We start from the raw sequence: 89,315 nt of genomic DNA on the forward strand, positions 1-89,315 counted from the left end.
CAGACACAACCAACACCCCCGGGAAAACGGGACATGCCAGCTGCACAAAATTTGAAACCAGCTGTAAAAACCAGACCACACCACGGGGTGGCGGATCCAGTCAATTCAACCAATTCAATACAATAAATTGGTATCAACAAACTTGGCACACTATTGAGTTCTCAAACAACAGACACATTCGAATTACTACCCGAAACAATTCAATGTAATTGAATTCTTTTGTTTCGCTTTTCCTTCGCTGCGATATTTCAAGCTTATTTCATTCATATCCACTTTGCAAATCCAGTTTTTCATCTGGATTTCACCCGGTGGATCGAATCCGCCCAGCAGAATTGGAAGCAATCTTTCATTTCTGCACCGCATGCTCCAGGGGAGCAGAAAGTACTAGAAGAATTGCTTCTCTATTTTTGTTGGGGTTGGTCACCACTCTGCGGTGGCGACTCAGAAAACAATACACCCTCCTGCCCGACGTTGCAACTGGTTCGGGAAGGAGGGTGCAGGTGACGGGCGGTCCCGTTCTAGGCCGCGGTAACTTCCACGGTGGCGAGGTTCTTCTTGCCCCGGCGCAGCAGCAGGTAGCGTCCGTGCAGCAGCTGGCCGGGCTCGATCACGGTGTCCGGATCCGCGACCTTGGCGTTGTTGACGTACGCCCCGCCCTCGCCGACGGTGCGCCGGGCGGCCGACTTGCTCTCCGACAGTCCGGTTGCGACCAGCAGTTCGATAATGCCCAGGCCGCCGGCATCGACGGTGGCTGACGGGAGTTCGGACGTGGCTGCCTTGAGCGTGGCCTCGTCCAGGATGCTGAGATCCCCATTGCCGAACAAGGCGGCAGAGGCGGCGATGACCTTTTCCGTGGCGTCCACGCCATGGACGAGGGAGGTCACCTCGTAGGCGAGCTTGCGCTGTCCTTCGCGGGCGAAGGGACGCTCGGCAACCGCGGTTTCCAAGGCCTCAATCTCGGTACGGCCCAAGAAGGTAAACACCTTCAGGCGTGCCGCCACGTCGCTGTCCGCTGTGTTGAGCCAGAACTGGTAGAAGGCGTACGGGCTGCACATCTCCGGATCGAGCCAGATGGCGTTGCCCTCGCTCTTGCCGAACTTCGTGCCGTCGGAGTTCGTGATGAGAGGGGTACCCAAGGCGTGGACGTGCTTGCCCTCGACCTTGCGGATGAGATCGGTGCCACTCGTGAGATTGCCCCACTGGTCCGATCCGCCGGTCTGCAGGACACAGCCGTAGTCGCGGAAAAGCTGCAGGTAGTCCATACCCTGAAGGATCTGGTAGCTGAATTCCGTGTAGCTGATCCCCTCTTCGGAATTCAGGCGGTTGGCAACAATATCCTTTTTGATCATGGTGCCGACCCGGAAGTGCTTGCCGATCCCGCGAAGGAAGTCGATGGCGCTCAGCGGCGCGGTCCAGTCGAGGTTGTTGACCATTCGTGCCGCGTTGTCCCCCTCGAAGCTGAGGAAACGCTGGACCTGCACCTGCAGTTTCCCGACCCATTCGGCGACCGTCTCGGGGGTGTTGAGCACGCGTTCGGCGGTCTGCCGCGGATCTCCGATCAGGCCGGTGGAGCCACCGACCAGCCCGAGGGGCTTGTGGCCGGCCAGCTGGATCCGGCGCATCAGCAGCAACTGGACCAGGTTGCCCAGGTGCAGGCTTGCGGCGGTGGGATCGAAACCGCAGTAGTAGGTGACGGGGTCGCCGGCGAGGAGCTTCTCCAGCTCCGCCTCATCCGTTGAGACGTGGACGAGGCCTCGCCATTTCAGCTCCTGCCAGACGTTGGCGAAGCTGGGGTCATTCTGCTGGGAACGTAGATCATTTAGCTGGGACACGGAATCTAAGTTAGCAGGATCAGGGCACCGTCAGTGCTTGTGACCGTCGGGCGCCCGGGCGCCCGACGGCGGGACTCAGTCTTCGATGCCGGCCGGCACCCCGGCGGAGGCGATGAGCCGCAGCCGCTGGGTGGGCCGGGTCATGGCCACATACAGGTCGCCGACACGGCCGTGCTCATGGTTGAGCATGGCCGATGGCTCCAGCACCACGACGCCGTCGAACTCCAGGCCCTTGGCCTCACGGGGGCTGATCACCACAATGTCCTGCACATAGCTGCCGGCATCCGTGCCGACGCGGCGGCCATAGACCGCGCGCAGCGCGGCCGTCGCCTCGGGGAGGAGCTCGCCGTCGGCAATGACGGCCAGCAGGCCGCCCTCAAGCGCTCCCAACTCCTCCGGCAGGACCTCCACGAGCTTGCTGATGATCCCGCCGCGCTCGACGCGGTCGATCACCGGCGCCCAGCGGCCCTCACGGACAGCCTTCGGTGCGGACACCACGAGCCCCGCCGCGTTGGCCATCCGGGCCGCCGCTTCGGCGATCTGAGACGGCGTGCGGTAGTTGACCGTGAGTTCCTCGAGCTGCCAGCGGTCGCCGAACATGGGTGCGAGGGCGCCGTGCCAGGAGTTTGCGCCGGCCACGGAGCTCGTCTGGGCAATATCACCCACGATGGTGAAGGACTTCAGCGGGCAGCGGCGGACCAGCAGGCGCCACTGCATCGGCGAAAGCTCCTGGGCCTCGTCGACCACAATGTGCCCGAACGCCCAGCTGCGGTCCGTCGTGGCGCGCTCGGCGGCCGTCAGCCGGGCCTCGCGCTCCTGGTTTTGGTCCACGAGTTCTTCCGCGGAGATCAGGACGTCCACGCCGGCCGTCTCCATGTTGACCAGCGTCTGCTTGGCATTGGCCAGGTCGCGGGCGCGGTCGTGTTCCTGCTGGGCCAGTCCCCTGCCCGCGGCCGCGTCGAGTTCGCCGAGGAGTTCCGCGGCCTCGTCCAGGAGCGGTACGTCCGCCTCTGTCCACGGAGCGTCGGCGGGCCGGAGTAGCAGTTCACGCTCGGCCGGTGTGAGGTGCGGGGTGCACGCTGCCAGGATCGCCGGCCTGCTGAGGAGTTCACCGATGAGCTTCTCCGGGGTCATCGGCATCCAGCACAGGTTCAGGGCGATGCGGACGTCCCGGGCGGAGCGGACGTCCTCGGCCAGATAGGAGCGGTCGGCGTTGTTGCCGATGCTGCCGGCCTCCACGAGTTCCGTCATCTGCTCGGTCAGTTCGCGCAGCAGGATCTTGACGAACGAGACACGGGCCTCGTTGTGCGGCTTGCCGGACGAGCGGGCCCTGTCCCTGGCGCGGCGGACCTGCCGGGGAGTGAGGAGAAGTTTGCGCCCGTCGACTTCGAGGACGCGGTTCTCCGCCGGGATGCGCTGCCGGTTGGCCACGGCGTTCGCCACGACCTCGGCCATGTCGAGCCGGCCCTTGATCGCCGCGACCGCGGAATCGGGTTCGGCGACGGCGTGGATGCCGGGCATCAGGCGCCCCACACTGGCCATCACGACGCCGGTTTCGCCGAGCGACGGCAGGACGCGCTCGATGTACTTCATGAACGACGACGACGGGCCCACCAGCAGGACGCCGGCGGTCTTGAGCCGGTCCCGGTGGGTGTAGAGCAGGTAAGCGGCACGGTGCAGCGCGACGGCGGTCTTGCCGGTGCCGGGGCCGCCCTGGACCACGAGGGCACCGGAAATTGACGAACGGATGATCCGGTCCTGCTCGGACTGGATGGTCCCGACGATGTCCGACATCCGTCCGGTCCGCTTGGAATTCAGGGCCGCCAGCAGGGCGCCCTCGCCCTGGAGGGACTCATTGTCGGCCAGCAGGTCGGCGTCGAGGACGTCATCCTCGATCGCCTTGACCTCGCGGCCCTGCAGGATCAGATGGCGGCGGCGGCGCACACCCTGCCGGTCGAACGCGGTGGCCTGGTAGAAGTGGCCGGCCTCGGGTGCGCGCCAGTCCAGCATGAGGCGCTGGAGGTCATCGGTGGTCAGGCCGATGCGGCCGATGTACTGGGCCTCCCCGGAGTCGAGGTCCAAACGGCCGAACACGAGCCGGTCGTCGACAGCGTCGAGCTGTGCCAGGCGGTCCTCGTACAGTGCGGCGAACGCGTCCCGCTCGGAGACGTTCTGCATGGTGCCCACGGCACCGGCACGCCGTACCTGCGCCAACTGGGCGCGCTTTTCCGCCCGCAGCTCATCCAGCCGGGCGTAAAGTCCGGCCACATAGTCGCGTTCATGGGCCAAATCAGCGTCGTGCATCGAACGTTCCCCTATCGAAAAAGACAGACCAACCATTCTACAACCATTTCGGTCTCCCCACCGGCACATGTCTGTTTTGTGCAGGCATTCTACCGAGGCGTGCGGAATCGTCCACTCTCCCCTGCCGTCATTCGCCCGCGGCACGCGCGGACGGGACGGGGCTACAGACGCAGCAGGGAGCTGACCCGGCGGCCGTCCAGGGCCGAGCGCCCACCGAGTTCGCCGATCTCCATGACAACCCCCACGCCGGCCACCTCGACTCCGCAGCGTTCGAACAGCCGCACGGCGGCGCCCAGCGTGCCGCCCGTGGCGAGGACGTCGTCGAGGATCAGGACGCGGCTGCCGGGAGCGAGGTCCGTGGTGTGCAGTTCCAGGGTGGCGTTGCCGTATTCCAGCGCGTAGTCCTCGGAGACCACCTCACGCGGCAGCTTGCCGGCCTTGCGGACGGTGATGACGCCGGTGCCGGTGGCGTACGCCGCTGCGGCAGCGAGCAGGAAGCCGCGGGCTTCCACCCCGGCGACGGCGTCGAACTGGCCCTCGAACGGTTCCACCAGGGCGTTCACAACGGCCTTTAGTGCCGCACCGTCGGCGAAGACCGGGGTCAGGTCCTTGAAGACGATGCCGGGCTTGGGGTAGTCGGGGATGGTGGCGCAGAGGCGGCTGATCAGCTCATCCACCGGCGGGGTCTTCCCATTGCGGGTCATCGTGGTCTGGTGGTGCTCGCTGTGATTCACCCGTCAACCTTACTGGCTGGACCCGGGTCGCTGTTCGGACCGGTGTCGCTGGCAGGACCCGGGTCGCTCTCCGGCGCGGCCGGTGACCGCAGCAGCCCGTGCGCGAGTCCGTAGCTGACGACGTCGAGCGCCTTGCTGAGCGCATGCTCCGCGTCGAACCGCCGGGCCGCCGCTGCACTCAGGCGGTCGCGGTCCTTCGCCCAGTCGGAACGGTGGAACCGGTCAGCGTCGCCGTGCAGGAGCCGTCCATAGAGAACGTCCTCGAAGACGTCACTTCCGTCTTCCGGGGCCGGCCCGGGCATCCCGTGCTGCCGGCCCTGGACCATTTCTGCGGTGAACAGTTCAGCCACCGCCTCCGCCCCCTCCGCGAGCACCCGGTCCGCCGCAAAGTTGCACAGGCGGAGCGCCCGCACCACCAGTTTGAGGGAAACGTGTTCATCCCGGACGATGAACTTGCGCAGCAGGGCCGCCCGGAAGAGCTCCACCCACTGGCGGCGTTCCGCCTCGGGTGAGTCCGTCGGCACCAGCCCGCCGGCAGTCCTGAACAGCTCGACCATCCGGAAATAGTCGGCGGCCAGCTGCGCAAAGATCTCGAGTCTTTCGAGCTCGCTGTGCGGTTTTCCCCGCTTGCCCTCACCCATACGATGACATCCTCCCCCGCCGACAATCCCCCAGCAAACCACCTGTGCCACGAGTGCCACCATGCACCCGGGTTAGTACAGCTAGGGCATCCGCACCTTCGCCGCCTTGTAACGGGAGACGGTCGGGTCACCGCTCAGCCAGAAGCGCCAGGGGTAGTCGTGGGTACCCCCGGCGCCAGAGACGCCGACGCGCGGCCCGGCGCTGACATCGGCAGCCTGCAGGGCGGGAAGTTCCAGCCGGAACGGGGCCTGCAGGGCGTCCCGTCCGCTGTCCGCCGTCGTGATTCCGAGCGACGTGGCGAGCCGCGCCGGGCCGCTCGCCAGGTCCTTTGGGGATTTCGACGTCGGCCGGCGGCTGAGTGCCAGCTCCTGCCCGGCCACAATCTCGCCGGCCCGCAGCAGCACGGCGGAGGCCACGCCGGCGGGCCCGCACACGATGTTGGCGCAGTGGTGCATGCCGTAGGTGAAGTACACGTACAGGTGGCCGGCCGGGCCGAACATCGGGGCGTTGCGCGGGGTCGCGCCGCGGAAGGTGTGGGAGCCGGGGTCCGGGTGCGGCGAGTCATGCGGGCCCAGATACGCCTCCACCTCCGTGATCCGCACCGACACCGGGCCGCCGCTGCCCTCATGGGTCAGCACCGCGCCGAGCAGCAGGGGCGCCACCTGCCGTGCGTCCAGGGACAAGAGCTCCCGCACGTCGTCCGCGGGCGGGCCAGCGGCAGGCAGTCCACCGCCCGGCACACTCAGGGGAGGCGTCACAGTCATGCTCCGACTTTAACAAACGGCGCCCTTCCCCCTCCACAGCCGTGTCCGATTTCCGCTAGCAGCAGTCCCCGGCAGCTGGCAGGATGGACCCATGGACTTCTGGCAGCGCTACCGGGCGATCGACGCCCGGGACACCCGGTTTGACGGGCAGTTCTACACCGCTGTCCGCACCACGGGCATCTATTGCCGGCCCTCCTGCCCGGCCCGAACCCCCAAGGCGGGCAATGTCACCTTCTACGAAACGTCCGCCGCCGCGCACGACGCCGGCTACCGGGCCTGCAAGCGATGCCTGCCCGAGGCCGTCCCCGGCACGCCGGCCTGGAACGTGCGCTCCGACATCGCCGGACGCGCGATGCGGCTCATCAACGACGGTGTGATCAACCGCGACGGGGTGGAGGGGCTTGCCGCCCGCTTGGGCTACTCCTCGCGGCAGCTCAACCGGATCCTAAGCAACGAGCTCGGCGCGGGACCGCTGTCGCTGGCCCGGGCCGGCCGGGCCCAGACCGCCCGCACCCTGCTCGTCTCCACCACCATGAAGGTCGCCGACATTGCCTTCGCTGCCGGGTTCAGCAGCGTGCGCCAGTTCAACGAGACCATCGGCGAGGTATTCGCCATGACACCCTCGGCGCTGCGGGCCACGGCCCGGCACCACCATTCGCCGGGCCTGGCCGCCCAGTCGACGACGGCCTTGACGCTGAACCTGCCGTACCGCGACCCGTTCGACCCGGGGGTCTTCGACTTCCTCGCGGTCCGGGCCATTCCGGGCATCGAGGAAGGCTCGTCCACCTCCTACGCCCGGACCCTGCGCCTGGCCCACGGCGACGCCCGCTTCCGGGTGGACTACGACGCCGAGTCCCCGGGACGTCCGCTCGTGCTGACCATCGGCGCCGTCGACCTGCGGGACCTGCCGCCCCTGCTCAGCAGGGTCCGCCGGCTGCTGGACCTCGACGCCGACCCGGTCGCCATCGACGGCGCGCTGGGGACCGATCCGCGGCTCTCCGCCAGCGTCGCCGCCACCCCCGGGCTGCGGATGCCGGGCGCCGTCGACCCGCAGGAGCTGCTGGTCAGGGCCATGATCGGCCAGCAGATCACCGTTGCCGCAGCCCGGACCGCCCTCATCCAGCTGTCCGCGGCCGGCAGCGAGAGCCTGGTGCCGGCGGACGGCCTGCACCAGCTGTTCCCGACGGCGGAACAGATTGCCGGGCACGGCTTCGAGCTGCTCCGCGGGCCGCAGCGCCGCATCGATTCCGTCCGCGCAGCCGCCGCGGCGATGGCCTCGGGCGGGCTCGACTTCGGCTACGGCGACGACTTGCCCGGCCTGGAGTCCAAACTGCTGCCCCTCGCCGGCGTGGGGCCGTGGACGGTGGGTTATGTGGCGATGCGCGTGATCGGCGCCCCGGATGTTTTCCTGGCCAACGACGCAGCCGTGCGCAACGGCATCCGCTCACTGGCCAACGCCACGGCCGGGGCCGCCCCGGCCCCCGAAACGCCCCTGAGTCCGGACTTCCGGGAGCTCAGCCCGTGGCGCTCCTACGCCACGATGCACCTGTGGCGCGCGGCAGCGGCGGCCCAGGCCGCGGCGCGCAATCCGGCGAAGACGCCACCACGGGCTCCGACAAAAACTCCAGTGCAGATGCCTCCGCAGACTCCGAAGAAAGCGATCCGATGAAAGCCCAGTTGTTGACCATGTCCACCCCGGACGGTCCGTTCACCATCATTGCCCGGGACGGGGCTGTGCTGGCCTCAGGGTGGACTGCGGTCCCGGGTGAGCTGACCGGGCAGATCCACCCGGACCTGTTGCCGGCAGAATTCGAAACTGTCGCCGGGCTCGGCGCCATCTCCGGGGCAGTGGAGGAGTTCTATGCCGGGAACCCGGGGCCGGCCATGGGCGTGCCGGTGGTGCAGAAGTCCGGGCCGTTCCGTGGCCACGCGTGGGATGTCCTCCGGACCGTCGCGCCCGGGCACCCCGTGACCTACACCGAATACGCGGAGCTGTCCGGCAACGTCAAAGCCGTCCGCGCGGCGGCGAGTGCCTGCGCCTTCAACGCGGCGGCGCTCTTTGTGCCGTGCCACCGGGTGATCCGCACCGACGGGAGCCTGGGCGGCTTCCGCTGGGGGCTGGCCATCAAGGAAAGCCTGCTGGACCGGGAGCGCGGGCAGGCGCTGCTCCAGACCGCGCCGAGGTGAGACGTCGCGCCCATGTTCCGTCGGGACATGGGCGTCAAGTGCCACCTCGGCGGACGTGCCACCTCGGCGGAAGTGTCAGCGGGTGACGGGCACGCCGGCCGGCCAGGGCAGCAGCGCGGGGAGGTCCACGCCGTCGGCCGCCGCGGTGGCGCGCAGGCTGCCGAGGGTTGGCGTGCGCCCCGCGAGCCAGGCCGCGATATCGGTCAGCATCCCGTTGATGGCGGTGGACCGGCCGCCCGGGGTACCGATCGAAACTGCCGGCAGGCCGAGCGGCTGGAGGACAAACCGCTGCCCTTCGGGTACGCGCGCGGCCAGGAAGTCGAAGAGATGCTCGCAGAACGGCCGGCTCCAGGTTTCCGGGCCGCGGCCGGTGCCGAGGTCGGTGGCGTGGATGACGAGCTCGCGCCAGAGCGCCAGTCCGCCGTCCACAACTACTCCCCCGCGGAAGCTGATGGGCGCCTCCCAGCCGTCGCCGTCCAGCGCGCCAAAGGCCTGCAGTGCCCGGCCCAGGGCGGCGTCCAGGTCGGCCCGGTGTTCGGCGAGGGTATGCCCCGCGGCCATCTCGATGGCGCGGGTCCGGCCGTCGTAGCCGCCGTCGTAGAGCTCGATGCTGTCGCCCCGGGCCGCGTATTCCAGCTGGCGGGCCATCGCATTGGCGATCCCGCAGACGTGGGCCAGCACGTGGCCGCGCGTCCAGCCCGGCAGTTCCGAGGGGGCCTTGACGTCCCCGTCGGAGAAGGTGGCGGTAATTTCCGTCACGACGCCGGCTGCGCGGCGTAGTTCGTCCAGGAGTTTTTCCGGGGTGATGGAGGTCATGGCGATCATCCTAATACGAACGTCCTACGAACACCCTGAATAAATGCCGATTAACTGAAAGACTCCGGACCGTAGCGGTGGCGGAGATGCCGGCGGTCGTGCCGGGCCTGCCAGAACTCGATCTCCCGGGGCCGCAGGGCGTACAGCTGCCAGTCCGGGTTCTCGCTGCCGTCCGCGCCGGGCCGGGCGTGCCAGTCGGCCTCCGAGGCCGCGGCGGACAGCTCCATGACGTCCCCGGCCGCCCGGACCTGCCGGCCCTGCTGCTGCCAGAAGAAGTTCAGGGCGGCGTGCGGATTGGCCGCGAGTTCGCGCCCCTTGCGGGATTTCCGGGAGGTCGCGAAGTGCCAGCCGTCGGCGTCGACGTCCTTGAGGATCAGCATCCGGGAGGACGGCCGCCCGAGCTCATCCGCTGTGGCCAGGCTGCACGCGTTGGGCTGCGGCACCCCGGCCGCCAGCGCCTCGCCCAGCCACTGCCGGAACAGTTCCGCTGGGTCCGTGGGGGCGGCGTCCGGGTCGAAATCCGGCAGCACTTCCGGGAAGTCGGGCAGGGCGCGCAGCAGCTGGCGGAACGATTCGCTCATGCCGCAATGCTAACGGGGAGTTTTCGGCGGCAAGCGCACAACGCTCCCTCACTTTTGGCAGGAAATCCGCCGACGCTCCTGCAGGCAGTGCAGGAGCGTCGGGGGAAACGCTGCAAGAAGTGAGGGAGCGTCTGGTTGCTAGCCGGCGTAGGCGCGCACGGCCTCAAGCTCCGCTTCGAGCGCCAGGAGCTGGCGTTCGACGGCGGCCGGTGCGGTGCCGCCCTGGGAGTTCCGGCTGTTCAACGAGCCTTCGGTGGACAGGACCGTGCGGACCTCCGGCGTCAGGTGCTCGGAGATGGCGGCGTATTCCTGGTCGGTGAGGTCCCAGAGTTCGACGCCGCGGCCCTCGGCCTGCTTGACCGCGGCCCCGGAAAGCTCATGCGCCTCGCGGAACGGAACGCCCTGGCGGACCAGCCATTCGGCAATGTCCGTGGCCAGTGCGAAGCCCTGCGGTGCCAGGGACTCCATCCGTTCGGTGTTGAACGTCAGCGTCGCGATCATGCCGGAGACTGCCGGGAGCAGGACCTCCAGCGTGTCGGCGGCGTCAAAGACCGGTTCCTTGTCCTCCTGCAGGTCGCGGTTGTACGCGAGCGGCAGTCCCTTCAGGGTGGCCAGCAGCCCGGTCAGGTTGCCGATCAGCCGGCCGGCCTTGCCGCGCGCGAGCTCGGCAACGTCCGGGTTCTTCTTCTGCGGCATGATCGAGGAGCCGGTGGAGTAGGAATCGTGCAGGGTGACGAAGGAGAACTCCTTCGTGGCCCACAGGATGACTTCTTCCGAAACCCGGGACAGGTCAACCCCGATCATGGCCGTGATCCACGCGAACTCGGCGAAGACGTCGCGGGAGGCGGTGCCGTCGATCGAGTTGTGTGTCGCGGAGAAGAAACCCAGTTCCGCGGCCACGGCCTCCGGGTCCAGGCCCAGCGAGGAGCCGGCGAGGGCGCCGGAGCCGTAGGGCGAAACGCCGGCGCGCTTGTCCCAGTCCGCCAGCCGTTGCACATCGCGCAGCAGTGCCCAGGCGTGGGCCAGCAGGTGGTGGCCGAGCAGCACCGGCTGGGCGTGCTGGAGGTGGGTGCGGCCGGGCATGGCCACGCCCTGGTGCGCCTTGGCCTGCTCCACGAGGGCATCGATCGTGGCGAGCACGCCGCGGGCGATGATCCGGGCGTGGTCGCGCAGGAACATCCTCCCCAGCGTGGCCACCTGGTCGTTGCGGGACCGGCCCGCGCGGAGCTTGCCGCCGAGCTGGGTGCCGGCACGCTCGATCAGTCCGCGTTCCAGCGAGCCGTGCACATCCTCATCGGACTCCGCCGGCAGGTAGGCGCCGGAAGCGACGTCCGCGTCCAGCCGGCCCAGGGCGTCGAGCATGCCCTCAAGCTCGGCGTCGTCGAGCAAACCGGCCTTGTGCAGCACGCGGGCGTGCGCCTTGGACCCTGCGATGTCGTAGCGGGCCAGCCGCCAGTCGAAGTGGGTGGACTTGCTCAGCGCGGCGAGGGCGTCCGCGGGGCCGCCGGCGAACCGGCCGCCCCACAGCGCGCCCGTGTTCGTAGCCTCGGACTTGGTGGTTTCCGACTCAGCCACGCGGGCTACTTTCCTGCGACGCGGATGTCGCGGCCGGAGGCCACCTTGGCGGACATGCCCCACAGCTCGATGAAGCCGCGCGCCATGGACTGGTCGAACGTGTCGCCGGTGTCGTAGGTGGCGAGGTCGAAGTCGTAGAGCGAGGTCCCGGAGCGGCGTCCGTTGACGATTGCCTGGCCGCCGTGGAGCACCATGCGGATGTCGCCGGTGACGTACTTCTGGGTGTCCTCGATGAAGGCGTCGAGGGAGCGCTTGAGCGGCGAGAACCACTGACCGTCGTACACCAGTTCGGCCCAGCGCTGGCCCACGGTCGCCTTGAAGCGGGCCTGCTCGCGCTCGACCGTGATGTCCTCGAGGTGCTTGTGCGCGGTGATGAGCGCCATGGCTCCCGGTGCCTCGTAGATTTCGCGGGACTTGATGCCGACGAGGCGGTCCTCGACGACGTCGATCCGGCCGACGCCCTGGGCGCCGGCGCGGCGGTTGAGTTCCTTGATGGCCTGCAGCGGGGTGACCTTGATGCCGTCGATCGCGACCGGGACGCCGGCCTCGAAGGAGATGGTGACCTCATCCGGAGCCGGGGGGAATTCCGGGGTGGCGGTGTAGTCGTAGATGTCCTTGGTAGGGGCGTTCCAGATGTCCTCGAGGTAGCCGGTCTCGACGGCGCGGCCCCAGACGTTCTGGTCGATCGAGTACGGGTTCTTCTTGGTGGTCTCGATCGGCAGTCCCTTTTCCTCGGCGAAGGCGATGGCCTTGTCGCGGGTCAGGGCGAGGTCGCGGACCGGAGCGATGCACTTCAGGTCCGGCCCCAGGGTCTGGATGCCGACTTCGAAGCGGACCTGGTCGTTGCCCTTGCCCGTGCAGCCGTGGGCCACGGTGGTGGCGCCGAATTCGCGGGCGGCCTTGACGAGGTGCTTGACGATCACGGGCCGCGAGATCGCGGAGACCAGCGGGTAGTGGCCCTGGTAGAGGGCGTTCGCCTTCAGCGTGGGCATGCAGTATTCGTTGGCGAACTCGTCGGACGCGTCGGCCACGTAGGCTTCGACGGCGCCGCAGCCCAGGGCACGCTGGCGGATCGTCTCCAGCGACTCGCCGCCCTGTCCGACGTCGACCGCCACGGCGATTACCTCGGCGCCGGTCGCTTCGCCGATCCAGCCGATGGCTACGGAAGTATCCAGGCCACCGGAGTAGGCCAGCACAATACGCTCAGTCACTTGAAATGCTCCTTAGTTGTTTGGGGAAAATGTCGGGGGAAAAGCTTGTCTACTGAAAGCCTGTCACATCCCTGTGGCAGGCCCAATCTTCAGGCCGGGTGCGGTCAGCCGGCGCCGGCTTCTTCGGCCAGCTGCAGGAAGCGGGCGGCCACGTCGGCCCCGCCGAGCGGGTCGCGGGTGACCAGCAGTACGGTGTCGTCGCCCGCGATGGTGCCGAGGATCGAGGGCATTACGGAGTGGTCGATGGCCAGGGCGAGGAAGTTGGCCGCGCCGGGCGGCGTCCGGAGCACCACGATGTTCGCGGACGCTTCGGCGGTGACCAGCAGTTCCGCGCAGAGCCGGGCCAGCCGCGCGTCGAGGATCTCCTGGGTGACGCCGCTCTTGGCCGCGCGTTCCCCGCCCTCCCCCGGCACCGCGTAGACGAGCACGCCGTCCTTGCCGCGCACCCGCACCGCGCCCAGCTCCACCAGGTCCCGGGACAGCGTGGCCTGGGTGACCTGGACGCCGTCGTCCGCGAGCAGCGCCGCCAGTTCGGCCTGCGAGCGGACCGACTCCCCGGTGAGGATCGCGGTGATCCGCGCCTGCCGGGCCGTCTTGGTGGCCGGGCTGGCCCCCGGCGACGCGGGCTGGACGGACACTATCCGAGTCCTTCGACCACGGCGAGCCCGGAACGGTGCATCAGCCACGCCATGAGCGCCTTCTGGGCGTGCAGCCGGTTCTCGGCCTCGTCCCAGACGATGGACTGCGGGCCGTCGATGACGGCCGCGGCGATCTCGTAGCCGCGGTAGGCGGGCAGGCAGTGCAGCACGACGGCGTCCGGCGCCGCGAGCTTCATCGCTGCTTCGTCGACGGCGTAGCCGCGGAAGAGCTGCAGACGGGCTTCCTTCTCGTCCTCCTGGCCCATGGACACCCAGGTGTCGGTGGCGACGACGTCGGCTCCGAGCAGCGCTTCGGCGGCGTCCACGGTGACGAGCACCGAGCCGCCGGTTTCTGCCGCGCGGTCTTCGGCCGCGGCGATGATGGCCGGGGACGGCAGGTAGCCCTCGGGGCCGGCGACGCGGACATGCATGCCGGCGGTGACACCGGCCAGCAGGTAGGAGTTGGCCATGTTGTTGGCGGAGTCGCCGAGGTAGCTCATGGTCAGGCCCGCCAGGTCGCCCTTGTGCTCCTTGACGGTGAGCAGGTCGGCGAGCAGCTGGCAGGGGTGATAGTCATCGCACAGGGCGTTGATGACCGGCACGCGGGAGTTGTCCGCCATGGCCACGAGCCCTGAGTGGGCACCGGTGCGCCAGACGATGGTGGACACCATGCGCTCCAGGACCTTGGCGGTGTCCTCGACCGATTCCTTGTGGCCGATCTGCGCCTCGCCCGGATTGATGATCAGCGCATTGCCGCCCATATCGGCGACGCCGGCGGCGAAGGAGACCCGCGTCCGGGTGGAGGTCTTGTCAAAGATCACGGCGACGGTCTTGCGCCCGCTGCCTGCCGCGGCGAAGGGCTGCACACTGTAGGGGGCGGCCTTCATCCGGACGGCGAGGTCCAGGACCTCGGCCTGCTCGGCAGGGGTGAGGTCCGTGTCCTTGAGGAAGTGGCGGACCTGGCTGTTGGAAGTCACGGTCGGAATTTCAGTCGCGGTCACTGGGCGTCCTTTGCGGTCTGGAGGAGGGCGGGCAGTGCCGCGAGGAAGCGGTCGGCCTGTTCAGTGGTGAGGATCAGCGGCGGCGCGAGGCGGATGGTGCGCGGGCCGGGGCTGTTGACGATGAAGCCCGCGTCGAGGCCGGCGGTCACGACGGCGGGGGCGACGTCGGCGTCCAGATCGAAGCCGATCAGGAGCCCTTCGCCGCGGACCTCGGTGACGCCGTCGACGGCGGCGAGGCCGGCACGCAGGTGCTCCCCCACGTCCCGGACGTGGCCCAGGACCTGCTGGTTTTCCAGCACGTGCAGGGTGGCAAGCGCCGCGGCGGTGGCGACAGGATTGCCGCCGAACGTGGTCCCGTGCTGGCCGGCGGCCAGCAGGGCGGACGCGTCCGGGCCGTAGGTGACGAGGGCGCCGATCGGGAAACCGCCGCCGAGGCCCTTGGCGAGGGTCACGGCGTCGGGCACAATCCCGGCGTCCTCGCTCGCGAGCCACTTGCCGGTGCGGCCGATGCCGGTCTGGACCTCGTCCAGGATCAGCAGGGCACCGGCGGCGCTGGTGGCCTCCCGGGCGGCCCGCAGGTAGCCTGCGGGCAGCGGGCGGACCCCGGCCTCGCCCTGGATCGGTTCGAGGAAGACCGCGGCGACGGTGTCGTCCACCGCGGCGCGGAGGGCGTCGATGTCGCCGAAGGGAACGTGTTCGACGCCGCCGGGCAGCGGGGCGAACGGCGCCCGGTAGGCTTCCTTCGCGGTGAGCGCCAGGGCGCCCATCGTGCGGCCGTGGAAGGCGCCTTCGAGTGCGATGATCCGGGTCCGCGGCTTACCGGTGTTGTCCGTACGGGTGCCGGTGTTGCGCCGTGCCAGCTTGAAGGCGGCCTCGACGGCTTCGGTGCCGGAGTTGGCGAAGAACACCTTGGACCCGGCCGGGGCCTTGGTGAGGTCCAGCAGCTTCTCGGCCAGCGCGATCTGGGTGGGGCTCGTGAAGAAATTGGAGACGTGGCCCAGGGTGGCGAGCTGGCTGGAGATCACCGAGGTCACGAAAGGGTGCGCGTGGCCGAGGGCGTTGACCGCGATCCCGCCCAGCAGGTCCAGGTATTCCTTGCCGTCGGCGTCCCAGACGAGGCAGCCGGCGCCGCGGACCAGGACCCGCTGCGGGGTGCCGAAGACGCCCAGCAGAGAGGAGGAGTAGCGGGACAGCCACTGCGCGCCCGTGGCGTGGGAATGGACGAGCTCTCCGACCGGGGAGTGCTCGAGGTCAGTGGTCGGTGCAATTTCGGTCTGGTTCATTTGTTGTCCTCGTCCGGGACGACCTGGGTGCCGATGCCCGCCGTCGTGAAGGTTTCCAGGAGCATCGAGTGCGGCAGCCTGCCGTCGACGATGTGTGCGCGTTCGACGCCGCCCTCAACGGCCTTGAGGCACGCCTCCATTTTCGGGATCATCCCTGACTCCAGGCGCGGCAGCATGTCGCGCAGTTCCGACGCGGTGAGCGAGGAAATCAGCGAGGAGCGGTCCGGCCAGTTGGCGTAGAGTCCCTCGACGTCGGTGAGGATGACCAGTTTGGACGCGCCGAGGGCCTCGGCCAGGGCCGCGGCGGCGGTGTCCGCATTGACGTTCAGCACCTGGCCGGTGGTCTGCGCCTGCTTTGCGCCCGGGTCGCCGCTTCCGTCCTCGAAGATCTCCGGCGCCACCGTGGAGATCACCGGGATGCGCCCGGCCGCGACGATGTCCAGGATTCCCTCCGGGTTCACGCCGATCACTTCGCCGACCAGGCCCAGGTCCACCTCTTCGCCGTCCACGACGGTGCCGGTCCGGACCGCGCGGAGCAGCCCGCCGTCCTCGCCGGACATCCCGACGGCGTAGGGGCCGTGGGAGTTGATCAGGCCGACGAGTTCGCGGCCGACCTGGCCGGTCAGGACCATGCGGACCACGTCCATGGCCTCCGGCGTGGTGACCCGCAGCCCGCCCTTGAACTCCGATTCGATGCCGAGCCGGCTGAGCATGGCGTTGATCTGCGGGCCGCCGCCGTGCACCACCACCGGGTGGATCCCGACGTGGTGCAGGAAGACGACGTCTTCGGCGAAGGCGCGGCGGAGCTCGTCGTTGACCATGGCGTTGCCGCCGTACTTGATCACCATGGTGGTGCCGGCAAAGCGCTGGATCCAGGGCAGCGCCTCGATCAGGGTGCCGGCCTTGCCCTGGGCGTCGGACATGGAGGTGGTCTCGCGGGTCTGGGTGTTCATGGGTGTTCGTCCCTCCGGGACCTGCCTAGCTGGAGTAGGCGCTGTTTTCGTGGACGTAGTCGTGGGTGAGGTCATTGGTCCAGATCGTGGCCTCCGCCGCGCCGGCCTGGAGGTCGATTTCGACCAGGACCTCGCGGGGTTCCAGGTCCACGAGGCTGCGGTCGTCGCCGATGCTGCCGTTGCGGCAGATCTGCACGCCATTCATGGACACGTTGAGCTGGTCGGGCTCGAAGGCGGCGTCGGTAGTTCCGACGGCGGAGAGCACCCGGCCCCAGTTGGGGTCCTTGCCGAAGATGGCGGCCTTGAAGAGGTTGGAGCGGGCGACGGCGCGGCTGACCACTTCTGCGTCCCGCTCGCTCGCGGCGTTGAACGTGCGGATCGCGATGTCGTGGCTGGCGCCCTCGGCGTCGCCGATGAGCTTGCGGGCCAGTTCCGCGCAGACCTGGGTCAGGCCCTTGCCGAAGTCGACGGCGGACGGCCCGGCGCCGGAGGCTGCGGAGGCGAGCAGCACCACGGTGTCGTTCGTGGACATGCAGCCGTCCGAGTCCGCCCGGTCAAACGTGACCCGGGTGGCGTCCCTGAGCACGACGTCGAGCATGTCCGGCTGGACGTCCGCGTCCGTGGTGAGGACCACCAGCATGGTGGCGAGCCCGGGCGCGAGCATGCCGGCGCCCTTGGCCATGCCGCCGATGGCGAATTCCTTGCCGTCGGCATCGGCGCCGATAAAGACGGCCTGCTTGGGCACGGAATCCGTGGTCATGATCGCAGTGGCGGCGTCGGGTCCGCCGTCGGTGCTGAGCGCTGCCGTGGCGGCGCCGATCCCGGCGAGGATCTTGTCCATCGGCAGCTGCTCGCCGATCAGGCCGGTGGAGCAGACGAAGACGTCGGTGGCGGAGGCGCCCAGCGCCTCGGCGGTCTTCTCCGCGGTGGTATGCGTGTTCTGGAAACCCTGCGGTCCGGTGCAGGCATTGGCTCCGCCGGAGTTCAGGATGACGGCGTCCACCCGGCCGTCCTTGACGACCTCGCGGGACCAGTGCACGGGTGCTGCGGCCACCCGGTTGGAAGTGAACACGGCTGCGGCGGCCTTGGCGGGGCCGTCGTTGACCACGAGGGCCAGGTCCGGGTTGCCGGAGGCCTTCAGGCCGGCCGTGACGCCGGCGGCGCGGAATCCCCGGGGGACGGTGATGCTCATGGTGCGACTCCCTGCAGATCGAGGCCGGCGGTTTCCGCCAGGCCTAGGGCAATGTTCATGGACTGCACAGCCCCGCCGGCGGTCCCCTTGGTCAGGTTGTCGATGGCGCAGGTGACGATGACGCGACCGGCATGCGCGTCCAGCGCCAACTGCATCACCGCATGGTTGGAACCCTGCACCGACTTGGTGGAGGGCCAGCGGCCCTCCGGGAGCAGGTGGACAAACGGCTCGTCGTCGTAGGCCTCGCTCCAGGCGCGGCGGAGCTCCTCGGCACTGACACCGGGACGCACCTTCGCCGTCGCGGTGGTGAGGATGCCCCTGCTCATCGGCGCCAGCGTGGGTGTGAAGGACACCGTGACCGGCGCGTTCAGGGCCTTGGAGAGCCCCTGCTCGATCTCGGGGGTGTGCCGGTGGCCGCCGCCGACGCCGTACGGGCTCATCGAGCCCATGACCTCGGCGCCGATCAGGTTGACCTTGGCGGCCTTGCCGGCCCCGGAGGTGCCGGACGCGGAAACGATGACGACGTCGTCCGCCTGCAGCAGGTGGTTGCTGAAGCCCGGGGTGAGTGCCAGCAGGGCCGACGTCGGATAGCAGCCCGGAACGGCGATCCGCTTCGCGCCGCGGAGCGCCTCGCGCTGGCCGGGAAGCTCAGGCAGCCCGTAGGGCCACGTCCCGGCGTGCGGGGAGCCGTAGAACTTCTCCCAGGCCGCCGCATCCGAGAGCCGGTGGTCGGCGCCGGCATCGATGACCAGCGTGCCGGCTGGCAGCTGCGCCGCGATCTCCGCGGAGGCACCGTGCGGCAGGGCCAGGAACACGACGTCGTGCCCGGACAGGTTCGCCACCGTCGTGTCTTCGAGGATTCGGCTCGCCAGACCGTGGAGATGGGGCTGCAATTCCCCTAGTCTGGAACCGGCGTTGCTGTGGGCCGTGATGGCGCCGATCGTAACGTCGGGGTGACCGGCGAGGAGCCGCAGCACCTCGCCGCCGGCATAACCGCTTGCGCCGGAGACGGCAACAGAAATAGTCATAGCACCGACTATACAGCAAGAGTATGCATAGATGCCGATATTTATGCATCCACTGTTGCGTGTCCGGCCGGGTGCGGCGAGAGCCCGAAAGACCCCGTCGGGCCCACCGCCCGGCCCTCGGACGGGCCCTCCGCAAGCGGCCGGTCGTTCGGATCCGGGAGGGCAGTGTAGTCCGGCGGCGTATGCTTGGTAAAGGGTGATCCAGACCGTGCGGTCCGAATGTCGGATGCAGCGTTGCCCGTAACAGTTACGAGGCACGCGCTCCATGACCCCCACCACTGCTACGCCGGAGCGACCGAAATCGCGCGTCCGCCAGCCCAACGCCGTCGTCCTGAGCTATTCGGAACTCCTGAAGACCGTCAAGGCCGCAGGCCTGCTGGAACGCCGCGTCGGCTTCTACATCACGGTGTTCTCCGTGCTGGTCCTCCTCATGACGGCCACCTGGTTCGGCTTCGCCCTGATCGGCGACAGCTGGTTCCAGCTCCTCATCGCCGCAGCCCTGGGCATCCTCTGCACCCAGTTGAGCTTCCTGGCCCACGAGGCCGGACACCGCCAGATCTTCGCCTCCCGCCGCGCCAATGACTGGGCGGCACGGCTGCTGGCCACCTCGGTCGCCGGGATCAGCTACTCGTGGTGGGAGCAGAAGCACGGAGCACACCACAACCACCCGAATGTCATCTCAAAGGACCCGGACATCGCCACCGGCGCCATCGCCTTCTTCCCGGAAGCCGCCGCCACCAGGCAGGGACGGTTCTCCTTCCTCACCCGCAAGCAGGGCTGGTTCTTCTTCCCGCTGCTGTTCCTCGTGGGCCTGGGCCTGCAGATCGATTCGATCAAGTTCATCTTCCAGCGGGCCAAGGTCACGCACCGCTGGGTTGAGATCCCGATCCTCGTGGTCCGCCTGAGCCTGCTCCCCGTGCTCGCCTTCACCTTCCTGCCGTGGGGCATGGCGCTCGCGTTCATCGCGGTCCAGCTCGCCGTTTTTGGGTTCTACATGGGGGCCTCCTTCGCCCCGAACCACAAGGGCATGCCGGTCCTGCCGGCCGACAGCCGCGTGGACTTCTTCAGCCGCCAGGTCCTGACGTCCCGGAACATCTCCGGCGGCCGCTTCATGGACATCCTGCTCGGCGGCCTCAACCGCCAGGCCGAGCACCACCTCTTCCCGGACATGGCCCGGCCGCAGCTCGACAAGGCCGCCGTGATCGTCCGCGAATTCTGCGCGAAGCACCAGGTTCCCTACACCGAAACCACGCTGATGCAGTCCTACGGCATCATCGTCCGCTACCTCAACGACGTCGGCCTCTCCGCCGGACGCCACTTCGAGTGCCCGATGGCAACCGTTACCCGCCGCTACTGAGCGGCAGCGCGGTTCCGCGGAGGCCTCCCGCCCAAGGCCCTGATTTTCCTGTTTGACCCGAAGTGACGGCCGGATACCGGCCCTCACTTCGTCGTTGGCGCCGGTGTCCCTAGGATGGGTGCAGGATGCGGGCCAGGAACGCCGGGCCCGGCAGTACTCAGCCCGGGATACATCCCGGAAATATTCAGTCCGGAAAATTCGGCCGGAATCTCAGCCCGGAGATCCACGGCGGATTTTCCTGCGCAGGCAAGGAGACTCAGGATGCACGCAATCGTCGCCCGCGAGGCAGGGGGCCCCGAGGTCCTCACGCTCGCCCAGGTGGAGCGCCCGGTTCCGGGTCCCGGCCAGCTGCTGGTGAAGGTCGCCGCCGTCGGCGTGAACTTCATCGACACATACAAACGCAGCGGCAGCTACAAAGTGGGCTACCCCTTCACCCCCGGTTCGGAGGCCTCGGGCACCGTGGAGGAACTCGGCGACGGCGTGACCGGGTTCTCCGCGGGCGACCGGGTGGCCACGGCTGAAGGCGTCAACTGCTATGCCGGCTACGCCCTGATCGATGAGGACAAGGCGCTGCCGGTCCCGCGGGGCGTGGATGACTTCACGGCCGCTGCCCTGCCGCTGCAGGGGATCACTGCGCACTACCTGATCAATTCCTCCTTCAAGGTCGAGCCGGGGCACACCGTGCTGCTGCACGCCGGAGCCGGCGGCGTCGGACTCCTGCTGATCCAGCTGCTCAAGGCCAGGGGCGCGCGCGTCATCACCACTGTCTCCACCGACGACAAGGAGCAGCTGGCCCGCGAGGCCGGCGCCGACCATGTGCTGCGCTACGACGGCTTCGCTGCCAGGGTGCGTGAACTGACCGACGGGGCCGGCGCGGACGTGGTGTATGACGGCGTCGGGAAGGACACCTTCGACGGATCCCTCGCCGCCCTGCGCGTCCGCGGCACGCTCGTGCTCTTCGGTGCCGCTTCCGGGCCGGTGCCGCCCTTCGACCCGCAGCGGCTCAACGCCGGGGGCTCGCTGTACCTGACCCGGCCGACGATTGGCCATTTCCTGCGCAACGCCCAGGAACGCCGCTGGCGCTCGGACGAACTCTTCGCAGCGGTGGCCGACGGAAGCCTCACCGTCCGGATCGGCGCCCGCTACGACCTGGCCGAAGCGGCCCAGGCCCACGATGACCTGGAGCAGCGGCGCACCACCGGCAAGGTCATCCTGGTCCCATAGTCCCCATTTCCCCGGCAGGAGCAACCACACCGGGGAAATAGCGTGCGAACGACCAGCCGGAGGCGGAGTATTAACACAAAGCGAAGCCGGACACCTTCCGTACATCTAGGCCGGAGACGATCCCCCTGTGACTGAGCCACAACAGCAACCCCCACGCAGCGACCTTCCGAGGGCGCTGGCCACCGTCAGCCCGGACTTCCAGGCGCAACTTCCAGGGTCGCTGGCCGCACCGCCGGAGCGGACACTCGTCGACATTCTGCAGGACACGGCCAGGCGCTTCCCGGATGCCTCCGCCCTCGACGACGGCCACCAATCGCTCAGTTATGCCCAGCTGCTGACGGCGGTCCGGGCCAAAGCGCGGGAGCTGCACCGCGCAGGGCTGGGTGCCGGGGACAAAATCGGCGTCCGGATTCCCTCCGGCACCAACCAGCTCTACATCGCCATTCTGGCTGTGCTCCTTATCGGGGCAGCCTATGTCCCGGTGGACGCCGACGACCCCGAAGAGCGCGCCAAGCTGGTGTTCGGCGAAGCCCGGGTCGCCGGCATGTTACGCGGCGCCGGGGAGATTGTGACGGAGGGTTCCCGGCCCCGCCCGTTCCCGGCCCCGCGGCTGCCCGGCCCGGACGACGACGCCTGGGTCATCTTCACGTCCGGCTCCACCGGAACCCCCAAAGGCGTCGCCGTGCAGCACCGCTCCGCGGCGGCCTTCGTCGACGCCGAGGCCCGGATCTTCCTCCAGGACGAACCCGTCGGCCCGCAGGACCGGGTCCTGGCCGGTCTGTCGGTGGCCTTCGACGCCTCCTGCGAGGAAATGTGGCTGGCCTGGCGGCACGGCGCCTGCCTGGTCCCGGCACCGCGCGCCCTGGTCCGGACCGGCATGGACCTCGGCCCCTGGCTGATCAGCCACGGCATCACCGTCGTTTCCACCGTTCCGACCCTCGCCGCGCTCTGGCCGGTGGAGTCCCTGGAGAGCGTCCGCCTGTTGATTTTCGGCGGTGAGGCGTGCCCGCCGGACCTCGCCGAGCGCCTCGCCGTCGAAGGCCGCGAGGTCTGGAACACCTACGGCCCCACCGAGGCCACCGTCGTCGCCTGCGCCGCGCCGCTGGGCGGTCCCGGACCGGTCCGGATCGGCCTGCCGCTGGACGGCTGGGACCTCGCCGTCGTGGACGCCGACTCCCTGCCCGTCGCAGAAGGAGAAATCGGCGAACTGATCATCGGCGGCGTCGGCCTGGCCCGGTATCTCGACCCGGCCAAGGACGCCGAGAAATATGCCCCCATGCCCTCGCTCGGCTGGACGCGCGCCTACCGCTCCGGCGACCTGGTCCGCTACGAGGCCGCGGGGCTCATCTTCCAGGGCCGCGCCGACGAACAGGTCAAGCTGGGCGGGCGCCGGATCGAACTGGGCGAGATCGACGCCGCCCTGCAGGCGCTGCCGGATGTGGCCGGCGCGGCCGCCACGGTGCAGACGACGGCGGCCGGAAACCAGATCCTCGTCGGTTACCTGTCCCCCGCCGGCGGGCAGGATCTCGATCTGGCGGCCGCCCGGGAGCTCCTCGGCGAAAGCCTGCCGGCTCCCCTGATCCCGCTGCTGACCGTGGTCGATTCACTGCCCACCAAGACCAGCGGCAAAGTCGACCGGCACGCCCTGCCGTGGCCGCTGGCGGGGGCCGGCGCCGCCGACGCCGCAGCGGCCCCGTTGAACCTCCCGGACGATGCAACCTGGATCGTGGAACAGTGGAGTGCGGTGCTCGGCAGCGCCGTGTCCACCCTGGACGCCGACTTCTTCGCCTACGGCGGCGGGTCCCTTGCCGCCGCGCAGCTCGTCTCCGCCCTCCGCGTGCGCTACCCCACCATCACCGTGGCCGACATCTACGCCACTCCCCGGGTCGGGGCGCTTATCGACGCCGCGCGGCAGTCCCTGCCCGAGGGCGGGGCGGGCCCGGCCCCGGAACGCACGGTCCGGCGCACTGCCCGCAGGTCACAGGTCTTCCAGACCCTGATGGGCGTTCCGCTGCACATCCTTGTCGGGATGCGCTGGCTGACGTACCTGATGGCGGCGAACAACCTGCTGGCATCCTTTGCCGGCTTCACGGCGGCGCCCACGGTGTCCTGGTGGTGGGTGGGCGCCTCGTGGCTCGTCTTCGTCAGCCCTGCGGGCCGGATGCTGATCTCCATCGCCGCCGCACGGCTCCTGCTGCGCAAGGTGGTGCCGGGAACGTACCCGCGGTCCGGCCGGGTGCACCTGCGCCTGTGGCTGGCCGAACAGATCCAGGACCTGGCCGGCGCGGTGAGCCTGGCCAGCGCCCCCTGGGTGCCGTACTACGCCCGGGCCCTCGGGGCGAAGATCGGCGACGACGTCCAGCTCCACTCGCTGCCGCCCGTCACCGGCCTACTCTCGCTCGGCAGCGGCTGCAACGTCGAGCCCGAGGTCGATCTGTCCGGATGGTGGATCGATGGCGACATCGTCCACATCGGCGCCATCCGTATCGGGCCCGGCGCAACGGTCGGTGCCCGCAGTACGCTGATGCCCGGCGCCACGATCGGCGCCGGGGCCCGGGTGGAAGCCGGTTCGGCCGTGCTGGGCAAGGTGAAGTCCGGGCAGCTCGTCGCCGGGTCCCCCGCCGAGCGGCGCGGCAAGGCCAAACACTCCTGGCCGGAGACTCCCCCGGAGCACCGGCTGATCGGCCGGCTCTGGTTTGCCGGCTTCGCCACCGCCTCTGCCGTCCTGGCTCTGATCCCCTATGTGTCCGCCGCCGCCGCGGCCCTCGTGGTCTTTGGCTTTATCCGGGGCAGCGCCTCGCTGTCCGCCGCGCTGCCGCAGCTCCTGCTGTCCCTGCCGCCGGCGGCCCTGGTCTGGTTCCTGTCCAACCTCGTGCTGATCCTCCTCACCACCCGCCTCCTCGGCGTGGGGCTGGCCGAAGGCTATTACCGGGTGCGCAGCAGGATCGGCTGGCAGGTCTGGGCCACCGAACGGGTCCTGGATCTGGCCCGGGACCTGCTCTTCCCCATCTACGCCAGCCTCTTCACGCCCGTCTGGCTGCGCCTGCTGGGCGCCAGGATCGGCAAGAACGTGGAGGCCTCCACGGTCCTGCTGATCCCCAAGATGACCACCGTGGGCGAAGGCGCCTTCCTGGCCGACGACACGATGGTGGCCTCCTATGAGCTCGACGGCGGCTGGATGCGGATCGCCCCCGCCAAGATCGGCAAACGCTCCTTCCTGGGAAACTCCGGGATGACCGCGGCCGGCCGCAACGTGCCCAAGAACTCCCTCGTAGCAGTGCTCTCGGCAACTCCCGCAAAGGCGAAGTCCGGGACGTCCTGGCTGGGCAGCCCGCCGGTCCGGCTCCGCCGCACCGCCATCGCCTCCGACGACACGAGGACGTACGAGCCGCCGCTGAAGCTCAAGATCGCCCGGGCGCTGTGGGAGCTGTGCCGCTTTGTCCCCGTCGTGGCGACGGTCGCAGTCGCCGCCGCCGTCCTCATCGCCTTCGACTGGCTTGCCACGGTCTTCAATTACGGCATCGCGGCACTACTGGGCGGAGTCGTGATCCTGCTCGCCGGCGCCGCGGCCGCGGGCAGCGCCGTCGTCGCGAAGTGGCTGCTGGTGGGGAGGATCCGCCCCGGCGAGCATCCGCTGTGGAGCTCCTTCATCTGGCGCAATGAGGTCGTGGACACCTTCATCGAAATGGTCAGCGCGCCCTGGTTCGCGCGCTCGGCCACCGGGACCCCGGCCCTGGTCTGGTGGCTGCGGGCCCTCGGCGCACGGATCGGCGCCGGCACGTGGTGCGAAAGCTACTGGCTTCCCGAAGCGGACCTTGTGACCCTGGGCCGGAACTCCACGGTCAACCGCGGCTGCGTAGTCCAGACCCATCTGTTCCACGACCGCGTCATGAGCATCGACACTGTTACGCTCGATGACGGGGCAACGATGGGACCGCACGGAGTCATCCTCCCGCAGGCCCGGATTGGCAAGGGCGGCACCGTGGGCCCGGCATCCCTAGTGATGCGGGGCGAGACGGTGCCCGCCGCGAGCTACTGGATGGGGAATCCGGTGAGCCCGTGGGGCGGGCCGGCGGTGCCGGCCCCCAAGCCGAAGTAGCCCCGCGCCGTACGTTCCGCACCTGCAATCCCGAAAGCCGGTTTGATGAGTTCCAGTCCCCTGAGTTCCGCTGCCCCAGCGGGGGCCGGCAGCGGCCTGCCCGCGGACGAAGCGGCCGGTTCCCCCGATCCGTACCTGCCGGGTCATGGCACGGATGCCTACCGGGTGACCCGCTATGAACTTGAGCTGGACTACAAGCTCAGCAGCAACCGCCTGACGGGACGGGCGGTGGTGCATGCCGTGACGCAACGCCCGACGTCGGCCATTGTGCTGGACCTGACCGGGCTCCGGGCAACCAAGATTCAACTCAGCGGGCGGAGGGTGCGGAAGTTCAGCCAGCGTGCCGACCAGCTCGTCGTCGTCCCGGAGGCCGGTCTCCTGCCGGGTGAGGAGTTCACCCTCGACATCCGCTACGAGGGCAACCCCACCCCCCGCCGCGGGCTATGGGGCGAAGTGGGCTGGGAGGAACTGACCGACGGCGTACTCGTGGCGGGCCAGCCGAACGGCGCGCCATCCTGGTTCCCGTGCAACGACCACCCGCTGGACAAGGCCAGTTACCGGATTTCGGTGACCACGGATGCGAACTACCGGGCCGTGTGCAACGGGATCCTCATCGCCCGCACCAGCCGGTCCAGCCGCGAGACCTGGGTCTACGAGCAGTCCGAACCCATGGCCACATACCTCGCCACGGTCCAGATCGGCCGCTACGAGCTCCTGACCCTCAACCCCGTCAGTTCGGCGGCGCAGGTCCCCCAGTACGCGGCCGTTCCGTCGGCGCTGGCCGATGCGGCCCGTTCGGGGCTCGCAAGGCAGCCCGAGATGATGCGCACCTTCATCGACTGCTTCGGCCCGTACCCGTTCGCCGAGTACACGGTCGTGGTGGCGGGCGACGAGCTGGAAATCCCGCTGGAGGCCCAGGGCCTGTCCATCTTCGGCCCCAACCACCTCGAGCACGACTGGGACTCCCAGCGGCTCATCGCCCACGAGTTGTCCCACCAGTGGTTTGGCAATTCGCTGACGGCGGCCTCGTGGAAGGACATCTGGCTGCACGAGGGATTTGCCTGCTACGCGGAATGGATCTGGTCCGAAGAGGCCGGCGTCATGACCGTGGCCCGTCGGGCCGCCAGCGCGTGGCGGAAGCTGAGTGCCGGCAAACAGGACCTGCTCGTGGGCGATCCCGGTCCGGAGCTCATGTTCGATGACCGCGTGTACAAGCGCGGCGCCCTGGCGCTGCATGCACTGCGCCTGCGCTGCGGCGACCTGGCGTTCTTCTCCCTGCTGCATGAATGGGCCAGCCAGAACCGGCATGGCTCCGTCTCGACGCCACAGTTCATCCTCACCGCGGACCACGCGACAGGCCTCGACACCGAGTCGCTGCTGCACCCGTGGCTGTACCAGGAGGCCCTGCCGCCACTGCCGCTCAGCTAGGGCATGTCACGAAATGACGGGTGCCGTGCAACGTACCCGTTCAGGCTCATTGGATCAGGACGTCTTCCGGGTATGGTCCATCCGGAGGCGCCGGCCAGCCCGGACGGTCCGTGTCTGCTGCGGGCCATGGGTGCCCGGACAGAAATTCGTGCCAGTCCGCGAAGGGGTCCGGGGGAAGTTCCAGGTTGGGATCCCGGTCGGGGTCCGGCGGCAGGTCCAGGTCGGGATCCCAGCCTGGATACGCGGGCAGGCCTGAATCCATCAGTGTGTCCGGGAGCGTCTCGGCGGCCAGGATGCCGGGTGGCCAGTGGGGTGGTTCCCAGTCCTGCTGTTCGCTGGGATAGTAGCGCCCTGAGGGGGAAGTCCAGCCTGGCGGTTTGTCTTTGCTGGCCCCGCTCGGTGTCCAGGCTGAATTATGTTTGAGGCGGTGGTGTTTGCGGCACGGCTGGCCGAGGTTGGTGATCCCGGTGGTGCCTCCGTCGGCCCAGGCCAGAAGATGGTCGGCGTCGTTGTCCAGGGACGGGTTGTTGCAGCCGGGAAACGGGCACCGGCCGTCGCGGAGCCGGAGCCATTGGCGCATCGTCTTCGTGAGGCGGTAACTGGCCCGGCCGATTTCCAGCGGCGCACCGTCCCGGGGATCGACCAGGACCCGGTGGAACGAGCCGGCGCCGTCGGCGACCAGCCGGCGGGCCATGGAGGGCGGGATCGGACCATATCCGTCGAGCATCGCCGGTTCGTCCGTGGCGCCGAGGAGGGAGAGTACGGGGACGGTGATGAGGACCTGTGCGCGCGGGACCGGCACATCCCCGGCAAGGCCGTTGCCGTTGCCGTCGGTACCCGCGTTCAGGAGCAAGGTGGCGGCGATGTCGGCGCGAAGCTGGGTCAGGGTGCGTGCCTCGCCCGGGCCCTGCAGGGCCCGGGCGGCAACGGTGGTCCGGTCCCAGATCCCCGCGGCGGTATCCGCCGGCAGGTACGCCGAAAACCAGGCCATCCCGTCAGAGTCCGGGCGGAACTCGACCCGCCGGTCCTTCGCGCTTCTGGTGTGGCGTTTCTCGATGCTGTCCGGGTGGTGGCGCTCCCGCCACGAGCGCACTTTCGAGCGGAACCGGTACGGGACCAGGTCCCCGGCCGGGCACCCCCGGGCCGGGTTCGGGGCGTCGGGGTCCAGGAAGTGCGCCTCCAGCGCGGCCGCCCCGGCCGAATCCAGGTTCGCGGTTTCATCCACCATGACCCGGGCGTGCGCCCAGGAGATCGTCCCGGCACCCAGCGCCGCCAGGGTCAGCGGCAAACGGTTCGTCAGGGCCAGACAGTCGCCCAGAAACGCCCCGGCGGTCCCCGCTCCCACCGTCAGGACACACGCGACCTCTGCAGTCACCGCCATCTCCTGGCACCTGGCGTCCTGCAGGGCCACCGGCGGCGCGGCCAGGGCGTGGGTGGCCCGCACATAGGCCGCCGCCAGCAGCACCTTCAACGCAGCAAACCGCGCCTCCACCCCGGCCATGTCGGACAGGCCGTCCAGGCAATCGTCCGCCAGATCCTGCAACGGATCGTCCCACAACGGGCCGGCCCCGGACGGACCCATGTAACCAGCACCGGGAGAAGGACCCGTCTGACCAGAACCGGACGGACCAGTCTGATCAGAACCGGACAGATCCACGCGGCCAGAACCGGACGGACCAGCACTATCAGCCCCGTCCGGATCAGCGCGGCCAGCGCCGGCCCCGGCGACGGAATCCAGTGCCGCAGTCAACGCAGCGACGGCCGCCAGGGCCTCCCTGGCCTCCACACTCCATTCCGTGCTTTCCATACCCCCATCAAATCAGGAGGCTAAGACAATTAAGGGCCGCGCGGATTGGCTGGCTGCCAAATTGGCGGCAGCTGCTATTGAGCGCCAAACACCGCCAGCGCGGCGGCAAAGCCCGCGGGCAGACCCAAGGCAACAGTGTCCAGGTCGACGAGGACAGTGCCGTCCCCGTGCTCCGCATAGGCCTCGACGGAGGCCGGCTCAGTGCGCAGTCCTGTGCCGCGGGCCTTCAGTAGGGCTTCCTTGCGGGCCCAGGCGGCTGTCCGCCAGAGCGTGGCCTGGTCCGGCGCCAGGGCGGCGAGGAGCTGCCGCTCCGCTGGGGTGAGGGCGACGTCGTCGAACCCTGGGAACATCACGCCGGCGCTGTGTTCCAGGTCGACGCCGATCGCCACCCCGTCGGGACGGGCGGGACCGGCCGGACCAGCGGCCAGCAGCGCCCAGCCGTTGCTGCGGGACAGGCTCAGGCCCAGGCCGGCGGGGACCTGGCCGATCCGGTAGCCGGGCCGGCCGTGGTCAATCTCCGGGCCTGTTCCGTGATCCGGGCAGGCATAGGCGGCCGTCAGTTCACCGGGGCGTACTGCCAGGATCCCGGCAGCGAACTCCCGCAGCGCGATCCGGCCAGCCAGGAATTCCCGCCGGGTTGCCAGGTCCGTGATGCCGGCGGCACGAGCGCGTTCCGCCGGGTCAAGGAAGTCCTCACCGTCCGGCCCGACGTCGGCAAGACGAACGGACCGGACGGTGATTCCGGCTACGGTGAGAGTGCCCCCGTTCTCCCCGTGCTCCTCGTCCTTCAGCGTTGGACTGCTCCGAAACGCTCGTGGGCGACTGCCACGGCGCCCTCGCGGGCAGCGGACGCCTCGTCGGCGGTCAGCGTGCGGTCATCGGCCCGGAAGCGCAGGCTGAAGGCCAGCGACTTCTTGCCGTCCTCGATGCCCTTGCCCGCGTACACGTCAAAGAGTGCCACGTCCTCAAGCAGCTCCCCCGCGCCTTCGCGCAGGGCGCTCAGCACCTCGTCCGCCGGAACCTCCTGCGGCACCACCAGGGCGACGTCCTGGGTGGCCACCGGGTAGGTGGAGATGTGCCGGGCGACGATCACGTCGGCGGCGGCCTCGAAGAGGGCGTCCGCGTTGAATTCGAGCGCCACGGACCGTGCGGGCATGTCGTGGGCGGCCAGCAGCTTCGGGTGCAGCTCGCCGGCGTGGCCGAGGACCTCACCGGTGCGGAGCGCCAGCTGCGCTGTCCGTCCCGGGTGGAAGGCCTGGTGCTGGCCCTGGCTGATGACGATCTCGACGCCGAGCACGTCGCCGGCGATCCGGGCGATGTCCAGGGCATCCGCCCAGTCCCAAGCCCGGGGCGCGTGGCCGGCGGCGGCCGGTGAGTCGTGTCCGGTGAGCACGGCGGCGAGGTAGAGCGGCTGGTCGGGGACGCCGTCGTACAGGCCGTCCAGGACCTCGTCGCTGGGCCTGACGCCAAGCGGCGGGATCGAGGCAGTGCCGAGGGTGTCGCCCGGCAGGAACACCAGGCCGGCTTCGAACAGTGCCAGGTCGCGGAAGCCGCGTGAGTGGTTGCGCTTGGCGACCTCGATCAGGCCCGGCAGGATCGAGGTGCGCAGGTAGCCCTGCTCCTCGCTGATCGGGTTGGCGAGCTTGAGAGCCTTCCGCGGCGATCCTTCCGTGGACACGCCGAAGGTGTCATTGGCGGCCTTGGAGACGAACGGGTAGGCGAGGACCTCGGTGAGGCCGGACGCCGCCAGGGCCTGGAGCAGGCGCCGGCGCTGCTGCTGGACGCGGGTCAGCCCGCGGCCCGGCGGCGCCACCGGCAGGGACGCCGGGATCTGGTCATAGCCGACCAGCCGTGCGATCTCCTCGGAAAGGTCTTCCTTGGTTTCCAGGTCGTTCCGCCAGCTCGGGGCGGTCACAAGGTACCCGCCGTCGTTCTTCGCGACGACGGCGCCCAGGTCCTCGAGCGAGGTGAGGATCTGGTCCTCGGTGAAGTCGATGCCGATCCGTTCCGCGGCGAAGGCAGCGGGCAGTTCGACGGTGACGGCGTCCGGTGCGGTGCCGACGTCGGTCCCCTCGGCCACGGCGGTGCCGCCGGCGAGCTCGACCAGGAGGTCGACGACGCGCTGGGCGGCCACGCCGGCTACCTGCCAGTCGACGCCGCGTTCGAAGCGCTTGGACGCCTCGGACGGGAGCTTGTGGCGGCGGCGGGAGCGGGCGATGGACACTTCGTCGAAGTGCGCTGCCTCAACGAGGACGTTCGTGGTGGAGTCGGACACCTCGGTGGCGGCGCCGCCCATCACGCCGGCAATGCCGATCGCACCGGAACCGTCGGTGATGAGGAGGTCCTCGACGTCGAGCGCGCGTTCCTTGGCGTCCAGGGTGGTGATCTTTTCCCCGGCCACCGCACGGCGGACCACGATGTCGCCGGACAGCGTGTCCAGGTCGTAGCAGTGCGTGGGCTGGCCGAGTTCGAGCATGACGTAGTTCGAAATGTCCACGGGCAGCGAGATGGAGCGGATGCCGGCAAGCCGCAGCCGGGAGGTCATCCACGGCGGTGTCGGCTTCGTGGCGTCGACGCCGCGGACGGTGCGGGCCACAAAGCGGTCACAGCCGGGCTTGCCGTAGATCGGGGCGTCGTCATTGAGTTTGACGCCGTAGCCGCCGGCGAGTTGCGCGGGTGCCTGGACCTTCGACGCCGGGTCCGTGAAGGACGTGCCGGTGGCGTGGGCGTATTCGCGGGCCACACCGCGGATGGAGAAGGCGTAGCCGCGGTCCGGGGTGACGTTGATTTCGGCGGCCTGGTCGTAGAGACCGAGCAGCTCCATGGCGTCGGTGCCGATTTCCGGGTCCAGCCCGATCCGGGACAGCACCAGGATGCCGTCGTGGTCCTCGCCGATGCCGAGCTCGCGCACGGAGGCGATCATGCCGGCGGACAGGTGGCCGTAGGTCTTCCGGGCGGAGATGTGGAAGTCGCCGGGCAGCAAGGCGCCGGGGAGGGTGACCACCACCTTGTCGTCTTCCACGAAGTTGTGGGCGCCGCAGATGATGCCCTGGACACCGGAGGGGTCGATGCCCTCGCCGGTGAGGCTCTGCTGCTGCCCTTCGGGGACCACGCGGACCTGGCACCAGTTGATGGTTTTGCCGTTGGTCTGGGGTTCCTTGACGATGCTCAGGACCTGGCCCACCACGATGGGGCCCTGGAGGGTGTCGGTGGGCCGGTGGACTGCTTCTTCTTCAAAGCCGACCTTGACCAGTTCGGCCATCACGTCTTCGGCCGTTGCTCCGGCCGGTACCTGCGCGAATTCACGCAGCCAGGAAAGTGGGATACGCACTGTTAGATCTCCATCCCGAAGTGCTCGCTGAAACGTACGTCGCCTTCGATCATGTCGCGCATGTCGCCGACCTCGTTGCGGAACATGAGGGTCCGCTCGATGCCCATGCCGAAGGCAAAACCTGAATAGATGTCCGGATCGATGCCCGCGGCGCGGAGCACGTTGGGGTTGACCATGCCGCAGCCGCCCCATTCGATCCAGCTGGGGCCGCCCTTGGCGCCCGGGTGCCAGATGTCCAGCTCGGCGGACGGTTCGGTGAACGGGAAATAGTTGGGACGCAGCCGGATCTGGGCCTCGTCGCCGAACATCTGGCGCGCGAAGTGCTCCAGGGTGCCGCGGAGGTCAGCCATGCTGAGCTTCTTGTCGATGGCCAGGCCCTCGAACTGGTGGAACACCGGAGTGTGGGTGGCGTCGAGCTCATCGGTGCGGAAGACTTTCCCCGGGCACAGCACGTAGATGGGCAGTTCGCGTTCCAGCATGGAGCGGACCTGCACCGGGGAGGTGTGAGTGCGCATCAGCAGGTGGGCCTCGGGCGGCTCCACGAAGAAGGTGTCCTGCATTTCGCGTGCGGGGTGGTCCGGCTTGAAGTTCAGCGCGTCGAAGTTGAACCACTCGGACTCGACCTCGGGGCCTTCGGCGATCTCCCAGCCCATGCCGACGAAGATGTCCGCGACGCGTTCCTGCAGGGTGGACAGCGGGTGGCGTGCACCGGCCCGACGGCGGCGCGGGGCGGCCGTGACGTCGACTGTCTCCTCGACCAGGATGCGCGCGTCGTTCTCGGCTTCGAGCTCGGCCGTGCGGTCCGCGAGCGCCTTGTTGACGCGTCCGCGGGAGGAGCCCATTAGCTTGCCGGCGGCGGCCTTCTGGTCCTTCGGCAGCCCGCCGATTTCGCGGTTGGCGAGGCTCAGCGCGGACTTCTCCCCGGTGTGCGCGAGGCGCACGGCCTTGAGTTCATCGAGCGTGGAGGCGGCGGCAATGGCGGCAACGGCCTGGTCTACGGCGGCGGTGATGGCGGCTTCATCCAGGGGATTCGGGACGCCGGCGCCCGGCAAAGTTTCAGTCATCTACTGTTCTTAGCTACGAGTCGGTTCATGCCAACGCACAGGACCATCAACAGGAGCAGGGACCGGCGCGTTGGCAAAGGGCAGGGCTCGCCAAAATCGCTCCGGCGGGCACTCCCCACCAGTCTAGTTGAACGGGCTCAGGTGCCCGAACGTGACGGTGCCCCCGGGCCTTCGGCGCTGCTGCTCGTCCCGTCCGTCCGGCCCCGCTCTCCGGCACTTCCATCCCTTCCAGGCGCTTATCCCGCAGGCGGGTCCCCGGCTACCATGGCCTCATGACGCCGGGACAACGACTGCGGCAGCTGGCCAATTTACTCAATGCAACAACTCCCCTGGGGTTGCTGCTGGCCGGCTGTGCCCGCGCCCCCGTCCGCCGCGGACCGCGGGGGCTGCTGATCGCCACCGGGTACCGCTGGCGGCTGCCCTTCGCAGGCGCCTTCACTGTCGGCAACGTGGTGATCTTCCGTGCCGGACCCGCCCAAGCCCTGGCCGACCCGGTGCTGCTGGGGCACGAGGAGCGCCACTGCACCCAGTACGCCTGGTGCCTTGGCCTTCCCTTCCTGCCGCTGTATTTCCTCGCGGCAGGCTGGTCCCTGGCCCGGACGGGCAACCCCGGCACGCGCAACGTCTTTGAACGGCACGCCGGGCTGCAGGCCGGCGGCTACCCGGAGCCGGGCGACCGGATCCAGGCGGCAACCATCGGCAGGACGGGCCCGGCGGCCCGCGAGCGGAACGAGGCATGACATGAGCGACAGCCCCAGGACCATCTCCGTCACCGGATCAGGCAGCGCGGAGGCCGCACCGGACCTGCTGACCCTCTCGATCGGCGTCGAGTGCCGCCGGGAGGACGTCGGCACTGCCTACGGCGAGGCGGGCCGGGTCTCTGCCGCCATCACGGCGGCGCTTCGCGGGTACGGCGTGGCGGATCCGGACATCACGACGTCGGGACTCAATGTCCGTGCCGAAGTGAACTGGCAGGAGGGCCGGGGCCAGGTTGTCTCGGGCTACCTGGCCTCGAGCGTGTTGAGCGTCCGGATCAGGGACCTGGGGGCGTCGTCGGAGGTCATCGCCGCCGCGGTGGCGGCCGGCGGAAACGATGTCCGGCTCAACGGGCTGGAGCTCGGCTTCGCTGATCCCGCCATTGTGACCGCCCGGGCCCGGGAAGCTGCCTGGCAGGACGCCCTCACGACAGCCGGCCACTTCGCGTCCCTCGCCGGGGCCTCGCTGGGCAAGGTGGTATCCCTCACGCAGCAGACTGGTTACCCGGCGCCAATCCCGGTGGCGAAAATGCAGCGGGCCGCCGCAGTGGAGTCGCTCACCGTGGAGGCCGGCGAATCCAGCATCAGCGCCACCGTCAACGTCGTGTGGGAGCTGCTCGGCTGAGGCGCCGCGGGACCCCAGCATCCGCGGCTAGCAGGGTCCGGGACCGGCAGGGCCCGGGACCGGCTAGTGCGTGGCGCCGGCGGCGATCCTGAGGTCCACCGAGGTCGCCAGGGTGCTGCGGACCACGACGGCGAGCGCCTCGGCCAGCTGTTCCAGCGGCAGCGGCGGATCCGTGCTCCCCGGCGGCAGCTGGGCGGGCTCGTAGGGAACGTGGACGAAGCCTCCGCGGGTTCCGGGCCGCAGCCGGAGGGCGTGCATCAGCCCGTAGAAGACGTGGTTGCAGACATAGGTGCCCGCTGTCTGGGAGACCTCGGCAGGGATCCCCGCCGCCAGGAGCGCCGCGAGCGCCGCCTTCACCGGAAGGGAGCTGAAGTACGCGGCCGGTCCCCCGGTGACCACCGGCTGGTCTACGGGCGAGTTGCCGGCATTGTCCGGGATCCGGGCGTCGTCGCAGTTGATCGCGATCCGTTCCAGTGAGATCCGGGGCCGCCCGCCGGCTTGGCCCGCACAGATCACCACGTCGGGGCGGTACTGCTCCAGCGCCGCTTCCAGCACCCGGACCGCATCCCCAAAGACGCAGGGCAGTTCCACGGCCTGCGCATCGAGCCCCTCGGCGCGGAGCCGGGCCGCGGCCTCCCGTGCGGCCGACCACGACGGGTTGGTGCTCTCGCCGCCGAACGGCTCGAACCCTGTCAGGAGAATCATCGCCCCAGCCTAACAAGGCGTCCGGAGGGCAAATAGTGACCGGCGGGGGCCGGCGGGATTCTGCAGGGCCGGCGGAACGGGCGGCGGGATACCCATGTGACCGGCCGGGGCCCTTGACTTAAACTCGAACATACATTCGAATGGAGCCATGAGATGGGACGCACAAGCACTCAAACCGGCGCTTGCAGACAGTGCCCCTGGAACCGGGTCCGCCAGCGACGGCGCACCCAGTGACGGCGCACCCGGGCAACCGGGCGGGCGCAGCCAGTCCCCCGCCACCGATGCCCTGCTCCCCCTGATCGGGCTCGTGCGTTCCGTGACCACCCCCGAGTTTGCCGGCGTCACTTTCCATGAGGTCACCGCCAAATCGGTGCTCAACAAAGTGGCCGCCGGTTCGCGGATGCCGTTCGAGTGGACCATCAACCCCTACCGCGGCTGCAGCCACGCGTGCGTGTACTGCTTCGCCCGGAAGAGCCACACCTACCTCGACTTCGACGCCGGGCTGGACTTCGACAGCCAGGTGGTGGTGAAGATCAACGCCGCCGAGGTCTTGCGCCGGGAACTGGCCAAGCCCTCCTGGGGACGGCAGCATGTGGCCCTGGGGACCAACACGGACCCCTACCAGCGGGCCGAGGGCCGCTACCAGCTCATGCCGGGCATCATCGGGGCCCTGGCCGATTCCGGCACGCCCCTGTCGATCCTGACCAAGGGCACGCTGCTGGCCCGTGACATCCCGCTCCTGAAGCACGCCGCCGCCCAGGTGCCCGTCGGCGTGGGCATCTCGCTGGCGATGACGGATGAGCGCCTCTCCGAAGCCGTGGAGCCCGGCACACCCGGTCCGCGTGCGCGCCTCAAGCTGATCTCCCGGCTCCGGGAGGCGGGGCTGCCGTGCGGGGTGATGGCGATGCCCATCCTGCCGTGGCTCTCGGACAGCGACGACGCCCTGGATTCGCTGTTCGGCTCCCTGGCCGCGGCGGGTGCCACCGGCGTCACGGCGGGGGCCCTCTACCTCAAGCCCGGAACCCGGGAATGGTTCATGCAGTGGATTGCGCGGGAACATCCCCAGCTCGCCGGCAAGTACCGGCGGCTGTACGGCACCGGCTCCTACGCCTCCCCGGAGTACCGGGCCTGGCTGTCCGGACGCATCCGCTACTTCAAGGCCCGCCATGGTTTCTCCGGGTCGCAGGGCTTCAGCCACCGCGACGTCAACGACGAACCCGGCAGCAGCGATCCCCGGGACGAGGAAGCACAATACCCGGCCGGGAGCATCCCAGAGGCGGGAGCACTCCCCGGCGGCGCGCGGTCCGCAACCAATGCCAGGCAGCCCACCCTGTTCTAGGCGGTTTCCGGAGGGTTGTCTGGAGGGCTTGTCTACAGGGCCTTCACGGCGCCCAGGACCCGGGTGAGGGAGTCCTTGGCGTCACCGAACAGGAGGGTGGTCTTTGGATCAAAGAGCAGTTCGTTCTCGATCCCGGCGAAACCCGGCCGCATGGAGCGCTTGAGGAACACCACCTGGCCGGCCTGGGCCACTTCCAGGATCGGCATCCCGTAGATCGGGGCCCCGGGCGTGGACTTGGCGGCAGGATTCACCACGTCGTTGGCGCCCACGATGAGCGCGACGTCGGTGTTCGGGAACTCCGGGTTGGCCTCCTCGAGCTCCTTCAGCGCCTCGTAGGGGACGTTGGCTTCCGCGAGGAGGACGTTCATGTGGCCCGGCATCCGCCCGGCCACCGGGTGGATGGCGAAGACCACCTCGACGCCGCGGGCCGCCAGGGCCGTGGCGAGCTCGGCGATGGTGTGCTGGCCCTGGGCCACGGCGAGCCCGTACCCCGGGACGATCACCACCCGCTGCGCATAGCCGAGCTGGACGGCGACGTCCTCCGGCGAGGAGGAGCGCACCGGCCGGTCGCTCTGCACGGTGGATCCCGCCGTCGAGCCGCCCCGGAAGGCGCCGAACATGATGCCCGTGACGCCGCGGCCCATGGCGGACGCCATCACCTTGGTCAGGATCGTACCGCTGGCCCCGACGAGCGTGCCGGCGACCAGGAGGAGCACATTGCCCAGCACAATGCCGGATGCCGCGACGGCGAGGCCGGTGAAGGCGTTGAGCAGGGAGATCACGATCGGCACGTCGGCCCCGCCGACGGGCAGCACCAGCAGCAGACCTGCCGCGAGGCCCAGCACCAACAGCGCCACGGCCCAGCCGACTGAACCCGTGGCCACCACGAAGCCTCCGGCGGCGACGGCCCCGAGCACGACGGCGCCCATCAGCACCGGCATGCCGGGGAAGACCAGGGGGCGGGTGCTGATCAGCTCCTGCAGCTTGCCGACCGTCACGGCCGAACCGGCAAAGGACACCGCGCCGACGAGCATGGTGAACACCACGGCCAGCCGCACCCAGGGGTCCTCGTTGTGGCCGAGCTCCAGTACCGCCACCAGCGCTGCGGCGCCGCCGCCGACCCCGTTGAACAGGGCGACCAGTTGCGGCATCTGGGTCATCTGCACGCGCCGGGCCACCGGCACGGCCACGGCGGACCCGACGGCGATCGCGGCGATGATCAGCGGGATGTTTTCCAGTTTCGCGGAGAGGAACACCGTCACCACGGCCAGGAGGGCACCGGCCGCTCCGATGGCGTTGCCGCGCCGGGCGGTCCGGGGAGAGCTCAGGCCCTTCAGTGCGAGGATGAAGCAGACGGAGGCCGCCAGGTAGAACAGGGCGGTCCATCCCGGGCCGAGGACGCTCATGGACCGTCCTCCCCGAAGCCGGCCCGGGGCCGTGCCGGCTTCCGGCTTCCGAACATCTCCAGCATCCGGTCGGTGACGACGAATCCGCCGACCAGGTTGGCGGTGGCCATCACCACGGCGATGAGGGCGATGGTCAGCAACCACGGGTCGCTGGCCTGCCCGGCGACGATGATCGCGCCGACGAGGATGATCCCGTGGATGGCGTTGGCACCGGACATCAGCGGGGTGTGGAGCTTGCTGGTCACCTTGGAAACAACTTCAAACCCTACGAAAACAGCGAGCACCACCACGGTCAGCAGCGTGATCGGATCCATCATTTGAGGGCCTCCAGTGCTTCGGCGGTGGCGGCATGCCGCACGGAGCCGCCATGGGTCAGGCAGGCACCGGCGACAACTTCGTCGTCGAAGTCCGGGACAACCTTGCCGTCGGCAGTCATCAGGGCCAGCAGGTTGGCGATGTTCTTGGCGAACAGCCGGGAGGCATCGGAGGGCATCGCGGAAGCGGCATCCTGCAGGCCCACCAGGGTCACGGTTCCGCCGTCCACCGGGACCTGGAGATCACGGCCGGCGATGACCCCTTCGACGTTGCCGCCGGATTCCGCGGCCAGGTCGACGACGACCGAACCGGCCCGCATGCCGGCCACCATGTCGGTCGTCACGAGGAGGGGTGCCGCCCGGCCGGGGATGGCCGCCGTGGTGATGAGGACATCCGCCGCCGCGACATGCGGGGCCAGCAGGGCGCGCTGGCGTTTGGCCCGCTCCTCGCCCAGCTCCCGGGCGTAGCCGCCACTGCCCCCAGCGGACGTGTCCGCCGTTCGAGTGTCGAGATCCAGGTGGATGAACGTGCCGCCCATCGAGGCGACCTCATCGGCGGAGGCCGCACGGATGTCGTTGGCGGAGACCCGCGCACCCAGTCGCTTCGCGGTGCCGATCGCCTGCAGCCCGGCGACTCCTGCACCCAGGACGAGCACGCGTGCGGGCGGGATCGTTCCGGCGGCCGTCATGTAGAGCGGGAAGAACCGCGGGTAGCGCAAGGCGGCCTCCAGGACGGCGCGGTAGCCCGAGACCAGCGATTGGGAACTGAGCGCGTCCATGGACTGGGCCCGGGAGATGCGCGGCACCAGCTCCAGCGCGAAGGACGTGACACCGGCGGCGGCGAGGGCGCCCACGCCGGGCAGTTCCGACCCCGGCGAAGCGAACCCGATGGTAATGGTGCCGGGCCGGAGCCGCCCGGCGGTCTCCGGCTCGAGCGGCCGGACGTGCAGCAGGACATCCAGTGACCCGGCGGTCAGCTCCGGAACGACTGATGCTCCCGCCGCGGCGTAGGCGGCGTCCGCGTACCCGGCGTCGGTGCCCGCATTGCACTCCACCGCCACGTCCAGGCCGAGGGCCCGGAGTTGTTGCACCGTCTCGGGTGTGGCGGCAACCCGTCGCTCCCCTGCACGTTGCTCCCGTCTGACACCGACCTGCACGGGTTGCTCCTCTCGATTCGCTTCAGCGTAGTCACATGCTTCACGCTTTGGCGAGAGGTGGGGCTCCGGCGGCCCCGCGGGCTCAGCTCAGTTCGCGGAAACGCCCGGGTCCGGCAGCCTGTCCAACAGCGCCTCGACGATCGGCAGGTCAGCCGGGATCCATGGCAGGCCCAGCACCTCGCCGCGGTCCCGCAGGTTGATCCAGCGCAGCTCATCGTGGTCCTGGAGGGGGTGGGGAACGCCGTCGAGCAGCTCCGCGAACCACACCCGCATCGCCGCGCGCTCATTGAGCGGCCAGCCGTCGGCGGATCCGCTGCCCAGTTCGGCGCCGAGCCGGATCGTCACGCCCAGCTCTTCGAGGAGCTCGCGGTGCAGGGCCTGCTCGCCAGTCTCGCCGGACTCGACCTTGCCGCCGGGAAACTCCCACATGCCGGCGAAGTGCGGCGGCGCCGTGCGCCGGGCCACGAGCAGCCGGCCGGGGTCTGCCAGGGAGTCCAGTACGGCGCCGCCGACGACGCTGATAAGTCCAGTCACGCCCCCAAGTCTAGACATCTCGCGGGGCCAGAGCGTCAAGGCTGGGATATCTGCGAAGTTTCGCGAGCACGCAGCGGGCCCGATCCGTCGCCCCGCCTGGGCCATGGCCGGCCCGGCGACGCGGGGATCCTGGCTTCGTGTCTGCCCAGGAGTTCGGCCCTTTGCTTGACGGCGCTGACGTAGTCCGCGAAGGACCGTTCCAAGTCGGGGACGGTGCTCCACATCGGGCCCAGCAGTGGGCCGCTGAATTCCTCCCTGACGCGCAGGTTTGTCATGCCACCGCGGGGAGTCACCGTAAACGTGCACACGCTCTTGAACAGGCCCCAGGGCAGGCCTCCGGTCCAGGTCATCACCTCGCCCGGTATTTGCTGGACGCGCAGTCGGAAAGTGCGGTTCCCGCCGGTGCGGGTCCGGACTCTTATCGGGGCGCCGTTGCGCAGATGGCCGTCGATGCGGGTAATGCCGGAATCCCAGACGGTGTAGTTGCCGCAGTCCGTGATAATTTCCCATACCGTGGAGGTCCGGGCATTGATCAGGGCCTCGGCCTCAAAGGATTTCATGGCGCTGCCGAACCGGTATCCCAAGAGTTTCCCCGAAACTCATCTTTGGCTTCCCTGCTTTCACCGGGAGCGGTCAGCACTTGGCCGCAGTCTGCAGGTCGCTGACCGCGGCCTGGACCTTGGCTGCTTCGTCCCGCAGGGAGCCGACAGCCTGGGTCAGGGTGGCATCGTCAGGAACGGCTTTGACGGCTCGGTCGAACTCGTTTTCAGCCGCCTTAACGGCGTCAACCTCGTCTCTCGCTACGTCCTGGGCCGCCTTGATCAGATCGTCATAAGTCTTCACGACCTGATCCCGTGCCGAATCGAGCTGCCCCACCGTGACACCAGGCTTGAGTGTCTGCTTGAAATCTGTCAGGGCTGCGGCATAGGCACTGGCAGCAGCACACGCCTGCGAAACGTTTTCCTGCGCTCTGGCGCTGCTGACGCTCGTGCCGGGGCTGGAAGTGCTGCAGCCCGCCAGCATTGCGACGGCGACCCCGAGTGCGATCGATCCTGCAAGAATTGGGCGTGGTCTCGACATTGGAGACTCCTTTCCGAGAAGGGGTGCGGCAGACAGCCCTGGGGGGGGGGGGGGGGGGGGGGGGGGGGGGGGGGGGGGGGGGGGGGGGGGGTGGTCCCCCCCCTCCCGCTGGGGGGGGGCGGCCCGCCGCCCCCCCCCCCCCCCCCCGGGGCGGCCCGCCGCCCCCCCCCCCCCCCCCCCCCCCCCCCCCCCGGCAAGTACGACCATTGTCGAGCCGCACCGGGGGTGCTGACCTCATCCGGGGCAGGTGATCCGTAGTGGCAACAACCGGGCTCCTCCCCCACCGGAAGGCCCGGGTCATCCGCTGATGGGCGCCCACTAGGACAAATTTGGGGCGCTGCCGGCTCAGGGGACAATGGATGGGGGCCGCCTTCGGCGAGTACCCGGAATACCTTGCGCGCCATCCCCGTTGCACACCCCAGAGCACACATCAGATTTAATTTGCCGCATTCTCCTGGCTCCAGCCGGGAACGTCACCGAAAAGCAGACGAATGACTACCACCACACACGCCCCGGCGACGCCCAAAACCGGCACCCGCCATGTTGCCCTTGCCATCGTTTCCCTTGCCATGGGCGGATTCGGCATCGGCACCACGGAATTCACCATGATGGGCCTGCTCAAGGAGGTGGAGCAAGGGCTCAACATCAGCACCCCGGAGGCGGGCCACCTGATCTCGGCCTACGCCCTCGGTGTGGTGATAGGGGCCCCGTTGCTGGCCGCCGTCGGTGCGAAGATGCCGCGGAAGTACCTGGCCCTGGGGCTCATGCTGTTCTTCAGCATCGCGAACCTGACGTCCTTCATCGCCCCGGACTACGGCACGATGCTGGTGTCGCGCTTCGCCGCCGGGCTGCCACACGGGGCGTTCTTCGGGGTCGCGGCCGTGATCGCGGCGTCGCTGGTTGCTCCGACCAAGCGGGGCTGGGCCATTTCGATGGTCATGGCCGGCCTGACCGTCTCCAACGTCATCGGCGTTCCTTTTGGCACCTGGCTGGGCCAGACGTATGGCTGGCGGCTGCTGTTCCTGCTGGTGGGCGTCATCGGCATCCTCACCCTGGTGATGCTCTGGAAGTTCCTGCCGTTCCAGAAGCCGCACGCTGATGCGAGCTTCCGGCGCGAACTGGGTGCCCTCAAGCGGCTCCAGGTCTGGCTGGCGATCCTGATCGGCATTGTCGGGTTCGGCGGGTTCTTCGCCACCTATACGTACATCGCCCACACCATGACCTCCGTTGCGGGCATTCCCGCCGCCTGGCTCCCGCTGGTCGTCGCCCTCTACGGGCTGGGCATGGTGGCCGGCAACATTGTCGGCGGCCGGATCGCGGACAGGTCCGTGATGGGAACGATCTACTGGGTGCTGCCGGGCATAGCCGTGGCCCTCGTGGTCTACGCCGTGGCCGTCCACTGGCCGTGGTCCGCCTACGTGATGGTCTTCGTCGTCGGCGCCGCCGGTGCACTGCTGGTCCCGGCACTGCAGACCCGGCTGCTGGATGCTTCCCCGGATGCCCCCTCGCTGGCATCCTCGCTCAACCATGCGGCGCTCAACGTCGCCAACGCTCTGGGCGCCTTCCTCGGCGGCCTCGTCATCGCCTGGGGTTGGGGCTACGTCGCACCTGCGCTGGTCGGGGCCGTGCTGGCCGTCCTGGGCCTCGGCGTCGCCCTCCTCAGTGGCCTCGTGGAACGCAAGAGGCCGCTGGTCCGGTAGCCCGCAATGCGGCTACCGGCCAGAGGCCCGTCAAAACCGCAGGCGTGCAGAACCGGCCCCCTCACGGGGTGCTGACGCGCTGCACGTCCGGTTCTAGGTAGAAGACCCGGGCAATCGGCACTGCCTCCACACGGAATACCGCACCCGCTATCGTCCCGCCGGAGCACCGCGCCTGGCACCGCACCCGGCACCGCGCCCCTGCGGTGAGGCGGCCCGGTTGGCCCGCGACACCGCAGGTCACCGGGCAGATAACGATTGGGTGTGATCCTGCTGACAAGCAAACTGGCCTATGTTAGCTTGAAGCCATAATCGGGATTCACTATTTGGATGCCGACGAATATGTAGGAGGAGTAATGGGCTTTCTAGGCTGGATCATTCTCGGACTCATAGTAGGTGCAATCGTAAAGGCAGTCATGCCTGGCAGGGTCGGCGGCGGCTGGGTCACCAGCCTCGTGCTCGGCGTTGTCGGGGCTGTTGTCGGCGGCTGGATCGGCGACCTCCTGTTCGGCGGCGGCACAATGGAATTCTGGAATCTCGGTTCCTGGCTCCTTGCCATTGTCGGCGGCCTGGTGGTAGCCCTTGCCTACGGCGCCATCACGGGACGTAAGAAGACCAGTTAACTGCACAGGTACAACGGCGGGGGCCCACCTTTCGGTGGACCCCCGCCGTACTTTCTTGCCGGGACTTTTACCTGCGCTTTTTCCCTGCGAGGCCACGAGGCTCCCGCGAACCGCTGCGGAGATCAGCCGGGCGGGTTTGTTGTGACGTCCTGCTGCGAACGGGCGCTGGCGTAGAGGCAAACCGTCGCCGCGGTGCCGAGGTTGAGGCTTTCAGCAGCCCCGTACACAGGCACAGCCACCCGGTGGTCCGCCAGGGCAAGTTCCTCCTCAGCGAGGCCCTGGGCCTCGTTGCCGAAAAGCCACGCAGTGGGGTTCTCCAGCGCGTATTCGGATTCGCGGGCCGGTGCGCCCAGACGGCGGGCAGCGTTCTGGTCCTGCAGCCGGTCAAGGTTGAGCTGGCCCTGGCCGTCGGCGGCGAGGACGCCAATGCCGCGTTCCTTGCAGCGGGCCACCAGTTCCTCGATCTCGGCGCCGAGCACCACGGGCAGGTGGAAAAGGGATCCCGCCGTCGACCGCACTGCCTTGGGGTTGTAGATGTCCACGCTGGACGCGGTCAGGACGACGGCGTCCGCGCCCGCTGCGTCGGCTGCCCGCAGAACGGTGCCGGCGTTGCCGGGGTCCCGGACCTGGCACAACACGGCAATCAGCCGGGGGCCGGCGTCGAGCACCTGCTCCAGGCTCACATCCAGGAAACCGCAGACCGCGAGGATACCCTGCGGCGTGACCGTGTCCGCCATCGCGGCGAGCACTTCGTCAGTGGCGAGGAACGCCGTGACCCCTTCCGCGAGTGCCTCCAGGTCCGGGTGCCGGTCGAGGCAGGACTCACTCGCGTAGACCTCATAGACGACCCCGGGCTCCCCCGCGGCAATCCTCTTCTGGTGCAGGGTCAGGGCCTCCCTGACAGCCTGGGGGCCCTCCGCGAGGAACTCGCTGCGCTTTAAACGGGCCGGGCGCCCGGCAAGCTGAGCCACCTTCCTCACCCGATCAGCTCGGGGGTTGGAAAGTAAAACATCTTGCGGGCGCCCGGTTTCGTTCATACAAGAACCTTAGTGGCTTTCCAGCCGGTTCCTGAACGACGTCGTTATCGAACGACTACAGGTACTACTCGGCAGCCTTGTCGGCGGCCTTCTTGGCAGCCGGCTTCTTGGCGGCGGCCTTCTTGGCGGCCGGCTTCTTGGCAGCCGGTGCAGCCTCAGCCTGAACGGCCGGAGCGGACGTGTCGGCGGGCAGCGAGTCCTTGGCGATCTTGACCAGCGCGGCGAAAGCGTTGGCGTCGGAGACGGCCAGCTCTGCCAGCATACGGCGGTCAACCTCGACCTCAGCGGCCTTGAGGCCCTGGATCAGACGGTTGTAGGTCAGGCCGTTGGCGCGGGATGCAGCGTTGATACGCTGGATCCACAGGCGACGGAAGTCGCCCTTCTTCTTCTTGCGGTCGCCGTAGCTGTACACAAACGAGTGCAGCAGCTGCTCTTTGGCCTTGCGGTACAGGCGTGAACGCTGTCCACGGTAGCCCTTGGCGCGCTCAAGGATAACCCGGCGCTTCTTGTGGGCGTTGACCGCCCTCTTCACACGTGCCACGTGCGTACTCCTTCAGAATTCTGATCCCAAGCGTCTACTGCCGGAACAACCGGCTGGCCTGAGAAGCCTTTTTGGTAGTTGACTGCTGCCAGGTGGCGAACAGTCAGAGAACTTGGAACTTAGATGCCGAGCATCTTCCGAATGACCTTGGCGTCGCCCTTGAAGACGATCTTGTCGCCGGCGAGGCGGCGGGTCAGCCTGGAGGACTTGTGCTCGAGGTAGTGGCGGCGGTTGGCCTGCTGGCGGCGCAGCTTGCCGCTGCCGGTCAGCTTGAAGCGCTTCTTAGCACCACTGTGGGTCTTCATCTTCGGCATGGGAACCGATCTCCTTACGTATCCGCAGACAAGGCCTGCAGTCTTTCGTGCAGCCGCCCCTGCGGGCGGCGTGCTGGTTGCTTGCTGCCGGACATTGCTGTCCGGCAGCCCTGAACTAGTTGGTCTTCTTGGTGCCCGGCTTGGCGGCGGCCTTCGGGGCAGCCGGCCGTGCAGCAGGCTTCGGCGCCGCGGGACGCGGCACCGGCTTCGGTGCAGCAACCGGCTTCGGTGCTGCCGCCGGAGCGGCCTTTTCAGCCTCGGGAGCCTTCGCGGCTTCCGGAGCCTTGGCGGCGGCCTTGGGCGCTGCGGGCGCCTTGGCGGCTGCCGGCCTGGCAGCAGCCTTCGGAGCCTCAGCCTTCGGCGCCTCGCGCTTCGGAGCGGCCTTGGGGGCCTCCTGCTTCGGCGCTTCCTGGACGGGAGCCTTCTCTGCCGGGGCTTCCTCAACCTTGGCCTCGGCGGCCGGGGCCTCCGCGGCTTCAGCCTTGTCAGCCTCGGCCTTTTCGGCCGGGGCCTCGACGGCGGGGGCGGCTTCCGTAGTGGGAGCTTCCGTTGCCGTAGCTTCCGTTGAGGTCTCTTCAGCCGCGGGTGCCTCGGTCCGGACCTGGTAGCCCTCCGGCAGCAGATCGGCGAGCGACTGCGTCAGCGGTGCTTCGGGGCCGGATGTGTCAACGCGGAAGTCACCCGAGGCCTTGGCTTCGTTTTCGGCCTTGGCTTCCGCACGCTGCGATGCGCGGCGGGCCTCTGCCTTGGCTTCTGCCTTGTTCTTCAGGGGACCGACGACCATGACCATGTTGCGGCCATCGATACGCGGGCTGGACTCCACGACGCCGACTTCGGCGACGTCGTCCGCGAAGCGCTGGAGCAGGCGGATGCCCATCTCGGGGCGCTGCTGCTCACGGCCGCGGAACTGGATCATGGCCTTGACCTTGTCACCAGCGCCGAGGAAGCGGAGCGCGTGGCCGCGCTTCGTCTCGTAGTCGTGGGTGTCGATCTTCAGGCGGAAGCGGATTTCCTTCAGGACCGTGTTGGTCTGATTCTTCCGGGCTTCGCGTGCCTTGACTGCGGCTTCGTACTTGTACTTGCCGAAGTCCATCAGCTTGCACACCGGAGGCTTCGCCTGCGGTGCAACTTCAACGAGATCAAGATCGGACTCGGCAGCCAAACGCAGGGCATCCTCAATACGGACAACGCCTACTTGCTCGCCTGCAGGGCCGACCAGCCGCACCTCGGGGACGCGGATACGCTCATTGATTCTTGGCTCGCTAATGTTAAAGCTCCTGTGTTCGTGAGGGGTATTCCACCGGCAAAAAGAGAAGGCCCCCAATTGCCGGAGCAATCGAAGGCCTCGAAGATCGGAACTGCCTGCCTCGTGTGAGGCGGCATGCATCCTGCCAGGGCTGGCGCCCGGGAAAAATGCCCGACCAGGTACCCGGCAACCTTGCTTCTTCCGAAGCTTCCCGAAGGAGAGCGGTTGACGCGGGTGGGAGAGAACTCCGCTTGCAAACTGAAAGTCGATTCTACAGAAGAAATCCCGTCCGGCGCACCTGCATGACGGGCATGTTGGTTGCGGACGGGTTCCGGCTGTCATACCGCTCCAGTACTACCAAAAGCAGTAGAACTGGAGCGAAATAACGACAATCAGTCGGTCTGTGACAAGCTTACCAGCATGAGCACTTCAGACAGTAATTCACACGTTTACGAGCCCGCCAGCGCCCAGGGCGACGTCTCACAGCAGATCCGCGACATCTCCGAGGTGCCCGCGATCGAGGTCATCACCACCGCCGCCGTGCACCTCATGAGCGCCGCCGCCGTGAAGCTTGGCCTCGCAGCCGAGGAGAACGCCGAAGAACTCAAGGACCTGGACGAGGCCCGCAAGCTGATCACGGCCCTGGCCGGCCTGGTCACCGCGGCCGCCCCGGAGATCGGCTCCCAGCACGCGGGACCGTTGCGCGACGGTCTGCGGTCCCTGCAGCTGGCCTTCCGCGAGGAATCCATCATTCCGGACGCGCCGGGCAAGGGTCCGGGCGAGAAGTACACCGGCCCGGTCAACTAAGCACCGGTCGACTAAGCACAGAGTATTCCAGCGGCAGCGCGGCGGCGGGCGGACCACATCGGTCCGCCCGCCGCCGTCGTTTAGGCCCGCTCAGACGGCGGCGAGGCGCCGCCGGCGGCGGTGCTGCAGCACCAGCCCCAGCAGGCACAGCACGACGCCGCCCGCCCCCACGGCCACGAATCCGGCCCAGGGGCCGACGCCATCGATGAACACTCCGGCCAGCGGCGCACCGAGGGCGACGCCGCCGGTAAGGGCGGAGCCATACCAGCCCATGGCCTCGCCGCGTCGGCGCTCGTCGACGAGCTCGGCGACCTTCTCCGAGGCTGCCGACAGCACCGGGGCGCACAGCAGTCCCGGCAGGAGTGAGAGCAGGCACAGGGTCCACGTGTCCTGGGCGAAGGCCATTGGGATGGTCAGGGCGGACATCCCCAGCAGCAGCAGGATCGGCGAGATCGGCCGGTGCATGGCGCCGTAGATCACTCCGCCGACCACGGAGGCCGCGCACCAGAAGAGGAAGACCAGTCCGATCTCGGCCTGGTCGCCTCCGGTTTCGAGGGCGGCAACGATCCCGACGTCGGTGCCGCTGAGGACCATGCCGGCCCCGGCGGCGACGGCGAAGACGGCGGCCACCGCGGGGGTGAACCAGACGAAACTGTGGATGACCTTGTGCCGCAGCCCGGCCCGTTCCAGGCGCCTTTCCCCGGCAGCGGCCAGCGGGGCGAATTCTGCGGCAGCCTCCTGCAGGTGGGCCGGGGCAGCAGCGACAACCGCCGCTTCGGCGGCTTCCTGCTGGCTTGCCTCGAACGCTGCCTCAGACTCGGCATCGGCCGCTGTATCGGCCCCAGGACCGGGCTCGGCGCTGCGTGTCGGCGGGTTGAACCACATGAGGAAGAGCCCGGACACCGAGGTGGCGACGCCGACAATCGTCAGCCCCAGGACCGAGAGCCCGGCGGTCGCAACGAGGGCTCCCGCCGCGGGGCCGATCATAAAGACCAGTTCGGTGGAGATGGCGTCCAGGGCAAAGGCAGTGCGCCGCTGCTCCCCCGTGACCAGGACACCAAGGGACTGGCGGACCACGCTGAAGATCGGCAGGGTCAGCAGGCCGCCGACGAAGACCAGCGGCAGCAGCAGCTCGTAGGACACGTGCGGCACGACCGACCAGATGACAGCCTCTGAAATGACTGACGGAATGAGGGCCCGCCGTAGGCCGACGGTATCGACGCGCCGGCCGCGCCAGGGTGCGCCGACGGCGATGCCGATGGTCATCACGGCAGCGGCGGCCCCGGCCGCGGCGTAGCCCTGCCCGAGGGTGAGGACGACGTGCAGGGTCAGCAGGACACCGGCCGCGGCGTGCGGTATGCGGGCAACCATCCCGACCAGCAGGAGCCGCCTGATCGGCCGAACGGCCAGCAGCTCCCGGTAAAGCGCGAAGTTCACGAAACTATTTCCTTTTGGTACTGCCCCCGGCAGCACCAGGATCTCCCCCGCTGGCCGTCAGCTACTGTGCTGCGCGCTGCAATTTGACCTCGATCGAGTCAACCCGCTCAGCAAACACTTCATTCCGCGCCCAGGCACCGTTAAGGCCGGACACGATGGACTGGACGCCGGCGGCGTCGAGCCCGTCTTCAAGGTAGAGCATGACACGGAGTTCCGGGCCGGACCCCCCGCCCGGCAGCGGCGTCCCGTCGGCCGCCCGCGTGGCAACTCCACCGCCTGGATGAATTTCAACACGGCGGACCGCGGGAAAGCCAACCGCGGCTTCGCCGAGGCTCCGGGCGAGCTCGGGATCAGCGTACGACGGCGTCCAGTCCCGCTGCTGGGCAAGGGCCCACACGGCGGGCCGGCGCACCACGAAGGTCACCGCAGAGCCCGGGTCCAGCACGAGCAGTTCCGCATTCTCGGCGACCGCGGAGAGCGCGGCGCGGGCAGCGTACACGGCAACCGGGCGGGCCTCGGGGTGCCAGGCCTGCAGCGAAGCGGCCGACGTGAACACCGGCATCGCCGTCCGCCCGTCCGGGGCCTTAAGCGTCACGAGGGCCATGTCCGCCTGTTTGTCGGCATGCAGGCCGCCGGCGCCTTCGCCTTCTTCGGCGAGCGTGGCCAGGATCGGCACGAAGACCCGCGCTGTCGCCAGCGCGGCCACCACCGCGGCCTCGTCGCCGTCGCCGGCGGCGAGGGCCGCCAGCGCGGCGAGGTAGCCGGCGTCGGCCGCGCCGTCGTCGTCCTCGAAATTGTGGATGCTGGCGCTTTCGCCGGACAGGCTGCGCCCGGCCCAGGGCTGGCCCGCCGAGTCCGCTGCGCCGCCCGCGCCGGCCAGGGCCGCCGCGATGTGCCCGGGCAACGGGCGTGACGTGGCGGGAAGCTCAGCTGCGCTGTCGCCCGCGGGCCGGTGCTCCATGCTGCGGACCGCTAGCGCCGGCCGGCGGCGTCGAGGGCCTCGGGCAGCGTGAAGTTGCCGTTGTAGAGGGCCTTGCCGACGATGGCGCCCTCAACGCCGAGCGGCACGAGGGAGCGCAGGACCTTGAGGTCATCGAGGCTGGAGATCCCGCCGGAGGCGACCACCGGTTTGCCGGTCTTCTCCACCATCTGGCGCAGCAGTTCGACGTTGGGTCCCTGGAGGGTGCCGTCCTTGGTCACATCGGTGACGACGTAGCGGGCGCAGCCGGCCTCCTCGAGGCGTCCGAGGACGTCCCAGAGGTCGCCGCCCTCCTTGGTCCAGCCGCGGCCGGCCAGCGTGGTGCCCCGGACATCCAGCCCGACGGCGATCCTGTCGCCGAATCGCTCGATCACGCGGGCCGTCCAGTCCGGGTTTTCCAGGGCCGCGGTGCCGAGGTTCACGCGGGCGACGCCGAGGTCGAGGGCCTTCTCGAGCGACTCGTCGTCGCGCAGGCCGCCGGAGAGCTCCACCTTGATGTCGAGCCGGCCGACCACTTCGCGGAGCAGTTCGGCGTTGGAGCCCCGGCCGAACGCGGCGTCGAGGTCAACGAGGTGGACCCACTCCGCCCCCTGCTGCTGCCAGTTGAGCGCGGCTTCCAGAGGGGTGCCGTAGCTCGTTTCGCTGCCGGCCTCGCCCTGGACGAGGCGGACCGCCTGGCCGTTGACGACGTCGACGGCGGGCAGCAACTCAAGCACGGGCAGCGGGGTTTCGGTGGTCATCGTGGATCCTCAGCTTTTCAGGGGGTTCGGCAGGTGGTCGGGGGCGCTGCGGGGCGTCAGGCGGCGGGCAGTGTCAGGAGGTAGGCGGCGAGCAGCGCCATCCCGGCCAGGACGTAGAACACGACCTGGACCCAGCGCGGGCTTTTCTGCTGGCGGAAGGACAGCGCTCCGCCGACCAGCAGCCCGGCGAGCCCCATCAGCACGATGGACCACATCTAGGCGGTCCCGGATCGGGCCCGCAGGCTGTCCACCCAGTTGCGCAGCAGGCGCGCGCCGGCGTCGCCGGATTTCTCCGGGTGGAACTGCGTGGCGCACAGCGGACCGTTTTCCACGGCGGCGATGAACGGGGCTCCATGCTCCGACCAGGTGACGAGCGGCGCCGTCATCCTCGGCTGGATGACGTCGAAGTCCCACTGCTGGACCCCGTAGGAGTGCACGAAGTAGAAACGCTCGTCCTCGACACCGGCGAAGAGCTTGGAGCCCGCCGGGACGGACACGGTGTTCCAGCCCATGTGCGGGACAACCTCGGCGGGCAGGAGCTCGACCTTTCCGGGCCACTCCCCCATGCCTTCGGCTTCGGTGCCGTGCTCGACTCCGGCCTCGAAGAGGACCTGGAGGCCCACGCAGATGGCCAGCACGGGGCGGCCGCCGGCGACGCGGCGGCCGATCATGCGGATGGCGTCGACGGCTTTGAGCTCGCGCATCACCGTTTCGAACGCCCCGACGCCGGGGACGACGAGGCCGTCGGCGTTCAGTACATCCTCCGGCTTGGAGCTGAGGATGACCTCGGCACCGGCGCGTTCGAGGGCGCGCACGGCGGAACGGACGTTGCCGGAGCCGTAGTCCAGGACAGTGACGGTCGGCTTGCCCTCGGGCGACGCCGGCTTCCTGCCGGCGTCGGGGTCGATGATGGCGCCGTCCTTGAGCACTTTCCCGGTCACAGCGCACCCTTGGTCGAGGGGATGCCCTCGACGCGGGGATCCGGCTCGACGGCGGCGCGCAGGGCGCGGGCGAAGGCCTTGAACTGTGCCTCGACGATGTGGTGCGGATCCCGGCCGGCGGTGACGTTCATGTGCAGGCAGATTCCGGCGTGCAGGGTGATCGCCTCGAAGACGTGGCGGGTCAGGGACCCGGTGAAGTGTCCGCCGATCAGGTGGTATTCCTGGCCGGCAGGTTCCCCGCCGTGCACGAGGTACGGGCGGCCGGAGACGTCGACGACGGCGTGCGCGAGGGCCTCGTCGAGGGGAACGGTGGCTTCCCCGAAGCGGCGGATCCCGGCCTTGTTTCCGAGCGCGGTGCGCAGGACCTCGCCGAAGGTGATGGCCACATCCTCGACCGTGTGGTGGACATCGATGTGCGTATCGCCGGTGGCCTTGACCGTCATGTCGATCAGGGAGTGCTTGCTCAGCGCCGTCAGCATGTGGTCGTAGAACGGGACCGAGGTGCTGATGTCCGAGACGCCGGTGCCGTCCAGGTTGATCTCGACCAGCACGGATGACTCGCTGGTGGTCCGTTCCATGCGTGCGGTCCGGCCCTCGGCAGCGGCTGCTCCGGTGTTGCTCATGTGGGTGTCCTTTGGATGACGACGGTGTTGGATGACGACGGTGCCCGGCGTTCAGGCAGGTGGATGTCCTGGGTTAAGTCTAGGCGGGCTGCACGGCGCGGCCGGCCAGGATCCGTTCGAGGGCTTTGAGGAAGGCTGTGGTTTCCGTCTCAGTGCCGGCGGTGACGCGCAGGTGCCCGGGAATGCCGACGTCGCGGATCAGCACACCGGCATCGAGCAGGCCCTGCCAGACCTCGTGCGGGTTGTCCAGGCCGCCGAAGAAGACATAGTTCGAGTCGGAGGCAGCCGGCTTGAGGCCCATGCGCTGCAGTTCGGACACGATCCTGTCCCGCTGGCGCTTGATGTCCTCGACGTCGGCCATCAGTGCGACCCGGTGGTGCAGGGCGGCCAGGGCTGTCGCCTGGGTGATGGCCGAGAGGTGGTACGGGAGCCGGACCAGGCGCAGGGCGTCGGTCACCTCGGGCGCTGCGGCCATGTAGCCGACCCGGGCGCCGGCGAGGGCGAAGGCCTTGCTCATGGTGCGCGAGACGATCAGCCGTTCCCGGCCGGGCAGCAGCGTGAGCGCGCTGGGCGTGCCGTCGTGGGCGAACTCGTGGTAGGCCTCGTCGACGATCACGATGGTCTGGCTGGCCTCCCCGGCCTCGTAAACGGCCTCCACGACGTCCAGGCCCAGCCCGGTGCCCGTGGGGTTGTTAGGGGAGCACAGGAAGACGATGTTCGGCTGGAGTTCGCGGACCTGGCGGGCGGCCGATGCGGCGCTGAGCCCGTAGTCGTCGGCGCGGACCCCGACGATGTATCCGGTGTCCGTGCCGGAGGCCAGCAGCGGGTACATGGAGTACGTGGGAGGGAAGCCGAGGGCCGTGCGCCCCGGGCCGCCGAACGCCTGCAGGATCTGCTGGAGAACCTCGTTGGAGCCATTTGCGGCCCAGATGTTGTCCGCGCCCAGTCCGTGCCCGAGGTATTCCGCGAGGGCTTCGCGCAGTTCCGTGAATTCGCGATCCGGGTAGCGGTTCAAGCCGGCGGCGGCAATCGTGACGGCCTCGGAAATGGCGGCGCGCACATCGGCCGGGACACCGTGGGTGTTCTCATTGACGTTGAGCAGGATGGGGACGTCCAGCTGCGGCGCGCCGTACGGCGTCAGGCCGCGCAGATTGGTCCGGAGGGGAAGTCGGTTCAGGCGCTCTAGCTGGTCAGTCACTGCACCAGTTTAAGTGAGATCGCGGCGGGCGCTGAAACTGTGACGGGTCGACCGGGTTACTTGGACGGGATGAAGAGCGCCTGGCCGGGCACAACACGGGCCGCTTCCAGGTTGTTCAGCTGGATGATGTCGGTGACGACGTCGCGGGGGTCGCGCTCCGGTGCCACGGCCTCAGCGATGGCCCAGAGTGACTCGCCGGGCTGCACCGTCACGGTCACGGTGGGGGTCAGCGACAGCTCGGCTGCGGATTCAGCGGCCTTGGCGGGGGCATTGAGGAAACCGCTGAAGGAGAGGATGAGCGCCGCCAGCAGGATCAGCGGCACCCCGATGAAGACAAAGCGCCCCCGCCGGGTGAGCCGCAGCGGCGCCTGCTTTACCTGCAGCGGCTCCCGCATGACCTGCGGTCCGCGGCCTGCAGCGCCGTTCCTGCCGGCCGGGCCCCGCCGGCCGGCAGATGCACCGCCGTCGGGCCGGCCGTAGTCGCCGAATGCGTCGCGGCCGAAAGTGTCGTGAAATGCGCTTGATGCTGACATGAACTGAGCCCTCCTGGACCATACTGTGCCGCCCGGCGTACTCCACGTACTTGCCGCCAACCGGCCTAACCTTCGAACAAAGAACCGAACGTCATGCTGTGTCCGAACAGTGCTCCACGCCCTAGCAGCGAATTACTAGAACACATATTCGAACCTTGCTTGTTCTGTTTTAGCACTTATTAACGAACAATGTCGAGACTCGCTAGAACAAATGTTTGAAAAAGCAGTGTGGCTGGCCTACGTTTGAGTCAAAGAACAACCACTTCTGCAGTTGATCAGCAGGGTCTGACATTTCAGGCCGGAAGTTCCCGGCAGCCGCAGCCACGGCGGCCGGGCGGAACGGAAAGGCGTTGGCGAACATGGCAGCACAAGCCACTGGCGGCAGGGCCACCCAGCGGGGCCCGCAGGCGGCCCGGCCACCCAAGAGCCTCACCGTCCGGCAAAAGAAGATCCTGGAAACCATCCAGCGCTCGGTGACGGACAACGGCTATCCGCCCTCCATGCGCGAGATCGGCGACACCGTCGGCCTGGCTAGCCTCTCCAGCGTCACCCACCAGCTCTCACAGCTGGAGAAACTGGGCTACCTGCGGCGCGACCCCAAGCGCCCCCGCGCCATGGAAGTGCTGATGCCGCTGACCCTCGACGAGGGAACCGCGAAGATTCCAGGAACCGGGAAGTCCGGCGGCCTGCGCACTGTCGGCGGATTGTCCGTGTCCGAACTGGCCAGCGCCACCGACACCGCCATGGTGCCGCTGGTGGGCCGCATCGCCGCCGGCGGGCCGATCCTGGCCGACCAGGTCGTCGAGGACGTGATGCCCCTGCCCCGCCAGCTCGTGGGCCACGGCGAGTTGTTTATGCTCAAGGTCGCGGGTGACTCGATGATCGACGCGGCCATCTGCGACGGTGACTGGGTGGTTGTGCGCCGGCAGGGCGACGCCGTCAACGGGGACATCGTCGCCGCGCTGCTGGACGACGAGGCGACGGTCAAGACGTTCCGCCAGCGCGACGGCCACACCTGGCTGCTGCCGCAGAACACCCAGTACGAGCCCATCCTCGGCGATCACGCCGTCATCATGGGCAAAGTCGTCTCGGTGCTGCGCTCCCTCTAGGACCGCTCAGCCGGTACATCAACAGCAGCGAAAAGGGCCCCGCCGGCATCGGACGGGGCCCTTCGCGCATCCTCCGGACGTTCCCGCCGGACTACGTGGCGGGCTGCCCGGATTCCTTTGCGAGCCGCTCCAGTGCCGCGAGGGCTACCGCGGGGTCCGTGGTGGGCCAGAACGGCGGCAGTGCGGCGCGGAGGAATCCCCCGTAGCGCTCGGTGGAGAGCCGTGAGTCCAGCACTGCCACCACTCCCCGGTCCGTCGTCGTGCGGATCAGGCGGCCGGCACCCTGGGCCAGGCGGATGGCGGCGTGGGTCGCGGAAACGCTCATGAACCCGTTGCCGCCGGCCTGGGCCACCGCACGGGACCGTGCCGTCATCAGCGGGTCGTCGGGCCGCGGGAACGGAATCCGGTCGATCACCACGAGCCGGCAGGACGTTCCCGGCACATCGACGCCCTGCCACAGCGACATGGTGCCGAAGAGGCACGTGTCCGGTTCGTCGGCGAACTGTTTCACCAGCGCCGTCATGGTCGAATCCCCCTGGCAAAGGATGCTCATGTCCAGCCGCGGACGCAGCGCCTCGGCGGCGTCCTCGGCGGCGCGCCGGGAGGAGAACAGGCACAGGGCCCCGCCGCCGGAGGCCCGGATCAGCTTCTCGAGCTCGTCGAGGGCCTCCGGGGACGTGCCGCGGCCGGGCTTGGGCAGGTGCTTGGCAACGTAGAGGATGCCCTGTTTCGGATATTCGAAGGGCGAGCCGACGTCGACCCCGGTCCAGCTCGGGGCGCCCGGGCCGACCAGGCCCAGTCCGCCGGCGGCCGGTTCGAAGGCCGACCCGATCGCCAGGGTCGCCGAGGTCAGGATGACGGTGTGGTCCGCGAACAGGCCCTCGCGGAGCCGTCCGGCGACGCTGAGCGGCGCGATGTTGATCAGGGCCGGCGCTGACTCGTCGGGCTGGGAGTAGCCCTGCTGCGGGTCGAAGGTGCTGTTGCGGGAAAACCAGACCACCTCGCGGTTTTCGCGGGCGGCGAGCAGCCGTTCGCAGAGCTCCAGGATCACCATGAGGCGGGAGCGCGCCAGCTGGCGTCCGGCGTCGGCCGTGTTGGCGCTGTCCCCCTTGGAGTCGGAGAGTGCCGCACGGCAGGCGTCCCGGAGCTGGTCCACGCAGTCCAGTTGTTCGCTGTTCAGGCCGTTGGGCATGAGTCCGCTGGGGACCCCTTCAATGGCAAGTTCGAGGTTGGACGCGGCGTTGTTCAGCGCGTCCACGGTGATGCCGGTGTTTTTCCGGGCCCCGGACGCGGCGGCGTGCACCATCGCGACGGAGAGCTGGCCGGACACGGCGCCGGTCACGCGGTCCTGCAGCTCGTGGGCCTCGTCAACCACCACAACGTCGTATTCCGGCAGCACCGCAAGGCCTTCGAAGGCGCTGACGGCCAGCATGGCGTGGTTGGTGACCACGACGTCGGCGTCCGCGGCGTTCTGCCGGGCCAGTTCGCTGAAGCATTCGGCCGCGAGGGGGCACTTCTGCGCGCCCAGGCACTCCATGGAGGTGACGGAGACCTGCCGCCAGGCACGGTCCGTGACGCCGGGCAGGAGCTCGTCCCGGTCCCCCGTCACGGTGTCCTCGGCCCATTCCCGCAGCCGGACGACTTCCTTGCCGAGCTGGGACGACGGGCCGCCCATTGCCGCCGCGAAATGCGGGACGGACGTGTCCTCGCCGAGCGAGAAGAGCTGGCCTTCGGAGGGCTCTTCGGAGGGGAATCCGCCGTCGAGCTTGTGGCGGCACACGTAGTTGGAGCGGCCCTTGACGAGGGCGACCTTAACGGGCCGCTCCAGCGCCGGGGTGATGGTCTTCAGCAGCCGGGGCAGGTCCCGGCCGACGATCTGGGTCTGCAGGGCCAGCGTGGCGGTGGAGACCAGGGTGGGCTTGTCGCTGACGAGCGAGTGGGCGATCAGCGGGATCAGGTAGGCAAGGGACTTGCCCGTTCCGGTGCCGGCCTGGACCAGCAGGTGGTCTCCGCTGTCAATTGCGCGCGCCACCTGCCGGGCCATCTCGTGCTGGCCGTCGCGGCTCTGGCCGCCCATGCCGGACACGGCGCGGTCGAGGAGTTCGATGACGAACTCCCCGCCGGCCGGGCCGCGTGTTCCTGCCGGCCGTTCTCCGGCGGGTTCGGTCCCGGCGGCCTCAGTCATTGCTGATGAACGAATCCAGTTCAGCCGCGAATCCCTCGCGCACCATCACAACGGCGCGGGTGCCCGCTCCCTCGTGGTCGAGGCTGAGGATCTCGGCGTCGGTCGCGTGCAGCTTGCTGAGCAGGTCCCCGCGGTTGTACGGGATCATCAGTTCGAGCTTCACGCTGGGCCGCGGGATGCCTTCGCTGATGGCCTTGAGCAGTTCCGGGATGCCCTCGCCGGTGCGTGCCGACACCACCACGTGGCGCGGCTCGCGCTGCTTGAGCCGTTCGATCACGAAGGGATCCGCGGCGTCGGCCTTGTTCAGGACGATGATTTCGGGCACCTTGCGGGCGTCGACTTCGCTGAACACCTTGCGGACGGCGGCGATCTGGCCTTCCGGATCCGGGTGGGAGACGTCCACGACGTGCAGGATCAGGTCCGCGTCGGCGACTTCCTCCAGGGTGGAGCGGAACGCCTCCACGAGCTGGGTGGGGAGCGACCGGACGAAGCCCACGGTATCGGCCAGGGTGTAGCCCAGCCCGTCCGAGGTTTCGGCCTTGCGGACCGTCGGGTCCAGGGTGGCGAACAGGGCGTTCTCCACCAGCACGCCGGCGTCGGTCAGCCGGTTCAGCAGCGAGGACTTGCCGGCGTTGGTGTATCCGGCGATCGCCACTGACGGCACGGAGTTGCGACGGCGGTTGGCGCGTTTGGTCTCCCGGGCCGGCTTCATCGCGGCGATTTCACGCCGCAGCTTGGCCATCCGGGTGCGGATCCGGCGGCGGTCCAGTTCGATCTTGGTTTCACCGGGACCGCGCGAACCCATGCCGGCGCCGGCACCGCCCACCTGGCCACCGGCCTGGCGGGACATCGAGTCACCCCAGCCGCGCAGGCGCGGGAGCAGGTATTCGAGCTGGGCCAGTTCCACCTGGGCCTTGCCCTCGCGGCTCTTGGCGTGCTGGGCGAAGATGTCCAGGATCAGGGCCGTGCGGTCGATGACCTTGACCTTGACGATGTCTTCCAGGCTGCGGCGCTGGGACGGTGCCAGCTCGGCGTCGACGACGACGGTGTCGGCGCCGGTGGACATCACGATGTCCTTGAGCTCCTGGGCCTTGCCGGAGCCGAGGAAGGTGCCGGGGTCGGGCTTGGCGCGGCGCTGCACGATCCCGTCGAGGACCTCCGAGCCGGCGGTCTCGGCGAGGGCGGCGAGTTCGCGGAGCGAGTTTTCGGCGTCGGCGAGGGTGCCTTCGGTCCAGAGGCCGGCCAGAACGACGCGCTCGAGGCGCAGCTGCCGGTATTCGACTTCGGTGACGTCTTCGAGTTCCGTGGACAGCCCGGCGGTACGGCGCAGGGCGTGCCGTTCCTCGAGGTCCTGCTGGTCGCCGTCGTAGTTGCTGTGTTCCTCGTCCTGCCGGGAGATCGCCTGCGCCTTGCCGAGCACCGAGGTGGGCTCGCCGGCAGCCGGGGCTGCCTTCCGGGCAGGGGTGTCCTTGGAGAGGATCCGGTCGATGACAGCCTGGATTTCGGCAGGACTCATGTCCTGGGCTGCTGAATCGGGTCCGGTGTTGGGCTGGCTGGTCATGGTCTCCTTTAGAGGTTCGGCAGTTTCAGAATAGTGCCGATCGGTGCTGTCTGGGGCGGTATTCGCGCTGGGCTGACGACTATTCGCCATACGGGGCTCCTGGAATGCCCGCGGCAGCGGTGCCGGGGCAGGGTGGGCTCCGCGAGGGAGCAGTGGGAAGGGGGTGGGAACCGGCGTGGATTGGCCTTGAGGAGGGAGGGACCGTCCGCTCGGCAGGGCTCCATGAGCACTGCCGGACTCCAAGTGGATCGGGCGCCAGCGGCGGGACCTTTTCAGGGTCATCGCGGTGGCGCACTGAGCGGAAGGTAACTACCTGCGTCGCTGCGGGGACGGGATTTAACCCGTGCCGGCTACTTGAAGTTCAAGAACATGTATTTAAGACTAGCAGACGGTCAGGCTGCCTCCGGTCCCCCGCCGCGGTTTCGCCTCCGGGCCGGGGGCCAACTAATCTGGGCAGTTATGGAGTCTGCACACTATTTCAGCGCCCAGCCGGCCGGGCCGTTCACCCGCAAGCCCCTGACCGTGAAGCTTGCCGGTGAGACCCGGCACCTGCAGACGTCCTCGGGCATCTTCAGCCCGGACGGCATCGACAAGGGCACGGCCATACTGCTTGCCGAGGCTCCCGCCCCGGCCCCGCAGGGAACGCTGCTGGATATCGGCTGCGGCTGGGGTCCGATCGCGCTGACCATGGCCCTGCGGGCACCGCACGCCCGGGTCTACGCCGTGGACGTCAACGAACGGTGCGTGACCCTGACCAACGAAAACGCCGCGCTGCTGGGGCTGGGCAATGTCACGGCCAGCACGCCCGACGCCGTCGACCCAGGGCTCCGCTTCGACACGATCTGGTCCAACCCGCCCATCCGGATCGGCAAGGACGAGCTGCATGCCCTCCTGCTGCTGTGGCTGCCGCGGCTGGCGCCGGGCGGCTCCGCGTGGCTGGTGGTGCAGAAGAACCTGGGCTCGGATTCCCTCCAGCGCTGGCTTGCCGCCGAGCTGGACAGCAGCTTCACGGTGACCCGCGAGAGCACCTCGAAGTCGTTCCGGATCCTTCGGGTCAGGAAAGCGTCCCACTAGCGACGATCACCGCGGGGCCGCTGAGCTCGACGTGCTCGTGGCCCTCCGCCCCGAGGAAGAACTTCACTCCGACGACGCCGCCCGGGACGTGGACGTTCCACACGTCCGGGGCGCCCTGGCCTGCCCAGTGGCGGATTGCGACGGCGGCCGCGCAGGCGCCGGTGCCGCAGGACTGCGTTTCCCCCACGCCCCGCTCATGAACGCGCATGGTGATGGTTCCGACGCCGTCGTGGACCAGCGGCTCGGACGGGACCACGAACTCGACGTTGGTGCCGCGGGGCGGCGTGGGGTCCACGTGGGGTGCGGTGAACAGCTGCGTGGCTTCCAGCTCGGCCAGTTCGGCCAGCGCTACGACGGTATGCGGGTTCCCCATGCTGACGGACAGGGCGGGCCGTGCGACTTCGAGTCCCGTGGCGCTGACCAGCGAATCCATGGCCCGCGCGGTGGCCTCGCCCGGGAAGATGAACTCCCAGGGGCCCATGTCGACGGCGTACCCGGCGGCGGTACGGACGATCGTTTTGGCGCCGCCCCGGGTACCAATGGTCAGTGACTCACCGGCGGGCAGCTCGACGAGGCCCTCGGCGATCAGAAAGTGGACAAAGACGCGGACGCCGTTGCCGCACATCTCGGAGAGCGAGCCGTCGCCGTTGCGGTAGTCCATGAACCATTCGGCGTCCGGGTGCTCCGTCAGCAGCTCCTGGCCCTCGGCGAGCAGCCGGGACGGGACGGCGCGGATCAGCCCGTCGCCGCCGATTCCACGGTGCCGGTCACAGAGCGCCGCGACCTGCTCCGGCGTCACCGAAAGGGTGCCGTTGGGGTCGGCCAGGAGCACAAAGTCGTTCCCCGTGCCGTGGCCTTTGGAAAATTTGAGCCCGCTCAGGGCGGCAGTGTCACCGGTGGAGTTGCGGTCAGCGGCCACGGCCAGGGTTTCGTCCATGATCCAAGGTTACCGTTCCGGTTCGGGCCGCCGGCAAACCGCCCCGGCACTCCCCCGCCGGACGCGGGACTGTCAGCCGGCGAGGCAGAGGGCGGCTGCCTTGGCCACGAGGTCCGGGTCCTGCCAGCCGAGCCAGTGGATCCGGGGGTCGGCACGGAACCAGGTCAGCTGGCGGCGGGCGAACTGCCGCGTGGCGACGATGGTCTCCTCCGCGGCCTGCGCCGCGTCGGATTCGCCGTCGAGGACCTTGAGGAACTGCGCGTAGCCGAGGGCGCGCGGTGCCGTCCGCCCGAGCCGGAGCCCGGCGGCGTCGAGCGTCCGGACCTCCTCGAGCAGCCCGCCGTCCACCATGGTGTGGACCCGGCGGGCGAGCCGTTCCCGGAGCTGTTCCCGGTCCACTTCGAGCCCGATCTGCACCGCGGGCTGGACGTACTCGCGGGTGGGCATGAACGAGCTGAAGGGCCGTCCGGTCAGCTCAAACACCTCGAGCGCGCGGATAATCCGGCGCGCGTCGCCGAGCCGGCCGGCGGAGACCGGGTCCACGCTTTCCAGCCGGGCCCGCAGCGGCGCCGCTCCGCCGGTTTCCAGTTCCGCCTCGAGCCGGTGCCGGATGGCCGGATCCGTGCCCGGAAACTCCAGCACGTCCAGGGCGGCGCGGACGTACAGCCCGGAGCCTCCGGCCAGGATGGCGCGTTTGCCGCGGGCGTGGATGTCGGCGATGAGCGCACGGGCCTGATGCTGGAAGTCCGAGACGCTGGCTTCCTCGGTGACGTCCAGGATGTCCAGGAGGTGGTGCGGCACTCCCCTTCGTTCGGCCTCGGTGATCTTGGCGGTGCCGATGTCCATGCCGCGGTAGAACTGCATGGAGTCGGCGTTGATGACCTCGCCGTCGAGCGCCAGTGCCAGCGAGACGGCGAGGTCGGACTTGCCGGAGCCGGTCGGCCCGACGACGGCGATGACCGGCAGCGCCGGTACTGCACCGTCATGGGCTACGGCGTCATGGGGAGCACGGTTCCGGGCTGCGCTGGCGTCCGCGGCCTGGGCCTCGCCCGCCGGGGCGTCCTGCGGATCCGCCACGGGCTAGCGGCCGCGGACGGGAAGGGCGGGCATGCCCAGGGACACTCCCGTGGTGCCGGCGGCGGATCCCGGAACGGGTGCGCCGCAGGAGTCGGCCTGGGACCTGTCCCAGGCGTCGCCTGCCCGGGAGCGGCGGAGGCTGTAGTCGTCCGCCGATGCAGGGTCGGCCACGAGGTGGAACGCCGCGGCCTCGGTGATGGTCACGGTGACGAGGTCGCCGGGGCGGGGCGTCTCGGCGCCGGCCGGCACGGAGAAGTGGACCAGGCGCTGGTCCTGGGACCGCCCGGAGAGCCGGTGGGTTTCCCCGGCCTTGCGCCCGGACTGGGCCGTCACCATGACCTCCACGCGCCGGCCGAGCTGGCGGGCGTTTTCCTCGGCGGCGATCCTGTCCTGCAGGGCGGTGAGGCGTTCGAAGCGTTCCTGCACCACGGCCTTGGGGAGCTGGTCCGGGAGCTCGGCGGCGGGGGTGCCCGGCCGTTTGGAGTACTGGAAGGTGAAGGCGGTCGCGAAGCGGGACTTCTCCACGACGTCGAGCGTGGCCTGGAAGTCCTCCTCGGTTTCACCGGGGAACCCGACGATGATGTCAGTCGAGATGGCGGCGTGCGGGATCTTCTCGCGGACCTTGTCCAGGATGCCGAGGAACTTGGTCGAGCGGTACGACCGCTTCATGTCCTTGAGGACCTTGTCCGAGCCGGACTGCAGGGGCATGTGCAGCTGCGGCATGACGTTGGGGGTCTCGGCCATGGCGTCAATGACGTCGTCGGTGAAGGCCGCGGGGTGCGGGCTCGTGAACCGGACGCGTTCCAGGCCGGGGATGTCCCCGCAGGCGCGGAGCAGTTTGGAGAAGGCCTGCCGGTCGCCGAATTCAACACCGTAGGAGTTCACGTTCTGGCCCAGCAGGGTGACTTCGATCGCACCGTCGGCGACGAGGGCCTCGATCTCGGCCAGAATGTCGCCGGGGCGGCGGTCCTTTTCCTTGCCGCGCAGGGCCGGGACGATGCAGAAGGTGCAGGTGTTGTTGCAACCCACGGAGATGGACACCCAGCCGGAATAGACCGAGTCCCGCTTGGTCGGCAGCGTGGAAGGGAACACGTCGAGGGATTCGAGGATTTCCAGCTGCGCCTCGTTGTTGTGGCGGGCCCGTTCCAGCAGGGCCGGCAGGGCGCCGACGTTGTGGGTGCCGAAGACGGCGTCCACCCACGGCGCCTTCTTCAGGATGGTGTCGCGGTCCTTCTGCGCCAGGCAGCCCCCGACGGCGATCTGCATTCCCGGGTTGGCTGCCTTCACCGGCGCCAGGATGCCCAGGTTGCCGTAAAGCTTGTTGTCGGCGTTTTCCCGCACCGCACAGGTGTTGAAGACCACGACGTCGGCCAGCTCCCCGGCGGCGGGGACGTAGCCGGCGGCCTCGAGCATCCCGGACATCCGCTCGGAGTCGTGCACGTTCATCTGGCAGCCGAAGGTCCGCACCTGGTAGGTGCGGGGCGGCGGGGTCGAGGGCTGTGCCTCGGCGCCCGGGGTGGACAGGGCGTCCGTGGAAGGGGTGGTGCCGGCTGCTGGGGAGGGAATGGTCAAACTCACCTGTTAAGGGTACCGGGTCGCCACGGCGCCGGGGTGTCCTCAGAAATCAGCGGGTGGCCCTGCGTCCGCACCGTTCACGGCGTCGTCGAGGACTTCGCCGACGATCCGGAAGGCCTGGGACGGCTGATACCCCTTGCGGGCGAGCATGGACGCGAGCCGCCGCGTGGTTTTGTCGCGCTCGGCGCGGTCCTCGAACCCGGTCACGCCCCGGAGCTTCCGCTGGACCAGTTCGCGGGCCGCGGATTCCTCGTCCTCGTCGCTGAGCTGTTCCAGGGCGGCGGCCGCGGTGTCCGTGTCGATGCCCTTTTCGGCGAGTTCCCGCCGGAGCGCGCCTTTGGCGAGCTTGCGGCTCTGCGAACGGGACCGCACCCACATGTCGGCAAAGTCGGCGTCGTCAACGAGCTTAACTTCCTCGAAACGGTCCAGCACGGCCTCGGCGACGTCGTCCGGGACGTTGCGCTCGGCCAGTTTGCGGGCGAGCTGCAGCCGGCTCTTGGGCGAGTTCGTCAGCTGCCGCAGGACGATGGCACGGGCAACAGCCGCGGGATCCGCATCACGGTCCGGGTCACGGTCTTGTTCGACGGGGGCACCCGTGCGGCGCGCCCCGCCCCCGGGCGGGTCCCCGGCGGCAAAGCCGGGGGCAGGAGTCCGGGATGGGAATCCTGCCCCTTGGCGCCGTCGGCCGTTAGAAGCCGTCAACGGCCTTCAGCTTCGGTGACGCTTCGGTCTCGGCGGGGGCCTTCACTCCGACGCCGAGCTTCTCCTTGATGAGGCGTTCCAGCTCGGCGGCGAGCTCCGGGTTGTCGCGCAGGAACCGGCGGGAGTTCTCCATGCCCTGGCCCAGCTGGTCACCGTCGTACGTGAACCACGAGCCGGACTTCTTGATCAAGCCATGCTCGACACCCATGTCGATGATGCCGCCTTCACGCGAGATGCCCTGCCCGTAAATGATGTCGAACTCGGCGATCTTGAAGGGCGGAGCCATCTTGTTCTTGACGATCTTGGCCTTGGTGCGGTTGCCGACCGAGTCCGCGCCCTCCTTGAGGGTCTGGATCCGGCGGACGTCGATGCGGATCGAGGCATAGAACTTCAGGGCCTTGCCACCAGTGGTGGTCTCCGGGGAACCGAAGAAGACGCCGATCTTTTCGCGCAGCTGGTTGATGAAGATGGCCGTGGTCTTGGTCTGGCTCAGGCGGCCGGTGATCTTACGCAGCGCCTGGCTCATCAGGCGGGCCTGCAGGCCCACGTGGCTGTCGCCCATGTCGCCTTCGATTTCCGCACGGGGAACGAGGGCGGCCACGGAGTCGATGACGATGACGTCAAGGGAGCCCGAACCGATGAGCATGTCCATGATTTCCAGGGCCTGCTCGCCGGTGTCCGGCTGGGAGACCAGCAGGGCGTCCGTGTCGACGCCCAGCTTGGCGGCGTATTCGGGATCGAGGGCGTGTTCGGCGTCGATGAAAGCGGCGATGCCGCCGAGGCGCTGGGCGTTGGCGACCGCGTGGAGCGCCACCGTGGTTTTACCGGAGGATTCCGGACCGTAGATTTCCACGACACGGCCGCGCGGCAGGCCGCCAATTCCCAGCGCGACATCCAGTGCGATGGAACCGGTCGGAATGACCTCGATGGGCGCGCGGACTTCGTCGCCCAGGCGCATGACTGAGCCCTTGCCGAACTGCTTGTCAATCTGGGCCAGCGCTGCGTCAAGCGCTTTCTGGCGATCCGGGGCTGCGGCCATGGTTCACACCTCTAATACTTTCTCGCTGTGGAGTGGCCGTTCCGGCCCTGTGTCGTGATCGGTTGTTGTGATCAGTGTTTCTGAACAGGTTTCCTGAACAGTGGTCGTGATCGGTTTTTCGGTCATTACTGAAGCTACTGGCAACCACCGACAGAGTTGCCCGCTTGCCCCTGGTATGTGGAAAAGCTCTAAAAAAAGCATAGTCCTACCCGAACAGACATTCGAACAATCGGTGCGGCGTGTCAGGCCCGGACTCCCGGCACGGCAGTGGAACGCCGCCTGCCGGCGCCTCTGCCGGGCCGCCGGAACCGGGGGTCAGCGGGGTTTGACGTCGCGGCCCAGCCGCCGCTCGGGCGGGACATCCTGGACCTCGCACAGCGCCAGCCACACCTGCCGGGGCGGTACGCCCGCACCCAGGGCCTGGTCGGCCGTCCGGCCGCCGACTCCCGCCAGGACCAGGGAGCTGCTGAGGACCCGGGAATACCCTGCCCCGAATTCGTCGTCCATGAGCCGCCAAAAGTCACTGATTCGCACTCCTTGAGTCTCTCACGGCACGGGAGGACTCTAGAATGGTTGCCATGAGCAACTCAGCCGTTGGCCCTGGAATCCCCGGCGGCGCTGACGATTCCACCGAAACGGCGCTGACCGCCGTCGAGCACCAGCTGAGCCTGCTCTGGCGGCGCGCCCGCTCGATCTCCCACCATCTCTCCCGCCAGGTTCACCCGGACATGGAACCGGCGGCCTACGGCCTGCTCTCAGTGATCCGTAAAGCGGGCGCCATGCGGCTGACCGAGCTGGCCTCCAGCATCGGCGTCGGGAAGCCATCGGTCAGCCGGCAGATCGCCTTCCTGGAACGCCTCGGCCTGGTCTCCAAGGAAGCCGACCCGCTGGACGGCCGCGCGCAGATCATCCGCCTGACGCCCACGGGCGAGGAGCGGATGCACGAGGTGCAGGATGCCCGCCGCGAGGTCTTCCGCGAGCGGCTTGGCGAGTGGCCGCTGGAGGAACTGCAGACCCTGTCCCGCTACATCGCCAAGCTCAACGCCACCTATGAGCGGGACGGCTTCCCCCGGGACGAACCGCAGTAGCCCCGCAGTTCCGCGCCGGCCGGCCATGCACAAGCCGCCGGCCAGGCACACGCCGGACAGGCAAACTCCTTGCTGGCAGCCAGAGTGCACGCAAAGGACCCCGGCACACCGCCGGGGTCCTTTGTCGAGTAGTGGGTGTCGGGGCTAGTGCGCCCCGGAGAGAAGGCCCTTGGCCAATTCCTCGTTGAGGTCGGAGTTGAGCTCACGGTCCAGGTCACGGCCGTAGCGCTGGGCAAACTCCTGCGGGACGGTGTCCGGAACCGCAACTCCCTCGGCGACGGCGACACGGTCGCTGACTTCGCGGAGCATGCTGGAGAGCGGAACATCGAGGGCCGAGCAGATCGAGGAGAGCAGCTCCGAGGAGGCTTCCTTCTGGCCGCGTTCCACTTCACTCAGGTAGCCCAGGGAAACGCGGGCACTGTGCGAGACTTCGCGGAGGGTACGGCCTTGGCGTTGGCGGACATCGCGCAGTACATCACCGATTTCGTGACGAAGTACAACCATCTTGCGCTCCTTCTGTTCGCTCTTAGCCTGATCGGCGAGGCCCACATCCTTCCAGCGGACAACGCCGTTAACGGATACGGGCTGCTTTACCATCTGTATCGCCTTGCTCCCTCTATATGTCGGGCCCGCTGGTCAAAGCGGACACTGATGATGATTTCATCCTAGGCGCCTCCCATATTCGGAAGCGACACAATGTAACAACTATTCGGAATCAACTTTTGTTCCCGGCAACTTTACGCCCGGTAGCTTGCGGATGCCAGAGCCTCCAGCAGGCGTTCCAGCGCCGCGGCGCAGGCCTGGCCCCGGATTTCCGGCCGGTTGCCGTCGAAGCTGTACCCGAACGACGTCGAGCCGTCCGCGGTGGCGACGCCGATGTAGACGGAGCCCACGTCCTTGCCGCCGTGCGGCTCCGGGCCGGCGACGCCGGTGGTGGAGACGCCGACGTCGGCGCCGCAGACCCTGCGCGCCCCTTCGGCCATGGCCTCGGCGACCTGGCCGTCGACGGCACCGACGGTGTCCAGCAGGGCCCGGGGCACACCAAGGACATCGGCCTTGACCGAGTTCTGGTAGGACACCACCCCGCCCTGGAGCATCCCGGACGCGCCGGGCGTGTCGGCGAGCATGGCCGCGACCATGCCCGCAGTGAGGGATTCGGCCGTGGCGACGGTCAGGCCGCGGCCGATCGCCCCGGCGACGGCCTCTTCGGCCAGATGGTGCAGGTTGATCGGACGGTGGGGAGTGGTCATGGCTTGCCCTCTTGGATCTTCTGTTGCTGGGCCCGGATGCCGCTGGCGCGCAGCTTGAGGGCCTCGATGACGTATTCGCCGCCGGTCCAGACCGTGATGGCGAGGGCCACCATCATGACCGCGAAGGCCACGACGCCGAGCCACGGCGCAATCGAGGACAGCGGGAGGATGTACAGGAAGATGGCCACGGTCTGGATGACGGTCTTGAGCTTTCCGCCCCGCGACGCCGGGATCACGCCGTAGCGGATGACGAAGAAGCGCAGGGCGGTGACGCCCCATTCACGGACGAGGATCAGTATGGTGACCCACCACGGCAGCTCCCCCAGCAGCGAGAGCATCACGAGCGCCGAGCCGATCAGCAGTTTGTCCGCGATGGGGTCGGCGATCTTGCCGAAGTCGGTGATCAGGCCGCGGCTGCGGGCGATGTCGCCGTCGAGCTTGTCCGTGTAGATGGCGACGGCGAAGGTCGCCGCGGCGATCCAGCGCCAGACGCCGTTCTGGGCGACCAGCCCCGGTGCGTCAAGCAGGAGGAACCAGACAAAAAACGGCACCATCACAATCCGCAGCATCGTCAGGATGTTGGGCAGGTTCCAGATCCGGGACGCGGATCCGGTGCTGTTGGCTTCGGCGCTAGTCACCTTCCTAGGCTACCGTCCGGTGAGCGACCAGGCGTCCTCGGAACCGTCCTCATCATCGCCGGAGCCGCCGTCTGCGCCGTCGTAGTACTCGGTATTCTGCGTGCGCCGGTCCAGGTCGGCCGCGACGAGGTCCTCCGCGTAGCCGCCCTGGGCGACGTTCGCGTTGGCGTTATCGCTCAGCGCCGCGGTCTGCGAATCGGCGATGGCAGGCACCTCCATGCCCTTCATGGCCGCGAGGACCGTGGCCAGGTCGTCGGGTTTGACCAGGACGTCGCGGGCCTTGGAGCCCTCGGAGGGGCCCACCACGCCGCGGGACTCGAGCAGGTCCATGAGCCGTCCGGCCTTCGCGAAGCCGACCCGCAGTTTGCGCTGCAGCATCGAGGTGGACCCGAACTGGGTGGTGACCACGAGCTCGGTGGCCTGCAGCAGGACCTCGAGGTCGTCGCCGATGTCGTCGTCGATCTGCTTCTTGGGCGCCTCGGGGGCGACGTCGTCGCGGTACACGGCCTTGAGCTGGCCCTTGACGTGCTCGACCACCTTGTGGATTTCGGATTCGGTGACCCAGGCGCCCTGGACACGCATGGCCTTCGAGGCGCCCATCGGCAGGAAGAGCGCGTCGCCCTGGCCGATCAGCTTCTCGGCGCCCGGCTGGTCCAGGACCACGCGGGAGTCGGTGACCGAGGACGTGGCGAACGCCATCCGGGACGGCACGTTGGCCTTGATCAGGCCGGTGACGACGTCGACGGAGGGCCGCTGGGTGGCGAGCACGAGGTGGATGCCGGCGGCACGGGCCAGCTGCGTGATGCGGACAATCGAGTCCTCGACGTCGCGCGGGGCGACCATCATCAGGTCAGCGAGCTCGTCGACGATTACGAGCAGGTAGGGGTACGGCCGGATGACCCGTTTGGACCCCTCGGGCGGATGGACCTTGCCGGCACGGACGGCCTTGTTGAAGTCGTCGATGTGCTTGAAGCCGTAGTTGGCGAGGTCGTCGTAGCGGGCGTCCATCTCGCGGACCACCCACTGCAGGGCCTCGGCGGCCTTCTTGGGGTTGGTGATGATCGGGGTGATGAGGTGCGGGACACCCTCGTAGGCGGTGAGTTCCACGCGCTTGGGGTCCACCATGACCATGCGGACCTCGTCGGGCGTGGCGCGCATCAGGATGGAGGTGATCATCGAATTCACGAACGAGGACTTGCCGGCGCCGGTGGCTCCTGCGACGAGCAGGTGCGGCATCTTGGCGAGGTTCGCGACGACGTAGCCGCCCTCGACGTCCTTGCCGACCCCCATGACCATCGGGTGGTCGGTGCGCCGCGCGTTCTGGCTGCGGAGCACATCGCCGAGGGACACGGTCTCGCGGTCCGTGTTGGGGATTTCGATGCCGATGGCCGACTTGCCCGGGATGGGGCTCAGGATGCGCACGTCGGAGCTGGCGACGGCGTAGGAGATGTTCTTGGACAGTGCGGTGACGCGCTCCACCTTGGTGCCCGGCGAGAGTTCGATCTCGTAGCGGGTGACCGTGGGGCCGCGGCTGAAGCCGGTGACCTGGGCGTCGACGTTGAACTGGTTCAGGGTTTCGGTCAGCGAAGCGACGATCGCGTCGTTGGCTTCGGTGCGCTCCTTGGGGATGGAACCGGGGGTCAGCACGTCCGACGGCGGCAGCGTGTAGGTGACGTCCCCGGCGAGCGACAGCTGTTCGGTGCGCTGCGGAATCGGGGTGGGCAACGGCGCCGGGGCCACGGGGTTGGAGGGGACCTTCGCGGCGGCGGCCACGGCGGCAGCACCCGGCGCGGGGGCTGCCGGGTTCAGCGAACCGGCGGCGACCATGCCCGGGGTGACCAGCGGGATCGCCTCGGTGGCGTTCTCCCCCGGCCCGGCGGCGCTGCCGGCAGCAGTCCCCAGGCCCTGGGCGGCCTTGATCTTCTCGACGGCGATCTCGGCCTGCGTGGGCCGGCGCACGCCGGGCGCGACGGATTTGGAGTCCCGCTCGGAGCCGGTTTTGGCGCCACCGGCCACCCGGGCGGCTTCGGCCTCCTCGTCGGCAATGAGCGCCCGTTCGAAGGCCTCGTCGCCGACGTAGCCTTCGAGTCCGGCGTCTTCGCCCTGGTCCTTGCCGAAGAGGCGGCGGCGCTTCTTCCTGGCCGGGGCCGGGGTGTCGTTCTCGTAGAGGTAGCTGCGGTCATGGCCGTCGCCGTCGGTCTCCTGGTCCTGGAGGTCGATGCCCATAAGGTGCTCGTAGGCGCCACGCAGCCGGCCGGGGATGGCGCCGAACGGTGTGGCGGTGACGATCAGCAGCGAGGTGAAGGCGAGCAGTCCGTAGACGGCCAGCGGGACGGCGGGGTGGAGGGCGGCGAGCGGGGCGGCGGCGAGGTAGCCGAGCATGCCGCCGGCCTGGCGCAGTCCGTCGAATCCTTCAGCGACGGTCGGTTCCCCGCCGATGACATGGGCCAGGCCGGTGCCGGCGAAGGTCATGATCAGGAAGCCGATGCCGATCCGGTTGTTGCCGCGGCCGTCGACGGGCTGGCGGAACAGCCGGAAGGCGCAGACGAACAGCATGAGCGGCAGCAGCAGCGACATCCAGCCGAAGGTGCCGTTGACGATTCCGTAGACCATGTCCGGGAACCAGCCCTGGAAGCCCCACCAGGCGAAGGTGGCGACGAAGACCCCGAGTGCGAGATTGAACAGGGCTGCGCCGTCGCGGCGGTCCCCGGGGGCGAGGTCGCTGACGTCGTAGCCGATCCGGCGGATTCCCGCCCCGACGACGTGGGCAACGCCCAGCCAGGCACCGGCCACAACCCGGACCAGCCAGGGCTGTCGGGGTTCGACGGCGGCCAGCTGGCGGGTGCGCGCCGTACCTGTGGTTCCGGTGGGTTTGCTGGTTTTGGACGCAGCCGGGCCGGAGCCCCGAGCCGAAGAGCTGCCTGATTTACCGCGGGGGTTTCCTCTAGGCGCGGAGGAAGTACGTGTCGCCATACCCGCTACGGTACCCGACTCCGGGCCGAAAACCGCGGATTTCCGGGCCTCCGCGGGGATCATGTTGCCGGCCGGGCGCGCAAAAACGGCCCTCCCGGTCCGCCGCAAGCAGGAGCCTGCGGCAGGCCGGAAAGGCCGTCATGGTGCGAAGGAAGCGCCTGGGCCTCCCTTGGCCCGGCAGAGTTTAGGCCTCCAGGACCACCGGGATGATCAGGGGCTTGCGGCGGAGCTTGCGGTTGACCCAGGTGCCGACAACGCGGCGGACGACCTGCTGCAGCTGGTGCGTGGTGTGGTCCGTGCGGTTGAGCACGGCTTCTTCCAGGGCTGCGTTGATCTTGGGGATGATCTCGTCAAAGACGGAGTCGTCCTCGGCCACGCCGCGGGCGTGGATCTCGGGACCGGAGACGACCTTGCCGGTGGCACGGTGGATCACCGTGATGATGGAGATGAAGCCTTCATCACCGAGCGTCTGGCGGTCCTTCAGGTCCGCTTCCGTAACTTCGCCAACGCTGGAGCCGTCGACGTAGACGAAGCCGACCTCGACCTGGCCGACGATGTCCGCCTGGTGGTCCCGCAGGTCGATGACGGTGCCGTTGTCCGCGAGGAGGATGCTTTCCTCGGGGACGCCGGAGTCCAGGGCGATCTTGCCGTTGGCGATCAGGTGGCGCGTTTCACCGTGCACCGGCATCGCGTTGAGCGGCTCCAGGATGTTGTAGCAGTACAGCAGCTCGCCGGCGGCAGCGTGGCCGGAGACGTGCACCTTGGCGTTGCCCTTGTGGATGACGTCGGCGCCGAGCTTGAGCAGGCCGTTGATGATGCGGAACACGGCGTTCTCGTTGCCCGGGATGAGGCTGGACGCGAGGATGACGGTGTCGCCCTGGCCGACGACGACGCGGTGGTCGCCGTTGGCCATGCGGGACAGGGCTGCCATCGGCTCGCCCTGCGAACCCGTGGACATCAGCACCACGCGGTTGTCCGGCAGGTTGTCGATGTTCTTGATGTCGACCAGGATGCCCGGGGGCACGTCGAGGTAGCCGAGCTTCTCGGCAATGGCCATGTTGCGGACCATCGAGCGGCCGACGAAGGCGACCTTGCGGTTGTGGTTGGCGGCTGCGTCGAGGACCTGCTGGACGCGGTGCACGTGCGAGGAGAAGGACGCGACGATCAGGCGCTTGGAGGCCTGGCCGAAGAGCCGGTCCAGGGTGGGTCCGATTTCCTTCTCGGCGGTGGTGAAGCCCGGCACGTCGGCGTTCGTGGAGTCCGACATGAACAGGTCCACGCCTTCCTCGCCCAGCTTGGCGAAGTGGCGGAGGTCGGTGATGCGGCCGTCGAGCGGCAGCTGGTCCATCTTGAAGTCGCCGGTGTGCAGCACAGTGCCGCCGGAGGTGCGCAGGAACACGGCGAGGGCGTCAGGGATCGAGTGGTTGACGGCGACGAATTCGCATTCGAACGGACCGAACTTCTGGACCTGTCCCTCGATGACGGTCTGGGTGACCGGCTTGATTCGGTGTTCCAGCAGCTTTGCCTCGATGAGGGCCAGCGTCAGCCGGGAGCCCACCAGGGGGATGTCGGCGCGCAGGCGCAGCAGGTACGGGACGGCTCCGATGTGGTCCTCATGGCCGTGGGTCAGGACGACGGCGACGATGTCATCGAGGCGGTTCTCGATGTAGGAGAAATCGGGCAGGATCAGGTCCACGCCGGGCTGGGTTTCCTCCGGGAAGAGGACGCCGCAGTCGACAATGAGCAGCTTGCCGTCGATTTCGAAGACGGTCATGTTGCGGCCGATCTCCCCCAGGCCACCGAGCGGAACGATCCGCAGGGTGTCCTTGAGCAGTTTCGGCGGCGTGACAAGGCCGGGAAGGGCGGTTTGGGTCATAATGCACTACTTTCCAGGCGGTGACCGGCCTGGTCTTTACTGATCAGAAAGAACACCTGATCAGGAAAAGACCATTCCGGCTTCCGCCAAGTCCTCGCGGATGGTTTCGATCTCAGCTTCGTCCGGCTCCACGAGGGGCAAACGGACAACCGAGTTGGGCAGGACTCCCTGCCACTTAAGAACTTGCTTCGCAGCAACAGCACCCTGAATATGGGTCATCACTGCACGGACCACAGGGTCCAGTTCGAAATGTATGGTGCGGGCGGTGGCGAAGTCGCCCGCAAGTGCGGCATCGATCAGGGCGCGGAACTGCCGCGTCGCGACGTGCGCGGAGACGCTGACGAGCCCGACGGCGCCCGCTGCCATCCATGGCAGGGTCAGCCCGTCGTCGCCGGAGTAGACGTCCAGGTCCGTGTTCGCGAGGACCTGGGTGAGTGCGGCAAAGTCGGCCTTGGCATCCTTGAGAGCCACAATGTTCGGGTGGTCCGCGAGCCGGATCATCGTTTCGGGCAGGATCGGTACGCAGGAACGGCCGGGGATGTCGTAGACCATCACGGGAAGGTCTGCCGCGTCAGCGACGGCTTCGATGTGGGCCTGGATGCCGGCCTGGCTCGGCTTGTTGTAATACGGGGTGACGATCAGCTGGCCGTGGGCTCCGGCCTTGGCGGCGCGCTTGGCCATTTCGACCGAGTGCGACGTGTGGTTGGTGCCGGTACCGGCGATCACCTTGGCCCGGTCTCCCACGGCCTCCACGATGACCCGGAATAGCTTTTCTTTTTCGTCGTCTTCGAGCGTGGAGGTCTCCCCCGTGGTGCCGGAAATAACGAGGGCGTCGTTGCCGTCGTCGACGAGCTTGCTGGCCAGCTCGGCGTTCTGCTGGTAGTCGACCTCACCGTCGGAAGTGAAAGGCGTGACCATGGCGGTCACGAGGGTTCCGAACGTGTAAGAGCGAGTATCAGAGTCAGCCATATGAAAAACGTTACCCTGTCCCCGGTGTGATGTGACAATGACGGCGACGTGATGAAGATCAAACGCGGCCCCGGCGCCTCATCCGGAAGCCGGCCCGCCGGTCGCCGGGCCGGTGGGATTGCGGGCAGAGCGGTCCAGGGCAAAGCGGTCAAGGGCAGAGCGTTCCTGGGCAGAGCGTTCCTGGGCAAAGCGTTCCAGGGCGCTGTAATGCAGGGTCGCGGTCAGCACTTCGGTCTCCGTGCCGGCCGCCTGCCGGATCACCCGTCCGTCCGGACCCCAGAATCCGCTTCCGCCGGCCGAGGGACCGGATTCGGTGGTGCCGCCGAGGTTGGCGAGCACGCTGAACATCCGGTTGTCCATGGCCCGCGCGCCCAGGTGCAGGGCCAGGCGGTGGTCCTCGCCGGCGGAGTACAGGGCCGAGACGGCATAAATGTCGGCGCCGGCCTCCGCCGCCTCGCCGGCGTGGACCGGACGGGCGGTGTCCAGGCAGATGGCCAGGGCGATCTTCCAGCCGTCCAGGTCCAGGATGACCGGATGGTCTCCGGCGCGGAAGTACTGCTGCTCCGGGCCGTGGAGCCACACCTTGAAGCCGGCATCCAGTGCACCGTTGGGGTGCAGGGCGAGCGAGGCCAGCCGTGGCGTGCCGTCCGCTTCCCGGAATGGGGCGCCGACGACCGCGGTGATCCCGGTCCGCCGGCAGATTTCGCGCAGGCCGTCCAGCCGAGGGTCCGCGGCGGTCACCCACCGCGCCGGGTCCGACAGCCCCGTGAGGTCATAGCCGGTCAGAGAAAGCTCGGGGAACACCACCAGCCGGGCACCGTGGTCATCGGCGTCTTCAATAAGCCGGATGTGTTCGGCAACATTGGCGGGAATGCCGCCGTCGAGGGCCGTGTACTGGATGGCGGAGAGGGTCAGCGCGGTGGTCACCCTGCCATCCTAGGCACCGCGCCCCGCCCAGGGGCAGGGCAGCAGGGCAGCAGGGCAGGCTGCGTCCGCTGCGTCAGGGCGCCGGGGCATCACCGCCGGGCGGGACATGACCCCCGGGCAGGGCATCACCGCCGGGCAGGGCATCACCGCCGGGCGGGGCATCACCGCCGGGCGGGGCCGTGCAGTAGCGGCCCACCGCGGCTTCGCGCAAGGACTCGGCCCAGGCCGCGAGCCGCTGGGCGGCCCGCACATAGTGGAATAGCTCGGTGGGGGTCAGGGATTCGAGGTCGGTCTCGGCGAGCCGGCGGGCCAGTTCCGCCCCCGGGGCCTGTGCGGACAGGACGGTGCCTTCGCGCTGCCACTGGACGTCCTCGGCGGCTGCGCCGGCCACCAGCTGCCGGAAGAGGAAGTCGACGACGCCGGGGCTCATCGCCTTGAGGACACCGGACCCCGCGTCCGGCAGGCGCTGCTCCGGCCGGCTGGACCGGCGCGTCCCGGATGCGGGGAAGACGGGCTCTGGCGTGTTGTTCATGGACCCATGTTATTCGAATATATATTCGAATACAAGGCTTGGGCGGCCCACAGCCCAGGCAGGCTGCGTCACAGGCGGATATGAGACGATCGAGGCATGACCCCGCGCGGAACAGCCTCCTCAGCTAGGGCCGCCCGGGGCAGGGCCGCAGGCAAAGCCGGAGGCAAAGCCGCAGCCGGCAACACCGGCAGCCCTGGTGCCCGGCTCTCAGGCATAGACGCGGCCCGCGGGCTGGCCCTTCTGGGCATGATGGCCACCCATGTGTTCCCCACCTTTGAGTCCAATGCCCAGCTCACCCCCACGTGGGTGGGGCTCGTTTTTTCCGGACGCTCCTCGGCTTTGTTCGCCGTCCTCGCCGGAGTCGGACTGGCACTGTCTACCGGAAAACAGCAGCCGCTCCAGGGACCGCAGCTGTGGGCGGCCCGTCGGGGAATTGCGCTCCGGGCGCTGGTGGTCGGCGCCGTCGGGCTGTCCCTAGGCGGACTCGAAGTGAATATCGCGATCATCCTGGTCCACTACGCCGTCTTGTTCCTGTGCGTGCTGCCGTTCCTCGGCCTGGACGTCAAACACCTGCTGGTCCTGGCCGCCGGCTGGGTGCTGGTGAGCCCGGCGCTCGCCTTCCTGCTGCGGCCCTGGCTCCTCACCGCCGAACCGCCGCTGCAGCTGGGCCACAACCCCACGTGGGAGGATCTGTCCACGCCCGCGGTGCTCCTCGGGGACCTGTTCCTGACCGGCTACTACCCGGTCCTGCAGTGGATTGCCTATCTGCTGATCGGCCTCGCTATCGGCCGGCTGGCCCTCACGACCGCCGCCGTTCCGGTGCTGCTGCTGGCGGTGGGAGCCGCGGTGGCCGTCCTGGCGAAGTGGTTCAGTGTCGTGATGATGGAGGACTGGGGCGGCCGGGCGGCGCTGCAGGCGTCCCTGCTCAATCCCTCGTATCCGCTGGAGAGCCTCCTGCAGGTCAACCTGGCCGGCGTGGACCAGACCGGTTCCGCCTGGTGGCTCGCCTCCAGTGCCCCGCATTCGGGCACCACGCTGGATCTGCTGCACACCTCGGGGGTGGCGGCCGCCGTCGTCGGCGCCTTCCTGCTGCTGGGCCGGCTGGTCCAGCGGACCGGGCTGGACGTGCTGCTCCCGCTGCGCGGTGCCGGCGCCATGACCCTGAGCTTCTACACGGCCCACCTGTGCGTGATGGCCTCGCTGTACGGCCAGCCGCTGCCGTCCGGGTGGACGGTCGAGGGCGTCTACTGGGTGCAGGCCGTGGCGATCCTGGTGCTGGGCGGAATGTTCGCTGCCCTGTCGTGGCGGGGGCCGCTGGAATGGGTTGCGCACGCCGCCAACCAGCTCGGCCGCTACCAGCCGGCCCGCGTCCGGTAGATTCCCCGCGGCTCAGGCCTGGCGGGTTCCCGTGCGGTAGAGCCGGACGGCGTCGCGCATCGAGGCGCGCGCCCGCTTGCGGTCGCCCGCGGCGTCGTAGGCGCAGCTGAGCCGGAACCAGGAGCGCCAGTCCTCCGGCGCGGCTTCCGTCTCGGCCCGGTACTTCTCGAATTCCAGGTCCGCGGCTTCGCGGATGATCCGCCCCGCGGGGGTGCGCGGCAGGTTGTCCACCGGCAGGCCGCCCTCGGCTTCGAGGATTTTCGCCAGCCGTTCGGTGCGGGCGCCGAAGAGCAGCTCGCGGACGAGTGCCCACGCCCCGATCACCGGCAGGAGCAGATACGCCACGCCAATGGCCTTGGCCACCGGGTTGGCGTCCGTCATCAGCAGGACCGCGCGCTGGAAGGACACCACGAGGTAGAAGACCAGCAGGAGGGTGACGGCGCCGACCCAGATCTTGGTGCGGTTGGCTTTGAACGCAGTCAGGACGTTGGCCACGGCGCTTACAGCCCCAGGTCCAGGTAGCCGTCCAGGCCCACGGTGAGGCCCGGATGGGAGGCAATGTTGCGCACACCCAGCAGGACGCCGGGCATAAACGAGGCACGGTCGAAGGAGTCGTGCCGGAGGGTCAGCTGCTCCCCCGGACCGCCCAGCAGGACTTCCTGGTGCGCCACGAGTCCGCGGAGCCGGACGCTGTGGACCCGGACGCCGTCGACCTCGCAGCCGCGCGCGCCGGCCAGCTCACTCGTGGTGGCATCGGGGCTGGCCGGGAGGCCGGCGGCTGCGCGTTCGGCGGAGATCAGCTGCGCTGTGCGCACGGCCGTTCCGGACGGGGCGTCCACCTTCTCCGGGTGGTGCAGTTCGATGATTTCCACCGATTCGAAATAGCGTGAGGCCTTGGCCGCGAAGGCGGAGGCCAGGACGGAACCGAGCGCGAAGTTCGGCGCGATCAGGACTCCGACGCCGGCCTGGCCGGCCAGGAGCTCCTCGAGCCGGCCCAGCTTCCCCGCGTCCCAGCCGGTGGTCCCCACGACGGCGTGCATGCCGTGCTCGACGGCGAAGCGGACGTTCGCCTCGGTGCTCTCGGGGACCGTCAGGTCCACCACGATCCGGGCTCCGGCGTCGACGAGGGTTTCCAGGGAGTCGTTCCGGCCCAGCGCGGCGACGAGTTTCAGGTCCGCGGCGGCCTCGACGGCGGCCACCGCTTCGGCGCCCATGCGCCCGTTCGCGCCCAGCACGGCGACTGCGAGTTGTTCGGTCATGCCATCAACCCTACCGCCGGGGCGGGTGCGCGCCTGAACCGGCGGCCCCGCGTTACAGGCCCCGCAGGCCGGCGCTGATCCTCCCGTTCCGGGCCCGGACTAGGCGTCCGCGCCGACCCACTCGACCGTGCCGTCGGTGAAGAACTGTTCCTTCCAGATCGGCACCTGGGCCTTGACCCGGTCCACGAGTTCCGAGCACACCGCGAAGGCCTGGCCGCGGTGCGCGGCGGAGACGGCGCAGACCAGGGCCGGGTCACCGATCTCCAGCATCCCGATCCGGTGCGCCACCCAGATCCGCACCGGCTGGGCCGGCGCACCGCCGGTGTCGCCGGCCGTCCCGCCGGATCCTGCGGCAGCCTGTTCGGCGACGAGCTGCGCGACGACGTCGGCCATCACCTGGTGCGCCGTCGGGTGCGCGCTGTAGCTGAGCCGCTGGACCGGTTTGCCGCCGTCGTGGTTCCGGACCACGCCGCTGAAGCTGACCACGGCGCCCGCGGTGTCCGATTCGACCGCGGCGATGGCCTGGTCCACGGAAATGGGGTCGGCGCTGAGCACCGCGTTCACCACGTCGAAGGTTGAGTCAGTGGCCATGGCTGCCTTCCAGCTGGTCGCAGAGGTGCCCGAGGATGGGGTCCAGCACGCTGAGGCCGTCCATCACGCCTTTCGGGGATCCGGGGAGGTTGACGATGAAGGTCTGGCCGGCGGCGCCGGCGTGGCCGCGGCTGAGCATCGCGAGCGGCGTCTTGGCGGCCCCGGCCCCGCGGATGCCTTCCATGATGCCCGGGATCTCCCGGTCCAGCAGGGGCAGGGTTTGTTCCGGGGTGGCGTCGGTGGGGCTGAGGCCGGTGCCGCCGCTGGTGATGATGACGGCCGGCGCCTGGGTCAGGAGCGCGCGCAGGGCGGCGCCCACGGCCTCGCCATCCGGGACCACGAGGGCCGGGTAGGTTTCGAAGCCGTGTTCGGTGAGCCAGTCGATGATCACGGGTCCGGTCAGGTCCTCATAGATGCCGGCCGCGGCCCGGGTGGAGGCAATCACGACGCCGGCCTTCCGGCCGGTGGCTTCGCCGTGCCGGTGTGGTTCGGGCATGCTCATATTGTCCAGTCCCCGCTCTTGCCGCCGCTTTTGGCCAGCACCTTGATGTCGGTCAGCACCGCGTGTTTGTCCACGGCCTTAATCATGTCGTACACGCTGAGCGCGGCCACCGAGGCCGCGGTCAGGGCTTCCATCTCGACGCCGGTGAGCCCGCGGGTCTTGACCGTGGCGAAGACGGTGACCGTGTCCGTATCGAGCTCGAAGTCGACCGTGACCTTCGCGATCGGCAGCGGGTGGCACAGCGGGATCAGCTCCGCGGTCTTTTTGGCGGCCATAATGCCAGCGACCCGGGCGACGGCGAGGGCATCGCCCTTGGGCAGGTCCCCTGCGCCGAGCATGGCCAGGACCTCGGCGGTGCTGCGGACGGTGGCGGTGGCGGTGGCCTCGCGGGTGCTCTCCGCCTTGTTGGACACGTCGACCATGTGGGCCGTGCCGTCCTGCCGGAGGTGGGTCAGGCCGGGGGTTCCGGTTGCGGGGTTATCTTCGTTCACAGCACCCATACTTCCACCTCAGCGCCATCGGCGAGCGCGGCAATTCCTTCCGGGACCTGGATCAGGGCGTTGGAGTGCGCCAGGGCGCTGACGAGGTGGGAGCCGGCACCGCCCTCCAGCCGGACAGTGCCGTCGGGAAGGACGGTGCCGCGCCGTACCTGGTGTTTGCCGGCCGGGGACGCCAGCGCCCCGGCCAGCCGCGCCCTGACCACCGGACGCGGCGCCGGCGAGCCGAAGAGGTCGCCGAGCGCGGGCCGGAGGAACATCTCGAAGGAGACGAGGCAACTCACGGGGTTCCCCGGGAAGCCGAGGACGGGGACGCCGTCGAAGGTTCCGATCCCCTGCGGGCCGCCAGGCTGCATCGCGACGCCGAAGAAGTCGACGTCGTGGCCCTCCATCGCCTGCCGGACCACCTCGTACGCGCCCTTGCTGACACCGCCGGTGGTGACGATGAGGTCCGCGTCCGCCGCGTGCCGGCGCAGCAGCCCGGCGAGTTCCTCCGGGCGGTCGGTGGATATCCCGGTCCGGGTGACGTGGAGGCCGGCCTGGCGCATGGAGGACTCCAGCAGCGTGGCGTTGGAGTCGTAGATCTTGCCAGGCCCCAGGGGGCTCCCCGGCTCCACGACCTCGTCGCCGGTGGTGGCCAGCAGGATCCGCAGCACCCGGTAGACCGGGACCTCGGTGATTCCCAGCGCGGCCAGGAGTCCCAGCTGCCCGGGTCCCAGGCAAGTTCCGGCGGCCAGTGCCAGCTCCCCGGTGCGGATGTCGCTGCCCGCGTCGCGGATGAAGTTCCTGGCCGGGACGGCGGGGAGCCGGACTGTGGCCGGCACACCGGGCGCGGGGAAGACCGCGGGAAGAGCCTGTTCGATCGGCACGACGGCGTCCGCGCCGGGCGGCAGCATGGCGCCGGTCATGATCGGGGCGGCTGTCCCGGGGGCCAGTTCAGGGGGTGCGGCACCGGCGGGCACGGGGGCGGCAACGCGCAGTTCGGTGCCGCCGTCGGGCACGTCGGCGCTGCGGACAGCGAAGCCGTCCATCTGCGAATTCGCGAACGGGGGCAGGTCCAGCGGCGCCACGACGTCCGCGGCGAGTCCCCGGCCCAGTGCGGCCAGGAGCGGGAGCAGTTCAATCCGGTCCGGGTTGCGGAGCGGGGCGAGCAGCCGGCGGACGGACTCGCGGTGCGCTTCCACGGTGACGTGCCCTGTCTGGGTGCGGTGCATGCGTTGGTGACCCCTCGTCGTGAGCCATAGGCGTGGCTCGCCGGTCCGGCTCCCTGGACCGGCGGTGGCCGGGCGGTTAGGACTTCACGTCAACTCTAACTGTGTGATAGCCGGTGGCCCCGTTGGGCACCACCGGGGCGCGCTCCTCCACCTGCGCGTCGCCGTTGAGGTCCGTGGCGCGGACCTGGACCTCGTACTGGCCGGGAGTCAGCGGCAGCTCCAGTTTCCACTGGTACCAGGTGTCCCGGGAGATCCCGGGGGCCAGCTGGGCCTCCTGCCACGCGCCGCGGTTGACACGGAGCTCCACCCGGCCGATCCCGGTGTGCTGGGCCCAGGCGACCCCGCCGAAAGCCACTGTCCCGGCGCTCACCGGGCGGCCGGCCCGGGGCACGTCGATCCGGGAGGAGGTCTTGATGGGGCCCCGCTCGCTCCAGCCACGGGGCGTCCAGTAGCCGGCGTCGTCGGCGAAGCGCGTCACCTTGAGCTCGGTGACCCACTTGGTCGCCGAGACGTAGCCGTAGAGGCCGGGGACGACCAGCCGGACCGGGAAGCCGTGTTCCAGCGGCAGCGGTTCGCCGTTCATCCCGATGGCCAGGAGCGCGTCCCGGTTGTCCGTCAGGACCTCCAGCGGGGTGCCGGCGGTCCAGCCGTCCGCGCTGCGGGACAGGACCATGTCCGCGCCGTCCTTCGGCCCGGCGAGGGCCAGCAGTTCCCGGACGGGCCAGCCGAGCCAGCGGGCGTTGCCGATCAGGTCCCCGCCCACCTCGTTGGAGACGCAGGCGATGGTCACGTGCCGTTCGATCAGGGGTTTGGCCAGCAGCGCGGCGAAGTCCAGGGAGATCTCCTTCTCCACGCGGCCGGTGACCTTTAGGGTCCACTGGCCCGGGTCCACCACCGGGACGCGCAGGGCGGTGTCGATCCGGTAGAAGTCCTTGTTGGGGGTCACCAGCGGGCCCACCCCGTCCAGCCGGACCTCGGCTCCGGCTGGGATCGGCGGTGCCGGCGACGCCGGGACGGGGAGCGTGAGTTTGCTGCGCACTTCGTTCACGACGGCGGCGGCTCCCCGGAACGTCGCCGCGAGCACACCGGCGGCCGCGGCGGCGGCGGCCGTCCCGCCGAGCGCCTGGAGGAAACGGCGGCGCGATGGAGGCTGTGCCGCGGGATCCGTTCCCCCGGGCGGCGGCCCGGCATCGGGTCCGGCGTCAGGTCCGGTGTTAGATCCGGCGTCAGGTCCGGCGTTAGATCCGGCGTCGGTCTGCCACTCCCCCAGCCGGCGGATCAGCCAGCGCAGCAGGATCATGCCCACGGCGGCGGCGAGCAGCGGGGCCGCGATCGCGTTCCCGGTCAGTTCGGACCGGCCCAGGACGGCCGCCAGTCCCGCCGCGCCGAAGACGGCAATGACGGCCACCCCGGCGAAGCGGCGCCGCAGTTCCACGATGCCGGACAGGGCAGCCAGCGCGGCGATGAGGAGCCCCATGCCGCCCAGCAGTGCGGTCTTGTCCGCCGTGCCGAACAGCGAAATGGCCCAGTCCTTCACGCCCGGCGGGACCGCATCGATCACGGCGCCGCCGACGGCGGTCACCGGGGAGAGCGAGGGGCTCACGAGTCCCGCCGCAAGCTCCCCCAGGGCCAGCCCCGTACCGACGGCCACGACACCGGCGGCGGCCGCCCAGCCGGTCGCCTGCCGGCCGGTCATCCCCGGCCCAGCGGGTCGCGGGCCGGGGGTGGGAAGTGTGCCCGGCTGCCCGTGCTGGGAGGTGTTCACTCCTCCAGCATAGGTTCGCGCCGTCCCGCCCGTATGACCAATGCATGACCGGCGGCGGGACCGCCCGCAGGACCAACGGCGGCGGGACCGCCCGCAGGACCAACGGCGGCGGGACCTCGGAGGGTACCCCGCGAAGCAATACTGCGCTCAACAGGAGTGATGCCGGCGCCGAGGTGGCGTAGCCTGACTTTATGAGTGTTCAGCTTGGTATGCCCCAGCCCCGCGCGGAGGACAGTTCCGGCGCGGGCACCTCCGGCCCGCAGCCGGCCGGGCGCCCGGCCGGAATGCCTGCCGGCCTTGTCGACCGCTACGGCCGCCGTGCCACGGACATGCGGCTTTCCCTGACGGATAAGTGCAATCTGCGCTGCACCTACTGCATGCCCGCCGAGGGCCTGGAGTGGCTGTCCAAGCAGGCCGTGATGTCCGCGGAGGAAATTGTGCGGATCGTCCGGATCGGCGTCGACATGCTCGGCGTGCGCGAACTGCGGCTCACCGGCGGCGAACCGCTGGTCCGGGCCGACCTGCTGGATATCATTGCGGCGCTCCGCCGGGCCCACCCCGACCTGCCGATCTCCATGACCACCAACGCCGTCGGGCTGGACAAGAAAGCCGCCGGGCTCAAAGCCGCCGGGCTGTCCCGGATCAACGTCTCGCTGGACTCCCTCCATGAGGAAACGTTCACCCAGCTGACCCGCCGCCCCTTCCTGAACAAGGTCCTGGCCGGCGTCGACGCCGCCTGGGCCGCCGGACTGGGCCCCGTGAAACTCAACGCCGTGCTGATGCGCGGCATCAACGACGCCGAGTCCCCGTCCCTGCTGGCCTGGGCGCTGGACCGCGGTTACGAGCTGCGCTTCATCGAGCAAATGCCGCTCGACGCCGACCACGGCTGGACTCGCCGGAACATGATCACCGCCGCCGAGATCCGTGAGCTGCTCTCGGTCGACTACGTGCTCAGCGCCGATCCGCGGGACCGCGACGGCGCGCCGGCGGAACGCTTCGAGGTCCGGGCCCGCGTGCCCGGCACGGCCGGGGCGACCGGCCCCGTGCTGGGCACCGTGGGGATCATCGCCTCCGTGACCGAACCGTTCTGCTCCGATTGCCGCCGCACCCGCATCACGGCCGAGGGCAAGATCATGAGCTGCCTGTTCTCCCGCGAGGAGGTCGACCTGCTTGGGCTGCTCCGCGAGGGCGCCAGCGACGAACAACTTGCCGAACGCTGGCAGGACGCCATGTGGATCAAGCCCAAGGCCCACGGCATGGACCACGTCGGACTGGACGCCCCGGACTTCGTCCAGCCGGACCGCAGCATGAGCGCCATCGGAGGCTGAACCACCCGTGAAAGTACGTTATTTCGCTGCCGCGCGCGCTGCCGCCGGCGTCGAGGAGGAACGCTTTGAGCTCCCCGCAGAGGCCACCGTTGCCTCGCTCCTGGAGGCGATCCTCGCCGTCGAGCGCCCGGAGCCCCCGGCCGGAACGCCGCCGCTGGCGCGCCTGCTGTCCCGGAGCAGCTTCCTGCTCAACGAGGTAGCCGTACGGAACCGTGCAACGCAGCTGTTGCCGGACGACGTCGTCGACGTGCTGCCGCCGTTCGCCGGCGGCTAGGCGCCGGCATCCGCCGGCACCGTCGCGGTGCCAAGAGCCAGACCCAGCAGCGCACTCCGGCTCCGGACGCCGCAGGCGGCAAAGATGGGCTTGAACTGGTCCTGCACGGTGTAGGGGCGGATCCGCAGGGTTGCTGCGAGCTCCGCGGTGTTCAGTCCGGCCGCGGCGAGGCCCAGGAGCCGGTGCTGCTGCGGGGTCAGGGCAAAGCAGCGGGCGAACACCTCCAGCCTCTCCACCGCCGGGCATTCCTGGATGGTCACCGCGAGCGGAGGGGATGCCCCCGGCCGCCCGGCGTCCATACGGGTGGCGCGCAGCAGCGCCCAGGCGCCGAGGCCGACGGGGACACGCGCCATGGCCGGGTGGGAGTCCACCCCGGCTTCCCTCGCCAGCAGCTGGGCGGCGACGTTGAGCACCTCCGCCGGAATGCCCTCATACGGCCGGGGCCCGCGCTGCAGCAGCCCCAGCCAGTCGCTGGCCGAGGCCGTCTGTCCCACGACGGCCAGCCCCTCGTCCAGGGTCAGCACCGCCTGGGGCGGCAGGGGCTTCCGCACGGCCTGCCACGAGGGACCGCTCCCTTCCGCCTCCCGGCGGCACTGCGCCGCCCGGCTCCGGCGGAGGCCGGCAGCCAGCAGCGGCGCCGCAGTGGCGAGATAGTCGGTCTCCGGCTCCGAGAAGGTGCCGTCCTCCGCGGACCGCCACAGGTCCAGCCAGCCCCAGCAGCCATGTTTGTCAGCGAACACCGTGGAGAGCACGTCCGTCACCCCGTAGCGGACCAGCAGCCCGTTCCACAGGGGACTGCGCTCCGGACGGCCGCCGGTCGCCATCAGCAGGGTCGTGGCCGGCCGGGCCTGCCCCATCAGGGCCGTCCACCGGCCCTCGTGCGTCAGGTACTTGAGCCGGATCAGCGCCGGCAGCTCTTCCGGGCAGGGAATCCGGGCCATCGGTGACGTGCCGGTGGCCGATTCGGGGTCCGACAACGGCCAGGCAAACGCGCTGAACGGCACCGTCCTACCCAGTTCCGCCAACACTCCCCGGCGCAGTTCCTTGTCATCGGGCATCTCCCGGCAGAGCTGCCCGATGCGTTCCAGACTCCGGTTCAGCGCCCAGCTGGTGGTCATGAATTCAGTATGCCCCCCACCAGATTTCTGGGATACCGCATGCCTCCCGGTCGCGCCTAGCGTGGAATATCCCTGCAGACAGGGATCCGGCAGGGAGCCGGCAGATCAGGGAAGAAAGGAAGGACCGAGTGCGATGTACACCTTGCAGATAGAGCACGGGATCAAAGATGTTGGCATGTGGAAGGCGGCGTTCGACCGCGATCCGGTGAACCGTGCGGCGTCGGGGGTCACCGCGCACCGGATCAGCCGTCCGGTGGACGATCCGCACTATGTGGTGGTCGAACTCGATTTCGAGGGGCGTGGCCAGGCGGAAGCGCTCCTGGCCAACCTTCAGGCGAAGGTCTGGAATTCCTCCGCTGCTGCCCCCGCGCTCATGGGTGCCCCGAAGACCCGGATCCTGGAGTCGGTGCCGTAGGCCAGAAACCTGCGGTGCGGTGGTGGCTGCTGACGCGGGCCATTTCCCCACCCGCGGCGTCTACGACGCGGCCTTGGAATCTCCGTCGATGGGGATCATCTGCCCGGAGATGGAACGTCCGTGCGGGCCGGTGAGGAACAGCACCAGGGCGGCGATATCGGCCGGGTCGACCAGTCTCTTCACGGATTGGAGTGCCAGGGCATCCTCAAGTTCCTCGGCCGCTGTCCGTCCGGAGAGTTCTGCCCTGTCGGCGATGACGCTGCGGAAACGGGGGCCGTCCACGGCGCCGGGATGGACCGAGTTCGCCGTGATTCCGAACTCGCCCAGCTCCAGGGCGAGGGTCTTGGTGAATCCCACCAGCCCCCATTTAGTGGTGGAGTAGGCGGCACGGTTGGGATAGTCGAACCTGCCGGCGAGGGAAGACATCACCACGATGGCTCCCGCGGCGGATTCCTTGAGCAGCGGGATGGCCTGCTGGGTGACGTTGAACGTTCCGTTCAGGTTCACGGAGATCACGCTGTCCCAGGCCTCGGCGGGAAAGTCCTCGACCGGGGCCGTGGGGCCGGAGATCCCGGCGTTGTTGACCAGCACATCCAGCCCGCCCAGATGTTCCTTGGCATCGGCGATGATGCGCGCAACGTCGTCGGCTTTGCTGATGTCGCCCGCGGTGCCGCTCACGCCGTCGTGCTCGGCCAGGATCCGGCCGAGGGCTTCAGCGTCCACATCCGCGATGTGCACCTTCGCGCCGGCGTCGACGTAGGCCTCGGCGATGGCCCGGCCAATCCCTCCGGCGCCTGCAGTGATGAGCACGCGCTGGGTGGTCATGACCGGTTTCCTTCCGTGGTGGTGGTCTTGGCAGCGTCGGCGCCGTAGAGTCCGAGCAGCCGAAAAGCGTTTTCGCGCATGATGAGCGGCCGGACCTCGGATTTTATGGCAAGTTTCTCAAAGTCGGCGATCCAGCGGTCCGGCGGGATCATCGGATAGTCGGACCCGAAGAGGACCTTGGTGCGCAGCAGCGTGTTGGCATACTGCACCAGCTGCGGCGGGAAGTACTTCGGCGACCATCCGGAGAGGTCGATGTAGACGTTGGTGTGCCGGGCCGCGACCGCCAGCGCCTCGTCCTGCCAGGGGAAGGAGGGGTGGGCCATGATGATCTTCAGGTCCGGGAAGTCCACAGCCACGTCGTCCAGCACGATCGGGTTGGAGTATTTGAGCCTGATGCCTCCCGAGCCTGGCATGCCGGAGCCGATCCCGCTCTGCCCCGTGTGGAAAAGTGCCGGAACGCCCAGCTGCTCTATGGCCTGTAGAGCGGGTAGGCCATGGGATCGTTCGGGAAGAAGCCCTGCAGATTGGGGTGGAATTTGAAGCCCCTGACCCCGAAGTCCGCGGAATCTGGGCGAGAGATGTGAGAAAACTGCGCTGAACCTGAAAGGTGATTCAGATTACGGCAAATCTATGATGCGGCTCACAGCGTGTCAACGGATTTCAAGGGCGGCTTTGCAACGTTATGGCAACGGTTTGGGCGCAGGGCGTCGCCCCAATCGCCTTAACTGAGGGAGCGTACGACCGTCCATCAGATCAGGTGTGGGAGCGTCCGACCGTCCATCAGATCAGGTGAGGGAACGCCCGACCGTCCGTCACATCAACCGCGGGAGCGTCAGGCGGGGACGGCGGCATCCTGGGCCACGCGGCGGCAGACCGTGGTCATAAACGGCGTGAATTCGCTCGCGGACCCCAGCCGGAGACCGGCAGTGTGGGTCAGCACGCCGTCGTCCACCCGGAAGGTATGCCGGGAGGTGCCGCGCTCGCTGCGCCGTTCCATGGTGAGGGTGCCCTCCTGCCAACTGGCGCGCGCGGGCGCTTCCGGGGGCAGCCCCATGCTGTTGACGTGGTACCAGAGGGTGTCCGGGCGGTCCGGGTCCATGGTGAAGACCCCGTGACCTTCGAAGCGGGTGCCGTCGGTGTCCGTGTGCCGGTAACTGTGGGTGACGGCCAGCCCGGCGGCTGCGCGGGCGAAGGTCAGTTCAACGGTCGCAACCCGGGCGGGCCCCCAGGGCGTTGCCTCCCACTGCGTGGTGCCGGTCCAGTGCCCCAGGAACGTCTCGAGCGCCTCGTGTGCACTGCCTGGCAGCGGCCGGTCCATGATTTCCTTCCAGGGACGGGGTCCTCCCGAATGACCCAGTCCCCATCATCACGCGGCGCCGCCTGCCGTGTCTAGGTGCGAACCCGCCGCCCTGGCCGGTGCAGGCCCAGCTCAGCGTCCTGCGGGGCCGGTCCCGGCCGCCTCGGCGGACGTCAGAGGCCGAAGGTCTCGGATTCCTCGAAGGGGCCCACCACCGTGACAGTCCGCGGCGCGGCGGCGAGTTCGCGGGCGAGCTCCTGGACCTCGGCGGCGGTGACGGCCTTGATCTGGCGCAGGGTCTCGTCGATGTCCTGGTATTCGCCCGAGACGAGTTCGGCGCGGCCCAGGCGGGACATCCGGGAGCCGGTGTCCTCCAGGGCCAGCACGATTCCGCCGCAGAGCTGCCCGACGGCCTTGCGGAGTTCCTCCTCGGAGATGCCGCCGCCGGCCAGCTTGTCGAGTTCGGCGCCGAGCAGTTCAAGGACCTGCCTGACCTTCGACGGCGTGCAGCCGGCATACATGCCGAAGTAGCCGGCGTCGGCGTAGGAGGAGGCGAAGGAGTAGGTCGAGTACACGAGCCCGCGCTTTTCGCGGACCTCCTGGAACAGGCGGGACGACATGCCGCCGCCGAGCACGGCGTTGAGCACGCTCATGACGAAGCGGCGGTCGTCGGTGGCGACGATGGTGGGGCAGCCCATGATGATGTTGGCCTGCTCCACCGGGCGCTTGACGACGTGCAGGCCGGCGGTGCCGGTGATGGAGGCGCGGTCGGTGGAGCGTCGCTGCACGGGGGCCGCGTCGGGCTCAAGGCTCCAGCCGGCGGCGTGCAGGGCATCGACGACGAGGCCGCAGACGACGTCGTGGTCCAGTCCCCCGGCGGCGGTGATGACGAGCTCGTCCGGACGGTAGTAGCGGCGGTAGTGGTCCCAGACGGAATCGCGGGCGACGGCGCGGATGGCATCCGGGGTCCCGCCGATCGGGCGGCCCAGCGGGTGGGTGCCCAGCACCGCGGCGACGAAGTGTTCGTGGGCGACGTCGGTGGGGTCGTCGCTGTCCATCGCGATTTCCTCGAGGATGACGTCGCGTTCCTGCTCCATCTCCTGCGGGTCCAGCACGGCGCCGGTGATCATGTCGGCGATGACGTCGATCGCCATGGGAAGGTCGGTGTCCAGCACCCGGGCGAAGTAGCAGGTGCTTTCCTTCGCCGTGGCGGCGTTGGATTCCCCGCCGACCTCGTCGAAGGCCGAGGCGATCTCGAGGGCGGTGCGCCGCCTGGTGCCTTTGAACAGGAGGTGCTCCAGGAAATGCGTGGAGCCGTGCTGCCCGGGCGCCTCGTCACGGGATCCCACGGCGACCCAGAAGCCGATGGTGGCCGAGCGCTGGCCCGGCATCGCTTCGGTGAGCACGCGGACGCCGCCAGGCAGGACCGAACGGCGCACCTCGGAACCGCCGTCGGCTCCGTGGATCAGGGTGTCAGCGTGCTGGTTCTGCTCAAGCGGCAGGGGGACGACAGTCATCAAGGCCTTTCAGTAATCACATGCCAAATCTGCCTGCCATCGTACCTTTAAATGGCGGCGGGGGGGGGGGGGGGCCCCCCCCCCCCCCCCCCCGAATTACGTCAGGCAAACAACCGCGCCCACGGGGGCGCCACCCGCAGGG

General features: G+C 69.0%; 85 protein-coding genes. 19 read left to right on the forward strand and 66 right to left on the reverse strand.

The features are described from left to right. Positions 1-518: 518 nt before the first annotated feature. From tyrS to ABIC21_RS17695, 5 genes are all read right to left on the reverse strand, one after another. Positions 519-1,832 carry a tyrosine--tRNA ligase gene (tyrS, locus tag ABIC21_RS17675; protein WP_354351686.1) on the reverse strand — a complete coding sequence of 438 codons (1,314 nt, stop codon included), beginning with the start codon at positions 1,830-1,832 and terminating at the stop codon, positions 519-521. A 75-nt stretch (positions 1,833-1,907) separates the two neighbouring features. Then, positions 1,908-4,136 carry a HelD family protein gene (locus ABIC21_RS17680; protein WP_354351687.1) on the reverse strand — a complete coding sequence of 743 codons (2,229 nt, stop codon included), beginning with the start codon at positions 4,134-4,136 and terminating at the stop codon, positions 1,908-1,910. Positions 4,137-4,297: 161 nt separating this feature from the next. After that, complete coding sequence (locus tag ABIC21_RS17685) at positions 4,298-4,840, reverse strand: adenine phosphoribosyltransferase (RefSeq protein WP_354351759.1); 543 nt, start codon at positions 4,838-4,840, stop codon at positions 4,298-4,300. Positions 4,841-4,866: 26 nt separating this feature from the next. Then, entirely contained in the window at positions 4,867-5,511 is a 645-nt protein-coding gene (locus tag ABIC21_RS17690) for a hypothetical protein (protein WP_354351688.1), read from the reverse strand. A gap of 81 nt (positions 5,512-5,592) precedes the next feature. Next, a complete protein-coding gene (locus tag ABIC21_RS17695) occupies positions 5,593-6,276 on the reverse strand; it encodes a DNA-3-methyladenine glycosylase (protein ID WP_354351689.1) in 684 nt (227 codons plus the stop codon). A 91-nt stretch (positions 6,277-6,367) separates the two neighbouring features. Here ABIC21_RS17695 and ABIC21_RS17700 point away from each other — a divergent pair, with 91 nt between their 5' ends. Together ABIC21_RS17700 and ABIC21_RS17705 are read left to right on the forward strand one after the other, a co-directional pair. Then, the gene (locus ABIC21_RS17700) at positions 6,368-7,945 is read left to right on the forward strand and encodes a DNA-3-methyladenine glycosylase 2 family protein (protein ID WP_354351690.1); all 1,578 of its coding nucleotides are present in this window, start codon (positions 6,368-6,370) and stop codon (positions 7,943-7,945) included. Next, positions 7,942-8,463, forward strand: coding sequence for a methylated-DNA--[protein]-cysteine S-methyltransferase (locus ABIC21_RS17705; RefSeq protein WP_354351691.1), 522 nt, complete (start codon positions 7,942-7,944; stop codon positions 8,461-8,463). The genes ABIC21_RS17700 and ABIC21_RS17705 overlap by 4 nt, the downstream gene beginning before the upstream one ends. 75 nt (positions 8,464-8,538) lie before the next feature. Here the strand turns inward: ABIC21_RS17705 and ABIC21_RS17710 are convergent, their stop codons facing one another. From ABIC21_RS17710 to argC, 10 genes are all read right to left on the reverse strand, one after another. After that, entirely contained in the window at positions 8,539-9,279 is a 741-nt protein-coding gene (locus tag ABIC21_RS17710; protein WP_354351692.1) for a maleylpyruvate isomerase family mycothiol-dependent enzyme, read from the reverse strand. A 50-nt stretch (positions 9,280-9,329) separates the two neighbouring features. Beyond that, positions 9,330-9,860, reverse strand: coding sequence for a pyridoxine/pyridoxamine 5'-phosphate oxidase (locus ABIC21_RS17715; RefSeq protein ID WP_354351693.1), 531 nt, complete (start codon positions 9,858-9,860; stop codon positions 9,330-9,332). 138 nt (positions 9,861-9,998) lie between these two features. After that, positions 9,999-11,435: an argininosuccinate lyase gene (gene argH / locus ABIC21_RS17720; protein ID WP_354351694.1), complete on the reverse strand. Its 1,437-nt coding sequence runs from the start codon at positions 11,433-11,435 to the stop codon at positions 9,999-10,001. 5 nt (positions 11,436-11,440) lie between these two features. Further along, positions 11,441-12,646 carry an argininosuccinate synthase gene (locus tag ABIC21_RS17725; protein ID WP_354351695.1) on the reverse strand — a complete coding sequence of 402 codons (1,206 nt, stop codon included), beginning with the start codon at positions 12,644-12,646 and terminating at the stop codon, positions 11,441-11,443. 104 nt (positions 12,647-12,750) lie between these two features. Beyond that, positions 12,751-13,284, reverse strand: coding sequence for an arginine repressor (locus ABIC21_RS17730; protein WP_354351696.1), 534 nt, complete (start codon positions 13,282-13,284; stop codon positions 12,751-12,753). Next, entirely contained in the window at positions 13,284-14,261 is a 978-nt protein-coding gene (gene argF / locus ABIC21_RS17735; protein WP_354351697.1) for an ornithine carbamoyltransferase, read from the reverse strand. Before argF ends, ABIC21_RS17730 begins: the two co-directional genes overlap by 1 nt. A 20-nt stretch (positions 14,262-14,281) precedes the next feature. Beyond that, positions 14,282-15,568 carry an acetylornithine transaminase gene (locus ABIC21_RS17740; RefSeq protein WP_354351698.1) on the reverse strand — a complete coding sequence of 429 codons (1,287 nt, stop codon included), beginning with the start codon at positions 15,566-15,568 and terminating at the stop codon, positions 14,282-14,284. Continuing rightward, positions 15,565-16,521 (reverse strand): acetylglutamate kinase, encoded by a 957-nt coding sequence (gene argB / locus ABIC21_RS17745; RefSeq protein WP_354351699.1) that lies wholly within the window; start codon positions 16,519-16,521, stop codon positions 15,565-15,567. The genes ABIC21_RS17740 and argB overlap by 4 nt, the downstream gene beginning before the upstream one ends. Positions 16,522-16,546: 25 nt before the next feature. Continuing rightward, positions 16,547-17,713 (reverse strand): bifunctional glutamate N-acetyltransferase/amino-acid acetyltransferase ArgJ, encoded by a 1,167-nt coding sequence (gene argJ, locus ABIC21_RS17750; protein ID WP_354351700.1) that lies wholly within the window; start codon positions 17,711-17,713, stop codon positions 16,547-16,549. Further along, positions 17,710-18,741 (reverse strand): N-acetyl-gamma-glutamyl-phosphate reductase, encoded by a 1,032-nt coding sequence (gene argC, locus ABIC21_RS17755; RefSeq protein WP_354351701.1) that lies wholly within the window; start codon positions 18,739-18,741, stop codon positions 17,710-17,712. The genes argJ and argC overlap by 4 nt, the downstream gene beginning before the upstream one ends. 265 nt (positions 18,742-19,006) lie before the next feature. On the opposite strand from argC, the gene ABIC21_RS17760 reads away from it, so the two are divergent. From ABIC21_RS17760 to ABIC21_RS17775, 4 genes are all read left to right on the forward strand, one after another. Next, entirely contained in the window at positions 19,007-20,098 is a 1,092-nt protein-coding gene (locus ABIC21_RS17760; RefSeq protein ID WP_354351702.1) for a fatty acid desaturase family protein, read from the forward strand. A gap of 261 nt (positions 20,099-20,359) precedes the next feature. After that, complete coding sequence (locus ABIC21_RS17765; RefSeq protein ID WP_354351703.1) at positions 20,360-21,322, forward strand: quinone oxidoreductase family protein; 963 nt, start codon at positions 20,360-20,362, stop codon at positions 21,320-21,322. A 175-nt stretch (positions 21,323-21,497) separates the two neighbouring features. After that, positions 21,498-25,421: a Pls/PosA family non-ribosomal peptide synthetase gene (locus ABIC21_RS17770; RefSeq protein WP_354351760.1), complete on the forward strand. Its 3,924-nt coding sequence runs from the start codon at positions 21,498-21,500 to the stop codon at positions 25,419-25,421. A 45-nt stretch (positions 25,422-25,466) separates the two neighbouring features. Next, positions 25,467-26,849 carry a M1 family metallopeptidase gene (locus tag ABIC21_RS17775; RefSeq protein ID WP_354351704.1) on the forward strand — a complete coding sequence of 461 codons (1,383 nt, stop codon included), beginning with the start codon at positions 25,467-25,469 and terminating at the stop codon, positions 26,847-26,849. Positions 26,850-26,895: 46 nt separating this feature from the next. Here the strand turns inward: ABIC21_RS17775 and ABIC21_RS17780 are convergent, their stop codons facing one another. The 4 genes from ABIC21_RS17780 to pheS all read right to left on the reverse strand — a co-directional run bounded on the left by ABIC21_RS17780 (position 26,896) and on the right by pheS (position 33,051). Next, positions 26,896-28,431 (reverse strand): HNH endonuclease signature motif containing protein, encoded by a 1,536-nt coding sequence (locus tag ABIC21_RS17780; RefSeq protein ID WP_354351705.1) that lies wholly within the window; start codon positions 28,429-28,431, stop codon positions 26,896-26,898. Positions 28,432-28,730: 299 nt separating this feature from the next. Next, entirely contained in the window at positions 28,731-29,045 is a 315-nt protein-coding gene (locus ABIC21_RS17785; RefSeq protein ID WP_354351706.1) for a 4'-phosphopantetheinyl transferase family protein, read from the reverse strand. A gap of 398 nt (positions 29,046-29,443) precedes the next feature. Continuing rightward, positions 29,444-31,987, reverse strand: coding sequence for a phenylalanine--tRNA ligase subunit beta (pheT, locus tag ABIC21_RS17790; protein WP_354351707.1), 2,544 nt, complete (start codon positions 31,985-31,987; stop codon positions 29,444-29,446). Positions 31,988-31,989: 2 nt separating this feature from the next. Next, complete coding sequence (pheS, locus tag ABIC21_RS17795; RefSeq protein ID WP_354351708.1) at positions 31,990-33,051, reverse strand: phenylalanine--tRNA ligase subunit alpha; 1,062 nt, start codon at positions 33,049-33,051, stop codon at positions 31,990-31,992. A gap of 272 nt (positions 33,052-33,323) precedes the next feature. Here pheS and ABIC21_RS17800 point away from each other — a divergent pair, with 272 nt between their 5' ends. Further along, positions 33,324-33,791 carry a hypothetical protein gene (locus ABIC21_RS17800; protein WP_354351709.1) on the forward strand — a complete coding sequence of 156 codons (468 nt, stop codon included), beginning with the start codon at positions 33,324-33,326 and terminating at the stop codon, positions 33,789-33,791. Between the two features lies 1 nt (position 33,792). Beyond that, entirely contained in the window at positions 33,793-34,431 is a 639-nt protein-coding gene (locus ABIC21_RS17805; RefSeq protein WP_354351710.1) for an SIMPL domain-containing protein, read from the forward strand. A gap of 63 nt (positions 34,432-34,494) precedes the next feature. Here ABIC21_RS17805 and pcp read toward each other — a convergent pair whose 3' ends face one another. Then, positions 34,495-35,136: a pyroglutamyl-peptidase I gene (gene pcp / locus ABIC21_RS17810; protein ID WP_354351711.1), complete on the reverse strand. Its 642-nt coding sequence runs from the start codon at positions 35,134-35,136 to the stop codon at positions 34,495-34,497. 148 nt (positions 35,137-35,284) lie between these two features. Here pcp and ABIC21_RS17815 point away from each other — a divergent pair, with 148 nt between their 5' ends. Then, positions 35,285-36,475: an Rv2578c family radical SAM protein gene (locus ABIC21_RS17815; RefSeq protein ID WP_354351712.1), complete on the forward strand. Its 1,191-nt coding sequence runs from the start codon at positions 35,285-35,287 to the stop codon at positions 36,473-36,475. Between the two features lie 32 nt (positions 36,476-36,507). Here the strand turns inward: ABIC21_RS17815 and ABIC21_RS17820 are convergent, their stop codons facing one another. The 6 genes from ABIC21_RS17820 to ABIC21_RS17845 all read right to left on the reverse strand — a co-directional run bounded on the left by ABIC21_RS17820 (position 36,508) and on the right by ABIC21_RS17845 (position 40,966). Next, complete coding sequence (locus ABIC21_RS17820) at positions 36,508-37,881, reverse strand: NAD(P)(+) transhydrogenase (Re/Si-specific) subunit beta (protein ID WP_354351713.1); 1,374 nt, start codon at positions 37,879-37,881, stop codon at positions 36,508-36,510. Beyond that, a complete protein-coding gene (locus tag ABIC21_RS17825; RefSeq protein WP_354351761.1) occupies positions 37,878-38,195 on the reverse strand; it encodes an NAD(P) transhydrogenase subunit alpha part 2 in 318 nt (105 codons plus the stop codon). The genes ABIC21_RS17820 and ABIC21_RS17825 overlap by 4 nt, the downstream gene beginning before the upstream one ends. Continuing rightward, positions 38,195-39,352 carry a Re/Si-specific NAD(P)(+) transhydrogenase subunit alpha gene (locus tag ABIC21_RS17830; protein ID WP_354351714.1) on the reverse strand — a complete coding sequence of 386 codons (1,158 nt, stop codon included), beginning with the start codon at positions 39,350-39,352 and terminating at the stop codon, positions 38,195-38,197. Before ABIC21_RS17830 ends, ABIC21_RS17825 begins: the two co-directional genes overlap by 1 nt. A gap of 87 nt (positions 39,353-39,439) precedes the next feature. Then, a complete protein-coding gene (locus ABIC21_RS17835) occupies positions 39,440-39,886 on the reverse strand; it encodes a (deoxy)nucleoside triphosphate pyrophosphohydrolase (RefSeq protein WP_354351715.1) in 447 nt (148 codons plus the stop codon). Between the two features lie 35 nt (positions 39,887-39,921). Next, complete coding sequence (locus ABIC21_RS17840; protein WP_354351716.1) at positions 39,922-40,446, reverse strand: SRPBCC family protein; 525 nt, start codon at positions 40,444-40,446, stop codon at positions 39,922-39,924. A gap of 73 nt (positions 40,447-40,519) precedes the next feature. Further along, positions 40,520-40,966 carry a hypothetical protein gene (locus ABIC21_RS17845; RefSeq protein ID WP_354351717.1) on the reverse strand — a complete coding sequence of 149 codons (447 nt, stop codon included), beginning with the start codon at positions 40,964-40,966 and terminating at the stop codon, positions 40,520-40,522. Between the two features lie 491 nt (positions 40,967-41,457). On the opposite strand from ABIC21_RS17845, the gene ABIC21_RS17850 reads away from it, so the two are divergent. Together ABIC21_RS17850 and ABIC21_RS17855 are read left to right on the forward strand one after the other, a co-directional pair. Next, complete coding sequence (locus tag ABIC21_RS17850; RefSeq protein WP_354351718.1) at positions 41,458-42,666, forward strand: MFS transporter; 1,209 nt, start codon at positions 41,458-41,460, stop codon at positions 42,664-42,666. A 353-nt stretch (positions 42,667-43,019) separates the two neighbouring features. Beyond that, the gene (locus tag ABIC21_RS17855) at positions 43,020-43,286 is read left to right on the forward strand and encodes a GlsB/YeaQ/YmgE family stress response membrane protein (protein ID WP_354351719.1); all 267 of its coding nucleotides are present in this window, start codon (positions 43,020-43,022) and stop codon (positions 43,284-43,286) included. Between the two features lie 122 nt (positions 43,287-43,408). On the opposite strand, the gene ABIC21_RS17860 is transcribed toward ABIC21_RS17855, so the two are convergent. From ABIC21_RS17860 to infC, 4 genes are all read right to left on the reverse strand, one after another. Then, positions 43,409-44,323, reverse strand: a complete 915-nt coding sequence (locus ABIC21_RS17860; RefSeq protein ID WP_354351720.1) for a TrmH family RNA methyltransferase — start codon at positions 44,321-44,323, stop codon at positions 43,409-43,411. Positions 44,324-44,387: 64 nt separating this feature from the next. Next, positions 44,388-44,864: a 50S ribosomal protein L20 gene (gene rplT, locus ABIC21_RS17865; protein ID WP_354351721.1), complete on the reverse strand. Its 477-nt coding sequence runs from the start codon at positions 44,862-44,864 to the stop codon at positions 44,388-44,390. Positions 44,865-44,983: 119 nt separating this feature from the next. Continuing rightward, a complete protein-coding gene (gene rpmI, locus ABIC21_RS17870) occupies positions 44,984-45,178 on the reverse strand; it encodes a 50S ribosomal protein L35 (protein ID WP_009358635.1) in 195 nt (64 codons plus the stop codon). A 115-nt stretch (positions 45,179-45,293) separates the two neighbouring features. Then, entirely contained in the window at positions 45,294-46,403 is a 1,110-nt protein-coding gene (gene infC / locus ABIC21_RS17875; protein WP_502936023.1) for a translation initiation factor IF-3, read from the reverse strand. Positions 46,404-46,844: 441 nt separating this feature from the next. On the opposite strand from infC, the gene ABIC21_RS17880 reads away from it, so the two are divergent. Continuing rightward, positions 46,845-47,231: a DUF1844 domain-containing protein gene (locus ABIC21_RS17880; protein ID WP_226761144.1), complete on the forward strand. Its 387-nt coding sequence runs from the start codon at positions 46,845-46,847 to the stop codon at positions 47,229-47,231. A gap of 90 nt (positions 47,232-47,321) precedes the next feature. Here the strand turns inward: ABIC21_RS17880 and ABIC21_RS17885 are convergent, their stop codons facing one another. The 8 genes from ABIC21_RS17885 to ABIC21_RS17920 form a co-directional block, all read right to left on the reverse strand. Next, the gene (locus tag ABIC21_RS17885; RefSeq protein WP_354351723.1) at positions 47,322-48,668 is read right to left on the reverse strand and encodes an MFS transporter; all 1,347 of its coding nucleotides are present in this window, start codon (positions 48,666-48,668) and stop codon (positions 47,322-47,324) included. 61 nt (positions 48,669-48,729) lie between these two features. After that, positions 48,730-49,629 carry an SseB family protein gene (locus ABIC21_RS17890; RefSeq protein ID WP_354351724.1) on the reverse strand — a complete coding sequence of 300 codons (900 nt, stop codon included), beginning with the start codon at positions 49,627-49,629 and terminating at the stop codon, positions 48,730-48,732. An 11-nt stretch (positions 49,630-49,640) separates the two neighbouring features. Then, the gene (priA, locus tag ABIC21_RS17895) at positions 49,641-50,387 is read right to left on the reverse strand and encodes a bifunctional 1-(5-phosphoribosyl)-5-((5-phosphoribosylamino)methylideneamino)imidazole-4-carboxamide isomerase/phosphoribosylanthranilate isomerase PriA (protein ID WP_354351725.1); all 747 of its coding nucleotides are present in this window, start codon (positions 50,385-50,387) and stop codon (positions 49,641-49,643) included. Between the two features lie 56 nt (positions 50,388-50,443). After that, entirely contained in the window at positions 50,444-50,602 is a 159-nt protein-coding gene (locus ABIC21_RS17900) for a CG2302 family histidine operon protein (protein ID WP_307458438.1), read from the reverse strand. Beyond that, a complete protein-coding gene (gene hisH / locus ABIC21_RS17905; RefSeq protein ID WP_354351726.1) occupies positions 50,603-51,328 on the reverse strand; it encodes an imidazole glycerol phosphate synthase subunit HisH in 726 nt (241 codons plus the stop codon). Continuing rightward, positions 51,325-51,951, reverse strand: a complete 627-nt coding sequence (gene hisB, locus ABIC21_RS17910; RefSeq protein ID WP_354351727.1) for an imidazoleglycerol-phosphate dehydratase HisB — start codon at positions 51,949-51,951, stop codon at positions 51,325-51,327. The genes hisH and hisB overlap by 4 nt, the downstream gene beginning before the upstream one ends. 79 nt (positions 51,952-52,030) lie before the next feature. After that, positions 52,031-53,149: a histidinol-phosphate transaminase gene (locus tag ABIC21_RS17915; RefSeq protein WP_354351728.1), complete on the reverse strand. Its 1,119-nt coding sequence runs from the start codon at positions 53,147-53,149 to the stop codon at positions 52,031-52,033. A 56-nt stretch (positions 53,150-53,205) separates the two neighbouring features. Further along, entirely contained in the window at positions 53,206-53,682 is a 477-nt protein-coding gene (locus ABIC21_RS17920) for a LysM peptidoglycan-binding domain-containing protein (RefSeq protein WP_354351729.1), read from the reverse strand. A 359-nt stretch (positions 53,683-54,041) separates the two neighbouring features. On the opposite strand from ABIC21_RS17920, the gene lexA reads away from it, so the two are divergent. After that, positions 54,042-54,791 carry a transcriptional repressor LexA gene (gene lexA, locus ABIC21_RS17925; protein WP_354351730.1) on the forward strand — a complete coding sequence of 250 codons (750 nt, stop codon included), beginning with the start codon at positions 54,042-54,044 and terminating at the stop codon, positions 54,789-54,791. 91 nt (positions 54,792-54,882) lie between these two features. Here lexA and ABIC21_RS17930 read toward each other — a convergent pair whose 3' ends face one another. Both ABIC21_RS17930 and hflX read right to left on the reverse strand, forming a co-directional pair. Further along, positions 54,883-56,976 carry an ATP-dependent DNA helicase gene (locus tag ABIC21_RS17930; protein ID WP_354351731.1) on the reverse strand — a complete coding sequence of 698 codons (2,094 nt, stop codon included), beginning with the start codon at positions 56,974-56,976 and terminating at the stop codon, positions 54,883-54,885. Continuing rightward, positions 56,969-58,537 (reverse strand): GTPase HflX, encoded by a 1,569-nt coding sequence (hflX, locus tag ABIC21_RS17935; RefSeq protein ID WP_354351732.1) that lies wholly within the window; start codon positions 58,535-58,537, stop codon positions 56,969-56,971. Before hflX ends, ABIC21_RS17930 begins: the two co-directional genes overlap by 8 nt. Before the next feature lie 459 nt (positions 58,538-58,996). On the opposite strand from hflX, the gene ABIC21_RS17940 reads away from it, so the two are divergent. Then, positions 58,997-59,611, forward strand: coding sequence for a class I SAM-dependent methyltransferase (locus ABIC21_RS17940; RefSeq protein ID WP_354351733.1), 615 nt, complete (start codon positions 58,997-58,999; stop codon positions 59,609-59,611). Here ABIC21_RS17940 and dapF read toward each other — a convergent pair. The 6 genes from dapF to ABIC21_RS17970 form a co-directional block, all read right to left on the reverse strand. Then, entirely contained in the window at positions 59,592-60,548 is a 957-nt protein-coding gene (dapF, locus tag ABIC21_RS17945) for a diaminopimelate epimerase (protein ID WP_354351734.1), read from the reverse strand. The genes ABIC21_RS17940 and dapF overlap by 20 nt on opposite strands. Before the next feature lie 72 nt (positions 60,549-60,620). After that, on the reverse strand, positions 60,621-61,514 hold the full coding sequence (gene miaA, locus ABIC21_RS17950) for a tRNA (adenosine(37)-N6)-dimethylallyltransferase MiaA (protein ID WP_354351762.1): 894 nt from the start codon (positions 61,512-61,514) through the stop codon (positions 60,621-60,623). A gap of 114 nt (positions 61,515-61,628) precedes the next feature. Next, positions 61,629-63,203 carry a tRNA (N6-isopentenyl adenosine(37)-C2)-methylthiotransferase MiaB gene (gene miaB, locus ABIC21_RS17955; protein WP_354351735.1) on the reverse strand — a complete coding sequence of 525 codons (1,575 nt, stop codon included), beginning with the start codon at positions 63,201-63,203 and terminating at the stop codon, positions 61,629-61,631. Between the two features lie 39 nt (positions 63,204-63,242). Then, positions 63,243-63,728, reverse strand: a complete 486-nt coding sequence (locus ABIC21_RS17960; RefSeq protein WP_354351763.1) for a regulatory protein RecX — start codon at positions 63,726-63,728, stop codon at positions 63,243-63,245. Between the two features lie 160 nt (positions 63,729-63,888). Beyond that, entirely contained in the window at positions 63,889-64,941 is a 1,053-nt protein-coding gene (recA, locus tag ABIC21_RS17965) for a recombinase RecA (RefSeq protein ID WP_224049150.1), read from the reverse strand. A gap of 315 nt (positions 64,942-65,256) precedes the next feature. Next, positions 65,257-65,475, reverse strand: coding sequence for a DUF3046 domain-containing protein (locus ABIC21_RS17970; RefSeq protein WP_160666697.1), 219 nt, complete (start codon positions 65,473-65,475; stop codon positions 65,257-65,259). A gap of 44 nt (positions 65,476-65,519) precedes the next feature. Between ABIC21_RS17970 and ABIC21_RS17975 the strand changes: the two genes are divergently transcribed. Next, entirely contained in the window at positions 65,520-66,029 is a 510-nt protein-coding gene (locus tag ABIC21_RS17975) for a MarR family winged helix-turn-helix transcriptional regulator (protein WP_354351736.1), read from the forward strand. A gap of 144 nt (positions 66,030-66,173) precedes the next feature. Here ABIC21_RS17975 and ABIC21_RS17980 read toward each other — a convergent pair whose 3' ends face one another. From ABIC21_RS17980 to ABIC21_RS18015, 8 genes are all read right to left on the reverse strand, one after another. Beyond that, positions 66,174-66,626: a helix-turn-helix domain-containing protein gene (locus ABIC21_RS17980; protein WP_354351737.1), complete on the reverse strand. Its 453-nt coding sequence runs from the start codon at positions 66,624-66,626 to the stop codon at positions 66,174-66,176. A gap of 140 nt (positions 66,627-66,766) precedes the next feature. Continuing rightward, positions 66,767-67,279, reverse strand: a complete 513-nt coding sequence (locus ABIC21_RS17985; protein ID WP_354351738.1) for a CinA family protein — start codon at positions 67,277-67,279, stop codon at positions 66,767-66,769. After that, positions 67,276-67,917, reverse strand: coding sequence for a CDP-diacylglycerol--glycerol-3-phosphate 3-phosphatidyltransferase (pgsA, locus tag ABIC21_RS17990; RefSeq protein WP_354351739.1), 642 nt, complete (start codon positions 67,915-67,917; stop codon positions 67,276-67,278). The genes ABIC21_RS17985 and pgsA overlap by 4 nt, the downstream gene beginning before the upstream one ends. Positions 67,918-67,926: 9 nt before the next feature. Beyond that, a complete protein-coding gene (locus ABIC21_RS17995) occupies positions 67,927-70,890 on the reverse strand; it encodes an FtsK/SpoIIIE family DNA translocase (RefSeq protein WP_354351740.1) in 2,964 nt (987 codons plus the stop codon). A gap of 184 nt (positions 70,891-71,074) precedes the next feature. Next, positions 71,075-72,766, reverse strand: coding sequence for a ribonuclease J (locus ABIC21_RS18000; RefSeq protein ID WP_354351741.1), 1,692 nt, complete (start codon positions 72,764-72,766; stop codon positions 71,075-71,077). A 60-nt stretch (positions 72,767-72,826) separates the two neighbouring features. Beyond that, entirely contained in the window at positions 72,827-73,735 is a 909-nt protein-coding gene (gene dapA / locus ABIC21_RS18005) for a 4-hydroxy-tetrahydrodipicolinate synthase (protein WP_354351742.1), read from the reverse strand. Between the two features lie 78 nt (positions 73,736-73,813). Further along, on the reverse strand, positions 73,814-74,662 hold the full coding sequence (locus ABIC21_RS18010) for a carbon-nitrogen hydrolase family protein (protein WP_354351743.1): 849 nt from the start codon (positions 74,660-74,662) through the stop codon (positions 73,814-73,816). A gap of 73 nt (positions 74,663-74,735) precedes the next feature. Then, entirely contained in the window at positions 74,736-75,194 is a 459-nt protein-coding gene (locus ABIC21_RS18015; protein ID WP_354351744.1) for a hypothetical protein, read from the reverse strand. Between the two features lie 96 nt (positions 75,195-75,290). Here ABIC21_RS18015 and ABIC21_RS18020 point away from each other — a divergent pair, with 96 nt between their 5' ends. Further along, complete coding sequence (locus tag ABIC21_RS18020) at positions 75,291-76,571, forward strand: heparan-alpha-glucosaminide N-acetyltransferase domain-containing protein (protein ID WP_354351745.1); 1,281 nt, start codon at positions 75,291-75,293, stop codon at positions 76,569-76,571. Positions 76,572-76,583: 12 nt separating this feature from the next. On the opposite strand, the gene ABIC21_RS18025 is transcribed toward ABIC21_RS18020, so the two are convergent. The 7 genes from ABIC21_RS18025 to ABIC21_RS18055 form a co-directional block, all read right to left on the reverse strand. After that, positions 76,584-77,066: a hypothetical protein gene (locus ABIC21_RS18025; RefSeq protein WP_354351746.1), complete on the reverse strand. Its 483-nt coding sequence runs from the start codon at positions 77,064-77,066 to the stop codon at positions 76,584-76,586. A gap of 5 nt (positions 77,067-77,071) precedes the next feature. Further along, on the reverse strand, positions 77,072-77,830 hold the full coding sequence (gene dapB / locus ABIC21_RS18030; protein WP_354351747.1) for a 4-hydroxy-tetrahydrodipicolinate reductase: 759 nt from the start codon (positions 77,828-77,830) through the stop codon (positions 77,072-77,074). A gap of 99 nt (positions 77,831-77,929) precedes the next feature. Then, complete coding sequence (locus ABIC21_RS18035) at positions 77,930-78,421, reverse strand: molybdenum cofactor biosynthesis protein MoaE (RefSeq protein WP_354351748.1); 492 nt, start codon at positions 78,419-78,421, stop codon at positions 77,930-77,932. Further along, the gene (locus ABIC21_RS18040) at positions 78,411-78,923 is read right to left on the reverse strand and encodes a MogA/MoaB family molybdenum cofactor biosynthesis protein (protein ID WP_354351749.1); all 513 of its coding nucleotides are present in this window, start codon (positions 78,921-78,923) and stop codon (positions 78,411-78,413) included. Before ABIC21_RS18040 ends, ABIC21_RS18035 begins: the two co-directional genes overlap by 11 nt. After that, a complete protein-coding gene (gene moaC, locus ABIC21_RS18045) occupies positions 78,920-79,423 on the reverse strand; it encodes a cyclic pyranopterin monophosphate synthase MoaC (RefSeq protein WP_354351750.1) in 504 nt (167 codons plus the stop codon). The genes ABIC21_RS18040 and moaC overlap by 4 nt, the downstream gene beginning before the upstream one ends. Beyond that, positions 79,411-80,634: a molybdopterin molybdotransferase MoeA gene (locus ABIC21_RS18050; RefSeq protein ID WP_354351751.1), complete on the reverse strand. Its 1,224-nt coding sequence runs from the start codon at positions 80,632-80,634 to the stop codon at positions 79,411-79,413. Before ABIC21_RS18050 ends, moaC begins: the two co-directional genes overlap by 13 nt. A gap of 76 nt (positions 80,635-80,710) precedes the next feature. Continuing rightward, positions 80,711-82,330, reverse strand: coding sequence for a molybdopterin-dependent oxidoreductase (locus tag ABIC21_RS18055; protein ID WP_354351764.1), 1,620 nt, complete (start codon positions 82,328-82,330; stop codon positions 80,711-80,713). A gap of 260 nt (positions 82,331-82,590) precedes the next feature. On the opposite strand from ABIC21_RS18055, the gene moaA reads away from it, so the two are divergent. After that, positions 82,591-83,727, forward strand: a complete 1,137-nt coding sequence (moaA, locus tag ABIC21_RS18060) for a GTP 3',8-cyclase MoaA (RefSeq protein ID WP_354351752.1) — start codon at positions 82,591-82,593, stop codon at positions 83,725-83,727. A 7-nt stretch (positions 83,728-83,734) separates the two neighbouring features. Then, entirely contained in the window at positions 83,735-84,001 is a 267-nt protein-coding gene (locus ABIC21_RS18065) for a MoaD/ThiS family protein (protein WP_354351753.1), read from the forward strand. Here ABIC21_RS18065 and ABIC21_RS18070 read toward each other — a convergent pair. Further along, on the reverse strand, positions 83,998-85,119 hold the full coding sequence (locus ABIC21_RS18070) for a helix-turn-helix transcriptional regulator (protein ID WP_354351754.1): 1,122 nt from the start codon (positions 85,117-85,119) through the stop codon (positions 83,998-84,000). The two genes, ABIC21_RS18065 and ABIC21_RS18070, sit on opposite strands and share 4 nt — an antisense overlap. Before the next feature lie 133 nt (positions 85,120-85,252). On the opposite strand from ABIC21_RS18070, the gene ABIC21_RS18075 reads away from it, so the two are divergent. Further along, entirely contained in the window at positions 85,253-85,534 is a 282-nt protein-coding gene (locus ABIC21_RS18075) for a hypothetical protein (protein ID WP_354351755.1), read from the forward strand. 60 nt (positions 85,535-85,594) lie between these two features. On the opposite strand, the gene ABIC21_RS18080 is transcribed toward ABIC21_RS18075, so the two are convergent. The 4 genes from ABIC21_RS18080 to ABIC21_RS18095 form a co-directional block, all read right to left on the reverse strand. Next, complete coding sequence (locus tag ABIC21_RS18080) at positions 85,595-86,359, reverse strand: SDR family oxidoreductase (protein WP_354351756.1); 765 nt, start codon at positions 86,357-86,359, stop codon at positions 85,595-85,597. Further along, the gene (locus ABIC21_RS18085) at positions 86,356-86,895 is read right to left on the reverse strand and encodes an amidohydrolase family protein (RefSeq protein WP_354351765.1); all 540 of its coding nucleotides are present in this window, start codon (positions 86,893-86,895) and stop codon (positions 86,356-86,358) included. Before ABIC21_RS18085 ends, ABIC21_RS18080 begins: the two co-directional genes overlap by 4 nt. Positions 86,896-87,191: 296 nt before the next feature. Next, positions 87,192-87,677 (reverse strand): DUF1579 family protein, encoded by a 486-nt coding sequence (locus tag ABIC21_RS18090; protein WP_354351757.1) that lies wholly within the window; start codon positions 87,675-87,677, stop codon positions 87,192-87,194. 152 nt (positions 87,678-87,829) lie between these two features. After that, positions 87,830-89,173 (reverse strand): M16 family metallopeptidase, encoded by a 1,344-nt coding sequence (locus ABIC21_RS18095; RefSeq protein ID WP_354351758.1) that lies wholly within the window; start codon positions 89,171-89,173, stop codon positions 87,830-87,832. Positions 89,174-89,315 lie beyond the last annotated feature (142 nt).

The sequence above is a fragment of the Pseudarthrobacter sp. PvP090 genome, assembly GCF_040547365.1.
Lineage (GTDB): Bacteria > Actinomycetota > Actinomycetes > Actinomycetales > Micrococcaceae > Arthrobacter.

Excerpts from the sequence above, each read along its gene's own strand:
- ABIC21_RS17680 (WP_354351687.1), bottom strand. The coding sequence starts at position 4,136 with ATGCACGACGCTGATTTGGCCCATGAACGCGACTATGTGGCCGGACTT.
- ABIC21_RS17685 (WP_354351759.1), bottom strand. The coding sequence starts at position 4,840 with ATGACCCGCAATGGGAAGACCCCGCCGGTGGATGAGCTGATCAGCCGC.
- ABIC21_RS17690 (WP_354351688.1), bottom strand. The coding sequence starts at position 5,511 with ATGGGTGAGGGCAAGCGGGGAAAACCGCACAGCGAGCTCGAAAGACTC.
- ABIC21_RS17695 (WP_354351689.1), bottom strand. The coding sequence starts at position 6,276 with ATGACTGTGACGCCTCCCCTGAGTGTGCCGGGCGGTGGACTGCCTGCC.
- ABIC21_RS17700 (WP_354351690.1), top strand. The coding sequence starts at position 6,368 with ATGGACTTCTGGCAGCGCTACCGGGCGATCGACGCCCGGGACACCCGG.
- ABIC21_RS17705 (WP_354351691.1), top strand. The coding sequence starts at position 7,942 with ATGAAAGCCCAGTTGTTGACCATGTCCACCCCGGACGGTCCGTTCACC.
- ABIC21_RS17710 (WP_354351692.1), bottom strand. The coding sequence starts at position 9,279 with ATGACCTCCATCACCCCGGAAAAACTCCTGGACGAACTACGCCGCGCA.
- ABIC21_RS17715 (WP_354351693.1), bottom strand. The coding sequence starts at position 9,860 with ATGAGCGAATCGTTCCGCCAGCTGCTGCGCGCCCTGCCCGACTTCCCG.
- ABIC21_RS17740 (WP_354351698.1), bottom strand. The coding sequence starts at position 15,568 with ATGAACCAGACCGAAATTGCACCGACCACTGACCTCGAGCACTCCCCG.
- argB (WP_354351699.1), bottom strand. The coding sequence starts at position 16,521 with ATGAACACCCAGACCCGCGAGACCACCTCCATGTCCGACGCCCAGGGC.
- argJ (WP_354351700.1), bottom strand. The coding sequence starts at position 17,713 with ATGAGCATCACCGTCCCCCGGGGATTCCGCGCCGCCGGCGTCACGGCC.
- argC (WP_354351701.1), bottom strand. The coding sequence starts at position 18,741 with ATGACTATTTCTGTTGCCGTCTCCGGCGCAAGCGGTTATGCCGGCGGC.
- ABIC21_RS17760 (WP_354351702.1), top strand. The coding sequence starts at position 19,007 with ATGACCCCCACCACTGCTACGCCGGAGCGACCGAAATCGCGCGTCCGC.
- ABIC21_RS17765 (WP_354351703.1), top strand. The coding sequence starts at position 20,360 with ATGCACGCAATCGTCGCCCGCGAGGCAGGGGGCCCCGAGGTCCTCACG.
- ABIC21_RS17775 (WP_354351704.1), top strand. The coding sequence starts at position 25,467 with ATGAGTTCCAGTCCCCTGAGTTCCGCTGCCCCAGCGGGGGCCGGCAGC.
- ABIC21_RS17780 (WP_354351705.1), bottom strand. The coding sequence starts at position 28,431 with ATGGGTCCGTCCGGGGCCGGCCCGTTGTGGGACGATCCGTTGCAGGAT.
- pheS (WP_354351708.1), bottom strand. The coding sequence starts at position 33,051 with ATGACTGAAACTTTGCCGGGCGCCGGCGTCCCGAATCCCCTGGATGAA.
- ABIC21_RS17800 (WP_354351709.1), top strand. The coding sequence starts at position 33,324 with ATGACGCCGGGACAACGACTGCGGCAGCTGGCCAATTTACTCAATGCA.
- ABIC21_RS17805 (WP_354351710.1), top strand. The coding sequence starts at position 33,793 with ATGAGCGACAGCCCCAGGACCATCTCCGTCACCGGATCAGGCAGCGCG.
- pcp (WP_354351711.1), bottom strand. The coding sequence starts at position 35,136 with ATGATTCTCCTGACAGGGTTCGAGCCGTTCGGCGGCGAGAGCACCAAC.
- ABIC21_RS17815 (WP_354351712.1), top strand. The coding sequence starts at position 35,285 with ATGAGATGGGACGCACAAGCACTCAAACCGGCGCTTGCAGACAGTGCC.
- ABIC21_RS17820 (WP_354351713.1), bottom strand. The coding sequence starts at position 37,881 with ATGAGCGTCCTCGGCCCGGGATGGACCGCCCTGTTCTACCTGGCGGCC.
- ABIC21_RS17825 (WP_354351761.1), bottom strand. The coding sequence starts at position 38,195 with ATGGATCCGATCACGCTGCTGACCGTGGTGGTGCTCGCTGTTTTCGTA.
- ABIC21_RS17840 (WP_354351716.1), bottom strand. The coding sequence starts at position 40,446 with ATGAAATCCTTTGAGGCCGAGGCCCTGATCAATGCCCGGACCTCCACG.
- ABIC21_RS17845 (WP_354351717.1), bottom strand. The coding sequence starts at position 40,966 with ATGTCGAGACCACGCCCAATTCTTGCAGGATCGATCGCACTCGGGGTC.
- ABIC21_RS17850 (WP_354351718.1), top strand. The coding sequence starts at position 41,458 with ATGACTACCACCACACACGCCCCGGCGACGCCCAAAACCGGCACCCGC.
- ABIC21_RS17855 (WP_354351719.1), top strand. The coding sequence starts at position 43,020 with ATGGGCTTTCTAGGCTGGATCATTCTCGGACTCATAGTAGGTGCAATC.
- ABIC21_RS17860 (WP_354351720.1), bottom strand. The coding sequence starts at position 44,323 with ATGAACGAAACCGGGCGCCCGCAAGATGTTTTACTTTCCAACCCCCGA.
- rpmI (WP_009358635.1), bottom strand. The coding sequence starts at position 45,178 with ATGCCGAAGATGAAGACCCACAGTGGTGCTAAGAAGCGCTTCAAGCTG.
- ABIC21_RS17880 (WP_226761144.1), top strand. The coding sequence starts at position 46,845 with ATGAGCACTTCAGACAGTAATTCACACGTTTACGAGCCCGCCAGCGCC.
- ABIC21_RS17890 (WP_354351724.1), bottom strand. The coding sequence starts at position 49,629 with ATGGAGCACCGGCCCGCGGGCGACAGCGCAGCTGAGCTTCCCGCCACG.
- priA (WP_354351725.1), bottom strand. The coding sequence starts at position 50,387 with ATGACCACCGAAACCCCGCTGCCCGTGCTTGAGTTGCTGCCCGCCGTC.
- ABIC21_RS17900 (WP_307458438.1), bottom strand. The coding sequence starts at position 50,602 with ATGTGGTCCATCGTGCTGATGGGGCTCGCCGGGCTGCTGGTCGGCGGA.
- hisB (WP_354351727.1), bottom strand. The coding sequence starts at position 51,951 with ATGAGCAACACCGGAGCAGCCGCTGCCGAGGGCCGGACCGCACGCATG.
- ABIC21_RS17920 (WP_354351729.1), bottom strand. The coding sequence starts at position 53,682 with ATGTCAGCATCAAGCGCATTTCACGACACTTTCGGCCGCGACGCATTC.
- lexA (WP_354351730.1), top strand. The coding sequence starts at position 54,042 with ATGGCAGCACAAGCCACTGGCGGCAGGGCCACCCAGCGGGGCCCGCAG.
- ABIC21_RS17930 (WP_354351731.1), bottom strand. The coding sequence starts at position 56,976 with ATGACTGAGGCCGCCGGGACCGAACCCGCCGGAGAACGGCCGGCAGGA.
- hflX (WP_354351732.1), bottom strand. The coding sequence starts at position 58,537 with ATGACCAGCCAGCCCAACACCGGACCCGATTCAGCAGCCCAGGACATG.
- ABIC21_RS17940 (WP_354351733.1), top strand. The coding sequence starts at position 58,997 with ATGGAGTCTGCACACTATTTCAGCGCCCAGCCGGCCGGGCCGTTCACC.
- dapF (WP_354351734.1), bottom strand. The coding sequence starts at position 60,548 with ATGGACGAAACCCTGGCCGTGGCCGCTGACCGCAACTCCACCGGTGAC.
- recA (WP_224049150.1), bottom strand. The coding sequence starts at position 64,941 with ATGGCCGCAGCCCCGGATCGCCAGAAAGCGCTTGACGCAGCGCTGGCC.
- ABIC21_RS17975 (WP_354351736.1), top strand. The coding sequence starts at position 65,520 with ATGAGCAACTCAGCCGTTGGCCCTGGAATCCCCGGCGGCGCTGACGAT.
- ABIC21_RS17980 (WP_354351737.1), bottom strand. The coding sequence starts at position 66,626 with ATGGTAAAGCAGCCCGTATCCGTTAACGGCGTTGTCCGCTGGAAGGAT.
- ABIC21_RS17985 (WP_354351738.1), bottom strand. The coding sequence starts at position 67,279 with ATGACCACTCCCCACCGTCCGATCAACCTGCACCATCTGGCCGAAGAG.
- ABIC21_RS17995 (WP_354351740.1), bottom strand. The coding sequence starts at position 70,890 with ATGGCGACACGTACTTCCTCCGCGCCTAGAGGAAACCCCCGCGGTAAA.
- ABIC21_RS18000 (WP_354351741.1), bottom strand. The coding sequence starts at position 72,766 with ATGACCCAAACCGCCCTTCCCGGCCTTGTCACGCCGCCGAAACTGCTC.
- dapA (WP_354351742.1), bottom strand. The coding sequence starts at position 73,735 with ATGGCTGACTCTGATACTCGCTCTTACACGTTCGGAACCCTCGTGACC.
- ABIC21_RS18015 (WP_354351744.1), bottom strand. The coding sequence starts at position 75,194 with ATGAACAACACGCCAGAGCCCGTCTTCCCCGCATCCGGGACGCGCCGG.
- ABIC21_RS18020 (WP_354351745.1), top strand. The coding sequence starts at position 75,291 with ATGACCCCGCGCGGAACAGCCTCCTCAGCTAGGGCCGCCCGGGGCAGG.
- dapB (WP_354351747.1), bottom strand. The coding sequence starts at position 77,830 with ATGACCGAACAACTCGCAGTCGCCGTGCTGGGCGCGAACGGGCGCATG.
- ABIC21_RS18035 (WP_354351748.1), bottom strand. The coding sequence starts at position 78,421 with ATGGCCACTGACTCAACCTTCGACGTGGTGAACGCGGTGCTCAGCGCC.
- ABIC21_RS18040 (WP_354351749.1), bottom strand. The coding sequence starts at position 78,923 with ATGAGCATGCCCGAACCACACCGGCACGGCGAAGCCACCGGCCGGAAG.
- moaC (WP_354351750.1), bottom strand. The coding sequence starts at position 79,423 with ATGGGTGCTGTGAACGAAGATAACCCCGCAACCGGAACCCCCGGCCTG.
- ABIC21_RS18050 (WP_354351751.1), bottom strand. The coding sequence starts at position 80,634 with ATGCACCGCACCCAGACAGGGCACGTCACCGTGGAAGCGCACCGCGAG.
- ABIC21_RS18055 (WP_354351764.1), bottom strand. The coding sequence starts at position 82,330 with ATGACCGGCCGGCAGGCGACCGGCTGGGCGGCCGCCGCCGGTGTCGTG.
- moaA (WP_354351752.1), top strand. The coding sequence starts at position 82,591 with ATGAGTGTTCAGCTTGGTATGCCCCAGCCCCGCGCGGAGGACAGTTCC.
- ABIC21_RS18070 (WP_354351754.1), bottom strand. The coding sequence starts at position 85,119 with ATGACCACCAGCTGGGCGCTGAACCGGAGTCTGGAACGCATCGGGCAG.
- ABIC21_RS18075 (WP_354351755.1), top strand. The coding sequence starts at position 85,253 with ATGTACACCTTGCAGATAGAGCACGGGATCAAAGATGTTGGCATGTGG.
- ABIC21_RS18080 (WP_354351756.1), bottom strand. The coding sequence starts at position 86,359 with ATGACCACCCAGCGCGTGCTCATCACTGCAGGCGCCGGAGGGATTGGC.
- ABIC21_RS18090 (WP_354351757.1), bottom strand. The coding sequence starts at position 87,677 with ATGGACCGGCCGCTGCCAGGCAGTGCACACGAGGCGCTCGAGACGTTC.
- ABIC21_RS18095 (WP_354351758.1), bottom strand. The coding sequence starts at position 89,173 with ATGACTGTCGTCCCCCTGCCGCTTGAGCAGAACCAGCACGCTGACACC.